The following is a 111384-nucleotide window of genomic DNA, read 5'->3' as shown; positions in this document are numbered from 1 at the left end:
AGACATGGCCGGCCGCCGGATTGTCGCCCTTTGGGAAATAGCCGGATGCTTGGGCCCACTCGAAGAAGCCGCCCCTGCCCCCGACATACGACTGTTTGTTGGTCAGGGTAGGGGTAGAGGCCCCCTCATCGCGCATGTGCTGATACCAGCGGGCTAGGTCCGTGCGGGTGATGGTGTGCAGCTTGGTCTTGCTCCCCAGGAACCGGACCAAGGCCTCCACCGCAGTCCTCTTAATCGTGAAGGTCTTGGGCAGGGTGCTGCCCTGAAGGCTTGCCAGCCACCCGTCCCGAGCGTCCGCCAGGGTGATGGGGGTGATCTTCGCCCTGGCCGCTGCGAAGTCGCGCGGTGACAGGGGAGAGTTGACCGCATCCAGCAAGGGGTCGTTCGTCTGACGTTGGGCTTGCTGAAAGAGGCGCAGGTCCTCGTCCGTGTCGATCTGCCAGCGCTCGGTAACGCTTCCGTCAGGGGCTCGCGTCCGATGAAGGGTGAGGTCCTTGAGGCCCTCGGTCTGCGTCAGCCGGGCGAGCAATTCCTCGGCCTCTTTCTTCCCCAGCTTGTCCACCCGCCGGTCCCTTAGCTTGATGAAGGCTTGAGCATACCGGGACGCCAGCAGAAGGGCGCGCAAGCGGGCCTCGCCGAGGTCGCTCGTGCGCAGGGTGCGTTTGATGAGGCGACGCTCTAGCAGCTCTTGGAGGTCAGCAGGAACCCGCTGACGAAACGACCAGAGCCCTGAGGAGGAACGAACCAAATGATGAGGAATGCGCATCGGGAGATGTGTCCCGATTTGTGTCCTGCACCCGGTCGGGGCCAGAAACGAAAAACCCCTGACGAGTCAGGGGTTTGCGTGATCTGGCGGAGAGAGGGGGATTCGAACCCCCGAAGCGCGGTTTAGACGCTTACACACTTTCCAGGCGTGCTCCTTCAACCACTCGGACACCTCTCCGGGACCTGAATGCGGCCGGGGACGCTTTCAGGGGCGTGGATTCTAGCCTTCGCAGGGGGGTGCCCACAAGCGAAGCCGGCTGGAGCGCCGGGAGCGGAGGGACGAAGGGCAGGGCGTGGCACAATGTGGGCATGTCCTATCTCGTCCTCGCCCGCAAGTGGCGTCCCAAGCGTTTTGCCGAGCTGGTGGGCCAGGAACACGTGGTCCGCGCGCTGACCAACGCCCTGGACAGCGGCCGCGTGCACCATGCCTTCCTGTTCACCGGCACGCGCGGCGTGGGCAAGACCACGATCGCCCGCATCTTCGCCAAGTCGCTGAACTGCGAGAAGGGCACCAGCGCCGATCCCTGCGGCCAGTGCCCGGCCTGCCTCGACATCGACGCCGGCCGCTACATCGACCTGCTGGAGATCGACGCCGCGTCCAACACCGGCGTGGACGACGTGCGCGAAGTGATCGAGAACGCCCAGTACATGCCCTCGCGCGGCAAGTTCAAGGTCTACCTGATCGACGAAGTGCACATGCTGTCGAAGGCGGCGTTCAATGCGCTGCTGAAGACGCTGGAAGAGCCGCCGGAACACGTCAAGTTCCTGCTCGCCACCACCGATCCGCAGAAACTGCCGGTCACCGTGCTGTCGCGCTGCCTGCAGTTCAACCTCAAGCGGCTGGACGAGGAACAGATCCGCGGCCAGATAACGAAGATCCTCGGCGCGGAGGCCATCGAGGCGGATGCGTCCGCCATCGCCCAGCTCGCGCGCGCCGCCGACGGCTCGCTGCGCGATGGCCTGTCGTTGCTCGACCAGGCCATCGCCTATGCCGGCGGCGCCCTGCGCGAGGACGGCGTGCGCGCCATGCTGGGCACGGTGGACCGCACCCAGGTCAGCGCCATGCTGGCGGCGCTGGCGCAGGGCGATGGCGAAGAACTGCTGCGGGTGGTCGCGCGGCTGGCCGAGTTCTCGCCCGACTGGGCTGGCGTACTCGACGCGGTAGCCGAAGCGCTGCATCGCATCCAGGTGCGTCAGCTGGTGCCGTCGGCCGATGTGGACGCGGAAGGGGTCGATGTCGACGCCTTCGCCGGACAGCTGCGGCCGGAAGTGGTGCAGCTCTGGTACCAGATGGCGATCAACGGCCGCCGTGACCTGCATCTGGCGCCCAGCGGACGCGCCGGTTTCGAGATGAGCATGCTGCGGATGCTGGCATTCCGCCCGGCCCAGGCCGGCGAGATGCGGGGCGAGGCGCGTACATCGCCTGCTGCCGCCATGCCGGCCTCGGTGTCGACGGCGTCATCGTCCGCCGCCGGCACACTGGCGCCGGTGCAGGCGAAGGCAGCCGCACCCGACCCGGTCATGCCGCCGCAGCAGATGGCGCGCGAGGAACGTCCCGCGCCCTCGCGTGCCGCCGTTGACGACGTGCCGCCGTGGCGTCCCGCCGAACCGGCGGTGGCGGCCGCCCCTGTCGTCGCCCCGGCGGCGTCGACCACGATGCCGGTCGACATCGGCATCACCGATGCCGAGACCTGGCTGCATTTCGCGAGTACCTGCGGGCTCAAGGGCGTCGGCAAGCAACTGGTCGACAATGTCGCCTTCGCCGGTTACGCCAACGGCACGCTGACCTTGGCGCTGGACAGCGGCTTCGACTACCTGCGATCGGAGCGCACGCTCAGCGAACTGGGCGATGCCATCGCCAGCCGCTACGGCGTGGCACCGCGGCTCGCCTTCGCCGCGACCAGCGCCGATGGCGAGACGCTGAAGCAGCGCAGCCACCGGCAGCGCGACGAGCGCCAGACCCTGGCCGAAGAAACCTTCATGAACCATCCGGACGTGCGGCAGCTGATGCAGCAGCATGGCGCCAGGCTCGTGCCGGATTCCATCCGACCTTACGAAGAGTGATCACGACATGCGTGGAAACATCGCCCAACTGATGCAGCAGGCGCAGAAGATGCAGGAGAACCTGCAGCGCGCCCAGGAAGAACTCGCCAAGCTGGAAGTCACCGGCAACGCCGGCGGCGGCATGGTCAGCGTGACGCTGACCGGCGCCAAGGAGTGCCGCAAGATCCGCATCGATCCCTCGCTTCTGTCCGATGCGGAGATGCTGGAGGACCTGATCGCCGCCGCGTTCAACGATGCCTCCAACAAGGTCGACGCGGAATCGAAGTCGCGCATGGGCGCCGCCACGGCCGGTATGCCGCTGCCGCCGGGCATGAAGATGCCGTTCTGATGCCGGCGGGAACCGGCTGACGGCGGCGCGTCCGCCGACGGTTCCCGGATCACCATGTCCAGTCCGCTGCTCGAACAGCTCATCGAGTCGTTGCGCGTCCTGCCCGGTGTCGGCCAGAAGACCGCGCAACGCATGGCCTATCACCTGCTCGACCGCGAGCGGGAGGGCGGCAAGCGCCTGGCCGCGGTGCTGGCCGAGGCGTTGGAGCACATCGGCCACTGCGCTCAGTGCCGTGATTTCACCGAGAGCAACATCTGCGCGCTGTGCGCCAGCAGCAGCCGCGACCGCCACCAGCTGTGCATCGTGGAATCCCCTTCAGACCGCCTGGCGATCGAACAGGCCACCGGCTACCGCGGCGTGTACTTCGTGCTGCACGGACGGCTCTCGCCGCTGGATGGCATCGGCCCACGCGAACTGGGACTGGATGCACTCTCCGCGCGGCTGGCGCAGGGCGAAGTGACCGAACTGATCATCGCCACCAATCCCACCGTCGAGGGCGAGGCCACCGCGCACTACCTGGCACAGCTGGCGCGCCAGCAGGGCGTGCGTCCCAGCCGGCTGGCACACGGCGTGCCGCTGGGCGGCGAACTGGAATACGTGGACCGCGGCACGCTGGCGCATGCCTTCGGCGGTCGCAGCGAAATGGCGTGATGGCAGGATGCGGAACGGAGGAACGTGGTTGCCTCGCCACGATCCGCCATGGCAAGCGCTATGCTCCCGAATCCCGAATCCCGAATCCCGCCACATGACCGACACCATCTTCGCCAGGATCATCCGCCGGGAGATTCCGGCCACCATCGTCTACGAGGACGACGACGTCCTCGGCTTCAAGGACATCGCACCGCAGGCGCCGGTGCACGTGCTCTTCATTCCGAAGAACGAGGCGATCCCCACGCTCGACGACGTGCGTCCGGAGCAGTCGCACCTGATCGGCAAGCTGGCGCTGGCGGCGGCGCATTACGCGCGCCGCGAAGGCTTCGCGCAGGACGGTTACCGGGTCGTCATGAACTGCCGTGAGGATGCCGGGCAGACCGTGTTCCACATCCATCTGCACCTGCTCGCCGGTGCGCCGCTGGGTCGTTTCGGCACGCCGGGCTGATCGCACGGGGAAACGAAAGAGAACAAAAAAGCCGCTCATCGAGCGGCTTTTTCCGTTCATGGTGCCGTGGATTCACCACCAGCCCCAGCGGCCCCAGCGCGGACCCCAGAAGGGATCGTAGTAGGGATAGGGGCGGACCACTTCGACTTCGCGCACTTCCGGCCACAGGTAGACCACGTCGGCCGCGACACGCGGCAGCTGGTAGTCGTACTCGCCGATGCGGGTGCTTTCATAGCCCTCGATCTTGCCCACGAAGGTCACTTCGCGGCCCTCGGCGAACACCGCCGGGTCGTAGAAGCCGGCGCGGCAGGCGATGAAGCGGCCGTCGGTCGCGTCCGGCGCCGTGGCCATCGGCCGCCCGGTCGCATTCAGCGGGCGCGACACGAGCTGGAAGCAGGTCGCGTTCTGGCCCGGCGTGGTGCTGATGATGCGGCCACCCCAGCGCACCGGCGCGCCCACCTGCGGAGTACCGACCGAGTCGCGCGGATTGACCGGGGTGAAGCTGCCCTGCAGCGGCGCGGGGGCGCTCGCGCAGGCGGAAAGCAGCGCGGCGGCTGCGACGACGGTGGCGAAGCGAAGGTTCATGGCCAGTCTCCAGCGGGTTATGGGCGGTGCCGGCGCAGGTCTTCGATCAGTGCGCGGTGGTCTCCCTCATTCGGAGCGTAGCGCGCATCGGCGAAACGCCGGCTGAGCGAACCCAGTGCCTGCGCGGCCTGCGGACGTGCCGCGGAGAGCCGGCGCGTCCAGTCGGCCGGGCTCTCGTACGGTTCGCGGCCCAGTCCGTGCCGCGCGTAGCGTGCGGCGAGCCGATGCCAGGCGCGCAGCAGTGGATCGCGTTCGCGTTCGCCGCGTGCCAGCAGCCAGCCCATCCAGGCCAGCGCCGTCATGGCAAACAGGCCGAACAGCGCCGTCAGTGCGCCTCCGCCGAGTCGCCCGGCGCCGAAGCGTTCGAGCAGGCGCGCCTGCCGCCGGGCATCGAAGCCCAGCACCAGGTCGTTCCAGCCGCGGCGCAGCCAGTCGCCCACTTGGCCGAGGTTGTCGGCGCCGATCAGGTTCGCCATGGCGCCCACCGCACCGCCGGCGCCCAGGCGATCTTCCAGCGTGTCGTAGATGTTTTCCGGCGCGACCGCCGCCGTCGGGTCCACGCGGACCCAGCCGCGTTGGGGCATCCACACTTCCGCCCAGGCATGCGCATCCATGTTGCGCACCACCCAGTAGCGGCCGAGCGGGTTGTAGGTACCGCCGGTATACCCGGTGACCACGCGGGCCGGTATGCCCGCGGATCGCATCAGGAATACGAAGGACGAGCTGAAGTGCTCGCAGAATCCCTCCTGCTGGTCGAAGAGGAACTCGTCGACCGTGTCGCGGCCGGGAAATGGCGTGTCCAGCGTGTAGGCGAAGTCGGCGCGGATCCACTGCAGGGCGCGCGCGACGATCGCGGCATCGTTGCCGCCGGCCTCGCGGCGCCATTGCGCGCCCAGCGCACGGGTGCGCGGATTGAAGCCCGCAGGCAGCCGCAGGGCCTGGGCGCGTCGCGACGCCGGCAGGTCCGCCTCGAACTGCGTGGGCAGCGACGACTGCAGGCGCCAGCGCGTCAGCGAGCTGAGGGGCGCCGGCGTCGCCATGCTGAAGTCGTGCGCCATCGAAGCGCCCTCCGGGGTCGCGGTCGGCAGGTCCAGCGCCACCAGGTCGCGACGGTCGCTGGGCTCCACGTCCATCTGATAGTCCCAGGTCACCGCCGCGCGGGTGGTCGCGGGCGGCGGCATGCCGGGCACTGCGTCGCGGCGCGTCCAGGTGCGGCCGTCGAAATCCGTCAGCACCGGACCGCGCCAGTACATCTGGCTGGTGGGGGGCGTGGCGCCGAAGAACTGCACGCGCAGCGCGGGTGCTTCGTCGGCGATGAGGTCGAGATAGCTGCCGGGCGACATGTCGTCGCTGAGCCCCGGTTTCGCCAGAGCACGCTCCGGCACGCCCCAGAGCGGCGACGGAAAGCGCGGGAACAGCCAGAATGCCGCCAGCACCAGCGGCACGCCGATGGCGACCAGCTTGCCGATCTCCCGCGCCTGTTGCAGGGGGCGCGCCACGCCCGCCAGCGAAACCGCCTCGGCATCGGCAAGCCGATGCAGCGCCACCAGCGCGCCCAGCACGCTGGCCAGGCCCAGCCCCATGCTGAGCGGGCCCTGGTCGAGCAGGAAGGCCGCGAAGGGGGCGAACAGGGCGAAGCCGAGCAGGCTGCGGTTGTCGCGTAGCGTGCGGGTCTCGGTCGGCTTGATCGCCAGCATGCCGGCGAGCAGCGCACAGCCGGTATCGCGGCCGAACTGCATGCCCATCACCGACATCACCGCCGCGACCAGGGCCAGCGCAAGCAGCGCCCTCAACAGGCCGGGCAGGGGACGACGCCACGACGCCAGCGCGAGCACCACGCCGGTGGCGCCGATGCCGAACGCCAGCATCGGCGGCAATTGCAGCAGCAGCGGCAGCAGGCAGGCGCCCGCAGCCGCCAGTGTCCACTGGCGACTGAGGCGGTCCAGCGTGGGCGCGTCAGTGGGCTTCATGCGGAAGCAGCGCCAGGGCGCGCAGGCAGACATGGCGATGCGCAGGGCCGTTCGCCGGCCCAAGTACGGGGTGGCCGGGCAGCCGCAGCCGGTAACGGAGCCCCTCGCGTTCGGCGGCCTCGACCCAGTGCGCCAGTCGCTGGATGCGGCGCTCGTGCGGAAGCGTGGCCAGTGCGTCCCAGTCCAGTTCCACATCGCGTCCGAGGGGGCGTTCGTAATCGCGTACCAGCAACTGGTTGCGGCGCGCGGAGGGTTTCCAGGCGATGGCGCGCCGCGCATCCCCGGCGCGGTAGTTGCGCAACTGGTGCACGTCGTCGCCCGCAGGATCCATGCGTGCCCGGGTGCCCGCGCTGTCGGCGTGCGGAAGCGGCGGGCCCTGCACTTCCATCGCGGGATAGACCAGAAGCGGCGCGTCCGGCCACACCCATGCCCAGGCGCGGGCGAGACCGAGCGGCTGGGTGGTCGACAGCCGCACGCGGTCCAGGTCGTACCAGCCGCGTCGGTGGGTCGGCAGGGCCAGTTCGACCACGATCCCTTCGCCCGCCGGCAGCAGCACGAAGGCGTGCTCGTTGACCGCATCCACGCGCAGGCCATGGCGCACGCGCGCATCGCGCGACGCGATGGCCACGTGCAGCCGCAGCGGCTCGCCGAGCGGCACGGGATCTGCGGACAATGCCTCCACCCGCAGGCCCGCCAGCTGCAGGTGCGCGAAGATCAGGCTGGCCATCGCCGTGGCACCCAGCAGCAGCGCCAGCAACAGCGCCGGATTGTTGTTGTAGTTCAACGCGCCCAGCACCATGGCGAACACCAGCGCGGCGAAGAACAGGCCGAACCGCGTGGGCAGCACATAGATGCGCCGGCGGTCGAGGGCGACCGGCAGGGACTCCGGACGGCGGGGACGCCCCAGGCGCGCGAAGCGCCTGGCCAGGGTCGGCGCCATGCTCAATCCACCGGCACCGCATGCAGGATGGCCTTGGCCAGCGCCCCGGCCGACGCCGCTTCCGCTTCCGGCACCAAACGATGCGCCGCGACGGCCGCGAACAGCGCCTGCACGTCGTCGGGCAGCACATGGCTGCGCCCGAGCAGCAGCGCGTAGGCGCGGGCCGCACGCAGCAGGGCGATGCCCGCACGCGGCGACAGTCCCACGCGTATTCCCGGATGCTGGCGGCTGCGCGTGAGCAGCGCCTGCACGTAGTCGATCAGCGCATCGCTGGCATGCACGCCGTTCACCGCCTCGCGCAGCGCGAGCACGTCGTCCGCAGACAGCAGCGGCATCGCCCGCGCGATCATCGTCCGCCGGTCGCTGCCGGCCAGCAGTTGGCGTTCGGATTCGGCGCTGGGATAGCCGAGCGCCAGGCGCAGCAGGAACCGATCCAGCTGCGAATCCGGCAACGGGTACGTGCCGGACAGATCCACCGGGTTCTGCGTGGCGATCACGAAGAACGGCTGCGGCAACGCGTGGGTGACGCCGTCCAGCGTCACCTGATGTTCCGCCATCGCTTCGAGCAGCGCGCTCTGCGTGCGCGGCGGCGCACGGTTGATCTCGTCGGCCAGCAGCACGTGGGCGAACACCGGACCGGGATGGAAGGTGAAGGCGCGCGCCTGCGCGTCGTACACCGAGACGCCCAGCACATCGGCGGGCAGCAGGTCGGACGTGAACTGCACGCGCTGGAACGTCAGTCCCAGCGTGGCCGCCAGCGCGTGCGCCAGCGTCGTCTTGCCCAGGCCTGGCAGGTCCTCGATCAGCAGGTGACCGTCGGACAGCAGCGCCACGAAGGCGAGCCGTACCTCGTGCGACTTGCCGAGCACCAGCGCGTTCACCTGCGCCTGCGCACGGGCGAGTGCGTCGGCCAGGCCTTCGGATAGCATAGGGCGGGTGCTGGGGATGGCGGACATCGCGCTCTCGGTTTCCGATCGTGGGTTGAGGGCAGTGTAGCGAGATGGACGAAGAACAACGCGCGCGACGATGGTTCCTGGCGGTATGGGCAATCGTGACGGTGGTCAAGGTCGCGATCGCCGCGCGTCTTCCCCTGTTCGTCGACGAAGCCTTCTACTGGCAGGAGGGGCGGCACCTGGCCGCAGCGTATTCCGACCTGCCGGGACTGACCGCATGGCTGACGCGGCTGGGTACCGAGCTGGGCGGACATCACGTGCTGGCCGTTCGCGCGCCGTTCCTGCTGATGGCGGCGCTGCTGCCGTGGCTGGTCGCCCGCAGCGCGGCGCACTGGTTCGGTGCCGCGGTCGGTTGGCAGGCGGCGCTGCTGGTCGTGCTGATGCCGCTGTCGGGCACGCTGGGCCTGCTCGCCCTGCCGGATGTGCCGATGGCGCTGGCGACGGTGCTGTGCGCCGATGCCGGCGCGCGGCTGTTGCGCGAGGTCGATGCGATGTCGGCGACCGAACTGGCGCTGGGCCTGATGCTGGGTGCGCTCAGCCACTACCGCTTCGTCGGGGTGATCGGCGTCGGCCTGCTTGCGCTGCTGTGGCTGCCCGAAGGTCGCAAGGTGCTGCGTGACGCGCGCGTGTGGGTCGCGCTGGCGGCAGGCGCGCTGGCGTGGGCGCCGTTGCTGGCCTGGAACCTCGAATACGCCGATGCCGGCCTGCGTTTCCAGTTGCTGGACCGGCACCCGTGGGCGTTCCATGGAGACGGGTTCCGGTTCCTGCTGGTGCAGGCGGCGATGGCAACACCGCTGCTGTTCTGGGCCATGCTCGTGGTGTGCCTGCGCGGTATCCGCGGCGATGCGCAGGCTGGCATCGCGTGGCGCTATTTCGCACTGCTGGGTGCGGTGTCCACGCTGGGATTCTTCGTGCTGGGCTTCTTCGCCGACAACGAGCGGGTCAGTTTCCACTGGCCCCTGCCGGGCTACCTGGCGTTGCTCGTCGTGGTGCCGCTGTTGTTGCGCGAATGGTCGCCGGCGCGCAGGCGGGCGACCTGGGCCCTTGCCGCGTTGGGCGCGATGCTGATGCTGGGCTATTACGTGGCGGTGTCGTTGCCGGGATTGCGCACGCAGGTCGCCGGCAGCAAGTACTACCCGGAGAACTTCGCCGGCTGGGACGCGTTGGCCGAGGAGGTGCAGGCGATGCGGGCGACGCTGCCGGCGGGGACGGCCCTGCTGGCGGACAATTTCAAGACGGGTGCGGAACTCGGCTTCGCACTGGACGACGCCGACATTCCCGTGCTCGAGCATCCCCTCAACCACAAGCACGGACGCGCACCGCAGCTGCAGCTCTGGGGCCTGCAGCACGACGGCGGGCGCGACCGGCCGATGCTGCTGGTAGTCGGCGCCACCGACGTGAAGTTCAGCGCGCTGCTCGCGCGCTACCAGCAGTTGTGCCGGATCGTCGGCCCCTTGCCGCCGGCACGGGTCGTCAACATCGACCATGGCGCGCGCCGGTTCCTGCTGTTCGCGCTGCCGGCCGGGCGGGGGCAGGGCGACTGCATCACGCCGGTCGTCGCCAACATCGACGTCCCGCAGGCGGGCGCCCGCGTGGACCGCCGTTTCGATGTCGGCGGCTGGGCGGTGAAGGACGGGGTGGGCGTGTCGAAGGTGGAGGTGCTGCTCGATGGCCGCGTGGTTGCCGAGGCGACCTACGGCGGCGTAAACGAGTGGCTGCGCGGCTTCCTCAAGGACGCCTCGCGCGATCCCGGCATGCCGAACGTGCAGTTCACGGCGCGGGTCGATGCCGGCGACGTGCCGGCCGGTCGCCACTGGCTGGGGTTGCGGGTGACCGGCGGCGACGGCAGCGTCGAGACCTGGGCCGAGCAGCCGATCGAGATCCGGTGACCGGTCCGGCTCAGGGCAGGTCGAACCCCGCCTCGCGCAGCATCCGGGCGACCGCGATCAGCGGCAGGCCGACCAGCGCTGTCGGGTCGGAGGACTCGATGGCGTCGAACAGGGCGATGCCCAGGCCTTCGGCCTTGAAGCTGCCGGCGCAGTCGAACGGTTGCTCGGCATCCACGTAACGCTCGATTTCCGCGGGCGTGAGCGTGCGGAAGCGCACCGTGGTGACATCCTGCGCCTGCAGGGCCTGTTCGTCGCGGACCAGGCAGACGGCCGTATGGAAGCGGACCTGGCGTCCCGACATGGCGGTCAGCTGGGCGATGGCGGCCTCCCGCTGGCCCGGCTTGCCCAGGGCAAGGCCATCCAGTTCGGCCGCCTGATCGGCGCCGATCACCCAGCTGCCGGGATGCTGGCGGCCGATCGCCTCGGCCTTGGCCAGGGCCAGGCGGACGGCCATGGCGGGCACGGACTCGGCCTCCAGCGGGCTCTCGTCCACCTCCGGGCGCGCGATATGGAACGGCACGCGCAGCCGCTCGAGCAGTTCGCGGCGGTAGCGGGAGGTGGAGGCGAGCATCAGCGGCATGGGGTGGAACACCGGCAGGGAACGGGGCGGGGGAGTCTGACCGGCCCCGGGGCGGGCGGCAAGACATCGTGATACCGGAGGGTGGTTTGACAGTTCGGGGTTTGATCCTTAACATTCAGCGGCTTATGTCCGCGAATACGCCCGAGATGTTGGATGCTTGGCGCATGGTCGCGACCCGGCGCAGCTTTGAAGGTCGCCTGCCGCTGTCCTCGATGACGCGCCTGCAGGGCCTTCTTGTCGATACCGAAGGCGATGTGCGTTACGCGATCGAGTTCGATCACGATGCGCTGCGGGTGCCCTATGTCGGGTTGCGGATCGAGGCCGGCCTGCCGCTGGTATGCCAGCGCAGCCTGCGGCGGTTCGTACTGCCGGTGACGGTGGAGCAACGGCTCGGGCTGGTGCGCAGCGAGGATGAGGAGTCCGCGCTGCCGCCCGGCTACGAAGCCCTGCTGGTGCCGGAAGACGGCATGCTGCGCCCCGCCGACCTGGTGGAGGACGAACTGGTCCTCGCCGTGCCGGTGGTGCCGGTGGATCCCGCGTCCGAGGCCGTCGAAAGCGAATGGGCCGCGGACGAAGAAGAAGTGGCGAAGGCCAGTCCGTTCGCGGCGCTGGCCTCGCTGAAGAAGAACTAGCCGCTTCGGCGGTCTGGCAATACGAACCGCAAGGTTCACCAACAGATACAAGAGCTGGAGCAATCCCATGGCTGTGCAGAAATCCCGCGTCACCCCGTCCCGTCGTGGCCAGCGTCGTTCGCACGACGCGCTGACCGCCAAGCAGCTGTCGACCGACCCGACCACGGGCGAGATCCACCTGCGCCACCACGTGACCGCCGACGGTTACTACCGCGGCAAGAAGGTCATCGCCACCAAGACGACGGCCGTCGAGGAAGATTGATCCGTGCGGCGCGCCCTCCTGCAGGGCGCGCTTCCCGCATGATCAACGACAACCAGGGCCCTTCGTCGGGCAGCAACGGGAGCGTGCATGAGCGAGCCGGGTAACAAGGGGCGCATTTATGCGCGCATCGCCGGAACGGGCAGCTATCTGCCCGAAAAGGTGCTGACCAACGAGGACCTGTCGAAGCTGGTCGATACCAGCGACGAGTGGATCCAGTCCCGCACCGGCATCCGCGAGCGCCATATCGCCGCCGAGGGCGAAACCGCCGGTGATCTCGGCTACCACGCCGCGCTCCGCGCACTCGAAGCCGCCGGCGTCGATGCGTCCGAGATCGACCTCATCGTGGTGGGTACCACCACGCCCGACCTGATTTTTCCGTCCACGGCCTGCCTGATCCAGGCGCGCCTCGGCGCGGCCGGCTGCGCCGCGATGGACGTCAATGCCGCGTGCTCCGGCTTCATCTACGCGCTGAGCGTGGCGGAGAAGTTCATCCGCTGCGGCGACGCGAAGACTGCGCTGGTGATCGGCACCGAAACGCTCAGCCGCATCGTCGACTGGACCGAGCGCACCACCTGCGTGCTGTTCGGCGACGGCGCGGGTGCGGCGGTACTCAAGGCCGACGGCGAGACCGGCATCCTCAGTACCCATCTGCATGCCGACGGCAGCAAGAAGGAACTGCTGTGGAACCCGGTCGGCGTGTCGACCGGATTCAAGGCGGATCAGCCGAACAGCGGCATCCGCATCGAGATGAAGGGCAACGACGTCTTCAAGTACGCCGTGAAGGCGCTGGACAGCGTGGTCGACGAAACGCTCGAAGCCAATGGCCTGGACAAGCACGACCTGGACTGGCTGATCCCGCACCAGGCCAACCTGCGCATCATCGAGGCCACCGCCAAGCGGCTGGACATGTCGATGGACCAGGTGATCGTGACCGTCGACAAGCATGGCAACACCTCGTCCGGTTCGGTACCGCTGGCGCTGGATACGGCTGTGCGTTCGGGGCGCGTCGAACGCGGGCAGTTGCTGCTGCTCGAGGCGTTCGGCGGCGGCTTCACCTGGGGCTCGGTGCTGCTGCGCTACTGAGTTCCGCATGGCGGAACCGACGGAAGGCGATGCTGCGAAGCATCGCCTTCTTCGTTTCAGGCGTCGTGCTTCGATACCGAGAGAATCCGCGTGCATGTGGCGGCGACATCGCGTCGCAGGGCATACGCCCCGGTACAGACAATCCGGCGGGTTCGCCCGTATCATCGCCGCCTGATTTCACGCAGGGTGTCCGAGTGACTTCCACGCAACTCGCTTTCGTGTTCCCGGGCCAGGGCTCGCAGTCGATCGGCATGCTGGCCGAACTGTCGGAACTTCATCCGGTCGTGCGCGAGACGTTCGCCGAAGCATCCGAAGGCGCCGGTGTCGACCTGTGGGCACTGTCGCAGGGTGGCCCGGAAGAAATGCTCAACCGCACCGAATACACGCAGCCTGCGCTGCTCGCTGCCGGCGTCGCGGTGTGGCGTGCGTGGCAGCAGCAGGGCGGTGCGCAACCGTCGCAGCTGGCAGGCCACAGCCTGGGCGAGTACACCGCGCTGGTTGCTGCGGGTGCGCTGTCGCTGAAGGACGGCGCGCATCTCGTACGCCTGCGTGGCCAACTGATGCAGGACGCGGCACCTGCCGGCGTCGGCGCGATGGCCGCGGTGCTCGGCGCCGAGGACGCGATGGTGGCCGAGGTCTGCACGCAGGCGTCCGACAGCAAGGTCGTCGTGCCGGCGAACTACAACTCGCCCGGCCAGATCGTGATCGGCGGCGATGCCGATTCCGTCGATCGCGCCATCGCACTGCTCACCGAGCGCGGCATCCGCAAGGTGGTGAAGCTGGCGGTCAGCGTGCCGTCGCACACGCCGCTGATGCGCGAAGCCGCCAATCGCCTCGCCGAAGTGATGGCGGGGCTGGCATGGCACGCGCCCTCGCTGCCGGTGGTGCAGAACGTGGACGCCAGGGTGCATGACGGCGTGGAGGCGATCCGCGATGCGCTGGTGCGCCAGTTGTACCTGCCCGTGCGCTGGACCGAGTGCGTGCAGGTACTGGCCGCGAACGGTGCCGTGCGCATCGCCGAATGCGGTCCCGGCAAGGTGCTGGCCGGCCTGGTGAAGCGCATCGACAAGGGCTTGGATGCGCGCGCCATCGGCGGCGTCGGCGACTTCCAGGGCGCGCTCGCCGACTGGAAGGCCTGACGTACGTCGCGTCCGTTCCCTTATCCTGATCCGCCGCGCGCGGCACGTTCCGAGGAGGACATCATCATGAGCAAGCCCCTGCAGGGTGAAATCGCACTGGTCACCGGCGCCAGCCGTGGCATCGGCGCCGCCATCGCCGACGAACTGGCCGCGCAGGGCGCGACCGTCATCGGCACCGCGACCACGGCCTCGGGCGCTCAGGCCATCGGCGAGCGGCTTGCCGCTGCCGGCGGCCACGGGCGCGAACTGAATGTCACCGATCCGGCCGCGGTCGACGCGCTGATCGATGCCGTCACCAAGGAATTCGGCGGCATCTCCATCCTCATCAACAATGCCGGCATCACCCGCGACAACCTGCTGATGCGGATGAAGGACGAGGACTGGCAGGCCATCCTCGATACCAATCTCACCAGCGTCTACCGCACGTCGAAGGCGGTGATGCGCGGCATGATGAAGGCCCGCAAGGGCCGCATCATCAACATCGCCTCGGTGATCGGCGTGACCGGCAATGCGGGTCAGGCGAACTACGCCGCCGCCAAGGCCGGCATCATCGCGTTCTCCAAGTCGCTGGCGAAGGAGATCGGCAGCCGTGGCGTGACCGTCAACGTCGTCGCTCCCGGCTTCATCGCCACCGACATGACCAGGGACCTGCCGGAAGAGACCAAGACCGCGCTCGCCGGCCAGATCGCGCTGGGCCGCCTGGGCGAGCCGACCGACATCGCGAACGCGGTGGCCTTCCTTGCCGGCCCTGCCGCCGGCTACATCACCGGCGAAACCCTGCACGTCAACGGCGGCATGTACATGCCCTAAAGAATTAGCTGTAAGTGGTTGATTCGATGGCGTTTGGCGATACCTGCCCCGCGCCGTCGGTTTCCACTACACTATCCCCGGTTTGCCCTCGCCCCGCGTCGGCAGAATCCAACACGTCACCCATCTCCGTCTGGAGCGAATCCATGAGCAGCATCGAAGAACGCGTCAAGAAAATCGTCGTCGAACAACTCGGCGTGAAGGAAGAGGAAGTCACCACCAGCGCATCGTTCGTCGATGACCTGGGCGCCGACTCGCTGGACACCGTTGAACTGGTGATGGCGCTGGAAGAAGAGTTCGAGTGCGAGATTCCGGACGAGGAAGCCGAGAAGATCACTTCGGTGCAGCAGGCCATCGACTACGTCAAGGCGCACGTCAAGGCGTAAGTCCGGCTGTCGCAGCAAACCGTGTCGGGGCCGCGCATGCGGCCCCGCGCGTATCCGGCCCCCATGCGCCCGCGTAGGGCGCGGCCGCCAAGAGTCATGAGGAATCCGATATGAGCCAGCGTCGTCGCGTCGTCGTCACCGGCATGGGCCTGGTGTCCCCCCTGGGCAATGACATGGCCAGCAGCTGGGACGGCATCGTCAACGGACGTTCGGGCCTGGGCCCGATCACCACCTTCGATACCGAGGGCTACAGCACCAAGATCGCAGGCGAGATCCGCGGTTTCGATCCCACGGCCTTCGTTCCGCCGAAGGACGTGAAGAAGATGGACTCGTTCATCCATTACGGCCTGGCCGCATCGCTGATGGCGATGGACGACGCCGGGCTGGACGTCACCGAAGCCAATGCCGAGCGCATCGGCGCCATCATCGGCGCCGGCATCGGCGGCATCCTCGGCATCGAGGAAACCGCGGTGAAGCTGCACGAAGGGGGCCCGCGCAAGATTTCCCCGTTCTACATCCCCAGCACCATCATCAACATGCTGCCGGGCCACCTGAGCATCATGAAGGGACTCAAGGGTCCCGGTTATTCGGCGGTGTCGGCCTGCGCCACCTCCAACCATTCGATCGGCATCGCCATGCGCACCATCCAGTACGGCGATGCCGACGTGATGATCGCCGGCGGCGCCGAGCGCGGTTCGTCGCCGACCTCGGTGGGCGGTTTCTGCGCGATGAAGGCCATGTCCACCCGCAACGACGATCCCGCGCGCGCATCGCGCCCGTGGGACAAGGACCGCGACGGCTTCGTGCTGGGCGACGGCGCCGGCATCCTGGTGCTGGAGGAATACGAGCACGCCAAGGCGCGCGGCGCGCGCATCTACTGCGAACTGGCCGGCTTCGGCGCGTCGCAGGACGCGTTCCACATGACCGCACCCAGCGAGAACGGCGAAGGCCCGGCGCGCTGCATGCTGTCGGCGCTGAAGGATGCAGGCCTCAACGCGGACCAGGTCGAGTATCTCAATGCGCACGGCACCTCCACGCCGCTGGGCGACCTGGCCGAAACGCTGGCGATGAAGCGCGCGCTGGGCGACCACGCGTACAGGATCATGGTCAGCTCCACCAAGTCGATGACCGGCCACCTGCTGGGCGCGGCGGGTGGTGCGGAAGCCATCTTCTCCGTGCTGGCCCTCCACCACGGCATCATTCCGCCGACCATCAACCTGGACGAGCCGGGCGAGGGCTGCGATCTCGACTACGTGCCCAACGTGGCGCGCGAGAAGAAGATCGATGTGGCGGTATCCAACGGTTTCGGGTTCGGCGGCACCAACGGCACGCTGGTATTCAAGCGTATCTGATGTTGTTTCCTTCTCCCCTCGGGAGAAGGTGGCGCGCAGCGCCGGATGAGGGTGCGGCGGAGTCATCGGCCGTTGAGCCGTCGCCTCTTCTCCGCACCCTCACCCCAACCCCTCTCCCGGTGGGAAAGGGGCCAGGACCCCCATGATCGAAACCCGCGCACTCCCCGCCGACACCGACCTGCTGGCCCTGCATCGCCAGGATCCGCAGCGCTATCCCGTGTTGCTGGAGTCGGTCGCTTCCGGCACGGCGCAGGGACGCTGGGATTTCCTGCTGGTGTCGGATGGCACCGGCCTGAGGCTGGACGCCGACGGCCTCACCCGTGATCTTCAGGGCACGGTGGAGCCCGGCGATTTCCTGGCCGTGCTCGACCGCCACTGGCAGGCGCAGCGGGTCCCCCGCGAGGAACCGCGCTGGCCGTTCCGCGGTGGCTGGGCGTTGCTGCTGGCCTATGAGCTGGCGCAACAGGTGGAACCGGTACTGCAGCTTCCGCAGGCCCCCGCGACGCAGCCCGTTGCGCTGGCTCTGCGATGTCCTGCCGCCGTCCTGCGCGATCGCAGCACCGGCGATTGCGTCGTGGTGGCGGAAGCGGGGCAGGGCGAGCTGATCGCGCGCACCGCGGTCGACATCGCACGCGCTGCCGACATGCCACCGCTACCCGGCTGGCGACCGCCTGCGCGCATCGACGAAGACGAACCGTCGCGCTTCACCGCCGGCGTCCAGCGCATCCTCGATTACCTGCGCGCCGGCGATATCTTCCAGGTCAATCTGTCGCGTGCCTGGCGAGCGCGCTTCGATATGCCCCTGGATCCGGCCGCGCTGTATGCGCGACTGCGCACCGCCAATCCCGCACCGTTCGCGGGCCTGTTCGCCACGCCGCACTGGACCGTGGTCAGTTCGTCGCCGGAACGGCTGGTGTCGGTGCGTGGCGAGGTCGTGGAAACCCGCCCCATCGCCGGCACGCGCCCGCGCTTCGAGGGCGACGACGATGCCGCCCGCATCCGCGAACTCGTCGGCCACCCGAAGGAGCGCGCCGAGCACGTCATGCTGATCGATCTGGAACGCAACGACCTGGGCCGCGTCTGCACGCCCGGCAGCGTGCAGGTGGACGAACTGATGACGGTCGAGAGCTACGCGCACGTGCACCACATCGTCAGCAACGTGCGCGGCCACCTGCGCAGCGACGCGACGCCGGGCGAGGTCATCCGCGCCACCTTCCCCGGCGGCACCATCACCGGCTGTCCCAAGGTGCGCTGCATGCAGATCATCGCCGAACTGGAACAGGTGCCGCGCGGCGCCTATACCGGCGCGTTCGGCTGGCTCAACCGGGACGGCGACCTGGACCTGAACATCCTGATCCGCAGCGCCGAGGTCATGGCCGACGGCACCGGCAGCGTGGCCCGCTTCCGCACCGGGGCCGGCATCGTCGCCGATTCCGTGGCGGACAAGGAACTGGACGAGACCCGCGCCAAGGCCCGCGGCGTGCTGCGGGCGCTGGAAGGCTGAGGCCCCGCCTGGAACGGCATCCAGCCGCCGTCACGGGTCTGCAAGCGCCTTCGAGCAGCGGTTTGACACTGATAAAAGCGTAAAAAAGCGGATCGTACGAAGAAGCGCCATGCGCGCTACACGTCCAATCTGCGTTGATTTGCCGTGATCCGTGTCTTGGTTTTTTGGGTCACACCGCTGCAGCTGGATCCGCTCCAGCCGATGGCGGCTCGTTCCGGACCGGAGGTTGCGGCGTGCGTCCGCAGGGAGGTCAGGCGCGCGCCTACAGCCTGAGACGGCGACCGGGTATCCTGCACCACCTGCTTCGAGCACCGAGGATTACGTGGCGTCAGCACTCAAGCGCGGTTGCCGCTTCATCGTCATCACCTTCGTCCTGCTGCTGGTCCTGGCGGCGGGCGCGGCGTTCTGGCTGTGGCAGGGCCATCGCGGTTTCGCGGACGCGCCCATCGGCGGCGTGGCGGCCGACACCACCGTCGAAGTGGCGCGTGGTGATGCCTTCCCGACCGTGTTGCGCAAGCTGCGCGAAAAAGGGGTTTCGCACGGCACCGACCTGCAGTGGCGACTGCTGGCTCGCCGGACCGATACCGCCAGCCAGCTCAAGGTGGGCGAGTACGCGCTGGATCCGTCGCTGACGCCGCGCGAACTGCTGCGGCGCATGCGCGAGGGCCGCACCCTGCAGTACCGCTTCACCATCGTCGAAGGCTGGAACATCCGCCAACTGCGCGCCGCGCTACGCGATGCCACGCCGCTGCAGCAGAAGACCGCGGATCTGAGTGATGCCGAGCTGATGGCGGCGCTGGGCCATGAAGGCCAGCATCCGGAGGGCCGCTTCCTGCCCGAGACCTACGTCTACACGCGCAGCGAAACCGATCTGGATGTGCTGAAGCGTGCATATGGCGCCATGGAGAAGGCGGTCGACGCCGCCTGGGCCGACCGCGCACAGGACATCCCGCTGCAGTCGGCCGAAGAAGCGCTGATCCTGGCGTCGATCATCGAGAAGGAAACCGGCATCGCCGAAGAGCGTCCGGCCATCGCCGGCGTGTTCGCGCGGCGCCTGAAGATCGGCATGCCGTTGCAGACCGATCCCACAGTCATTTACGGCATCGGCAGCAGTTACGACGGCAATATCCGTCGTCGCGACCTGACCACGGACACGCCGTACAACACCTACACCCGCAAGGGCCTGACGCCCACGCCCATCGCCATGCCCGGCGTGGATGCGCTGAAGGCGGCGGTGAATCCGGCCGACGGCAGCGCGCTGTACTTCGTCGCGGTGGGCGATGGCAGCGGGCGGCACATCTTCTCCGCCACGCTGGCCGAGCACAACGCGGCCGTGGCGCGCTACCTGGTGACGCGCCGCGAAACGCTGCGCAAGGCGGAAGCGCCATGACCGAGGCGCTGCTGTCGCAGCCGCGGCTGATCACGCTGGAGGGGGGCGAAGGCGCCGGCAAGACCAGCGCCATCACCGCCATCCGCGACCGGCTGCTGGCCGCCGGCCATGACGTGGTGCTGACGCGCGAGCCCGGCGGCACGCCGCTGGCCGAGAGGATCCGCGAACTGCTGCTGGGTGCGCAGGACGAGCCGCTCGCCGCCGAGACCGAACTGCTGCTGATGTTCGCCTCGCGCGCGCAGCACGTGCGCGACGTGGTACGTCCGGCATTGCGGCGCGGTGCGTTCGTCATCAGCGACCGCTTCACCGATTCCAGCTATGCCTACCAGGGCGCAGGTCGCGGACTGGATCCGGAATGGATCGCCGCGCTGGAACGCCGTGCGGTGGGGCTGAAGCCGGGCCTGACCCTGCTGCTGGATCTCGACGTGCGCGAAGGGCGTGCGCGGACCGCCGGCCGTGACCTGTGGCCGGACCGCATCGAAAGCGAGCAGGACGATTTCTTCGAGCGCGTGCGGGCGGGCTTCCGCGCGCGCGCCGCCGCCGAGCCGAAGCGCTTCCGCGTGATCGATGCCGCGCAGCCGCCCGCCGATGTCGGCGCGGCCGTCGATGCGGCGATCAGTGCCTATCTGCGTACCCTGACCGACAGCGACCTGGCATGAGCATCGTGTTCTCGCCCTGGCAGCAGCGCGCCTACGACCACGCCGTCGCGGCGCTGGGATCCGGACGGCTCGGCCACGGTCTGCTGGTCTGCGGTCCCGCCGGTCTCGGCAAGCGCGCGGTGCTGGATCGCCTTGCGCGCCGCGTGCTGGCACAGCAGCGCGGCCCCGACGGCGAACCTGCGCCCGATGACCGCAGTGCGCGATTGATCGACGCAGGTACGCATCCTGATCTTCAGGTCGTCTCGTTCGTCGCCACCAAGGACGGCAGCAAGCTGCGCACCGAGATCGTCATCGACCAGATCCGCGAGGTGTCGCAGAAGCTCGCGCTTACGCCGCAGTACGGCGGCGCGCAGGTGGCCTTGATCGATCCGGCCGACGCGATCAACCGTTCGGCCTGCAACGCCCTGCTTAAGACGCTCGAAGAACCCGCACCGAACCGCTATCTGTGGCTGGTCAGCGCGCAGCCCGCGCGCCTGCCGGCCACCATCCGCAGCCGCTGCCAGCGCATCGAGTTCCGCCTGCCGCCGCGCGACGAGGCGCTCGCCTGGCTGCAGGCGCAGGGCCATGCCGCTGCCGATGCATCGCGCGCGCTGGAGGCCGCACGCGGTCATCCGGGGCTGGCGGACGACTGGCTGCGCCATGACGGGCTCGCCTTGCGCGAAGCCGTGGCACGCGATCTGCAGCGGCTGGAGAAGGGCGAGGTCGGCGTGGTCGAGACCGCGCAGCGCTGGGCCAACGACGAGCTGGCCGATGCGCGCCTGCGCCATGCGGCCGACCTCGCGCTGGCGCAGGCGGGCACCCTCGGCTTGACCGATCCGGCCCGATTGAACAAGCTGGCCGCCTGGTTCGACGCCGCCAACCGCACCCGCGACCTGTTGCGGACCACGGTGCGTGGCGACCTGGCCATGGTGGAACTGCTGCTGGCCTGGGCCGGTGGCGATCGCGGACGCGCTGTCGGGGCGCGCCGCTGACGGAAACACGGAGACGGGAATGAATGCAGCAGGTGGACGGCAGGGCATCCTGTCGCTGGCGGTGAAGGACAAGGCCGCGCTCTACAACGCCTACATGCCGTTCGTGAAGGGCGGCGGTATCTTCGTGCCCACGCCGAAGCGCTACTTCCTCGGCGACGAGGTCTTCCTGCTGCTCACCCTGCCCGAATCCAGCGACCGCCTGCCGGTGGCCGGCAAGGTGGTCTGGGTGACGCCGGTCGGTGCGCAGGGCAACCGCGCGGCCGGCATCGGCGTGCAGTTCGCCGAGAACGGCGAAGGCGAAGCCATCAAGAACCGCATCGAGACCATGCTGGCCGGCAGCCTGAGCGGCGAGAAGCCCACGCATACCATGTGATGCGCGGGGCCGGTCGCGCTGCGACCGGTCCTGTCCGCGTCGTCATGCCCGCGCACGTCGCAGGTAGCGGATCGCTGCGCGTTCCCACTGCCGGGGCCCGCTCGCGTTGCGGGTGGCGCGCTGGAGTTCACCGGCTTCCCAGCCCGCGAAGACACGCGGGTCCACGTAGTTCTTCTCGCAGATGCGTGGCGTGTTGCCCAGCAGATCGGCGGCGGCGCGCAGTACCGCCAGCTTCACCTGCGTGCGCCGCGGGTCTTCGCCCCCGGCCGGAGGCGCCACGCCCGCCAGCGTGCGGAAGGCGAGCAGGGTGGCCCCGAAGGTGCGGAAGTCCTTCGCGGTGTACGGGCCCTGCAGGTGCTGCTGCAGATACGCATTGACGTCGCTGGAGGTGATGCGGTGGACGGTGCCGTTCTCGCGGTACTGGAACAGCGCCTGTCCGGGCAGCTGGCGGCATTGGCGCACCAGGCGTACCAGGCGCGCATCGGACACGCTGGATTCCAGCGGCTTGCCGCCCTTGCCGCGGAAGGCGAAGCGCACCTCGCTGCCGGCGACGAAACGCGCATGCACGTTGCGCAACGTGGTCAGGCCGTAGGAACCATTCTCCTTCTGGTAGCTCGCGTTGCCGACGCGCAGGAGCGTGTGGCCGAGCAGGGCGACCACCAGCGCGACCACCTTCGGCCGCGGGAACCCGGACAGCGCCAGGTCGGCGCGCACCTGCCGGCGCAGGCGCGGAAGCGCGTCGGCGAAGGCGATCAGGCGGTCGTACTTGCGGGCGCCGCGCTCGGCCTGCCAGGCCGTGTGGTAGCGGTACTGCTTGCGACCGCGTGCATCACGGCCGGTCGCCTGCAGGTGGCCGCGCGCGTCGGCGCAGATCCACACGTCGGTATACGCCGGTGGAATGGCCAACTGGCGGATGCGCGCCAGAGTGGCGGCGTCGCGGACGGGCCGGCCACGCGCATCGACGTAGGCGAAGCCGCGACCCCGACGCTGCCGGCGCAGGCCGGGCATCGCATCGGAGGTGTAGTGCAGGCCGGCCAAGACGCTCAGAAGGTATCGACGTATTCGATCACCAGCCCGTAACGGGCCGCGACATCGTCGGCGGTGCCGCGCACGCCGTCGGCACGCGACGCGGCGGCTTCGACTTCCACGGCATGGACATCGCCACCGGGCATGGCGTCGGACAGGCCGGCGGAACTGGAATCGTCGTCGTCCATGTGCGGCATCAGGTCGGCGACCTCTTCCACGTGCTCCACGCCGTCCACTCCATGCAGGGCCGCCAGCAGGGCATCGAACCCGCTGCGCGGGCCGGTGGCCCGCAGTCTGATCATCGTCATGTGTTCCTCCGCGCGTCGTGCGCATCTCGTTCCGGCGAAGCTAGGACCCGCGGAGTCACGCCGCCGTGAAGCAACCTTGGGAACGGCAGCGGTGCGTTCAGGTTGTGGCATCGGTCGACACGCGACACGCGAGCGCCGCACCGGGGCGCTACCATGGCCGCAGGGTCGGGCTGTCCGGGGATGCAGGGATGAAGAAGCTGCGGGACGTCGTGTCGATGCGGTGCGCGTTGGCGCTGCTGTTCCTGCTGGTCCTGTGCGCACCACTGCAGGCGCAGGTCCTCTCGGGCATCCGCGTGTTGCCGCACGTGGGGACCGAGTATTCGTTCACCGGATGGACGCACGAGGGCGAGGTGCCGGCGTCGCTGGACGTGCCGCTGGACCTGGGCGACGAGGTCTACGGGGCCACGCTGCAACTGCAGCCGACCGTGGCGGGCGAACGCTGGCGCGTGCGCGTGCAGTACGAAACCAGCCTCGGCCTGAGTGCGGAAGGCCCGCACCTGGACCTGACCGACTGGAAGCATTGCCGGTCCGACTGGCAGACCGCCAGGGCGCTGGACGCCGTGTCGTTCGTATTGCCGACGCCGTCGCCGCAACAGCAAGACTGCTTCCCGGACTACACGCGGGCCGAGCTGGACGCGGCGGTGCGTGCGCACACGGCGGCGCAAGGAGACGCGGCGCAGGCCGACATGTGGATTCCGCGCATCGGCCACGGCGATGCGCTGGGCACGGTATCGCCGTTCGTGGCGATCAGTGCGGTGCGCGTGCGGGTGGAAGTCCTGCGGCGGGGCGCCTGGGTGGTGGTGTCGACAGTGACCTTCCTGCCACCGATGGGGTGCTGATCGGCGCCGGAGGGCGAGCGCGCACGAGGATGTCTCGCCCGTCCTCGGCCCGGTGCACAATGCGGCATTGAACAGATCGGGATGCTGCATGGACATCGAAGACCTTCTGACCGCCGCCCTGCGCGAAGCCGGCTACGGCCAGGATGCCATCGGCTCGGCCATGCCCAGGATCCTGCGCATCCTGGAAGCCGAGGACGTGCGGATCGCCGTGGGCCGCGCGCTTTCGCGCAAGGAGCGGGAATACGTACGCCTGCAGCTCGAGCTGGGACTGAGCGTGTCGGAAGTCGTCGCAGGCCTCGCGAAGTAAGCCGCCGTGCGCGGACGCGGTTCGGCACGCATCCGGCTGCCCCACCTCGACGGACTGGCGGCCAGCACGCTGCAGCTGCCGCCCGGCGCGTGGTCGACGGTGCTGGATGGCCTGTGCGCGCGGTTTCCGTCGGTGCCTCGCGCGCAGTGGATCGACCGGATGACGCGCCACCGGGTCGTGGATGGCGAGGGAAACCCGGTGACGCCCGGCTCGCCCTATCGCGTCGGGCTGGACATCCACTATTACCGCGAAGTCGTGGACGAACCGGCGATTCCCTTCGGCGAATCCCTCCTGCACCTCGATGCCGACCTGCTGGTGGCCGACAAGCCGCATTTCCTGCCGGTGACGCCGGCGGGCGTCCATGTCCACGAAACCCTGCTGGGTCGGCTGATCCGCCGTACCGGCAACCCGGCGCTGGCGCCGCTGCACCGGATCGATCGCGAGACCGCCGGGCTGGTGCTGTTTTCGACCAATCCCGACAGTCGTGCGCGCTACCAGGCGTTGTTCCGCGAGCGGCGGATCGAAAAGCGCTACCAGGCGATGGCGCCGGCGCTGCCGCAGCTCGTGTTCCCCCGCACCCGCATCAGCCGCATCGTCGCGGGCGAGCCGTTCTTCCGCATGCAGGAAGCGGACGGAATGGCGAACAGCGAAACCCGGATCGATGTCATCGCGCGCGGCGACGATCGCTGGCGTTACGCACTGACGCCGGTCACCGGCCGCAAACACCAGCTGCGCGTGCACATGGCGGCACTGGGCGCGCCGATCGACGGTGATCCGCTGTATCCGTCGGTGCGCCATCGCGCGGCCGGCGACTACGTGGCGCCGTTGCAACTGCTGGCCGAACAGGTCGCCTTCATCGATCCGCTCAGTGGCGTCGAGCGGCGTTTTTCAAGCGCGTTCCGCCTGCAGGACTGATCGCCCCGCATGGGTTGGCGTCGGTGGAGGCCTCGTCCGGCGCGCGTGACGGGCGGGTCCATGCCGGTCTGCTCGATGATGTGTGGGACCATGCGCGGGCACCCGCCGCCCGCGGTGGCGGCAATCCGGACGATGACAGCGACGGGAGACAGGCACGCATGAGGCAGGGAATGATGTCCGTTCTGGTATGCCTGGGCATGGCGATGGCGGCGGCGGTCCATGCGGCGGCGGCCGGCGATGCCGCGACGAGCCTGGCGCCGCTGCAACACCTGCCTGCCCTGAAGGGCGACTATTTCCCGCTGACCGATCCGGGTTCCGGTCGGGTCCACCACATCCACGTGCGTTATCCCGAGGGCTACGAGGCCGGGTCCGCCACGCGCTACCCGGTGGTGTACGTACTGGACGGCGACAGCCTGTTTCCACTGCTGGCGCCGACGCATCTGTTCCTGCACTACGACGAGCAGCTGCCGGAGGCCATCGTCGTCGGCATCGCCTACGGCAGTTTCGACCCGGCCATCAACAAGCGGCATGTGGATTTCACCGCGCCCGGCAGCGATACCACGGCAGAGCAGGGCGGGGCGCCGGGCTTCCTCGCGTTCCTGCGCGCGCAGGTGGTGCCCGAAGTCGAGCGTCGCTATGCCGCCGACCCGGCGCGTCGGATCCTGATCGGGCAGTCGCGCGCCGGTTACTTCGTGCTGTGGTCGGCGCTGCAGGACCCGGACCTGTTCTGGGGACGGATCGCCAGCAATCCGTCGCCCGGGCCGGCGCGCGAGCACCTGTTCGCAGCGCCGCGACCGCATGCACGCGAGGACCTGCGCGTGGTGGTGGCCAGCGGCACGCGCGACACCGCCGAGCGGCAGCGCATCGCGCACGACTGGACCACGCACTGGAGCGCACCGGGGACGGATGCGCCGTGGCAGGTGTCCCTGCTGACGATGCAGGACGGTACCCATGCGGCGACGATCGGCGAAACCTACCGGCGCGCGATGCTGTGGCTGTTCCGCGAGGCAATCCGGGCGTCGACGCCCTGACCACCAGGAACTGCCGGGCCGCGCTTGCGCAGCGCGTCATTCACGCGTGCACGTGTGCAGGGAGTGCGGCTTCGCGGCTTGCGATCAGTAACCGGCTTCACAGAACTGCACCGGTCGTCGGAAATCGTCCGTTCGTGTCACACGACAGGCATCCGGGCGGCTTAGGCTGGCCGCATGGACACCTTGGCTGACATCCGGGCCATCCTGGCCGCCGCGGGTCAACGCATCGAACACGGTGCGCTGCGCGAGGATCCGCGCGAGTTCATGGACGCGTTGTGGCGGCAGGTCTACGACGGCGCACCCGACGACCTGCAGCCCTACGTCTGGGCAAGGCTGACCGATTTCTCCGCGCAACTGGGTGTGATGGCCGACATCGCCGCCGAGCGCAGCCCGGTGCGTGCGCCGCCGGACGTGTTCGCCCGCCGCTGAGTCCGGCTACGGCGCCGGTGCGTCCCAGATGCGGTCGTCGACCGGCGTCTCCATCAGGTCACGCAGCAGCGTCATGACCATCGCGTTCTCGCCGACTCCCTTCTGCCGGGCCAGCTGGCGGAACACGTCCTCGCTCATAAGCGTCAACGGAATCAGGTTGAAGCGCCAGCCGGTCGCCTCGCGCTCGAACTCGAAATCGACCGGCAACTCGGTCCTGCCGATCTTCAGCCGCGCTGCGGCCGTGTCACCGTCCACCTGAAGCGTGCCCAGTTCGCTGCGCTCCACACCTTCGCGACCGATCCATCCCCGGTCCACCGCGTAGGCGAAGACATCGCGGCCGTCCATCGTGCGCAGTGCCGTTGACGGTACCCGGGCACGGATGATCAGGACCTGCAGGCGCTCGCTCATCGGCAGCGCCTCCAGCTGCGTGCGCGACGCCGTAAGCGCCAGGTCACGGTAGCGGGCGTACTCGCGCAGCGTCCCGGTGGTGACGTGGTCGGCCGCGCGGTCACCCTTGCGCGCCAGTACGGCCGCCTTGTAACCGGCGAAGACGGCGCGCACCGCAGCCTCGTCGCCATCGTCGGCGCGGGCAGGCAGGGACAGGGCGAACAGGAGACACAGGATCAGCCAGCGGAACATGCATCGGGTCCGGAACACGGCGCATCATGGTAGGCGATGGCGGGTGTCCGTGACCGCCCGCGACCTGCCGCTGCGTTGTTCCTGGCGATGAAGCACGTAACATGCACGGGGCATGAGAACCGAAATCCGACCCGCGCGGCTGTCCGAAGCCGCTGAGCTGTCCGCCATGATGCGGCGCACGTTCCTGGCCACCAACGGCCACTGCAGCACGCCCGAGAACGTGGCCGCGCACGTGGCGGCGATGTATTCGCCCGAACGCCAGGCCGAGGAGATCCGCGACCCCGACACGCTCACCCTGATCGTCGAGCAGGACGGCGTGTGGGCCGGCTATGCGCAGCTGCGCTGGGGCACGGTGCCGCCGACCGAGGTGGTGCTGCGGCCCACGGTGGAACTGGCGCGCATCTACCTGGACGAGGCCTTCCACGGCAAGGGCATCGCCGCCATGCTGGTCTCGCACCTGCTGGCCGCCGCCACGCTGCGCGGCTCGCGTTCGGTATGGCTCACGGTCTGGCAGGACGCGCCGCAGGCGATCCGCTTCTGGCGCAAGCATGGGTTCCAGAGCGTCGGCAGGTCCATCTTCTACATCGGCGACGACCCGAAGGAAGACTGGGTCATGACGCAGGCCTTGCCGGAAGGCTGACGGCTGCGCCAGGCGCCGGGCGTGGAAGGAAAAAGGCCGCTCCATGAGCGGCCTTTTCATGCGCGGATCAGACCGTCGGTTCGCGCAGCACCGGATTGTCCCAGCCCGGCCGCGGCGCGAAGCGGTCGCCATGGCGCGTCTGCAGCGCCCTGAGCTTTTCCAGCAGCACATCGGGGCCGACGGCCTTGACGTGTTCGATCGGGCCGCCGCGGAACGGGGCGAAGCCGGTGCCGAAGATCACGCCGGCATCCAGCAGGTCGGCATCGGCGACCACGCCGTCGTACAGGCAGGCCACCGCTTCGTTGAGCAGCGGCAGGATCAGGCGGTCTTCCAGGTCGTCCGGCGCCTTGTAGTCCTGCGGCACCTGCGGCTTCACCGCCTTGCCGTTCTCCCATTTGTAGAGGCCCTGGCCGTCCTTCTTGCCGCGCTTGCCGGGTTCCACCGTCGCCAGCGCCGCGGGCAGTTGCAGGCCGAGGAACGGCGACAGTTCCGCGCCCACGCCCTGCGCCACGTCCAGCCCTACCGTGTCGATCAGTTCGATCGGCCCCATCGGCATGCCGAACTTCACCGCCGCCTTGTCGATGACCGGGCCCGGAATGCCTTCGGCATACGCGGTCGCGGCTTCCAGCATGTACGGGAACAGTACGCGGTTCACCAGGAAACCCGGCGTGCCGGCGACCGGCACCGGGAACTTGTCCAGCGCCTTGCAGAACGCGGCCAGGCGCTTGACGTTGGCCTCGTCCAGCGCGTCGTGCTGGACGATCTCCACCAGCGGCATCAGCGCGACCGGATTGAAATAGTGCAGGCCGGCGAACTGCGCCGGACGCTGGATGTGCTCGCGCAGTTCGGTCAGCGGAATCGACGAGGTGTTGGTGGTCAGCAGCGCATCGGCCTTCAGGCGCGGCTCGACGGTCTGGTAGAGATCGCGCTTGGCTTCCGGGTTCTCGATGATCGCTTCGATCACCAGGTCGGCCTGCGGCACACCGTCGCCGGCCAGGTCGCCTTTCAGGCGCGCGGCCACGGCGGGCCGCTTGCTCTCGTCCTTGACCTTCTTGGCGAACAGCTCCTGCGCACGCGTCAGCGCACCGTCGATGAAGCGCTGCTCACGATCCTGCAGGGTGACGTTGAAGCCCTTGTAGGCCGACCATGCCGCGATGTCGCCACCCATCACGCCGGCGCCGACCACGTGGACGTTGGCGATGCCATGGTCTTTCCCGCCGAGCCCCTTCAGGCGTTCGGTGAGGAAGAAGATGCGGATCAGGTTGCGCGCGGTCGGCGTGCCGGCCAGCTTCACCACCGCCCTGCGCTCGGCGTCCAGGCGGCCCTGGATGCCCTTGCCGCCGGCGGTCTTCCAGACGTTGATGAGGGCGTAAGGCGCGGGATAGTGCGCCTTCGGCGCCTTGCGGGCGACCTGCTTGGTCATCTGCGGCGCCAGGATCTGCCGCGCCAGCCAGCTGTTGCTGATCCAACCGGTGAAGCGCTGCTTGAACGCGCGCGGCGGACGCGAGCCGATCAGCGCGACGGCGGCATCGATCAACACCGCGGGCTCGGCAATCTTGTCCACCAGGCCCATCGCCTTGGCTGAACTGGCCGACAGCGTGCGGCCGGTCAGCATCATGTCCATCGCCTTCGGCGCGCCCACCAGGCGCGGCAGGCGTGCGCTGCCGCCCCAGCCGGGGAAGATGCCCAGCTTCACCTCGGGCAGGCCGATGCGGGTGGACGGATCGCTGCTGGCCACGCGGTAGTCGCAGGCCAGCGAGATCTCGGTACCGCCGCCCATGCAGAAGCCATGGATCGCGGCGACCGTCGGGCAGGGCAGGTCGGCGAGCTTCTGGAACACCTGCTGGCCACGGCGGATGGCGTCGTTCACTGTGCCCTTGCGGTCGAATTCCTGGAACTCCTTGAGGTCCGCGCCGGCGATGAAGCCGCTGGCCTTGGCCGAGCGCAGCACCACGCCCTTGGGTGGATCGATGGCCAGGCGCTCGATGATGTCGGCCAGTTCGATCAGCACGTCCTGCGAGAACGCGTTGACGCTCGCGCCCTGGCGATCGAAGGCCAGCACGACGATGCCGTCGTCCCGCAGCTCGGTCTGCCAGTGACTGAATCGCAGCCCATCGAAGTTCGCGGCCATGCAGGGGACCATCCGTTCACGTATGGATAAGGCCGCTATCATCCCGAGGTTGTTTCGTCCCCGTCAAATCCACATATGGAACGAGGACGCCGTCACGGGCGCGATCGCGGCACGGGAGATGTTCCCGTTGCGCCGGTTAAATTCTTGATAGGGCAACGGTTTGGACAAGGCGTTGAACTTTCCCCCGCTAGCGCGGTCACAGGGCCCGGCCAACGCCGAGCCGACAGGAGTGCGGCCCGGCATGGCCGAAGTTGATCCAACCCAGGAGCTGGACCTCGAGCTGGTCAGGCGCGTGCAACGCGGCGACAGCGCGGCCTTCGACCTGCTGGTGCGCAAGTACCAGCATCGCGTGGTGGCGCTGATCGGGCGTTACGTCCATGACTGGAGCGAGAGCCAGGACGTGGCCCAGGAGACGTTCCTTCGCGCGTATCGCGCGTTGGGCAATTTCCGGGGCGATTCCCAGTTCTATACGTGGCTGCACCGCATCGCCGTGAATACCGCCAAGAACCACCTGGTCGCGCACAACCGGCGTCCGCCCACCGCGGACGTGGATGCCGCCGACGCCGAGCAGTACGACATCGGCGCGCGGCTGCGCGACACCGACACGCCCGAGCGCGAACTGATGCGCCAGGAGATGGAGGCGACGGTGATGAAGGCGGTGGACGGCCTGCCCGAGGAACTGCGGACCGCGATCACCCTGCGCGAGGTCGAAGGCCTCAGCTACGAGGAGATCGCGCAGAAGATGGACTGCCCGATCGGCACCGTGCGCTCCCGCATCTTCCGTGCGCGCGAGGCCATCGACGAACAACTGCGTCCCTTGCTGGATACCGACAGTGCAACCCGGGAGCGTGCCCGCTCATGACCGCCCGCAACGAGACACCGATCATCGACAAGCTCGACATCCATCACCGCCAGCAGCTCTCCACGCTGATGGACGGCGAACTGCCCGCCGACGAGGCCCGTTTCCTGTTGCGCCGCCTGCAGCACGACCACGAACTGGCCGGCTGCTGGGAGCGCTGGCAGCTGTGCGGCGACGTGCTGCGCGGGCAGGGTCGCGCACCGGCGCCGGCCGGTTTCGCCGAGCGCGTGGCGCAGGCGATCGCGGCCGGATCCGCTTCCAACACCCAGACGGCGCCACAGGCGCAGGCGGCGCGTCCACGCACGCTGCTCGCCCGCTGGGGCGGTGGTGCGCTGGCGGCCTCCGTGGCCCTGGTGGCGTTGTTCATGGCACGCCAGCAGTCGCCGCAGGACGTGCCGGTGGGCGAGGGCACGCAGGTGGCCTCGGCGCAGTCGACAACGCCTGCCGCAGTGCCGGAATCCCCGTCGGCGCCGGCGCCGGATGCCGAAGCCTACGCAGCAGCGGCGGTGGCCGTGGCGGCGAGCGTGCCGCGACGGCAGGACAACGTGCGCCGCAGCGCGACGCGCAGCCAGCAGGCCGCGCGTAGCGCCCAGCGCGTGGCGCGGGCGGACACGCCGGCAAGGGCGAACGGCACATCGCAGGGCATGCCGCGGGATGCGGTCTCCCCCACGCTGGTTGCCGCCTCCGGCTCCCCGCTGTCGCCTGCCAATCCCTTTTCGCACGGGACCCAGGATGCCGGCGTCGTGGCCTCCCGGCCGTGGCCGCGCTCGGCGCTGTCGGCCTATCCATCGGCCGGCGGCAGTCTGACCGCGGGCTACAGTGCGGAGTCGGCGGCGCGGACGTTCTATCCGTTCGAACCGCGTCTGCCGGCGGGCACGCCGTCCTCGGCCCCTGTCGACGCTCCGCGCGATTGACCTTCCGCGCATGCGGCCCGGTGCCGGATGCGCGCGACACTCCGGTTCACTTCTTGTCGAGGCATGCATTCGATGACCCTACACGCCCGTCACAACCTGCTGGCACTGGTGATGCTCACCCTGCCGCTCACCGCCTGTGCGCAGCAGGCCGAAGCGCCTGCGCCCGTGGCGTCCGCTGCGCCCGCCGTGGCGCAATCGACCGCACCGCAACTGGTCACTGGGTTGCCCGATTTCACCCAGTTGGTGGAACAGGTCGGGCCGGGTGTCGTCAACGTGGAGGCGACCGTCGGCTCGCGCCGCAGCGCGCAGGCGCAGACGGGCGAAGACGTCGAGATTCCCGAGATATTCCGGCGCATGCTGCCGCCCGGTTTCCAGATGCCGGGCCCCGGCCAGCAGGGGCCGCAGCGTCGCGGCACGTCGATGGGCTCGGGCTTCATCATTTCCGCCGACGGCTACGTGCTGACCAATCACCACGTCGTCGACGGTGCCGACGAGGTCAAGGTGACCCTGCCGGACCGTCGCGAACTGACCGCCAAGGTGGTCGGCAGCGACCAGCAGTACGACGTGGCGCTGCTGAAGGTGGACGCCAAGGGGCTGCCGACCCTGCGTATCGGCAACTCGACCACGCTCAAGCCGGGCCAGTGGGTGGTGGCGATCGGGTCGCCGCTGGGCCTGGACCATTCCGTCACGGCAGGCATCGTCAGTGCCGTCGGTCGCAGCGCATCCCCCGAGCAGCGCTACGTGCCCTTCATCCAGACCGACGTGGCGATCAACCAGGGCAATTCCGGCGGCCCGCTGCTCAACACGCGCGGTGAAGTGGTCGGCATCAATTCGCAGATCTTCTCGGTGTCCGGTGGCTACATGGGCATCAGTTTCGCGATCCCGATCGATCTGGCGATGGGCGCGGTGGAGCAGCTCAAGTCCACTGGCCGCGTCAGTCGTGGGCAGCTGGGCGTACAGGTCGGAGCATTGGATGCCGCCAAGGCAAAAGGCCTCAACGCCCCCGATACTCGAGGCGCGCTGGTCAGCGAGGTGTTGGTGGGCAGTGCTGCCGAAAAAGCCGGTCTCAGCCCGGGTGACATCATCCGGTCCGTGAATGGCCAGGACGTCAGCGAGTCGAGTGCGCTGCCACCCATCATTGGCGCCATGGCGCCCGGCACCCGGGTGACATTGGGAGTGCTGAGGGACGGGAAGATGGTCACGGTACCCGTGACACTCAGTGAGTTGGAGGAAGAGCAGGGCGCCGCCCGGACCCTGCCGACACCGCCTTCCTCTCCTGCGGCTCCGGCCGGCAGGAACGCGCTCGGCATCCAGACCCAGCCGCTGGACGCCGATAGCCGCAAGCGCCTGGGCGTGGAATCGGGCGACGGCGTGCTGGTCAGCCGCGTGGACAGCGCCGCTGCCCGCGAGGCGGGCCTGACACCGGGCATGGTCATCCTGCAGGTGGGTCGCAACAAGGTGAACAGCCCGGCGGCGCTGGACCGCGAACTGGCGGCCGCCAAGGCCGGGGACACGGTCATGCTGCTGGTCCGTAGCCGCGGGGTGACGCGGTTCATCGCGGTCACGGTCGAGAAGGACTGACCGCCGGCCCAGCCTATCGCCCCGCGTCCGCGGGGCGATTCCATGTCCCGTCCCGAGCCGCGCCGCGGCCGGGAGGACAGGCCGTGCTCCGGCCATGCGATAATGTCGCGTTCTCCTGACGACGGCACAGGCCGCCGCCCCCATGTCCTCCGATTCCATGCGGAATATCCGCAATTTCTCCATCATCGCGCACGTCGACCACGGTAAGTCCACCCTGGCCGACCGCATCATCCAGCTCTGCGGCGGCCTCGAGGCCCGCGAGATGGAAGCGCAGGTGCTCGACTCGAACCCCATCGAGCGCGAGCGCGGCATCACCATCAAGGCCCAGTCCGTGTCCCTGCCGTACAAGGCCAAGGACGGGCAGGTCTACCAGCTCAACTTCATCGACACCCCCGGCCACGTCGACTTCAGTTACGAAGTCAGCCGTTCGCTGGCCGCCTGCGAGGGCGCGCTGCTGGTGGTCGACGCCGCCCAAGGCGTGGAAGCCCAGTCCGTGGCCAACTGCTACACCGCGGTGGAGCAGGGCCTGGAAGTGGTGCCGGTGCTGAACAAGATCGACCTGCCGACCGCCGACATCGAGCGTGCCAAGCGGGAAATCGAGGCCGTCATCGGCATCGACGCCGACGATGCGGTCGCCGTCAGCGCCAAGACCGGACTCAACGTCGACCTGGTGCTGGAGGCCATCGTCCAGCGCATCCCGCCGCCGCAGCCGCGCGACACCGACAAGCTGCAGGCGCTGATCATCGACTCGTGGTTCGACAACTACCTGGGCGTGGTCTCGCTGGTGCGCGTGATGCAGGGCGAGATCGGGCCGAAGAGCAAGATCCTGGTGATGTCCACCGGCCGCACCCACGAGGTGGACAAGGTCGGCGTGTTCACCCCCAAGCGCAAGGAGCTGAAGAAGCTCGGCGCCGGCGAGGTGGGCTGGATCACCGCCTCGATCAAGGACGTGCACGGCGCCCCGGTCGGCGACACGCTGACACTGGCCGGCGATCCGGCGCCGGGTCCGCTCCCGGGCTTCCAGGAAATGCAGCCGCGCGTGTTCGCCGGCCTGTTCCCCGTCAACGCCGAGGACTATCCGGCACTGCGCGAGGCGCTGGAGAAGCTGCGCCTGAACGACGCGGCGCTGCGCTTCGAGCCGGAAAGCTCGGAGGCCATGGGCTTCGGCTTCCGCTGCGGCTTCCTCGGCATGCTGCACATGGAGATCGTGCAGGAGCGCCTGGAGCGCGAATACGACCTGGACCTGATCAGCACGGCCCCGACCGTGGTGTACGAAGTCCTCAGGACCGATGGCACGGTGCTTTCGCTGGACAACCCGGCCAAACTGCCGCAGTCCAACCTGATCGAAGAGGTGCGCGAGCCCATCATCCGCGCCAATATCCTGACGCCCGAGGCCTACATCGGCGCGATCATCAAGCTGTGCGAGGAAAAGCGCGGCGCGCAGATCGGCATCCAGTACCTGGCCAGCCAGGTGCAGATCAGCTACGAGCTGCCGATGGCCGAAGTGGTGCTCGATTTCTTCGACAAGCTGAAGTCGGTCAGCCGTGGCTACGCCTCGCTGGATTACGCGTTCCTGCGCTTCCAGCCTGGCCCGTTCGTGCGACTGGACACGCTGATCAACGGCGACAAGGTCGATGCATTGAGCCTGATCGTGCACCGCAGCCACGCCGACCGGCGCGGCCGCGAGCTGTGCGAGAAGATGAAGGATCTGATCCCGCGGCAGATGTTCGACGTGGCCATCCAGGCCGCCGTCGGCTCGCAGATCATCGCGCGCAGCACGGTCAAGGCCATGCGCAAGAACGTGCTGGCCAAGTGCTATGGTGGCGACATCACCCGCAAGAAGAAGCTCCTCGAGAAGCAGAAAGAGGGCAAGAAGCGGATGAAGCAGGTGGGCCGCGTGGAGATTCCGCAGGAGGCCTTCCTGGCGGTGCTGCAGGTGGACAGCAAGTAATGAAGCCGGGAGTGGGGATTCGGGATTCGGGATTCGAACAACTGCTCCCGCCCTCGCGAATCTCGACTCCCTAATTTCGAATCCCGTTCCGAAGGAACACAGATGGTCTGGTTTGAAACGATCCTCGTGGTGCTGACGCTGCTGACCGGCGTGGTGTGGCTGGCCGACAGGCTGTTCCTGGCCAAGCGACGCCAGGCCAGGGGAGGGCTGCTGGACGAGGAGCCGGTGCTGGTCGACTACTCGCGTGCCTTCTTCCCGGTGCTGGCCGTGGTGCTGGTGCTGCGCAGCTTCATCGCCGAGCCGTACAAGATCCCGTCCAGTTCGATGATGCCGAACCTGCTGATCGGCGACTTCATCCTGGTCAACAAGTTTTCCTACGGGCTGCGCCTGCCGATCAACAACCGCAAGTTCCTGGCCATCGGCGAGCCCAAGCGCGGCGATGTGGTGGTCTTCAAGCCGCCGCACGACCCGGAGAACAACTGGATCAAGCGCGTGATCGGCCTGCCGGGCGACCGGATCGGTTTCCATGGCGATACGGTCTACATCAATGGCCAGCCGCTGACCTACGAGAAGATGGGCAGCTACGTGGGGCACGGCAGCGGCGCCGGCGAGACCGGGGCCGCCCTGCTGCGCGAAAACCTGCCCGGACGCCCGCATACCGTGCTGGAATGGCTGGACCGCAGCCGCCCGGAGGGACAGGGCGACTGGGTCGTCCCGCAGGGCCAGTATTTCGTCATGGGCGACAATCGTGATAATAGCGAGGACAGTCGCTTCTGGACCCAGACGCACTTCCTGCCCGAGCAGAACCTGCGCGGCAAGGCGTTCCTGGTCTGGCTGAACTGCGAAGGCTGGTTCTGCAAGAATGGTTTCGATGCCTCGCGCATCGGCAACGGCATCGAGTGATCGATCAACGCTAACGGGGACGGACAAGGGGATGACGATGAAGCGCAAGCAAAGTGGCATGACGTTGTTGAGCTTTGTAGTGGTGCTGGGCGTGGTGGGCTTCACCGCCTACGTCGCCATGCGGCTGTTCCCGATGTACCAGGAGTACTATGCGGTCAAGTCCTCTTTGAAGGGACTGGCCAATGAGCAGGGTGTGGCGGACATGGATCCGGGGCGGATGAAGGAGTTGTTCTTCCGTCGCCTCAACATGAACTATTCCAACAGCATCAAGCCTGCGGACGTGAAGATCGAGCGCATGGAAGGCGGCTGGAACATGAGCGTCAGCTACGAGGTGCGCCGGCCGCTGGTGGGCAATCTGGACGTGGTGGGCAACTTCAACGCCGAGCAGGCGATGACGCGTCGCGGCGCGGACTAAGGGCTTGGCGGTTGACCGCATCGGTCATGTGTTCGCCGACCAGGGCCTGCTTGCGCAGGCCCTGACCCATCGCAGTGCGGGGGCGCCGCACAACGAGCGCCTGGAATTCCTGGGCGACAGCATCGTCAACTTCCTCGTCGCCGAGGCCCTGTTCCAGCGGTGGCCCAAGGCCGACGAAGGCGCGCTGACGCGTGCCCGCGCCGAACTGGTGCGGGAAGCCTCGCTGGCGACCATCGCGCGGCACCTGCAACTGGGTGAGCGCCTGACGATGGGGCCCGGCGAGATGAAATCCGGCGGCCACCGCCGCGACTCGATCCTGGCCGACGCGCTGGAAGCCGTGGTCGCGGCGATCTACCTGGACAGCAGCTTCGAGACCTGTCGCGCCGTGGTGCTGCCCTGGTTCGAGGCGTCGCTGTCGGCACTGCCGGTCGGTCGCCCCGAGAAGGACGCCAAGACCCGCCTGCAGGAATGGCTGCAGGGACGGCAGCGTCCGCTGCCCGTCTACGAACTGGTTTCCGAAAGCGGCGACGACCACGCCAAACTCTTCCTCGCGCGCTGCACCACGCTGGATCCGCCGCTGACGGCGGACGGCGAGGGCACCTCGCGCCGCAACGCCGAGCAGGTCGCCGCCGCGGCGCTGCTCGACAAGCTCGACATCTCGAAGTGAGTACCACGGTGAGTAAATCCCCCGCCCACCGCAGCGGCAGCGTCGCCGTCATCGGTCGCCCCAACGTGGGCAAATCCACCCTGACCAACGCGCTCGTCGGCGCCAAGGTCAGCATCACCTCCAACCGCCCGCAGACCACGCGGCACCGCCTGCTCGGCATCGCCACCTTCGCGGCGGGCAAGGACCGGCCGGCCGGACAGATCGCGCTGGTCGACACGCCCGGCCTGCACAGGCAGCAGGGCAAGTTCTCCGCCTCGGCGATGAGCCGGGTGATGAACCGTGCCGCGCGCGGCGCGCTGGAAGAAGTCGACGCCGCCCTGATGGTCGTCGAAGCCGGCCGCTGGGACGAGGAAGACACGCTGGCCTACCACGTGCTGCGCGATGCCGGCATTCCGGTGGTGCTGGTGGTCAACAAGGTCGACCGGATCAAGGACAAGGCGACGATGCTGCCGTTCCTGGCCGAGGTCGGGCAGGACCGCGAGTTCGCGGCCGTGCATCCGGTGTCCGCGCTGAAGCGCAACGGCCTCGAGGCGCTGGTGAAGGATCTGCTGGCGTTGCTGCCGGAGCAGCCGCCGATGTTCGGCGAGGACGAGATCACCGACCGCAGCGAGCGCTTCCTCGCCGCCGAACTGGTGCGCGAGCAGCTGATGCGCCAGCTCGGCGCCGAACTGCCGTACGCCACCACCGTCGAGATCGAGAACTTCACCACCGAGGCATCGCCGAAGGGCGAACTCGCCCGCATCGGCGCGGTGATCTGGGTGGAGCGCGAGAGCCAGAAGGCCATCGTCATCGGCAAGGGCGGCGCCCGGTTGAAGGACATCGGCAGTAAGGCGCGCCAGCAGATGGAGCACCTGTTCGGCCGCAAGGTGTTCCTGGAAACCTGGGTGCGCGTGCGCGAAGGCTGGTCCGACGACGAGACCGCGCTGAAGGCGTTCGGGTACGAGTGAACCGCCGGTCGGGCCCGATCGGATGCGCCTGAGCGATACCGCCTTCGTCCTGCATGCGCGGCCCTGGCGCGAGACCAGCCTGCTGGTCGAAGTGCTGGGTCGCGAGCACGGCCGGCTCGGCCTGGTCGCGCGCGGCGTGCAGGGGCCGAAAAAGCACGTCCTGCGCGCGGCCCTGCAGCCGCTGCAGCTCATCCGCCTGGAGGGCGACCTGCGCGGCGAACTGGCGCGTCTGGTGAGCGCCGAAGCCCTCGATGCCGCCCCGAAGCCGGCCGGCGACGCCATGCTGGCCGCGTTCTACCTCAACGAACTGGTGCTGCGGCTGGCGCCGCGCCACGACCCGGTGCCCGACCTGTTCGATGCCTTTGCCCGTGCGCGCGAACAGCTGAGGCAGCGCGAAGGGCTGGCATGGTCGTTGCGCCGCTTCGAGCGCGACCTGGTCGAGGCGTTGGGATTCGGCTTCGCACTCGATTGCGATGGCGACGGTGAGCCGGTCGATCCGGCGGCACGCTACCGGCTGGATCCCGAGCACGGCCCGCGCCGGCTGCGCAGCGATCGCGGCCACGAAGAACGCCGCCAGGCCGCGACCGGTCGCGCGCTGCTGGCCCTGGCCGAAGACGTGATGCCGCCGCCCGACGATCTGGCGAGCCTGCGCCTGCCGATGCGGTCGGTCCTCGCCCACCACCTGGGGCCGCGCGGGCTGAAATCGTGGGACATGCTCGGCGAACTGGGCCGCCTGAAGCGTCCGGGCAGCGCGAGCGACTGACGCCGTCAGGACGTCGGCGCGAGCAGCCGCTCGCAGGTCGCCGCGAACGCCTCGCGCAGGGCCGCATCGGTCGGCGCGGCATGCCAGCGCGACGCGATGTCCGCCAACGCCGCGGCACCGGCGAAGCCGCAGCTGGCCTGCAGCCGGTGCAGCTGCGCGCGCAGCGCCACCTCGTCCGCGCGCGCGGAGGCATCGAGGCAAGCGTTGCGGACGGCGGGCAACTCGGACAGGAACAACTGCCGCAGGGTCGCCACGTGCTCGCGGTTGCCGGCGAGCGCGCCGAGCGCTGCGGCGTCATCCCAGTCCGGTGTTGCCGGCGGGAGGATGTTGCCCGCGCCAGTCAGTGCGGCGCGTACCGTCTCCCGCAGCGCCTGGGCCGACAGTGGCTTGACCAGCACGTCGGCGAAACCGGCCTGCAGCAACCGCTCCCGCGTCGCGAGGCCGGTGTCGGCGGTATGCGCCAGCGCACACGGCGCCGCGTTGGACGCACGCAGGCACTGCAACAGGGCCGTCCCACTGCCATCGGGCAGGTTGGCGTCGATCAGCCATGCATCGAACGGCCCGTCCGCCGCCATCGCCTGGGCGCAGTTTTCCGCGACGCGGACCTGCGCCGGCAAGGCCTCCAGCGCGGCGGACAGGAAGAGGACGCTGATCGGGTCGTCTTCCACCAGCAATATCGAAGGCATCGTGCCGTGGGCGAGGGGCATGGTCGGGCTTCCTGCGGACTGGCTGCATCTTAGCCCCGGCGAGCGGCGCCGGTGGCCATGCGACAATGCCGCCCCGCCAGATACACGCAGCCTGACGCCACGTGGCACGCAACCGTCCCCCCCGCATCGACAAGACCCCCTTTGAAGCCGGCATCACCGACCTGACCCACGACGGGCGCGGCGTGGCGCGACGCGACGGCAAGGCCGTCTTCGTGTCGGGTGCGCTGCCGGGCGAGCGGGTGATGGCCGAACAGACGGCCAAGAACCGCCATTTCGACGAAGCGCGGACGCTGGACGTGCTGGAGGCATCGCCGGACCGCGTGACGCCGCGCTGCCCGCACTTCGGTACCTGCGGCGGCTGCGTGCTGCAGCACCTGGACGAGACCCGCCAGATCGAAGCCAAGCAGCGCGTGCTGCTCGAGAACCTGGAGCGCATCGGCCACGTGACGCCGAAGGCGGTGCTGCCGCCGTTGACCGGCGACAGCTGGGGCTACCGGCGCAAGGGCCGCTTCTCGGTGCGCCGCGTCAACAAGAAGGACAAGACCCTGGTCGGCTTCCGCGAGCAGGACCCGCGCTTCGTCGCCGACCTGTCCGAGTGCCATACCGTCATCCCGGAGATCGGCCGCCGGGTGGCCGACCTCGCCGCGCTGGTCGACAGCCTGGACGCGCGCGAACACATCCCGCAGATCGAGTTCATCGCCGGCGACGCCAGTGCCGACTTCAGCGGCATCGCGCTGGTGTTCCGCCACCTGCAGCCGTTGAGCGAGGGCGATCGCGCGAAGCTGGTGGCGTTCGCCCAGGCCAGCCGTCTTGCCGTCTTCCTGCAGCCGGGCGGACTGGAAAGCGTGCATCCGCTGTGGCCCGAGGCGCCGCAGCTGGCGTTCTCGCTTGTGCCCTGGGACGTGTCGCTGGCGTTCCGTCCGCTGGATTTCATCCAGGTCAACGCCGCACTCAACGAGAAGATGATCACGCGCACGTTCGAGCTGCTCGATCCGCAGCCGCAGGATCGCGTGCTCGACCTGTTCTGCGGCCTGGGCAACTTCACCCTGCCGATGGCGCGCCTGGTGGGCGAGGTGGTGGGCGTGGAAGGCGATGCCGGGCTGGTGGCGCGTGCGCGCGAGAATGCGCAGCGCAACGGCCTGGCGAACGCGCAGTTCCACGCCGCCGACCTGACCCAGGACCAGCGCGGCAGCGCGTGGATGCGGCAGGGCCCCTCGACCGGGCTCGGGACAGGCTTCGACAAGCTGCTGCTGGACCCGCCGCGCTCCGGCGCCATCGAGGTGCTGCAGCAGCTGCCGCTGAAGCAGTTCGATCGCATCGTCTACGTCAGCTGCCATCCCGGCTCGCTGGCACGCGACGCCGGGTACCTGGTCAACGAGCAGGGCTATACGCTGGTGTCGGCGGGGGTGATGGACATGTTTCCGCATACCGCGCACGTCGAGTCCATCGCGCTGTTTGAGAGGCGGTGATGGGTGATGCGTGATTGGTGATTCGTGATTCGTGATTCGCAAAAGCGGATCCCGCACTTTCAAACGACGAAACTCGCGCACACTCTCGTAACAATCACCAATCACCAATCACCAATCACCAATCACGAATCACGAATCACGAATCACGAATCACGAATCACGAATCCCATGGCTCTAGAGATCGAACGCAAATTCCTCGTCACCGGCGACGCCTGGCGCGCCGCCGCGCATGAGGTCGTGCCGATGGCGCAGGGCTACATCAACGACATGGGCGCGATGGATCGTGGCGAACAGAAGGCCTCCGTGCGCGTGCGCATCCAGGGCGAGCAGGCCTACCTCAACCTGAAATCGCGGGAACTCGGGCACACGCGGCAGGAGTTCGACTACCCGATTCCCGTGGACGATGCCCGCGCGCTGCTGGCGCTGTGCGTGGGAGGCCTGGTCGACAAGCGTCGCCACCTGGTCCGCCACGCGGGGCACCTGTGGGAAGTGGACGAGTTCCTCGGCGACAACGCCGGCCTGGTGGTGGCGGAGATCGAGCTCGACCATGCCGACGAAGCCTTCGAGCGGCCCGACTGGCTGGGCGACGAGGTCACCGACGATCCGCGTTACTACAACCTGGCGCTCGCCAGCCGTCCCTACCGTCGCTGGCCGCGGAGCTGAACCCGGCGGCGGCGCATCCGGCGACCGCAGGGGCGCGTAGGAAGGGCGACATGTCCGCCACGCCGACCATGCGCCGCAAATCCGACCTGCCACGCAAGCCCTGCCGCACCTGCGGCCGTCCGTTCACCTGGCGGCGCAAGTGGCGCGATGTCTGGGACGAGGTGGCGCACTGCTCGGAACGCTGCCGGCGACAGCGCAAGGCCCGCGCGTGACGCCGCACGGGCGGACGCCGCCGCCGGCCCACACGCTGAGGCTGGTGCTGGGCGACCAGCTGGACCCGCAGCATCCCTGGTTCTCCCGGGTCGATCCGGGGGTGATCCATGTGCTGATGGAAGTGCGGCAGGAAACCGACTACGTGCTGCATCACGCGCAGAAGATCCTGGCCATCTTCGCCGCCATGCGCGCCTTCGCCGATCGTCTGCGCGCGGCCGGCCACCGGGTGCGCTACCTCGCCATCGACGATCCGGACAACCGGCAACAGGTGACGACGAACCTCGAGGCCCTGCTGGTGGCGTACGGCGCCACCGTGTTCGCTTACCAGCCTGCCGACGAATGGCGACTGGATGCGCAGCTCCTGCAATGGACGGCGTCCCTCGATATCGCGGTCGAACGCGCCGCCGACGTCCATTTCCTCGCGGCGCGCGACGAGGTGGGCCGAATGTTCGGCGCGCGCAAGCAATGGCGCATGGAAACCTTCTATCGCGCGATGCGGCAGAAGCACGGCGTGCTGCTCGAACCCGATGGCACGCCGGCCGGCGGGCGCTGGAACTTCGATCACGACAACCGGGCGGCCTGGGGCGGTACGCCCCCCGAACCGGCGGACTGGCGCAGGCCGCACGACCATCGCGCGCTGTGGGCGACCATCGAGGCGGCCGGCGTCGCCAGTTTCGGCGACCCGCAGGCCGGAGCCCTGCGCTGGCCGCTGGACCGCGACGAGGCGCTGGCGGACCTCGAGGCCTTCGTCGAGCACGCACTGCCGTGGTTCGGCCAGTACCAGGACGCCATGAGCACGCAGGCACCGCGCCTGTTCCACTCGCTGCTGTCCTTTGCGCTGAACACCAAGATGCTGCGGCCGGCGGAGGTGATCGCGCGCGCCGAAACGGCCTGGCGCGAGGGCAGGGCACCGCTGGCGGCGGTCGAGGGTTTCATCCGGCAGATCCTCGGGTGGCGCGAGTACGTACGCGGGGTCTACTGGGCGAAGATGCCCGGGTATGTCGCGTTGAACCACTTCGGACACGACACGCCGCTGCCGGACTGGTTCTGGACCGGCCGGGTGCGCATGCGCTGCATGGCCCAGGCCATCGGCCAGTCGCTGTCGCAGGCGCATGCGCACCACATCCAGCGGCTGATGGTGATCGGCAATTTCTCGCTGCTGGCCGGGCTGGATCCGCAGGCGCTGCACCGCTGGTACCTGGGCGTCTACATCGATGCGTTCGAGTGGGTGGAGCTGCCCAATACGCTGGGCATGAGCCAGTTCGGCGATGGCGGCCTGCTGGCCAGCAAGCCCTACGTGAGCGGCAGCGCCTATCTGGACCGCATGAGCGACTATTGCCGCGGCTGCCCGTACGACCGTCGCCAGCGCACCGGCGCCCGCGCCTGCCCGTTCAATGCCCTGTACTGGGATTTCCTGCACCGCAACCGCGACACGCTGGGGCGCAATCCGCGCCTGGCGATGCCGTACCGGCAGCTCGCGCGCATGGACCCGGCCACGCGCGACGCGTTGTCCGCGCACGCCCGTCACGTCCGCGGCACGCTGGCAACGCTCTGAGGCGGCGCGTCCACCGCATGAACGCCGTCGTCTGACGGCCGCGCGGGCTTCTGCGACAATGCAGGCCCCGCGCCCCCGGGCGCCGCCCATGAGGCTTCCACCGCAATGCTCGTCATCGGCATCGCCGGCACCGAACTCACCGCGCAGGAGCGCGACTGGCTGCAGCACGACGCCGTCGCCGGCGTCATCCTGTTCACCCGCAATTTCGCCTCGCGCGCGCAGGTCGCCGAGCTCTCGCAGGCGATCCGCGCCGCCGCGCCGCGCCCGCAGCTGGTCTGCGTGGACCAGGAAGGCGGCCGCGTGCAGCGCTTCCGCGACGGCTACAGCGACCTGCCGGCGCTGGAGGTCTTCGGCAAGGCCTATGCGCAGGACCCGCAGGCGGCGCTGCAGGCCGCCGAACAGCACGCCTGGCTGATGGCCAGCGAGATCATCGCCAGCGGCGTGGACCTGAGCTTCGCGCCGGTCGTCGACCTGGCGCGCGGCAACCGCGCCATCGGCAATCGCGCCTTCGATGCCGATCCGCAGATCGTCGCCGAGTTCACCCGGGCCTACGTGCGCGGCATGCACAGCGCCGGCATGGCCGCCACGCTGAAGCACTTTCCCGGCCACGGCACGGTGCTGGAAGACACGCACTTCGATGACGCCGTCGATCCGCGTCCGCTCGATGTGCTGCGGGCCGAGGACCTGGTCCCGTTCGTCGCCGGCATCGAGGCCAAGGCCGACGCGGTGATGATGGGGCATGTGAAGTACCCGGCCGTCGCGCCGGAACCGGCGGGCTACTCGCCGTTCTGGATCCAGAAGATCCTGCGCGAAGAGATGGGTTTCCGTGGGGTCGTGTTCTCCGATGACATCGGCATGGCCGCGGCGTTCTCCGCCGGCGGCGTGAAGCAGCGCATCCACGACCATCTGGACGCCGGCTGCGACGTGGTGCTGGTGTGCTCGCCGAAGCTGGTCGACGAGTCGCTGAAGGCGGTCGAAGGACGCGCGCTGAACACCGCCGCCGTGCTCGGCGTCCTGGGCCGCGGTGCCCTCGGCTGGGACGGGCTGATTGCCGACGCGCGCTATGGTGACGCGCAGGCGCGCGTGATCGACAACATGAAGGGAGTGGCGTGATGGAACCGCTGGGTACGCCGCGACCGAAGCTGGCCGAAGCACTGGCCAACGCCGACCTGCTGGTCGACCGCGCGACGATCGATCGCGCCATCACCGCGATGGCCGCGCCCATCGCACGCGACTACGCGGGCGAAGTGCCGGTCTACCTGACCATCATGCACGGCGCGCTGCCGTTCGCCGGCCAGTTGTCCCTGGAACTGGGCGCGCTGGGACTGGATCTGGAATTCGACTACCTGCATGCCACCCGCTACCGCGGCGAGACCACCGGCGGCGAGCTGGTGTGGAAGCACCGGCCGGCCACGGCGCTGTACGGACGTCGCGTGCTGCTGGTGGACGACATCCTGGATGAAGGGCACACGCTGCTGGCGGTCAGGCAGTGGTGCCTGGAGCAGGGCGCGACCGACGTGCGCATCGCCGCGCTGACCACCAAGCGGCACGACCGCTGCGTGGACGGCATCTGCGCCGACTACGTGGGCCTGGAGGTCGCGGACCGCTACGTGTTCGGTTTCGGCATGGACTACCACGAGCAGGGCCGCAACCTGCCGGGCATCTACGCGTTGAAGGAATGACCATGGGCGACATCGCGCTCGCCGTCATCGGCGGTACCGGCGTCTACAGGCTCGCCGATCTGCAGGATGTGGAGACCCGTGAACTGGAGACGCGCTTCGGTGCGCCATCCGGCCCGGTCCGCATCGGCACGCTGGACGGACGCCGCGTGGCCTTCCTCGCCCGTCATGGCGAAGGCCATTCGGTGCCACCGCACCAGGTCAACTACCGCGCCAACCTGCAGGCCCTGAAGGATCTCGGCGCCACCCGCGTGCTGGCGCTCAACACCGTCGGCGGCATCACCGATGCGTGCGGACCGCGCGTGCTGGCCTGCCCGGACCAGCTGATCGACTACACCTGGGGTCGCATCTCGACGATCTGCGAAGACGGTACCGATGGAAGCGGGGGCAGCGGCGTGCTGCATGTCGACTTCGGCGATCCGTACACGCATTTACTTCGTCAGCAGATCCTGTCGGCCGCCCGCGAGGCCGGTGTCGCGGTGGTCGATGGCGGTTGCTATGGCGCCACCCAGGGCCCGCGCCTGGAGACGCGCGCGGAGATCCGTCGGATGCGCCGCGACGGCTGCGACCTGGTCGGCATGACCGGCATGCCGGAAGCCGGTCTGGCGCGGGAAATGGGCCTGGAATACGCGTGCCTGGCCATCGTCGCCAACTGGGCGGCGGGCTGCGGTACCGACGAGGAAATCACCATGGACGAGGTGCTGGCGAACGTGGCGGCGGCGTCGGCCGGCATCCCCGCCCTGGTCGCCGCACTGGCACGCGGGTGATTGTCAACGCGCGCGGAGCTTTGCATACTCGGCGGGTGTGACGTCACGCCACACATTCCACCCGCATCCAGAAAAGGAAATACAAGCGCTATGCCGTACGGTACCGTGAAATGGTTCAACGATGCCAAGGGCTTCGGATTCATCGCGCCAGAAGATGGCAGCGCCGATGTCTTTGCGCACCACACCGCCATCAACAGCAAGGGCTTCCGCAGCCTGCAGGAAGGCCAGCGCGTCAGTTACGAGCTGACCCAGGGCCCGAAGGGTGCACAGGCGTCCAACATCACGCCGGCAGCCTGATCCAAGACGATTTTCTTGAACCCCGCTCCGGCGGGGTTTTTTAACGCCTGTCGTTTCCGCCGCACCGGTTCACCGCACCACGAAGGACGTCCGCGCGCCATGCACGCCCAGCACATCGCGATCATCGGCTACGGCACCGCCGGCCAGGCGGCGGCCTTGCTGCTGGCGCGCGACGGCCACCGCGTGGAGGTGTTCGAGCGTGCCCCGGAACTCGGACCCGTCGGCGCCGGCTTCCTGCTGCAACCCACCGGTTTGCAGGTGCTGTGGGAACTGGGCCTGCTGCCCGACGTGATGGCGCACGGCCGGCGGGTGAACCGCCTGTACGGCGAGACGCCCTGCGGTCGCGCGGTGATGGACATGCGCTACGCGGGACTCGATGCCCGGCTGTTCGGCCTGGGCATGCAGCGCGGCGCGCTGTTCTCCTTGCTGTCGCAGGCCTGGGCGGCGCATGGCGAAGTGCATCGCGGCCACGCCATCGAAGCGGTGAGCGACGACACCCGTCGCATCCGCGACCAGCACGGTCGCTGGCATGGCCCGTTCGACCTGATCATCGCCGCGGACGGATCGGCATCCAAGTTGCGCGCCTTCACCGGTGCGGTGAAGCGCGACGCCGTCTATCTCTGGGGCGCCTTGTGGCGGCTGGTGCCGCAGGGCGACTGGGCCTGGGGCGACGAGCTGCGCCAGCGCTACGTGGCGGCGCGCAAGATGATCGGCCTGTTGCCGGTGGGCACGCGACCCGGCGACGACACGCCGCGGCTCAGTTTCTTCTGGAGCCTGCCGATCGCGGACTTCGACGCATGGCGGACGCGAGGACTGCCGGCATGGCACGACGAAGTGGCGCGCCTGTGGCCTGAGGCCGATGCCTGTCTGGCCGATACGCTCGACGCGGAGCAGTTGGCGCGCGCCAGCTACCGCGATGTCACCCTGCGGCAGTGGCATCGCGATCGCCTCGTCGTGCTGGGCGATGCCGCGCACGGCATGAGTCCGCAGCTGGGGCAGGGCGTCAACATGGCATTGATGGATGCGCTGTCCCTGCGCGATGCGCTGCGCGCGCAGTCCGCCATTCCCGCCTCATTGAATGCCTACCAGCGGGAACGCCGGGCGCATGTCGGCGTCTATCAGTTCTGGAGCCGCTGGCTGACTCCGATCTTCCAGTCCGATCTGGACTGGGTGGCCCATGCGCGCGATGTCGCCTTCCTCCCCGCGGGTCGCCTGCCGGGCGGACGCGGCCACATGCTGCGGGTACTGAGCGGCACGCAGCACGGATTCTTCGGCAGGCTGACGCTCAAGCCGGAATTCCTGCACGCCCTCGATAGCCTCCCGCACGCGCGGTAGCCGCGACGTCCATCGCGACCGCACATCCCGGTCAGCATCGCCCATGGCACTATCCTGCATCGATGCGGGGCGGGGACACGACCGCCTGCCACCCCACCAGCCGGGATCACAGGCCATGCCGAACAGACTGCGCCATGTACGCGCGAGGACGGGAGTACTCATCGCGCTGCTTCTCCCGATCCCCGTCGCCGCGCAGGATCTGGCCATCGTCGGCGCGCGCGTGTATCCCGCGCCCGACGCCGCACCCCTCGACGACGCCACGGTGGTGATCCGCGACGGCCGGATCGTCGCCGTGGGGACGCGTGCCAGCGTGGCCGTGCCCGCCGGCCTGCGCGTGGTCGACGCTCGCGGAAACAGCGTGACGGCGGGTTTCTGGAACAGCCACATCCACCTGATCACGCCGCCGTTCCTGTCGCCCGACGCGCAGCCGGCGGCCGCGTTGGACGAGGCCCTGCGTGAGCGCTTCACCCGCTGGGGCTTCACCACGCTGTTCGATATCGCCTCGCTCCCGGGCGATGCGCGCGGCCTGCGCACACGCATCCAGCGCGGCGAGGTGGTCGGCCCGCAGGTGCTGACGGTGGACATGCCGTTCTTTCCCGAACACGGCACGCCGGTCTATGTGCGCGAGCTGTGGGAGCAGACCAAGGCGCCGAGTGCGGAAGTGGCCACCGCCGAACAGGCACGCTCGCGTGTGCGTGCACAGATCCAGGCGGGCGCCGACGGCGTGAAGCTGTTCACTGGCGCCATCCTCGGCGGGCCCGGCCAGGTGTTGCCCATGCCGGCAGACATCGCCAGGGCCGCGGTGGACGAGGCGCATGCCCACGGCAAGCCGGTCTTCGCCCATCCCACCGACCGCGCCGGGCTGGACGTGGCGGTGGACAGCGGCGTGGATGTGCTGGCCCACGCGGCACCGGATGCGGGCGCGTGGTCGCCGGATTTCGTGGCGCGGTTGAAGGCCGGCAACGTGGCCTTCGTGCCCACGCTGACGCTGTTCGACGCCGAACTGCGCCGCGAAGGCGTGCCCGAGCCGGTGCTGGCGAAGTTCGTCGGCGCAGCCCAGCAGCAGCTCGGTGCCATGGCGCAGGGCGGCGGACAGGTGCTGTTCGGCACCGACGCGGGCTACATCGATGTATATGACACGCGTCTCGAGTACCGGCTGATGGCCGCGTCCGGCCTGGACTGGCGGCAGATCCTCGCCAGCCTGACCACGGCGCCGGCGCAGCACTTCGGTCAGGCCGCAGAGCGTGGCCGCGTTTCGGAGGGATTGGCGGGTGACCTGGTGCTGCTGGGCTCGGACCCGCAGGACACGCCGGAGGCGTATGCGGATGTGCGGATGACGGTGCGTGCTGGGCGGGTGATTCATGAGGCGGCGGTGACGGCGGATGCCGTTCCCGACGGCGACTGATTCACTACTTGCCGGACCGTCGATGTCATCCGTCGTTATCCATCTCGCTCGGCCTCCAGAGGTTGGTCCCGCATGACAGACATCCATGACGCTCCTGGGTTCGGTGACACGGTCAGGATCAGGCACACGACGGAGACGGTCCAGGCGGGCATCGCCGGACATGAAGGGACGGTCTATGGCTTCACCACGCCCTCCGTCACCGGCGTGGAGACGGTCGGCGCACTGGCGGACGACTTCGCGCTCAATGTGCATGTCGAGGCGTTGAACGCGGCCTTCTGGCTCGACCCTAGCAATATCGGGCTGGTCTCGCGTCCCGATACGCTGGCGCTCACGGTCGGTAACAAGCGCATCGTCCTTACGCGGACGGAGGACGGCTATCAGGAGGAAAGCGAGGACATCGTGCCCTCCCGTCCATGGTGGAGATTCTGGTAGCAGATGAGCGTGGGCCTCGTGTGAGACCGCGGTAGCCGGAAACGGGAAGAGGGGTCAGGCGGCGCTTGCCTTCCTGCAATCCAGCGTGAGACGCCATGGCGCGGGTGAGCGCATGTCGACGACACGGCGCATGACGTCCGGCAACATGGCCGACGATACCAATCCCTATGGCGCGACATACGGCGGGATATGTCGCGCCATATGCGCATGTATGTCGCGTGATACCGATCGGTATGGCGCGTGATACCGGTTGGTATCTCGCGACACACTCCTCGATATGGACGGCCATATGCGGCGATATGTCGCGAGATGCCGGCACGCATGTCGGGAGACACTGCGCCGTATGGCGCGCGATATGCCTCGATATGTCGCGAGATACCGATCGGTATCTCACGTGATACCGGTTGGTATCTCCGTCCATGACCACGCGTGTGTCGCGACACACGGTGGGATATGGCGCGACACTCGCTGAGTGTGTCGCGCGGGCAGGACGGATGAAATGTTAGAGGTTTTTTCTTGCGCGGCGTCCTACAGTGGTGGTGCCCACCAGAGGGTGGGTTATCCCAACGACAAGGAAACAAGGACGACCATGAGTCAGAACATCGTAGACATCACGTTTGAAGAAGCCTCACTGGCCAATGTCGACGCCGCCCTGAGGACACTGGATGCGGGGTTGACCGGATTGATCGGGCTGGACCCGGTGCGGCGGCGCCGGTTGCACAAGATGGGCGACAAGTCGGAGGCGTTCTGCCGGCTGGCGGTGGATGTGTTGACGGCCAATCCGCAGATCCTGCCGCCGACGTTCGACCTGGCCGCGCTGCAGCGCGATGTCGCGGCGCTGGACGCGTTACGGGCACGCACGGTGGTGGTGATGCGCCTGTACCAGAAGATGCTGGACACCGAGATGGCCCTGGGCAGCGACATCATGTCCAACTGCGTGGAGGGCTATCAGCTGCTCAAGCTGGCCGGCAAGAGCGGCGGCCTGGATACGCTGCGCAAGCAGATGTCGGTGCGGTTCAAGTACAGGCGGGTGAGGGATGAGGAAGAGGGCGAGGAGTCCGCACAGGAGGGTGACGCGGTGGTCTGAGGAATGCGGATGTTTAGTGCTTAAGTGCGCAGCGAATGGGGCCTTAGGGGCTCCATTTGCTTTTTATGGGGTGTTGCGGCGATGGGTTACACGTAGGTTGGCCACCCTCTGTTCGATATGTTCGCGGGCCGCAGGCTGCTGCGTATGGCGCAGGGCGTGGTGATTACTGGTGGGCGCGAGGTATCGGGCAACCGGGCAGGGTGGTCGGTGCCGAAAGGGGAGCTAGTGTCGAAGCTGCAAGCCCTGCTGCACTCGGGCGACCTTCGTATTGCCGCCAGCCTGCCCGATGCCGCTGTACTCGCCCGGGAACTGCAGGACTTTCGGGTGCGCTTTACAGAAGCCGGCAATGCCACGTTCAACGCCCGCGAAGGGGCGCACGACGACCTTGTTCTGGCGTTGGCGCTGGCGGTGTTCGTTCTGTCCCGGCCTGAGCCCGTGGACGCCGTTCGGGTGGAGTGGGTGCGTTAACGAGTTCACAACGATGAATGAACATTATTCGCTACCTGCGATCAGGATGTTGACTCTCAGCGAACAATCTGTATCATCCATCCTCGTACGGTGGTTGGAGATTGCGGCAGCGGTAAAAGTGGTGGCCTGTTCGGCACTGTGGGGGCGAAAGCCTCTTTCCTTGCTAAGTGCATGACGACGGCGTCGTGAATCGATGACGGAGTAATGGATGAGGCGACATAGGCCGTCTTCGTGAGAAAGACGGGGTTGGTTGTTTGAGGTGAAAAGCTAGCGGGTACTCCAAAACTTCAGCGGATTTGTCAGTTATGGCCGTGAGACGGCTAGCTCAACCGGAATGGTTCCGGGGACAGCGAATCGTCATAACTGATAAGGATTTTTCCGATGAACGAACCAGATAGTAATCGTACCCCCCGCAAGCCGTCCCGACTGAAAGCATTGTTGAAGAGCTCGACTCTGAAGACCGTGTATAAGGTCGCGCATTACGCATACGTTGCCTACAAGCTCGTATCTAATTTGATTGACTGGATTTCACAGTTGATGGACTAACCTCTTACTTCCATTCACTCTAATGCTTGGAGGTTCAATCATGTTTGGCGAAGCCCTCCGTTTAGTTCGCTCCTTTCACGATGTGAATCAGGCCGAGCTAGCGGATGCTCTTGGAATTTCTCGCTCTTATCTATCTGAAATTGAGTCGGGCAAGAAGGTGCCTAGTTTGGATTTGTTGCAGAAGTACTCTGCGCATTTCAGCATCCCGTTGTCGTCCTTGATCTTGTTCTCTGAGAACGCGGGGGAGTCGCCGCGCGATCTAAAAGTGAAGAGCATGCTGGGCGAGAAGGCGATTGCGATCCTTCAGTGGATCGAAAAGAAGTCTCTATTCAAGAGTGCTGCCTGAGCCATGGGGCGCGCTCGACAAGGACGTTATGCGCTTGATCAGTCGCCCCTTTACAAGGTGACTTCTAAGCGAAAGTTGGCGGCTTTGTTGCAGGTTTCTGTTCGCGATTTGCAGTTCCTGGCTTCTTTGTCCGACAACTATCGAGCGTGGACGTTGCCGCAGAAGCGGCAAGAAGTTTTGGCAGGGATGCCCGCCAAGAAGCCCCGCTCTATTCAGCAGCCGAAGCCATTGCTGGATGCTGTGCACCGGCGAATTTCGGCTTTGTTGTCACGCATCCAAAAGCCGGGTTTTGTGTATTCCGCGACTAAAGGTCTCGACTACGTCGATAACGCGCGGCAACACATGAATGCCCATCGCGGTGTGAAAGTAGACATCAAAGATTTTTACCCCTCGGTTCGGTCTCGATTGGTGCGCACCTTCTTTGAAGAAGTCATGCGCTGTGCTCCGGATGTTGCACGCCTGCTGACGAGAATTTGTTGCGCGGGTGATGTGCTTCCGACAGGGAGTTCAGTCAGTCCTCTTCTTTCTTATTTCGCTTGCTCTCGGATGTTCGCTCGCATAGCAGCGCTGGCAGAGAGGAAGGGCATGGTATTCACCCTCTATGTCGATGACATGATGTTCTCGGGTGAAGAGGCTACGCGGCAGTTTGCTTCCGAGGTTGTGCGGGAATTGGCAGCCTATGGATTTGTAGGGCACAAGATTTCTTACTTCCCGCCCGGCTCGGTAAAGGTTGTCACTGGGGTTGCGGTGTGGCACGACAGAGTCTCGCTGCCGAGGCGGCGTTATCGAAAGATGCGGATTTTCCGCTCAGCTCTGGATCGTGAGAAGTCTTACGAGAATGCTCAGTTGCTCGCGGGCACGCTAATGGGGCAGTACAGGGAAGCCGAAAGGTTGCACCCTGGATCGCGTGCCCATGCCAGCGTCATACAGGCTCGACTTGAACTTATGCGAGCAAAAATGTTTGGGCCTTTGACGGCTGTCCCGGCGGCGAAAGTGAAGAAGGCCAAGCGGCCGATTGCATTGAATCGTGCTCAAAAAAGCTTTCTGCAACTGCGTGAGCGTTTGGCAACTGTTACAGACGTGAGCGTTACGCCTGTTTTTGCGGCTTCAGAAGCTGAGGCTACTTCCTCGGCTTCAGCCTAAGTGCTGGCGCGTGGGCGAAAGCCTCGCCATACCCAGCCAATGGAGTAGCCGAGCGCGAGCACAAACAGAAGCGGCGTTGGCCAGAATAGAAACGCCTTAAGTGCGTAGACCCTTACGTCGGAAGGGTGCTCCGTAAGCTTTCGCCGGTGCTCTGCATTTATCGCGATGACTTCATCACGAAAGATGACCTGGCTCAGCTTCGCTTACGCTAGATTTGTTCTAGCCAAGCGATCATCTGTTCGGATGTCGGGTATTTCTTTCCAAACGAATCGCGAACCTCGTAGCCGCTCACATGTTGTCCTTCGGCTTCGGTGACCTTAGCTGCGATGGCCTCGGTCGCGTCATAAATCCAAGCCGAGCGGACGGACTCGATTTTCGGTCGGCTGTCGTACGCAACGAATGCGACGAGTAGACCCCACAGCACACCCAGTACAACCCACAGCCGAAGCCATCCCCCAAGTCGCATAGCTCACACCCCGCAGTCCCCTCTGCGCAGTCTACCCACGGGGCGAGCGTAGCGAGCAATAGCAGCCGTTACGGGCCAACTACGGGCCAAAACATGTTGCAGAAAAACGAAGGGGCTAGGCCGCGAAGCCTAACCCCTTGTTTTGTTTGGTGCCGAAGGTGGGACTCGAACCCACACGGTTTTAAGGCCGGCGGATTTTGAGTCCGCTGCGTCTACCATTCCGCCACTTCGGCGCGGAGGCCGAGTATAGCCGAGCCCGGCCCCCCACCGACAGGGGCGCGGCCCCGCACCGCCTCAGTTGACCTGGTCCGTCCCCAGCAAGCGCTCACCGCGGCGCTGCCAGCCCTCCGCGCCGGCCTCGTCCTCCGGCGTGAAGATGCCGCAGCGGACCATCGTGCGCTGGTACACATGCAGACTGACCGCGATGGCCTTGTCGCTGGGATTGCGGATCGTGTGGTACTCGTGCGGTGGAATCAGGCTGCCCGCCGAGCCCGTGCCGGCCTCGATCGTGCCCGCCGGCACGAACCGGTAGCGCACGTCATCGTGCTCGGCCAATTCGTACTGCGTGATCTCCAGTCGTCCCCGCCACACCCCTTCCACGCACCACATGCCCGAATGATCGTGGATCTTGGTGCCCTGGCCCGGGCCCCACGTCATCGCGATGACGCTGTAGCCATGCTCCGGACTGGTGTACAGCTCACGGCGCGCGTAATGGTCGGAGATCGGCTCCAGCACACAGGCCGGCAGGTGCACGTCTTCGTCGCAGATCAGTTCGCACAGCGACTTGCGCAGCGCATCGGTGACGGCACGGTCGTCGCCCAGGGCGACGGCGGCGTCCAGCGACGCGACCAGCTTGTCGGCGCCGGGAAAATCGAGGGTCATCAGGCGGCCCCGGTAAGAATGTGTGCCCAGTTTAGCCGGGTGGGGCGGGGAGGGGGTTTTGCGGTGCGGGATGTGGTGGCCGTTCCCTCGTCGCGCCTCGCGGGAAGACGAGAACAGCGTCGGCGGTTTTCGGCAGGAGCCGTAGCGTGCGCTGTGCGCACGACGCGCGGTGGTGCGGTCATGGGTCGTGCGCGCGGCGCACGCTACGCCCGCGTCGCGCTTCGGGTCCCTGTGCCGCCGGTGACCGAAGGAGTTTCCGTGGGGGTGAGGGCGGGCGGAGTGGGGTGGGTTCGGCGGCGCGCACACCCTCATCCGGCGCTGCGCGCCACCTTCTCCCGGCGGGAGAAGGGAAAGTAGCGTGCGCTGTGCGCACGATGCGCGGTGGTGGGGTCATGGGGTCGGGCGCATGGCGCACGCTACGTCCGCGTCGCGCTTCTGGCCCCTGTGCCGCCTGTGACCGGAGGAGTTTTCCGTGGGAGGGAGGGGGTGGGGTGAGGGTGGGCGGAGCCGGGAGGGTTCGGCGGCGCGCACACCCTCATCCGGCGCTGCGCGCCACCCCGTATCGAGTACGGGGCAGGCTCTTCTCCCGGCGGGAGAAGGGGAGATGTAGCGTGCGCTGTGCGCACGACGCGCAGTGGTGGGGTCATGGGTCGTGCGCATGGCGCACGCTACGTCCGCGTCGCGCTTCGGGCCCCTCTCCCATCGGGAGAGGGGTTGGGGTGAGGGTCGGCGGAGTGGGGTGGGTTCGGCGGCCCGCACACCCTCATCCGGCGCTGCGCGCCATCTTCTCCCGGAGGGAGAAGGGAACAACGGGGCTCATATCTCCGCCAGGAAATCCCGTACCGCCGGGCCGAAGCGCTCGAAATCCACCAGGAAGGCATCGTGCCCCTGTGGCGACTCCAGCGGCAGGAACTCGGCCTGGGCGCCGCCGGCGGCCAGGCCTTCGGCGATCTGCTGTTGCTGCTGCAACGGGAACAGGATGTCGGTGGTGGCGCCGATCGCCAGCGCTCGCTGCACGCGGATCTTCGCCAGCCCCTTCATCACGTCGCCATCGGCGCGCTCGTCACCGGCGTATTCCGCCAGGTCGAACCAGTCCATCGACCGGCTGAGATACAGATAGCAGTTGGGGTCGAATCGGCGCACGAAGCGGCGCGCATGGCCTTCCAGATAACTCTCCACCTGGAACTCCAGGCCGAACGGCTCCTCGTCCGGGCGGTCCGACTCCAGCCGCACCCGGCCGAAGCGGCCATCCCACTCCAGCGCCGAGCGGTAGGTGATCACGCCCAGCTTGCGCGCCATGCGCATGCCGGATTCCGGATACGTGTCGTCGTCGTACTGGCCGCCGTTCCAGTTGGGATCCAGCCGGATCGCCTCGCGCTGCAGCGAGCGGATGGCGATAGAGAACGGCAGCGCCTGCGCACTGCCGGAGATGTTGATGTGCGTGCGCGCCGCGCCGGGATGCAGCAGCAGGTAAGCCAGCGCCGTCATGCCGCCCATCGAGTTGCCGATGATGCAGGCCAGTTGCTCGATGCCCAGTCCGCGTACGACGTCGAACGCGGCGTTCGCGCCGTCTTCCACCGACAGCTCGGGGAAGTCGAGGCGGTACAGCGTGCCGGTGTCCGGATTGACCGAGGCCGGTCCGGTCGAGCCCTTGCAGCTGCCCAGTGAATTCACGCACACCACGAACCAGCGGTCGGTGTCGATCGGCTTGCCCGGCCCGAGCATCGCCTCCCACCAGCCCTCGGCGTCGTTGCCCGGATTGCGCGCCGCATGCGCGTCCGGCGACAGCCCGGTGACGATCAGCACCGCATTGTCGCGGCGCTCGTTCAACGTACCCCAGGTCTCGTACGCCATCCGCGCCCCATGCAGCATGCCGCCGCGCTTCATGCGGAACGGCGAGGGCAGGGGATGGAAGCGGGTGCCGGGAGGGATGAATTCGGTCATCCCGGCAGTGTAGGCAATGCGGCGGGGCGATGCCATTTCGTGGGGCATCGTGGTGGTGCAGAGGTGCGATGGCAACCATCGCTTTCCTTCTCCCCGCTTCGCAGGGAGAAGGAGAGTCCCCGCGCGAAGAAGGAAATACCTACTTGCGGCACCACGCGATGGATGATTGGGTGTTGCGGATGGCGAACACCGTCATGCGCGTTTCCCTCTCCCTGCAAAGCGGGGAGAGGGTGCCCAACGGGCGGTTGAGGGGCGAACGGAGAGGAGAGAATGACGTTGCGATCGGCGGTCAACGTGCGCCTACGACGAAGCGTGAAGGGTTGCGCGCGAAGCGCGCCCCTCATCCGGCCTTCGGCCACCTTCTCCCCGCTTCGCAGGGAGAAGGAAAGGCAGTAGTGCCGCGTGATGCGGCCTTATGGCACCACGCGATCGATCGTCAGCGTGTAGGTGTTGCCGGCCTTAACGTCGGCAGTGACGGCGGCGGCTTCCAGGTCGCCGGTCTGCGCGGCGGGCCCGCTGCCCTTGGCGATGCGGGCCACCAGCTGCACCTGGGGCAGCTGCGACAGCTTCAGTGTCGGCATGGGGCTGTCGCCGTCGCCGAGTGGCACGGTCACGGGGAAGGCGGACACCGGCAGGCGCTTGGCGGCGACCGGCATCGGTGGACCGCCGATCTGGCGGGCGAACACGAACAGCGTGTCGCCCGGCGCCAGCTTGTCCTTCAATGCCGGCGCCAGCTCCACGGTGACCGTGAGCAGTGCGGGCGCTGTGTCGGCCGAGGCGGCCGGTGCGGTGTCCGCGAGCGGCGGCAGGCCGGCGTCGGCGCGGGCTTCGTTGATCTGCGTGCGCAGGGTGGCGGCGGTGTTGGGATCGACCTTGGCCAGCAGCGGCTCCCAGGTCTTCGCCGCTTCCGCGTGCCTGCCTTCCTGACGCTGCGCCAGGCCGACGAACCACAGGGCGCGCTGGTGGTCGGGATTGATCGCCACGGCCTGGTCGAGCAGGGCGATGGCCTGCGCGTCCAGCTTGCGCTCGGGGTTGTTGAACAGGCGTGCCTGTGCGGCTTCGACCAGCAGGTCGGCATCGGTGGGCAGCAGCTGCACGGCGCGCTCGAACGCCTTCTGCGCATCGTCGAAGCGCTGCAGGGCGGCGTAGGACTTGCCCAGCAGGCGCCAGCCTTCGGGCTCGTTGGGCTGTTTCTGCAATTCCGCTTCCAGCTGCGCGACCGCATCGTCCAGGGTGGCGGGCATGGCGGCGGAGGCCGCCTCGGGCGCGAGCGCGGCCGGCGTGCCGACCACGCGATACAGCGCGAACGTGGCGATGCCCAGCGTCGCCACGCCGGCGATCACCAGACCGCGTGCTTCACGCCACAGCGGCCACAGCACCGCCAGCAGCACGGCCAGCGACAGTACGATGGCGAGGATCACGAAGACGGTCATCACCACTCCTGGTCGGTATCGTCGGTGGCGGGTGCCGGCTGCTTCGCGCGCTTGGCGACGATGCGGCCGACCCACACGCCGCCGGCGAGCAGGAGCAGCAGCGGGCCGAACCAGAGGATGTAGGTGCCGGGCGCGACGTCGGGCTTGTACAGCACGAATTCGCCGTAGCGCTCGACGAGGAACTGCTTCACCTGGGTGTCGTCCTTGCCCTGGCGCATCAGGTCGAGCACCTCGCGACGCAGGTCGTGCGCGATCTGCGCGTTGGAGTCGGCCAGCGACTGGTTCTGGCACATCACGCAGCGCAACTCGGCGGTGAGCTTGTGGAAGCGGACTTCCTCGGCTTCGTCGCGGAATTGCAGCGGGGTGGGATCGCTGGCCTGCGCGAAGGCGGGGAGGGTGCAGAGCGCCAGCAGCAATGCGAGCACGTACCGTAGAGCCGAGCTTGCTCGGCTGCTCTTCGTTGCCGCATCGCGCAGCCGAGCAAGCTCGGCTCTACATGGGAGCCTTGATGTCGGGAATGCGGTCATCGGCCGGCTTCGATCTTTTCCAGCGCGGGGATCAGCTGCTGGTCGATGATGGCCTGGTCGATGGCACCGACGTGCTTCCACCGGATCACGCCCTGGTCGTCGACCAGGAAGGTCTCCGGCGCGCCATAGATGCCCCAGTCGATCGCGGTGCGGCCCTCGAGGTCGGCGACCACCATCATGTACGGATTGCCGAACTGCTCCAGCCAGCGCAGCGCGTCCTCGCGCTCGTCCTTGAGGTTGTAGCCGATGAAGCGCACGCGCTTGGTCAGTGCGAACTTCGTCAGCACCGGATGTTCGACGCGGCATTCCGGGCACCAGCTGCCCCACACGTTCATCACGTAGGGCTGGCCGGCGAGGTCGGCGTTGGTGACGCGCCTGGCCGGGTCGTGCAGCAGCGGCAGGTCGAACGCGGGCGCGGGCTTGCCGATCAGCGGCGAGGGCAGCGCATCGCGCCCGGCGCGGTCGGACTGCTTCACGCCGTAGTACAGCAGGCCCATCAGGCCGACGAAGAACAGGCCGATGATGACCAGCGCAAAGGTCATCGCGCCGCGCGAGCGCGGCGGTGAGGGCGGGAGTTCGGATGCGTGGTTCATGCGGGGCGCGCCTCGGCGGTCTTGTGGTTCCGGAACCGGCGGTCGGCGGCGGTGACGAAGCCGCCCAGCGCCATCAGCGCGGCGCCGAGCCAGATCCAGCGGACGAAGGGTTTGATGTGCACGCGCAACGCCCAGGCGTCGTTGCCCAGCGGTTCGCCGATGGCGACGTAGACGTCGCCCAGCACGCCGGGCCTGATGCCGGCTTCGGTCATCACCTGGCCGCCGCTGGCGTAGGCACGCTTTTCGGGGTGCAGCAGCGTCACCGGCTTGCCGTCGCGCAGCACCTGCACGTGGCCGCGGTCGGACAGGTAGTTGGGTCCCTGCGTTTCATCGACGCCCTGGAAGTGGAAGCCCCAGCGGCCGACCTCGACCGTCTGGCCGGGCTTCACTGCCAGTTCGCGCTGCACGTTCAGTCCCTCGACCAGCAGTGCGCCGACCAGGAACACCGCTACGCCGGTATGCGCCAGCGTCATGCCGAGCATCTCGGGGGTGAAGCGGCCGTTCGCGCGCAGGCGCTGCCAGAGGAAGCGCAGCGTGCCCAGGCCGACCCAGGCCGCACCGAGGATGCCGGCGGCGACCTTCAGCTTGCCCTGCGGGGCCACGAAGTACGCGATGACGGCCAGCACCAGCGCCAGACCGGCCCACGGCAGCAGCATGGCGAATGGCTTGGCCAGGTTGTCGCGCTGCCACCTGGTGATCGGCCCGAACGGCACCAGCGCCACCAGCGGCGCCATCAGCACGATGAAGAGCAGGCTGAAGTACGGCGGACCGACGGAGATCTTGCCGAGATTGAGCGCATCGGCGATCAGCGGGTACAGGGTGCCCAGCAGCACCATCGCGCAGGCCGCGGTGAGCAGCAGGTTGTTGGCCAGCAGCAGCGTCTCGCGCGAGCTGGCGGCGAAGTACGACTTCTCCGATTCGCCATCGGCCAACTGCGGCGCGCGCAGCGCGTACAGCAGCAGCGAGCTGCCGATCACGATGCCGAGGAAGATCAGGATGAACACGCCGCGGGTGGGATCGGCGGCGAAGGCGTGCACGCTGGTGATCACGCCCGAGCGCACCAGGAACGTGCCCAGCAGCGACAGCGAGAATGCGGCGATCGCAAGCAGCAGCGTCCAGCCACGGAACGCACCGCGCTTCTCGGTGACCGCCTGCGAATGGATCAGCGCCGCGCCGACCAGCCACGGCATGAAGCTGGCGTTCTCGACCGGGTCCCAGAACCACCAGCCGCCCCAGCCCAGTTCGTAGTACGCCCACCAGCTGCCCAGCGCGATGCCCAGCGTCAGGAAGCCCCAGGCCACGTTCGTCCACGGCCGCGTCCAGCGCAGCCAGCGTGCATCCACGTGACCGTCGAGCAGCGCGGCGATGGCGAACGCGAACGGCACCACGAAGCCCACGTAGCCCACGTACAGCAGCGGCGGATGGATGATCATCCCCGGGTCCTGCAGCAGCGGATTGAGGTCGCGGCCTTCGCCCGGCGACGGCAGCAGGCGGACGAAAGGATTGGAGGTGAAGATCAGGAAGGCCAGGAAGCCGATCGCCACCACGCCCATCACGCCGAGCACGCGCGCCATCACCACGTCCGGCAGGCGGCGCGAGAACAGCGCCACCGCGCCGGTCCACAGCGCCAGCACCAGCGCCCACAGCAGAAGCGAACCCTCGTGCGAGCCCCACACCGCGGTGTAGCGGTAGACCATCGGCAGCAGCGAATTGGAGTTGTCGGCCACGTACTTGACCGAGAAATCCTGCTTCACGAACGCCACGGTGAGGGCGATGAAGGCCAGCATCACCAGCCACAGCTGCGCATACGCGGCCGGTCGTGCCACCTCCATCCAGGCCGTCTTGTTGCGTTGCGCCCCGGCCAGCGGCAGCGCCGCCTGCAGGATCGCCACCAGCAGCGCCAGGATCAGCGCGATTTGTCCGAGTTCAGGAAGCATCAGTCATCCATTCCCTCGCCCTGCGGACGGGGGTGAGAACGATCTGCTTGCGCGGCATGCCGCGCAGATCGTTTGAACGCCGGGCGCGCTGCGCCGGGCCGGGGTGGGTGCCGAAGGCGGGTGAGGGGCGAGCGGAGAGAGGGGGCGTCCGCAATCCGGGAACCAGCAACGCGCGCGGTAGTTCGCGGGGCGCACGGAGAGCAACGGCAAAAGCGCCCCTCATCCGGCCTCCGGCCACCTTCTCCCCGCACGCGGGGAGAAGGGAGCGGGCACGCGGCACCCTCAATTCACGGACCCGGCAGGCGCGGCCTGCACGTCGTGCTTCTGGTGCGCCTTGCCCATCTTGTCGGCGACTTCCTTCGGCATGTAGGCCTCGTCGTGCTTGGCCAGCACGTCGGTGGCCACGAAGACGCCATCCTGCATGGAGCCGGTGGCGACCACGGCCTGTCCCTCGCGGAACAGGTCGGGCAGGATCTTGTCGTAGCGCACCGTCAGCTGCGCATCGCCGTCGGTGACGCCGAAGTGCGTGACCAGCGAGCCCGGTTCGCGCTTGAACGAGCCTTTCTCGACCATGCCACCCAGGCGGAAGCGGGCTTCGCCGGCTTCGCCGCGCAGTACCTCAGCCGGGGTGTAGAGGTAGGCCACGTTGCGCTGCAGGGCCATCGCGATGAGCGCGGTGGCGGTGCCGGCCACCAGGACGGCGAGCAGCACGAACAGCAGGCGGCGGCGACGCACGGGATTCATCGGTCAGCGTTCCAGGTCGGCGGGGGCGGCGTTGCGGCGCGCGTCGCGCGCCACGCGTTGGCGGGCGGCGCGCAGCTCGCGGCGCACCTGCAGGCGCGGGGCGAGGAAATCCCAGCCCAGCACCACGGCGAACACGGCGTAGGCGCCGATGACGTATTCGAGGTAGCTCACGGCGTGGCCTCCTTCGCGGCGGCGAGCTTCGCCACCCAATCCTTGCCGGCCTCGCGGCGCAGGTTGTCGGCACGCGCGCGCGCCAGCAGCGAACCGGCGAACCAGAACTTCGTCGCGATCACCATCAGCACCAGCGGCAGGATCATGCTGTCGTCCATGCTGGACTCGCCGAACACGCGGATGGTCTGGCCCTGGTGCAGCGAGTTCCACCACACCACCGAGTAGCGGATCACCGGCAGGATCGCCACGCCCACGATGGCCAGCAGGCCGGCCGCGCGGGCGGCGCTGCGGCGGTCGTCGATGGCGCCGTACAGGCCCATCACGCCCAGGTAGAGGAACAGCAGGATCAGTTCGGTGGTCAGGCGCGGGTCCCAGTCCCACCACGTGCCCCACATCGGCTTGCCCCAGATGCTGCCGGTGGCCAGGGTGATGACGGTGAACGCGGCGCCGGTCGGCGCGCAGGCCATCGCCAGGATCTCGCACAGCTTGATCCGCCAGACCAGCGCGATGGCCGCGTAGAACGCCATCAGGCCGAACACGAACATGCTCATCCAGGCGCTGGGCACGTGGATGTAGAGGATGCGGAAACTGTCGCCCTGCTGGTAGTCGGCCGGCACCACGAACAGCGCCTGCCACAGGCCCAGGCCGAGCAGCACGATGGCGGCCAGGTAACACCACGGCGTCCAGCGCGCCGCGAAGCGGTCGAAGTAGGGTGGTGAACCGAGTTGGTGGAACCAGCGGACGAGAGGATTCATGCGGCGGCGTAGGTCTTCAGGTCAGGGCGATGCGGATCGCCGCGGCGGCGGCCAGGGGCGCCAGCAGCAGCGAGAGCAGCAGGCCGGCGCCCAGCCAGAGGAGGGCGCCGGAGGCATCCAGCCCTTGTGCGCTGGCGGCGACGGCACCGGCGCCAAACACCAGCACGGGGACGTACAACGGCAACGCCAGCAGGGCCACAAGAATACCAGAGCGCCTCATGCCGACCGTCAGCGCCGCGACCACCGCGCCCAGCAGGCTCAGCAGCGGCGTGCCCAGCGCAAGCGTGGCCAGCAGCATCGGTAGTTGGCTGCGTGGCAGGTGCAGCATCTCGCCGAGCAGCGGCGCGGCGAGCACCAGCGGCAGCGTGGTGGTGGCCCAGTGGGTCAGCACGCGCACCAGCACCAGCCAGGAAAGCGGCACCGGCGCCAGGATCCACTGCTCGAGCGAGCCGTCCTCGGCATCGCCGCGGAACAGCGTATCCAGCGACAGCAACCCGGCCAGCAGCACCGCCACCCACAGCACCGCCGGCGCGACCCTGGCCAGTGCCTGCGGCTCGGTGCCGAGTCCGAGCGCGAACAGCACCACCACCAGCAGCGCGAACAGCGCCGGCTGCAGCGCGTCGCCGCGACGGCGCCACAGGAGCTGCACGTCGCGGACAACAAGCGCACGGGCGGTCTGGAGGAGTGACGGTGCGGTGCTCATGCGTGGGCCCCCACGAAGCAGCTCCTTCCCCCGCATGCGGGGGAAGGCTGGGATGGGGGCGAAGCGGAGTGGTGTGCCGTGATCAAGGCATAGGAATTCCGCACGCGCCGTCCCTGCATACGCGACACTCGATGCGGGACCGGGCCGACGCATCGACGTGCGCCGGTTTGCCCCCACCCCGGCCCTCCCCCGTGAACGGGGGAGGGGACGGTGTGCGGCGGCGTCGGAAACATCACGGCGGGGTTCATGCCGCGCCTCCCCGTTCCAGCACCAGCATCCGCGTCTGCACCGGTGGCGCGGCGTAGGCGCCGTGGGTGGTGACCAGCGCGGCGCCGCCGTCGCGCAGGTGCGCGGAGATCATGCGGTTCACCAGGGTGATGCCGTCCAGGTCGAGGTTGGCGTAGGGCTCGTCCAGCAGCCACAGCGGCGAGGGCGACAGCCACAGGCGGGCCAGCGAGAGGCGCTTCTTCTGCCCGGCGGACAGCTGGCGGGCGAGGGCGTCCTCGTAGCCGGCCAGGCCGACCATCGCCAGCGCATTGCCGGGCATCTGGCGTGCGCGGCGGCCATGCAGGCCGCAGAGGAAGTTGAGGTTTTCGAGGGTGTTCAGGTCGGCTTTGAGGGCCGGCAGGTGGCCGAGGTAGGCCATCGCGTGCGCCCGGCGCGACGGGCCGGCGGGCTGGCCGTCGATGTCGATCTGGCCGGCATCGGCACGCAGCAGGCCGGCCAGTACGCGCAGCAGGGTGGTCTTGCCGACCCCGTTACCGCCCTGCACCAGCAGCGCCTCGCCCTCGTCCACGGCGAAGTCCAGCGGCCCGAACACCGGTTCGTCATTGCGCGAGAACGCCAGGGCGCGGGCGGCCAGCAAGGGCGGGTGGCGGGGAGCGGCGTCGGTCATCGGATCGGGCGTTCCCGGGCGGGAGGCTGGAGTGTCCTGGCGGTTCAGCCGCCCATTCTAAACGGAGGGGCCGGTCCGGCCGCCTGCGACACGCCGTCGCGGTGTCAGCCCACCCAGTCGGTGTGCGGATCGTCGTCGGCCTGCGGCGGGCGCGGCCACATCATCCGCAGCCGCACCGGCGCGTCGGCGTGCCAGAACAGGGTGCCGCCCTGGCCGAATTCGCGCGCCAGCGCATCGGCCTGTTCCGTCGAGGGGTCCAGCACCAGGCAACCGTGCTCGACCATGCCGCCCTGGCTGTTGCAGCCGAGCGCGGGGTGGAACGCCAGGCCCAGCATGTGCAGGCGCGCATGCAGGCGTTCCTGCGCCGCGTCGTTGACCGGTCGCGGCGCGTCGCCGGGCGGCGGATTCCACGCGGTGATGAACAGATAGCGCGATGCCATGACCTGCCGCTCGACATCTGGGGCGGTCATGCCGGTGCGGAACAGCCACTCCTGCCGGCCGACGCTGACGAAGTAATGCGCGGCGGCCCAGGCGGCGGCCAGCCGCGCGCGCTCCGCCTCGGGAACCGCTCCGAGGCCGGTGCCGTCGGCGGAAGCACGGTGGTCGGCCATGGCCGCATCATCGCGCGTAACGCCCGGCGCGTACACTCTGCGCTCCCCCCAACGACGAGTCCCCGAACCAGGATGTCCCAGCCGCAGACCAAGCTGCCCAAGGTGGGCACCACCATCTTCACCGTCATGTCGCAGCTGGCCGCCGAGCACGGCGCGGTCAACCTGGGGCAGGGGTTCCCGGATTTCGCGGTGCCGCAGCGGCTGGTGGACGAACTGGACGCCGCCATGCGCGCAGGCCACAACCAGTACGCGCCGATGACCGGCGTGGCGCCGCTGCGCCAGGCCATCGCCGAGAAGGTGCTGCGCTGCTACGGACGGCAGGTGGACCCGGACACCGAGATCACCGTGACCAGCGGCGCCACCGAGGCGCTGTTCAACGCCATCCACGCGGTGGTGCGCCCGGGCGAAGAGGTCATCGTGCTGGACCCGGCCTACGACAGCTACGAGCCTGCCATCGACCTGGCCGGCGCGCGCGCCGTGCACGTGCCGCTGGATCCGCAGACGTTCGCGGTGGACTGGGACCGCGTGCGTGCGGCCATCACGCCGAAGACGCGCCTGCTGATCGTCAACAGCCCCCACAACCCGTCCGGCGCGATGTTCGACGAAGCCGACATCCGCGCGTTGTCGGCGTTGCTGGAAGGTACCGGCATCTACCTGATCTCCGACGAGGTGTACGAGCACATCGTGTTCGACGGTCGTCGCCACGAGTCGATCCTGCGGTATCCGGAACTGGCCGCGCGCGCGTTCGTCGTGTCCAGCTTCGGCAAGACCTACCACTGTACCGGCTGGAAGATCGGCTATGCCATCGCGCCGCCGGCGCTGAGCGCGGAGTTCCGCAAGGTGCACCAGTACAACGTGTTCTGCACGTTCGCTCCCGCGCAGCATGCCTTCGCCGCGATGATCCGCGACGAACCGGAACACTACGAGCAGCTGGGCGCGTTCTACCAGGACAAGCGCGACCGCTTCCGCAAACAGCTGCTGGGCACGAAGTTCAAACCGCTGCCGGTGCCGGGCGGCTACTTCCAGCTGGTCGACTATTCGGCGGTCAGCGATCTGCCGGATGCCGAGTTCGTGAAGTGGCTGACCATCGAACATGGCGTCACCGCGATCCCGCTGTCGCCGTTCTACGACACACCGCCGGCCGGTCAGCGCCTGGCGCGCCTGTGCTTCGCCAAGAACGAGGCGACGCTGGATGCGGCGATCGAACGGTTGAAGACGCTGTAAAGACGCGTCATTCCGTCGGCTTTCAACAGTCGAATGGCTGTTCAGGCCGGAATCCATCTGGTTTCTGCTCCAGCCTTCGAAAAGCGGCAAAGCCAATGGATCCCAGCTTGCGCTGGGATGACGTCGGATACATTTCGATCGTCATCATCATGGTGGCGGCCTGGAGACAGAAACGATGCAGGATCTTCGCATTTCCCTCGTACAGGGCGAGACCCGCTGGCACGACCCGGCGGGCAACCGCGACTACTACGGTGGCCTGATCGCGCCGCTGGCAGGGCAGACCGATCTGGTGATCCTGCCGGAGACCTTCACCAGCGGCTTCAGCAACGAGGCGATCGACCAGGCCGAAGGCATGGAGGGCGCCACGGTGGCGTGGATCCGCGAACAGGCCACGAAACTCGATGCCGCCGTCACCGGCAGCGTGCAGTTGCGTACCGACGAAGGCGTGTTCAATCGCCTGCTGTTCGCGACACCCGATGGCGATCTCCAGTACTACGACAAGCGCCACCTGTTCCGCTACGCCAACGAGCACAAGCGCTATGCCGCCGGCCGTGATCGGCTGACGGTGGAGTGGAAGGGCTGGCGGATCAATCCGCTGGTCTGCTACGACCTGCGCTTCCCCGTGTTCGCACGCAACCGCTACGACGTGGAGCGTACCGGGCAGCTGGATTTCGATCTGCAGTTGTTCGTCGCCAACTGGCCGGCGGCGCGCGCGTATCCGTGGAAGACGCTGCTGCGCGCGCGGGCGATCGAGAACCTGTGCTACGTGGCCGCGGTGAATCGTGCGGGCACGGACGGCAACGGGTTGGAGTACTCCGGTGACAGTGCGGTGATCGATTTCCTGGGGCAGCCGATGGTGGAGTTGCCGGCGGGCGAGGGGGTGGTGACCACGGTGGTCTCGGCGGAAGCGCTGGCGGCGCATCGGGAACGGTTCCCGGCGATGCTGGATGCGGACCGGTTCGAGTTGCGCTGAGTATTTGAGCCCTCTCCCTGCGGCGACCGAAGGAAGTCCCCGTGGGAGAGAGGGGTTGGGGTGAGGGGTAACGAAGTCCGTGTCTTTAGGCCGCCCTTGGCCGCCACTACATCCGCGGCACCCCGTAGTTCGATGGCCTTGCGGGATGGGTTTCTTCTTTCAAGCATGGTGCCGCTCGCCGCGGGGGCATTCCTTTCTTTGCTCGTGCAAAGAAAGGAACCAAAGAAACACGCCCCAGGCGGCACGCCCTCCGCGCTGCGCGCTCCGGGTCCGCGAGCGGCCCGGGAATTTTCGTAAGGCACATCCATGTGCCATACGAAAACGCCGTCATCCATGACGGCGCCCTTCGGGTTTTACCCGACCCACTCGCTGTGCCTCATGGGGACCGGAAAGCATGAGCAACGGCAAAAGCAGCTCTTGGGGCCCCTTAGGTCGGGCAGTCACGGCGGGCAAAACCCCGCAGGGGCGGCGCACATGGATGTGCGCCGTTTTCGGCCAAGGCAGGATGCCTTGTCCGAAAATTCCCGTCGTGACTGCGAACCCGCCGCTTGCGGCGGGCCGACCGCCGGGGTGTGTTTCTTTTGCCTACTTTTCTTTGCACAAGCAAAGAAAAGTAGGGCCCCCGCGGCGAGCGGCGCCAAGCGTAGGCAGCAGAAAGCCCCTCACGCACGGCCACCAAAGGCAAAAGCTATCGCGGCTGTTGTGGCAGCAAAGGCCAACGAAGACACGGACTTCGTTGGCCCTCACCCCAACCCCTCTCTCCCACGGGGACTTCCTTCGGTCGCCGCAGGGAGAGGGGCTCAAAGGCGTCAGCCTGCCTTCTGCGGCAGGATCTGGCACACCGCCTGGCATATCACCAGCACACGGCCTGCGTCGTCGCGCACCTCGCCGGCGAGGAACAGCTGCGTGCGCGTGCGTTCCACCAACCACGCATGGCAGACGATGTGCGGCATCTCCGGCGTCACCGGGCGCAGGTACTGGGTGTTGAGCGAGGTCGTCACGCTCGGCGGTGCGATCAGGTACGAGAACGGCCCCAGCGTATTGTCCAGCGCGGCGACGATGAAACCGCCCTGCATGTGCCCGATCGGATTCTGGTAGCGCGGCGATACAGGGAAGCGCATCGCCAGCGACTGCCCTTCCACGTAGTCGACCGGTTCGCCCTGCATGTCGAGCAGGCAGGGCGGCGGGATCTGCAGCGGGGCGCCGGCCAGCAGGCGGCTGCGCAGCAGGGCGTCGATGTCGGCGGTCGCGTCGCTCATGGGGTGAAGCTCAACTCGAAGGAGATGAAGAATGGTGCGCGCGGCGGCGCGGACAGCGTGCTGTCCCGGATCCGCTTCTGCACGCAGATCGCCAAGGGCGTGCCGCCTTCCCGCCACGTGCGCACCACCTTGCCGCCGGCGTCCAGTTCCGCGACCACCACGAACGGGGCGGTGTCGGCCGTCGGCGTGGCGCAGCCGGCGATGGCGGCATCCAGCGCAAGCCGTTGCGCATCGCGCAGCGCGCCGGCCTCGCTGGCGGGCAGCGAGGCTTCGTCGGCGTCCGCCTGCCGCTTGGCGGTGCTGTAGTCGGCGGGTGCCTGCGCCTGCGCCACCGTGGCGATGCCCAGGCCGCAGGCGAACACGAGGGCACGCATCATCGGCGCGTCCTCACGGCGCCTTCGGCGGTTCGATGCGCCAGACCTTGCCGTCGTCCTCGTCGGTGACGACGTAGACGCTGCCATCCGCCGCCACGCGCACGTCCCGCACGCGCTCGCCGATCTCGTTGAGCAGGCGCTCCTCGCCGACGATCCTGTCGCCGTCCAGGGTCAGGCGGATCAGGTTGCGCTCCGCCAGCGCGCCCACGAACACGCTGTCGTTCCACGGGCTGTCGGGCTTGCCGGTGAGGAAGGCCATGCCGGAGACGCCGGGCGACTTCTCCCACAGGTGGAACGGCTGCTCCATGCCGTCCTTCGTCTTGCCTTCGGCTTCCGGGATGGGCTGGCCGGAATAGTTGATGCCGTGGGTGATGATCGGCCAGCCGTAGTTCTTGCCGGCTTCCGGCAGGTTGATCTCGTCGCCGCCGCGCGGACCATGCTCGTTCTGCCAGAGCTTGCCGGTGCGCGGATCGCGGGCCATGCCCTGCATGTTGCGGTGACCGTAGCTGTAGATCTCCGGGCGTGCATCGGCGCGACCGACGAACGGATTGTCCTTCGGCACGCTGCCGTCCAGGTTCAGGCGCACCAGCTTGCCCTGCAGCTTGTCCAGTTCCTGCGCAGTGGGGCGGTTGTTGCGGTCGCCCTGGCTGATGAAGAGGTGGCCGGCATCGTCGAACACGAGGCGCGAACCGAAGTGGTTGGGGCCTTCCAGCTTCGGTTCCTGCCGGTAGATGACCTTGACGTCGGTCAGCGCATCGCCGGACAGCGTGCCGTAGGCGACGGCGGTACCGGCGGTGCCGTTGTCGCCGGGCTCGGCGTAGCTCAGGTAGATGCGTTGGCTGCTGGCGAAGTCCGGTGCGAGCACCACGTCGAGCAGGCCGCCCTGGCCCGTTGCCCACACCTTGGGCACGCCGGCGATCGGCGCGGATACCGCACCGTCGGCGCCGACGCGGCGCAACTGGCCGCTGCGTTCGGTCACCAGCATGGCGCCATCCGGCAGGAACGCCAGGCTCCAGGGATGATCCAGGCCGCTGGCCACGCGGGTCACGCGGATCTGGCCGCGCGCGCTGGCCAGGGTCTGCGACGGCTGCTCCACCGGCGCCGCCTGGGCGGCCGTCGGCGTGGCGCCCTGGGTGGCATCGCCATTGGCGGAGGAACCGCATGCGGCCAGCGGCAGCACGAGGAGGAGGGCGGTGGCGAGTCGATGGGATGCGTGGCGCAACGTGGTGTCTCCTGTGGGGAAAGTCAGCGGTAACCGGCGGCCTGCAGTTCGAACAGTTCGGCGTAGCGTCCGCCGGCGGCCATGAGCTGCTCGTGCGTGCCGCTCGCTTCCAGCCGTCCCTGGTCGAGGACCAGGATGCGGTCGGCCATGCGGACGCTGGAGAAGCGGTGCGAGATCAGCACCGCGGTCCGATTGTCCGACAATTCCTTGAAGCGTTGGAAGACCTCGAACTCCGAGCGCGCATCGAGCGCGGCGGTCGGTTCATCCAGGATCATCACCTGCGCATCGCGCATGTAGGCGCGGGCGATGGCGATCTTCTGCCACTGGCCACCGGACAGGTCCACGCTGTTCTTGAAGCGGCGTCCCACCAGTTGGTCGTATCCGCGCGGCAGGCCTTCGATCACGTCGTCGGCCATCGCGCGTGCGGCCGCGTCGCGGATGCGCGCGTCGTCCTGCATGGCGTCGATGCGGCCCACACCGATGTTCTCGCCGGCGGTGAGGTGGTAGCGCACGAAATCCTGGAAGATCACGCCGATGTTGGCGCGCAGGTCGTCGATGTCGTACTCCCGCAGGTCGCGCCCGTCGAGCAGGATGCGGCCCTCGTCCGGGTCGTACAGGCGCGCGAGCAGCTTCACCAGCGTGGTCTTGCCGGCGCCGTTCTCGCCGACCAGCGCCAGCACCTCGCCGGCCTGCAGCTCGAAGTCGAGATGCCGCACCGCCCAGCGCTCGGCATCGGGATAGCGGAAGCCCACGTTCTCGAACACGAAGCCACGCGTGATGGGGCGCGGGATCGGCACTGCGTTGGCGGGTGAGGTGATCTCCGGTTCGATCTCGAAGAACGAGAACAGGTCGTCCAGGTACAGCGCCTGGCCCGCCACCTGCGAGAAGCCGATCAGCAGGCCTTCCAGCAGCTGGCGCAGGCGCAGGAAGCTGCCGGCCAGGAAGGTCAGGTCGCCGATGCTGAAGTCGCCGCGCACCGTGCGCCAGGCGATGTAGCCGTAGGCGACGTAGTAGCCCAGCGTGCCCAGTGCGGCGAGGACGGTGCCCCAGACCGCGCGCCGCCGCGCGAGCGCGCGGTTGGCGAGGAAGAACTTTTCCGCCAGGTTGCGGTAGCGCTCGATCAGGAAGCGGTGGAGGTTGAAGATCTTCACCTCCTTCGCCGTTTCCACGCTCGCGCCCATCTGCCGCAGGTATTCCAGCTGGCGTCGCTCCGGCGTCCACTGGAAGTTGAGCGAATAGCCCAGTGCGTTGAAGTGCGCCTCGCCGACGAAGGCAGGGATCAACGCCAGCGCCAGCAGCGCGATCAGCCACGGGGCATAGACCAGCAGGCCGGCGGCGAAGGCGACCACGGTGATCGCGTCCTGTACCTGGCCGAACAGCTGGCTCATCAGGTTCATGCGCCCCATCGTCTGGCGACGCGCGCGGTCCAGCTTGTCCTGCAGGTCGGGGTCCTCGAAATCCTCCAGGTCCAGCGTGGCCGCGTGTTCCATCAGCCGCACGCTGGTCGCGTTGGTGAACAGTTCCGACAGCAGCGCGTCGGCATAGCTCACCAGCCGTCCGAGCAGGTCCGAGCCGATGGCGAGCGCGAACTCCAGTGCCAGCAGCGTCGCCAGCGTGTCGAGCTGTCCGCTGCGCCAGGCCTCGCCCAGCGAGCCGAAATCCAGACCCAGTCCGACCAGACGGATCGCTTCGTCGATGATGAGTTTGGCGATGTACAGCGTCACCACCGGCACGAACGCACGCAGCAGGCGCAGGCCCAGGCTGGCGAGGGTCAGTACACGGCTGGTCTGCCAGATCTGGCGCAGGAACGGGCCGAGGTTGCGCATCGCATCGAAGCGCTCGCGCAGGTTGGGCGTGGGGTTGCGTGCGGGCGCGGCATGCGGGGAGGGCGACGGCATGCCCGGATTGTGCCCGTTCACGGCGTTGCCGTCAGTGAAGGCGCCCGCCTGCCGCGGCGGCGATCAGTGTGCCGGCATCAACGCATCGCCACCGTCGGACCGAGCGGCTGGATCTCCAGTGCCTGGCCGGGTTCCACACGCTCGCCGCCGCGCACGATCAGGCGATCACCGGCGCTGACGCGGCCGGTGACCTCGACCAGCCCCTCCACCTCCGCGCCGGTCTCGACCGGCACGCGCTCGGCGTTGCCGGCGCCGTCCACGCGCATGACGAAGTCGCCCTCGCGGCGCAGGATCACCGCGTCGCGGGGCACCGCCACCACGGTGCGCGTCGCCGCGCTCGGCAGACCGACGTCCACGGCGGTGCCTACCGGGATGTCCAGGTCCGGCACGGCGATGCGCAACTCGAGCTGGCGCGAGGCTTCATCGCCCACCGGCACCAGCGCACTGACCGGGTAGGCGCGTTCCTCGCCGGCGCTGCGAACGCGGACTTCGGTGCCGGTCGCCAGATGGCGGGCCAGGTCCACCGGCGCGCGGACGCGCACTTCCTGCGCGCCCGTATCGACCAGGCGCGCGACCGCGCCGCCGGTGACCAGGTATTCGCCGAGCTGGGTGAGGCGCTCGGCGACGATGCCGTCGAAGGGCGCGCGCACCACCATCTGGTTGCGCTGGTGGCGGGTCTGCGCAAGCTGCGCCAGTACGCGTGCGCGTTCCTGCACCAGCACGTCGCGGTCGGCGCGAAGTTGCTCGTACTGCGCGCGGGCGATGTTCTGCTGCGCTGCCAGTTGGGCGTAGCGCTGCTCCTGGCGGTTGGCCATCGCCAGCTGTGCCTGGATGCGGGCCAGGTCCGCCTGGCCTTCCTGTTCGCGCAGGCGCAGCGCGGTGTCGTCGAGCACCGCCAGCGCCTGGCCCTTGCGTACGCGCTGGCCGACCTCCGCCACGTCCACGACACGCCCGTCCTGCTCGCCGGCGATGCGCGCATCGCGCCGGCTGATGACGCTGCCCGGCGACCAGTGGCGCGGCGCGAAGGCGGCGCTGACGGCGGGCGCCACGCTGACGATGGCCGGGGGCGCGTCGGGTTTCGCGGAAGGTGCGCTGGCATCGGCGTCCCATTTGATCAGGGGGAGCGCGAGGACGCCGGCCAGCGCGGTGGCGAGCAGCAGTTTGGGCAGGGGACGCATGGGATTCTCCGGAGCGGGGGTCAGGAAACGGCGTGGGGGAGGGGCGTTTCGGTGGTGTCGCCCGCGCGACGCGGTGCGCGTTCGCCGGCCAGGCGCAGCAGTGCCGGCACCAGCACCACGGTGAACAGCAGGCTCAGCGCCACACCGCCGACCGAGACGGCAGCCAGTCCGCGGTAGATCACCGCGCCGGGGCCCGGGTTGATCGCCATCGGCAGCGCGCCCAGCACGCCGGTCAGCGCGGCGATCAGGATCGGGCGCAGCCGCTGGTCCAGCGCCTGCCTCAATGCATCGTCCAGCGAGGCGCCGCCGGCCTGCGCTTCGCGGGCCTGCGCGACCAGCAGGATCGCGTTGTTGATCACCATGCCCAGCAGCATGATGAAACCGATCATCGACAGCAGGTCCAGTGTCTGGCCGGCGGCCAGATCCAGCACCCGCAGGCCAGCGACGCCGCCCAGCACCGCCATCGGCAACGTGGCCATGACGAAGGCGCTGTCGCGCAGCGACTTGAACATCGCCGCCATCAGCATGAACAGCACCACCAGCGCCAGCGCGAAATTCGTGCCCATGCTGCGCACCACTTCGCCCAGTCGGTCGGCGCTGCCGGAGATGCGGATGGCCGCGTCCGGCGGCAATGCATCGCGCAGCGACGGCACGATCTCGTCGTTGACGATGTCCAGGGCTTCTTCCAGCGACATCGTCTCGGGCGGATCGACCGTCAGCGTCACGGTGCGGCGGCGGTCGATGCGGCGCAGCTGGTTGGGCGCCAGCACGGTGTCCACGCGCGCCAGGTCGGCCAGGGTCAGCACACCGCCCTGCGGCGTGGCCAGCGGCGCGGCGCCGAGGCGCTCGATGTCGTCGCCGCGATTGCTGCGCAGGATGATGGCGAGACGTCGGTCGCCGTCGAAGTATTCGCCCAGCCACTGGCCATCGCCGAGCGCACGCACGACCGTGCCCAGTTCGGGCCGGCGCCAGCCGACCTCGGCGAGACGACGGTCGTCGGGGTTGATGCGCAGCTCCGGCGTTCCCGCATCCGCGTTCGGCCACGCCTGCACGTTGGCGCCGGCGAAACGGTCCGACAGCAGCTTGCGGCCGGCCTCCGCGGCGCGCGTGAGGGCATCGCCGTCGCCGTGCTGCAGGTGGATGGCGATGGCGCGTGCCGAGCCGCCGAAGCTGCCGAACAGTTCGCCTTCGCTGGCGAAGGCACGCGTGTCGGGGAAGCCGACGACGATCTCGTCGCGGACGATGCGCTCCAGTTCGCCGATGTCGTCCGGATCGACGACGCGCGCACCCAGCGAGCCGCCGCCGGGCCACAGGTTGAGGTACCAGTTGCTGAGCTGCGGGCCCTTCTCGCCGTCCATGTACGGGCGCATGCGTTCGAGGATGACGGGGGCGATCTCGCGGTCGACGCGCTCCGGGCTCATGCCGGGCGGAAAGTTGAAGAAGGCATCGACGGCCGCCCGCTTTACCGGCGGCAGGTAGTCGATCTGCGGCATCAGCAGCGCTGCCAGCAGCGCCGGCGCCAGCACCAGGGCGCCGACCCACGCCCACTGGCGCTTGCGGCCTTCGGTGGCACGCAACGCCCAATCGCTGATGCGCGACCAGGTGCGATGCTGGGCGGTGTCGTCCGTCCGGGTACGCAGCCAGGTGCCGGCGGCGGCCGGCAGTACCGTGACCGCGACCAGCAGCGAGATACCGACGGCGATCGAGATGGTCAGTGCGAGATCGGCGAACAGCTGGCCTTCCACGTCATCCATGAAGATCACCGGCAGGAACACCGCCACCGTCGTCAGCGTGGACGCGACCAGCGCGCCGCCGACCTGGCGCGTGCCTTCCAGGGCGGCGCGGCCGGCGGACATGCCTTCCTCGCGCAGGCGCACGATGTTCTCGGCCACCACCACGGCGGCGTCCATCACCATGCCCACCGCGAAGGCGAGGCCGGCCAGCGAGATGACGTTGAGGCTGCGGCCGGTCAGCTGCAGCACGATGAAGGTGGCCAGCAATGAGATGGGAATCGCGCAGGCGATCAGCGCCGTGGCGCGTACGTCGCGGAGGAACCACCACAGGCAGCCGATCGCCAGCAGCACGCCCGCGGTGAGGCTGCCGGACAGCAGGCCGAGCGCGCGGTTGATGAAGACCGAGGCATCGAAGCTCTGCGCGATGTCCAGGCCCAGCGGTTCCAGTTCCTGCTCGCGGACCTCGGCAACGACACGCTTCACCTCGTCCAGCGTGTCCAGTACGTTGGCGCCGCTTTCGCGCAGGATGCGCAGGCCGATGGCGGGGTTGCCGTTCTGGTAGGCGAAGAAGCGCTGCTCCGGCCGTTTCACCTCCACGTCGGCGACATCGGCCAGGCGTACCGGGCGCCCGTCACGCCACGCCAGGATCAGGTCGCCCATCGCTTCCGGGGAATAGCGGCCGGCGAAGCGCAGCACGTACTCGCGGCGACCGGCTTCGACCACGCCGCCGGAAACGTCGGTGGCGCGTGCGGCGACGGCCGCGACATCCGGCACCTGGATCCCGAGTGCCGCGGCACGCTCCAGGTCGAGGGTGATGGTCAGTTCGTCCTCGGCACCGCCGTTGATCTCGACGCCGGCCACGCCGTCGACCGAGGTCAGGCGCGGCACGATGCGGTCCTCGATCAGCTGCCGGTAGTCGAGGATGTCGCCCGACGTGCCGGGCAGCTTCTGCACGAAGAAGAAGGTCAGCGAGTTGTTGGCGTTGTCCGCGCCGGCCTGCACGACCGGCGGCGTCGCATCGCGCGGCAGCGGCTGCAGGCGGTTCATCCGCGACAGCACCTCCACCAGCATCGCGTCCATGTCGCTGCCGACGGCGAAGGTCAGATTGATGAAGCTGTTGCCGGCATTGACGTTGGAGGCGATCTCCTCCAGCCCCGGCAGGCCCTGCATCACCGCCTCGATGGGCTCGACGATCTCCGACTCCATCTCCTGCGGCGAAGCGGCACGCCATGCGGTCTGGATCGACATCTGTGGCCGTTCGATGTCGGGGAAGAGCTGCAGCGGCAGTTTGCCCAGGCTCATCAGGCCGAACGCGCAGACCATCGCCACGACCACCGCGACGGCGGCCGGATTGCGCAGGGAAGCGTCGGTGAGTTTCATCGTGCGGGTCCGCGTGGTGGTCGGCGGTGCGCACGATGCGCGTGTCTTGTTGTGCGGCTATGGCCCGGAAGTCACGGGGCGCGTCGGGTTGCGGCGAGTGGTGAAGGCAGTACGGCGAACCGAGTGTTAAGAATCTGCGTTACGCGAGTCGAATGCTGTTGTGGGAGCGACGTGAGTCGCGATGAAGAACCTGGATGCTTCCATCGCGACTTACGTCGCTCCCACAAGAGACACCAGGGGCTGCCCTACAGCAGCATCGCCAGCTTGTCGCGGTGACTGCGCGACAGCTTCAGTTCCTGCCCGCAATCCAGGCGCAGGAAACTCTCGCCGTTGGTGTGCGGGCGCATTTCCACCACGCGGCGTGCATTGACGATGGTGGAGCGGTGGATGCGCGGGAAGCGCTGCGGGTCGAGCTGCTTTTCCAGTTCGCGCATGGTGGCGCGCAGGATCAGCGTGTTGCCGTTCGGGCCGTCGGCGTCGGTATGGATGCACATGTAGTCGCCGGCCGCGTCGATCCAGCGGATGCTGTGCAGGTCCACGCGCACCGTGCGGCCGCCGTCGCGCACGGCGAGTTTCTCTTCGCGCCGCAGCAGGTCCAAGGCATCGGGCTTGAGCGCTTCGTCCAGGTCCAGCGGCGGACGGCCGCTGAGCTCGCCCAGCAGGCCGAGCAGGTGCGCGCAGTGCCCGCTGGCTTCGCGCTGTGCACGTGCCTGGCGCACGCGCGCCAGGGCCTGCGCCAGGCGCGACTCTTCGACCGGCTTCAGCAGGTAGTCGGTCGCCGAGGCCTCGAAGGCGCGGATGGCGTAGTGGTCGTAGGCGGTGACGAACACCACCAGCGGCATTTCGCTGGCCGGAATCGCGCGCAGGGTCTGGAAGCCGTCCATGCCCGGCATCTGCACGTCGAGGAACATCAGGTCCGGGCGATGCTCGCGCAGGCCGGCGATGGCGGATTCGCCGTCGCCGTAGTGGCCGACGATCGTCACGTCCGGGTGGGCGGCCAGGCGGATCTCGAGGCCGCGACGGGCGAGCGGCTCGTCGTCGACGACGATGGCCCGCAGGGGGGCGGAAACGCCGGCGTCCATGCGTCAGTCTCCCAGCGTCTGCGAGGTTTCGAAGGGCAGGCGCAGCGTCACTTCGATGCCGCGTTCGAGATTGCGCACGGAGAAGCCGCTGGCCTCGCCGTACAGCACAAGCAGGCGCTCGCGCGTATTGCGCAGACCCACGCCCTTGCCGGGCGGCAGCTGGTCGCCCTCGAGGGCACTGCAGCCCGGGCCGTCGTCTGTCACCCGCAGCACCAGCTGGTCGCCGTCGCGCTCGGCGGCGATCCGCAGCAGGCCGCCGGCGACCTGCTTGGCCACGGCGTACTTGATGGCGTTCTCCACCAGCGGCTGCAGCAGCAGGCTCGGCAGCAGGGCGCGCCAGCACTCCTCGTCGATGGCGGTCTCGATGCGCAGGCGCTCGGCGAAGCGGATCTTCTCGATGTCCAGGTACAGCGTCAGCGCATCCAGCTCCTGCCGCAGCGTCACCCGCTGCATCGGATCGTTGTCCAGCGAGTGGCGCAGGAACGAGGACAGGCCCTGCACCATGCGGTTGGCGGTGGCGTTGTCGCGGTCGAGGATCAGCGTGGAAATGGCGTTGAGCGTGTTGAACAGGAAGTGCGGGTTCAGCTGGTAGCGCAGCATCTTCAACTGGGCCTGGTGCGCCATGCTGCGTGCGGCGAGCGCGCGCGCGGTCTCGTCCTGCAGCTTCTGGTAATACTTGATGCCCATGTAGGCGCCCACCCAGGCCAGCAGCACGTAGATGTAGCCCAGCGAGTAGGCGATGAACTCCAGTCGGGTGGTCGGTTTGCAGGTGTCGCAGAAATCGACCAGGGCTTCGCGGGTGACGAAGTCGATGGCGGCCGAGCTGGCCAGCACCAGCGGGATCATCAGCGCCAGCAGCCTGCGCGGCGGCAGGTTCCAGTAGCTCCGCAGCACGAAGCGCAGCCCCAGCGTGACCAGCGCGCCCATCGTGGCGGCGGTCGCCGGCACCACCCAGTAGCCCGACGGCTTGCCATGGGCGACCGCGTACAGGCAGCCCTGCGCGAAGTAGGCACTCCATCCGGTCAGGTGCAGCAGCCAGAAGACGTGCTGGCGCGGAAGGGCCAGCGGATGGGAGGTGGCGATGGCCATGGTGGCGCTCAGGACGCAGGTGGCGCCATGCTACCGCCCCGCTCGCGGCCCCACCTCACGGCTCGTCGGCGGCCCGGCACGCTTGGGCGCATCGCTGCTACGTGAGCGGTCCCGGCGGCTCGCCGTCGCCGCCGGACTGCAGCGCGACGGGCAGGTGCCAGCCGTAGGTTACGGCCATCATCCGCAGCCCGAAACACAGCCCGCGCCCACCAGGGCACACGGCAGGGCCGGCAGCGACAGCCAGTAGCCCAGGGCCACCACCAGCGCACCGGCCAGTGCGGCGACCGCGTACAGTTCGGCGCGCAGCACCAGGGGCACCTGTGCCAGCAGCAGGTCGCGGGCGATGCCGCCGCCGATCCCGGTGAGCATCCCCATCCCGGCCGCCATCGGCGGCGAGATGCCGTACTCCAGTGCCTTCTGGGTGCCGGCCACGGCGAACAGCGCCAGGCCCATGGCGTCGAACATGCGCACCGGGTGGTGCAGTTTCTCGATCAGCGGGGCGCGGAAGAAGGTCACGATGCCGGCGGCCAGCGAGGTGACCGGATAGCGCCAGTCGCTGAGCGCGGCCGGCGGCGTCGCCCCGATCAGCAGGTCGCGGGTGATGCCGCCGGCGGTCGCGGCGATGAACGACAGCACCAGCACGCCGAAGATGTCCAGGCGGCGGCGCACCCCGAGCGTGGCGCCGCTGAGCGCGAACACGAAGGTGCCCACCAGGTCGAGGATGAGGACGAGGGTATCCATGCCGGCATTGTGCCGTCGGCATGGCAGGCCTGCGAGCGGCGCCCGCTCAGGCCAGGACTGGTTGCATGCCCACACCCAGGCGGTTCCAGGCATTGATGACGGCCACGGCCATGGTCAGCTCTGCGATGCCAGCTTCGTCGAAATGCGCTTTCAGCGCCTCGTACGTGGCATCGGCCGGTGCGCCGGAGGGCAGGGTGGTCAGCTGCTCCGCCCAGGCCAGTGCCGCGCCTTCGCGGGCATCGAAGAAACGGCTGTCGCGCCAGCCGGCCAGCGTGTGCAGCTTGCGCGACTCCACCCCGGCCTTGACCAGCGCGCTGCCGTGCATGTCCATGCAGTAGGCGCAGCCGTTGATCTGGGAGACGCGCAGGAAGACGAGTTCGAGGAACTCCTTTCCCAGCACGCCGTTGTGGATGGCCGTGCTGGCGGCGTAGAGGCCGCGGAAGGCCTCGGGGACATGCTTCGGATAGTCGACGCGATGGAACTTCATGCTCATGGCAGTGCCTCCATGGTGGCCACGACGGCCACCTTCACTACCAGGACGCGCCACCGTCCTTCGCCGTGACAGCCGTGCCCAGCTTGTCCGGATTGGCGACGGTAAAGAGCTCGCGGATGCGCTCGCCATCGCTGATCGCGACCATCACCGCCGTCAGCCGGCCATCGCGGTAGCGCAGGATCGCGGGTTCGCCGTTGACCGTGCCCATGCGCCAGGTGATCGCCGGATCCTGCCGGCGGTAGGCCGCCCAGAACAGCCGCGCAATGCGCACCGCGCCGAGCAGGGGGCGGATGACGGCCGCCACCTTCCCGCCGCCGTCGGACACCAGGCGCGCGTCTTCGCTCAGCAGCGCGGCGATCGCGGACTGATCGCCGCGGCGCGCGGCGTGCATGAAGCGCTCCAGCAGGCGTCGGTGGTTCTCCGGCGGCACCTCGAAGCGCGGACGGCCTGCGTGCACGCGTTCGCGGGCGCGATGGACCATCTGCCGGCAGTTGGCCTCGCTCTGTCCGAGCAAGCGGGCGATCTGCGCGTAGTCGTAGTCGAAGGCCTCCTTCAGCAGGAAGGCGGCGCGTTCCTCGGGGCCCAGCCGCTCGAGCAAGGCGAGGAAAGCCAGCGATACCTGCTCGGCGACTTCGGCCGAGCGTTCCGGCGTGGGCGACTCGTCGATCTCGGCGGGTTCGGGTAGCCAGGGACCCACGTAGTGCTCGCGCTGCACGCGGGCGGCGCGCAGGCGGTCGATGCCCAGGCGGGTGGCGGCGGTAACCAGCCAGGCTTCCGGATCGCGGATGCCGGTCGTGTCGGTCTGCTGCCAGCGCAGCCAGGTGTCCTGGACGACGTCCTCGGCATCGCTGCGGCTGCCGAGCAGGCGGTAGGAGAGTCCGAGCAGGCGGCCACGATGGGTCTCGAAGGTGGTTTCGGCGTTCATGCGACCAAAGACGGGGCAGGGCGACGTGGCGTGACAGCCGGGCGAGGGGCCACTTTGGCCTAAAATGGCGGCTTCCGCCCGCGACCCCACCGGCAGCCCCGGCTTTACGTCCCATGACCTCGATCAAGCAGGAAGACCTCATCCAGTCCATCGCCGATGGCCTGCAGTACATCAGCTACTACCATCCGGTGGACTACATCAGGAACCTCGCCGCCGCCTACGAGCGCGAGGAGTCGCCGGCGGCCAAGGACGCCATCGCCCAGATCCTGATCAATTCGCGCATGTGCGCCGAAGGCCATCGCCCGATCTGCCAGGACACCGGCATCGTCACCGTGTTCCTCGAGATCGGCATGGACGTGCGCTGGGACGACGCCACGATGGGCGTGGAGGACATGGTCCACGAAGGCGTGCGCCGCGCCTACAATCACCCCGACAACAAGCTGCGCGCCAGCGTGCTGGCCGACCCGGCCGGCAAGCGCACCAACACGAAGGACAACACGCCGGGCGTGGTCAACGTCAAGGTCGTCCCGGGCAATACCGTCGATGTGATCGTTGCGGCGAAGGGCGGTGGGTCGGAGGCGAAGTCGAAGTTCGCGATGCTCAATCCCTCCGATTCCATCGTCGACTGGGTGCTGAAGACCGTGCCGACGATGGGCGCCGGCTGGTGCCCGCCGGGCATGCTCGGCATCGGCATCGGCGGCACCGCGGAGAAGGCGATGCTGCTGGCGAAGGAATCGCTGATGGAGCCGATCGACATCACCGAACTGCAGGTGCGCGGACCGTCGAACCGCGCCGAGGAGCTGCGCCTGGAGCTGTACGAGAAGGTCAATGCGCTCGGCATCGGCGCGCAGGGCCTGGGTGGCCTGACCACCGTGCTCGACATCAAGGTCAAGGACTACCCGACCCACGCGGCCAACCTGCCGGTGGCGATGATCCCGAACTGCGCCGCCACGCGCCACGCGCACTTCACCCTCGACGGCAGCGGCCCGGTGATGCTGGACCCGCCGTCGCTGGAAGACTGGCCGGAACTGACCTACGACGCATCGAAGGGTCGCCGCGTCGACCTCGACACCCTGACCCGCGAGGATGTCGCCAGCTGGAAGCCGGGCGAAGTCCTGCTGCTCAACGGAAAGCTGCTGACCGGTCGCGATGCCGCGCACAAGCGCATGGTCGACATGCTCAACAAGGGCGAGCCGCTGCCGGTCGACCTGAAGGGCCGCTTCATCTACTACGTCGGCCCGGTCGATCCGGTCCGCGATGAAGTCGTCGGACCGGCGGGCCCGACCACCGCTACGCGCATGGACAAGTTCACCGAGCAGGTGCTGGCGCAGACCGGTCTGCTGGGCATGGTCGGCAAGGCCGAGCGTGGCCCGGCGGCGATCGAGGCCATCAGGAAGCACCAGTCGGCCTACCTGATGGCGGTCGGCGGTGCGGCGTACCTCGTCTCCAAGGCGATCAAGGCGGCGAAGGTCGTCGGCTTCGCCGACCTGGGCATGGAAGCGATCTACGAGTTCACCGTGCAGGACATGCCGGTGACCGTCGCCGTCGACTCGCAGGGCACCTCGGTGCACAACACCGGCCCGAAGGAGTGGCAGGCGCGGATCGGGAAGATTCCGGTGGTGGTGGCGTAATGCTGTTCCCTTCTCCCTGCGGGAGAAGGTGCCCGTAGGGCGGATGAGGGTGAGGCGAAGTCAGGGTGCTTGAACCACCCGGACTTTCGTCGCCCACACCCCAACCCCTCTCCCGGCGGGAGAGGGGCTTTCAATTCGAGGAGCTCATGCATGTCCACCACGCTCTACTACTCCCGCAGCACCGCGAGCCTGGTCGTCCACTGGCTGCTGATCGAACTGGGCATCCCGCACGAACTGCACGAGCTGGACTTCGACAAGCGCGACCAGAAGTCGGACGACTACCTGAAGCTCAACCCCGCCGGCGTGGTGCCCACGCTGGTGATGGACGGGCAGGTGATCACCGAGACCGCCGCGATCCTGATGCATCTCGCCGACACGCATCCGCGCGCGGAGCTGGCGCCTGCCGTGGCGAGCACGCAGCGCGCGCAGTACTACCGCTGGATGCTGTTCTGCGCCAACACGCTGATGCCTGCCTATCGTGCCTGGTTCTATTCCGACGAGATCGCCGGCGCGGCCAATGTCCAGGCAACGAAGGACCATGCGCGGGCGAAGCTGGAAAAGGCCTGGGGGCAGGTTGCCGACCATCTCGAGGCGCACGGTCCGTACCTGCTGGGCGCGCAGCGCAGTGCCGCGGACTTCCTGCTGACCATGCTGATGCGCTGGTCGCGCAACCTGCCCAAGCCCACCGACACCTGGCCGGTGCTGCAGTCCTACGCGCAGCGCATGAAGGCGCTGCCGAGCTTCAGGGAAGTCTATGCCCGCGAGGGGCTGACGGACTGGACGTGAGCAAACGCTGCTCTCTGTAGGAGCGACGTGAGTCGCGACCGCGGACTCGGAATGGCGTCGATCCGGGTCCGCGAATGGATAGTGCCAATACGCGGCGAGTGAAGAGGCGCTGCTGGCTGCCGTGGCGTGCGGTCGCGACTGACGTCGCTCCTACAACAGGCAACAGCGCACTCGCTCAGTCCACGTACTCGTCGAACTTCCGCCCGCCCTGGAACGGCATCAGGTGCTGGCGCAGGATGCCGCGCGGCACGGTCTCCAGCTTCATCACGCCATATTCCTCTGGCCAGTCTTCCTGCTTCGGCGGCAGCTTGAACGTGCCCATCAGCATGTCCACCAGCGGCAGGTGGATGGCGTAGTTCACGTCCAGGTAGTCCTTGTGCCGGGCGTGGTGCCAGTGGTGGTAGCGCGGCAGTACCAGCAGGTATTCGAGCCAGCCGAAGCGGATGCCCAGGTTGGCGTGCGCCAGCACGGCCTGCAGGCCGACCAGGATGACGTAGGCATTCACCGCCGGCGTCGAGAAGCCCAGCACCAGCAGCGGCAACAGCACTGCGCTGCGCGTCAGCACGATCTCGACGAGATGGATGCGCGAGCCCGCCAGCCAATCCATCTCGCGGCTGGAGTGGTGCACGGCGTGGAAGCGCCAGAGCCACGGGATGTTGTGGTACGCGCGGTGCAGCGACGCCTGCGCCAGGTCCGCCACGAAGACGGCGATCAGGAACTGCGCCCAGACCGGCAGCGACTGGATCGCAGTCTTCAATGCGGGAAATGCGGCCAGCCCGGCGATGGTCGACGTCGATGCCGTCACCAGGATCAGGATGAACTGGACCAGCATGTGGCTCATGAAGAAGTACGTCACGTCCGTGCGCCAGCCCGGGCGCAGCGGCGAGATGCGACGCTGGCCGAGGTAGTGTTCCAGCGGCACGAACACCAGCGCCGAGAAGAACAGCGAGATGACGAACCAGTCCAGCCCCAGCGAATAGGGCGTCTGGCCGATCGCATCGAACTGCACGTTGGTGCCGCCCAGCAGCACGGCGAGTGTCGCGCTGCCGACCCCGATCATGGCGATGCGCTTGTTGCGGTCGCGCAGGATCGCCCAGGTGCCCATCGCGAACGCGGCGGCCAGGCCGACCAGCAGCAGATGGCGGGCGAACTGCTCGTTGTAGGCGGCGCGGAACTCCCGGCTGGTCAGCAGCTCCGGGAAGTGGAAACAGGCGACGGCCATCAGGCTGAGCAGCCCGAGCATGGCCGAAGCGTAGGCGAAGAACGAACGGCGTGGGCGTGACATGAAGCGTCCTGGCAGGCGGTGTGGATTCCTGCGCGGGATAGTACGTCAGCCGATGCGGTTTCCGGCCGCATCGACGACCGGTTGGCCGTCTTCCTTGCTGAAGGCACCACGCTGCGGCTGCGGCAGGATGTCCAGCACCGCTTCCGAGGGGCGGCACAGCTTCGTCCCCCGCGCGGTGACCACGATCGGCCGGTTGATCAGCACCGGATGGGCCAGCATGGCGTCGACCAGCGCCGCATCGTCCGCCTCCGCCAGGCCCAGATCGGCGTAGAGCGATTCCTTCGCACGCACCACCTCACGCACGGGCACCTGCATGGCCGCGATCAACGCCAGCAGCGTCGCGCGGTCGGGCGGTGTCTTCAGGTATTCGATGACACGCGGCTCGATCCCGCCATTGCGGATCAGCCCCAGCGTGTTGCGCGACGTGCCGCAGGCGGGGTTGTGGTAGATCGTCACCTCGTCCATCAGTACCAGTCCAGCAGCGAGATGCCCAGGCCCACGTAGGTGGCCTTGTGGTTGTAGTCGATCAGGCTCTCGCCGTAGCCGTGGAACACCTGCACATGGCCGCGGAAGGCGCGGTTGATCGGGAAGCCGTAGTCCAGCTGCAGGGCGCCATGCGATTCGTCGCCGCCACGCAGCGAGTGGCGGCCGAGCACGGTGAAGACGTGGCCATCGCGCGCGTAAGTCAGCATCGCATCGCCGCGGCCGATGTAGTTTTCGATGTCGGGATTGTCGTCGTCGTTGCCGTCCGGCACGCGATACCAGGGCCGCAGCACCAGCGCCCAGTTCTCCCGGTCCAGGCCGATGGTGGCGATGACCCGGTTCCAGCTGCGCGACAGCGGGTCGCTGCGGCCGTTGGACTGGTGGTTGATGCCGATGCCGGCCATGCGCCCCTTCCAACCGGCGATGCTGTAGTTGTTGCGGAACACCAGCATCACTTCCGGCTCGTAGTTGGTCTCGCGGAACGGGCGCGACTCCTCGCCGTTGTAGACCTGCCAGCGCGAGCTCTGCGTGTACGCGCCCCAGACGTCGCCGTTGCCGCCGAACAGGTTCTCCGCGAACTTGGTCTTGAAGCTCAGCTGGAATTTCGCCTCAATGTCCTGCAGTTCCTGCGGCTCGGTGACGGTGTTGTCGGGATTGGGCGAGGAGGGCGTCTCGTTGACCTGGCTGGTCCAGAAGGCGGGCAGCAGGTACATCGGCTTGTAGGCGCGCAGCTGGAACACGCCGAGCTTGGAGTCCTTGGCCAGTTCCCAGCGGCTGTCCAGCAGCGAGCCGCGGCCGGCGTTGGCGATCAGGTCGGCGTCCGCCGCATCATCGACGCGGAACCAGGCGCCCATGCGCCGCCGGGCGCGCTCGCCCATCGGCAGGTCCGCCGCCTTGGCCGCTTCGGCCTCGGCGCGGGCGGCCGCACGCGCCTGCTCGCGTGCCTGTGCCTCGGCTTCCTTGGCCGCGCGCGCCTGTTCGTCGGCGGTGCGCGTATCGCGGGCGCTCCTGCCGAGTGCCTGGTCGTAGCAGGCCAGGCGGGCGGCATCGTTCTCCAGCATGAAACACGCTTCGGCCGGGGGGGCGGCGGGTGCGTCCTGCGCCTGCGCGGCAAACGAGAGGGACATGCCGATGGCCAGCGGCAGGAGTCGGGTGCGTCGCGTCATGCAGGGCTCGGCGGGGAGACGGAGGGGAGGCGGTATTCTGCCAGCCATGGTGCATGCGGGGTGTATCGACGCCGCATCAGAAGAACCATGCGAAGACGAACAGGCCGACCATCGCAAAGGTCAGGCCGAGCTTCAGCACCACGCCCAGCACGATGCCGAGCCAGGTACCGAGGCCCACTTTGGTCGCCTGCCCCAGTTCGCGCCCATGCCACAGTTCGCCGAGCAGTGCGCCGACGAAAGGACCCGCCAGCAGCCCGATGGGCATGAAGAACAGGCCGGCGAACGTACCGATCACCGTGCCCCAGAGCGCCTTGCGGCTGGCGCCCACGCGCTGCGCCCCGATGGCGGTGGAAAAGATGTCTGCGGCGAACGACAGCGCGGTCAGCAGCCCCAGGACCACCAGCGTCACCCAGCCGATCTGCTGGAAATCGCCCGCCCACGCGGCCAGCATCATGCCGGCGAACACCAGCGGCAGGCCCGGCAGGGCCGGCAGGACCACCCCGGCGATGCCGATCAGGATCAGCACGACCGCCAGGGCGTAATAGAGCATCTGGATGTCCAATCAAATCTCCTAGTGAATCAACGAGTTGCCTGGGGGTTGACTTTTCCGTTCAAGCGTTTGCATTTTGCCAAATGCCGGGTTACCGTGCGCTCGCTGCCGTTGCCAAGGTCACCGTGAATCGTGGCCTGATGGGGTAGATCCATGATCCGCTGCATCCTTGTACCTCGCTTCCTCCTTGCAACCAGCCGCCCAGCAGGCGTAACCACCACCCGTTTCAAGGAGCAAGTAGATGTCTGATCGTGAAACCGGAACCGTCAAATGGTTCAACGATGCCAAGGGCTTCGGCTTCATCAGCCGCGAGAATGGTGAAGACGTGTTCGTGCATTTCCGCGCCATCCAGACCCAGGGCTTCAAGAGTCTGAAGGAAGGCCAGAAGGTCAGCTTCACCGTCGTGCAGGGCCAGAAGGGTCTGCAGGCCGATGCGGTGCAGCCCGTCTGACCGGAAATAGCCGAACCGCGCTCCAGCGCGTGCTCCCACGAAAAAGCCCGGCCGATGCCGGGCTTTTTCTTTGCACGGATGAGGCCGCTGCGATCAGCGGATCACCACGCGCCCGTTCTGGATGCGCACGTAGGTGTTCTCGCGCACGCCGCCCAGGTCGCGCTGGTTGATGGTCACGCGGCGACCGTCGTCCATACGGACGGTGACGTTGTAGGTGTCGCCGGTGGTGCGGTTCTGGATGGCATTGCCTGCCGCTGCACCGGCAACCGCACCGGCGACGGTGGACACGTTCTTGTTGCCCTCGCTGCCACCGGTACGGTCGGAGATCTGGCGACCCGCCACCGCGCCCACGATGCCGCCCAGCACCGCGCCCGTGGCCGACGGCGCGCTGCGGCCCGACGGCACTACATCGATGCGCTCCACGATGCCGCAGTCCGCGCAATAGCGGTTGGCCGGGGCGCTGCTGTAGCCGCCGTTGTTGTAGCCGCCGCTGCCGTAGCCCGGCGATGTGCTGGCGCAACCGGCGAGGGCGACGGTGGCGGTCAAGCCGATGGCGAGCAGACGCATGTTCATGGGTATCTCCTGTGGATGGTGAGGCCGCCGATCAGGGGGAAGCCTTTCGTGGCGCATGCTCCACACGAGCGCGTGAACATCATGACAATCGGGCCGCTCGCGCGGCCCGGATGTCAGGTGCGATTCAGTCGCGCCGCACGGGCTATCCGCGGAAATCCTGGTGGCAGGCCTTGCAGTCGGCGCCGACTTTCTCGACCAGCGCGCCGGCGGCGGCACAGTCGGTCGGGGGTGCGCTCAGGGCGGCATCAAGATCCGCACGGAACTGGCTGGTGTGGGTCTTGAAGCGCTGGTCGTCCGCGATGCCGGGAAACGCCATCTCAAGATCGTTCGCCATCGCCCGCAGCGTGCGCACGTGGGGAATGGTGTCGGTGGCGGCGCAGCGGTTCTGCTTCACCTTGTCGGCCAGCAGGCCGGAATGCTTGGCCATCACGTGCATCACGCTGTCGGGGAACTTGTCCTGCCTGGCCTGCAGCGCACGCAGGGCCATGACCGTGCAGATGGCGCCCACCACCAGGCCGATGAGGAAGAGGAAGAAGTAGCGCGAAGCGGCGGACGGCTTCTTGGTCTCGGGCTGGCTGGCCATGCGGCGGGCTCCTGTGGATGACGCGGCGATGGTACGACGGCCGTCACGGTTTGCGCCACGGCTTACACTGGTGACATGAAGAAAGAACTCCGGGACCGGTTCGCCGGTATCGATCGTCTCTACGGCGTGGGCGCGACCGAACGCTATGCGGCATCGCGCGTGGCCATCGTCGGCATGGGCGGTGTGGGCTCGTGGGTGGTGGAAGCGCTGGCACGCTCGGGCGTGGGCCACCTGACCCTGATCGATGCGGACGACATCTGCGTGTCCAATACCAACCGCCAGTTGCCCGCGCTGGAAGGGCACTACGGACGCAACAAGGCCGAGGCGATGGCCGAGCGTTGTCGTGCGATCAATCCGCTGATCCATGTGGAAGCGGTGCCGCAGTTCCTCACGTCGACCAACATGGCCGACCTGCTGGATCGCGGATTCGACCTGGTGCTCGATGCCTGCGACAGTTTCCGCGTCAAGGTCGAGATGATCGCCTGGTGCCGCCGGCGCAAGCTGCCGATCGTGGTATCCGGCTCGGCCGGCGGACGCACCGATCCCACCCAGATCAGGCTGCGCGACCTGTCGCGTACCGAGCATGATGCGTTGCTCGCGCTGGTGCGCAAGAAACTGCGCGCCGAGTTCAACTTCCCGAAGAACAAGGATCGCTACTTCGGCGTGCAGGCGGTCTATTCGCTGGAGAACGTCAACTATCCGCAGGCCGACGGCACGGTCTGCGGCCTGCGTCCGCAGCTCGGCGCCGATGCCGCCTTGAAGCTGGACTGCGGCGTGGGACTGGGGGCCGCCACGCACATCACCGGGGCCTTCGCCTTCGCCATGGCCGGCAAGGCGCTGGAACTGCTGCTGAAACCGCGCAGGGCGTCCGCCACCGTCGGTTGACGGCTCGGTCGGATCGTTCCGGCGCGGCCGCGCGACACTCTGGCGCACGCCGTCTGTGCACGGCGGTCGTGGGGCGCGATAGTGCGCGCCCCTTCTGGTGCGAGTCGCCCGCATGTCCGCCCGTCTCCTGTTGATGTTCGCCGGTCTGCTGCCGTGGGCTGCCATGGCCCAGGCCTGTCCCGCGATTCCCGACACCATGCAGGCCGCGCGCATCCACGCCGCCGGAGGACCGGATGCGTTGCGCGTCGAACGCGTTCCTGTACCGGTGCCGGCGGCGGGCGATGTCCTGGTGCGCGTGCACTATGCGAGCGTCAATCCCGTCGACTGGAAGCTGCAGGAAGCCGGCCGCCTGCCGTTTCCCGCGACGCCCGGCGGCGACTTCGCCGGCGAGGTGGTCGCCGTCGGCGCAGGCGTGACCGCGTTCGCCTGTGGCGATCGCGTTGCCGGCATCGTCGATCCGCGCGAGCGATCAGGCAGCTATGCGGACTATGTGGCCGCGCCGGTCGCGGCCGTCGTGCCCGCGCCGGCTGCGTTCACCCTGCAGGAAGCCGCGGCGTATCCGACCGTGGCGGTCGCGGCGTGGCGCTATCTGGTCGGCGCGGCCGAGGTCCGGTCCAGAGACCGGGTGCTGGTGCATGGCGGGGCGGGCGGGGTCGGATCGATGGTCGTGCAACTCGCGAAGGCGCGTGGCGCCCATGTGACCGCCACTGCGTCGGCGCGCAACCACGACTACCTGCGCGCCCTGGGCGCCGATGCGGTGATCGATTACCGCAGCGTCCGCTTCGAGGACGCGGCACGCGGCATGGAGATCGTCGTGGATACCGTGGGAGGCGACACGCTGGCGCGCTCGCCCGCCGTGCTGCGCGACGGCGGACGGCTGGTCACGCTGGTCGGGCAGGTCCCCGCCGCGCTGTGCGCGTCCGGCCGCATCGCATGCCCGCCGGCGCCCGCATGGGATGTGCAAGCCGGCCTCGCGGGGGTGGCGCCCCTGATCGCGGCCGGACAGCTGCGCGTCCACATCGACGGCCTGTATCCGCTGTCGCAGATCGTCGAGGCGCAGCAGCACAATCGCGCCGGCACGACCCGCGGCAAGGTGGTCGTCGCGGTGGCGGCGGACAACGTCGACCGCGTCAGCGGCGATGACGTGGCCGCGGTGCGCGTGCCGCTGCAGGCATACCTGGACGGCCATGCCACCGGCCAGCGCCGCCACTTCGAGCGGGCGTTCGCGGAGGATGCCGTGCTGGTTGGCATCAAGGATGACCGTTACCGCCACTGGCCCGCGCGTGAGTACATCGACGTCTCCTCCAGCGGTCGTGTGCCGGCGGACGAGGCGCAGCGCAAGCGCCGCATCCGGCAGATCACCGTGACCGGCGATGTCGCGACCGCGGTCATCGAACTGGACTATCCCGACATGAAGGCGCTGGACCACATGACCCTGCTGCGCCGTGGTGACGCGTGGCGCATCGTGGTCAAGGGCTATCACGCGTGGACGCCCGGGCTTGCGGACGGCGCGACGGCGGCGCGATGAGCCTCAGCCGGGGGAGGGCAGCGCGAACAGCCGTTCCGCGTTCCGCGTGGTGGCACGGGCCAGCTCGTCGGGCGGGATCCCGCGCAACCCTGCGATGACATCGCGGATCACCGGCAGACGTGCCGGTTCGTTCCGCTGGCCGCGGATGGCCGCATCGGGCTGGTCCGGCGAATCGGTTTCCAGCAACAACTGCTCCAGTGGCAGCGTCGCGGCCAACGTCCGCAGCCGATTCGCACGCTCGTAGGTCACCGGTCCGCCCAGGCCGACCAGAAAACCGGCCTGCCACAGCTGCCGTGCCTGCTCCGCACTCCCGGAGAAGCTGTGCACCACGCCGCGCAGGCCGCCGACGCGCCGTATGGAGGCGATCACAGCATCCACCGCGCGCCGTGCGTGCACGATCAGCGGAAGATCGAACTCGCGCGCAAGCCTCAACTGGCCATCGAAGTAGTGCTGTTGCGCGTCCGCATCCAGGCCGTCGACGAAGAAGTCCAGGCCGCACTCTCCGATCGCCACGGGCCGCTCGCGTTCGATCCAGGCGCGCAGTTCGTCGAGGTGTGCGGGACGATGCTCCGGCAGATACATCGGATGCAGGCCGTAGGCCGCGAACAGGCCGGCGTCCAGCCTGCACACATCACGCAGTTTCGGCCACGACGCCGCGGTTACCGCAGGCACCACCTGGCGGGTCACGCCCGCAGAGCGCGCACGCGCGACCACCGCGTCGCGATCGGCGTCCAGCTCCGGTGCATCGAGATGACTGTGGCTGTCGACCAGCATGGGATCAGCGGTGCGCGTCGCGCGCCTCGAGCGACGAGGGCGGATCCTTGCGACGCTTCCAGTTGGCGAGCAACAGCGTGCCGAGGCCGAACAGCATCTCGTCGAGCAGCGGGATGGGATCCAGCCCGGGCGGCAGCAGCACGCTGATCACGAACAGCGCCGCGGTGATCTTGAACAGGGTGGGATAACGCAGCCTGCGCGCCCATTCGAGCACGGGAAGCAGCAAGGGACTGGGCATCGTGGCGTACCTGCGAAAAACGAGGATGGCGCCACGCTAGCATGATCTCCCGGTAACGGACGCGTTCATTTTTCGTTGTTTTTCGTGGCCATTGGCCGGTACTTGGTTCAGGTTCGCGGTGGTGCAATGATGACCAACGTGAACCGGGCACAGCCCGACCTGGAGGCAGCGATGAAGAGCAACACCACAACGATTCTAGTCGCCGTCGGCGCGCTGCTGGTGGGTGGCGTGGCCACCGCCGCATTTCTCAAGGGGGGCGACAAGGGGCCGACCGCGCAGGACGGTTTGGTGACGGCAGCCGACGGCTCGTTGATCGCGGACGACACGGCGGCCACCGGCAACGAGATCCCGACGGGGACGTTGCAGTACGCCACGGTGGTGAAGGCCGATCCGGTCACCAGTTCGGAGAAGCTCTACGCCACGGTCATCGGTACCGAAGCGGTGCGCGAGACCACCACGACCAGCACGCCGCGCGAGGTCTGCGAGGACGTGGTGGTGCAGGAGCGCCTGCCGGAGCGCGACGGCAACGTCGGCGGCACGGTCGCCGGCGCGGTGATCGGTGGCCTGCTGGGCAACCAGGTGGGCGGCGGCAGCGGCAAGAAGGCGGCCACGGTCGCCGGTGCGGTGGCCGGTGGCGCCATCGGCAATACGGTGGACAAGCGCCACGTCGGTGGCCGGGTCGTCAGCCGTACCGAACGCCAGTGCCACACCGAGAACGCCACGTCCGAATCCTCGCGCGTCACCGGCTACAACGTGACCTACCGCAACCCGGACGGGTCCACCGGCACCATGCGCATGGACAGCAAGCCGGGTAGCCGCATCGCGCTGGGGACCACCGACAAGGTCATCGGCTACGACGTGACCTACCGCTTCGAGGGCCAGGACAAGACCATCCGTCTGGACCAGAAGCCGGGCGACCGCCTGCCCGTGATCGATGGCCAGGTGGTGACGCAGACCGCCCGCGTCGACGCGCCCGACCAGGGCTGAGGCAGTCGGCCCGCAAGGCCTGCGTTTCAACGTGGCACCCCGCAAAGGCCGGCGTTTCGCCGGCCTTTGCTGTGCGGACTGGCGCTTACCGGTGCCGACGGGCACCGCATACAATGCGGTGGACGACTCCCGCTGGCGACGCACATGGCCTTGAATCCGTACGACCTTTTCGACGTCCGTTCGCTGCTGACCGAAGAGGAGCGCGCCGTCCAGGACGCCGTCGCACGCTTCACGGACGAGCGCGTACGGCCGATCATCGGCGACGCCTTCGACCAGGGCCGGTTCCCGAAGGAACTGGTCCCGGAAATCGCGGAACTGGGCCTGCTGGGCTCCTCGCTGCCTGAGAAGTACGGCTGTGCCGGCCTCAATGCGGTCAGCTACGGCCTGATCTGCCAGGAGCTGGAACGCGGCGACAGCGGCATCCGCAGTTTCGTCAGCGTGCAGTCCTCGCTGTGCATGTATCCGATCTACGCCTACGGCAGCGAAGAGCAGCGCCAGCGCTGGCTGCCGGACATGGCGGCCGGCAAGGTGATCGGCTGCTTCGGCCTGACCGAACCGCACGGCGGTTCCGACCCGGCCAACATGAAGACCACCGCACGCCGCGATGGCGACGACTGGGTGATCAACGGCTCGAAGATGTGGATCACCAACGGCAACCTGGCCGACATCGCCATCGTGTGGGCGCAGACCGATGACGGGATCCAGGGCTTTCTGCTCGAGAAGGGCATGGCCGGCTTCACCGCGCAGGAGATCAAGCACAAGATGAGCCTGCGCGCCTCGGTGACCAGCGCGCTGTTCTTCGACAATGTACGGGTACCCGACAGCAGCCGCCTGCCGAACGTCAAGGGCCTGAAGGGTCCGCTGGGCTGCCTGACCCAGGCCCGCTACGGCATCACCTGGGGTCCGATCGGGGCGGCCATCGCCTGCCTCGACGAAGTGCTGGCCTACACCAAGGAACGCATCCTGTTCGACCGGCCGGTGGCGGCCACGCAGAGCGCGCAGATCAAGATGGCCGACATGGCGCGCCGCATCACCCTGGCGCAGCTGCTGTCGCTGCAACTGGGTCGCCTGAAGGATGCCGGCACGATGGCGCCGGCGCAGGTGTCGCTGGCGAAGTGGAACAACTGCCGCATGGCCATCGACATTGCGCGCGAATGCCGCGACCTGCTCGGCGGTGCCGGCATCACCACCGAGCACGCCGCCATCCGCCACGCCCTGAATCTTGAATCGGTGATCACCTACGAAGGCACGGAAACCGTGCACCAACTGGTGATCGGACGAGAACTGACGGGCATCAACGCGTTCTGACGCGCTTCAACCGGCGGCGGACGCGGCAGTGGTCGCCTGTGCCGCCGCTCGCCCCGGCCTTCCCGTTGACTTGCTGTGGTGGCGATGGACCTTTCCCGCTTCCAAATCGAAACCCCACGCCTGTTGCTGCGGCTGCCGCGGCAGGAGGATTACGAGGCATGGGCGGCGTTCGGTGCCGACGGGGAGGCCACGCGCTACATCGGTGGCGTGCAGGCGCGCTCGCCCGCATGGCGCAGTCTCGCGGCGACGCTGGGTAGTTGGCACCTGCAGGGTTTCGGCATGTTTTCGGTGATCGAGAAGACCAGTGGCCGCTGGGTCGGTCGCGTCGGGCCCTGGCAGCCCGAAGGGTGGCCGGGCACCGAGGTCGGCTGGAGCATCGCACGCGAGGCCTGGGGGCGCGGCTATGCGCCGGAAGCGGCGAGCGCGAGCATCGGGTGGGCGTTCGAGCACCTGCGCTGGCAGGAGGTGATCCACACCATCGACCCGCAGAACGCCAACTCGAAGGCGGTGGCCGCCAAACTCGGGTCGACCTATTGGCGCATGGATCGCCTGCCCGAACCCCATCATGAAAAACCGGTGGAGGTGTGGGGCCAGACACGCGCGCAGTGGCAGGCACGCAGGGCCGCACATCCGTGAGTCCCACGTCCGCGCTGCACGCAGGCCTGCACGATGCCCTGCCGCAGATCGCGCGGACGTTCCGCGATCCCTGGTGGATCATCGGCAGCGCCGCGATGGCCCTGGCCGGCATCCCGGGCATCGTGCCTCAGGATATCGACGTGCTGTGCAGCCGGAACGATGCGCTGAGGTTGCGCGAAGCGTGGATCGACCACGTCGATGCGCAGTTCCAGCCGGCGGACGAGGCGCGTTTCCGTTCCGCGTTTTCGCGCTTCACGCATCTGCCCATGCCGCTCGAAGTGATGGGTGGCCTGGAGGTGATGACGGCCTCCGGCTGGCAAACACTCCGCGTGCACCACGACCTGCGCCTCGATATCGCCGGCCACGCCGTGCGCATCCCGACGCTGCTCGACCAGCGCCGCATCCTGCTCGCGTTCGGCCGCGACAAGGACCTCGCCAAGGCCGCCCGCATTTCCCCGTCGCCGGAGCACCCGCATGTCGCCTGAGTCCGTCACCGTCCATGGCATGTCCAGGTCGGGCAACTGCCACAAGGTGCGCCTGCTGCTCGAGCAGCTGCGACGTCCGTATGCGTGGACGGAAGTCGACAGCGCGAACGGCGGTACCCGCACGCCCGCGTATCTCGCGAAGAACCCGAACGGCAAGGTGCCGATGCTGGAACGCGCCGATGGCGCCGTCCTCGTGGAGTCGAACGCGATCCTCTGCTGGCTGGCAGAAGGCACGCCGCTGCTGCCCGCCGATGTCTGGCAGCGGGCGCAGGCGCTGAGCTGGCTGTTCTTCGAGCAGTACAGCCACGAGCCCTACATCGCGGTGGCGCGTTTCATCCGCGGTTGGACGCCCCTCGACTCGCCGCGCCGCGCCGACCTGCCTCGCCTGCAGGAACGCGGCGCCCAGGCGCTGGCCGTGATGGAGAAGCACCTGCAAGGCGCGGCCTGGTTCACCGGCGACGACTACGGCGTGGCCGACATCGCGCTGTTCGCCTACACCCACTGCGCGGACGACGGCGGTTTCGACCTTGCCGCGTATCCGTACATCACCGACTGGCTGGCGCGCGTGCGCGCCACGCCGGGTTTCGTCCCCATGCCGGGCGTCAGCGACGAGGTCGCGGCGCGCCTGGTGTCTTCCCGAGACCGAGCGAACACATGACGGCACATCCTCCCATTCCTGCCCGCATGAAGGGCCTCAACCGCGCCGAGATCTGCGACCAGAACTTCATCGAGTTCGTGAAGGAATGGAACGGACACGTCGGTGTCAGGCCGGCGCCCGGCGATGCGGTCCTGCCAGGTAGTGCGCTGGACGCAAAGGGGTTCATCGAACTGCTGGAATCCCAGCTGATCTCCCGGCATCTCGACCTGATGGCGCGCGTGCTGCGCGTGCAGAACAAGGTCTTCTACACCATCGGCAGCTCCGGCCACGAAGGCAACGCGATGGTCGCGCGGCTGACGCGGCATACCGATCCGGCCTTCCTGCATTACCGCAGCGGCGGTTTCATGGCCGAGCGCTTCCGCAAGCTGCCGGGCATGGATCCGGTGATGGATTCCGCGCTGAGCTTCGCGGCGAGCGCCGAGGACCCCGCCTCCGGCGGTCGCCACAAGGTATGGGGCAGCAAGCCGTTGTGGGTGCTGCCGCAGACCTCGACCATCGCCTCGCATCTGCCGAAGGCGCTGGGCACGGCCGTGGCCATCGAACAGGCGCGCCGCATCGGCCATGCGCTGCCCATCCCCGACGACAGCATCGCGATCTGCTCGTTCGGCGATGCGTCGAGCAACCATGCCACCGCACAGACCGCCTTCAACGCCGCTGCTTGGACCGCGTACCAGACGCTGCCGGCGCCGGTGCTGTTCGTCTGCGAGGACAACGGCATCGGTATCTCGGTGAAGACGCCGGACGGCTGGATCGGGCGCAATTTCCGCGACCGCAGGGACCTGGACTACTTCCATGCCGACGGCCTGGACCTGGCGACCGGCTACGGGCAGGTGCAGGCGGCGGTCGAGCATTGCCGCCGCACGCGCCGCCCGACGTTCCTGCACCTGCGCACCACGCGCATCATGGGTCACGCCGGTACCGACTTCGAGATCGAATGGCGGCCCCTGGAGGAGTTGTGCGCCGTGGAGGCCACCGATCCGTTGCTGCGCTCGGCGGCGATCGCGCTGGAATCCGGGCTGTTGTCGAAGGAGGCACTGCTGGACCTGTACGAAGCCACGCGCACGCGCTGCTTCGCCGCCGCCGAGGATGCGGATCGTCGGCCTCGCATCACCACGCTGGACCACGTGATGGCACCGCTGGCGCCGTACACGCCGGATGCCGTGGCGAAGGAAGCGGCGCGCACCGCACCTCACGAGACGCGCGTCGCCGCCTTCGGCAGCGAGGACAAGCTGCCGGAGACGCTGCCGCCGCGCCATCTGGCCATCCAGATCAACAACGCGCTGCACGACCTGTTCTGCAAGTACCCGGAGACGCTGCTGTTCGGCGAGGACGTGGCCCAGAAGGGCGGCGTCTACACGGTGACCAAGGGCCTGCAGAAGGCGTTCAAGGGCACGCGCGTGTTCAATACGCTGCTGGACGAGACGATGATCCTCGGCCTGGCGCAGGGCTACGCCAACCTCGGCATGCTGCCGATCCCGGAGATCCAGTACCTGGCGTATTTCCACAACGCCTGCGACCAGATCCGCGGCGAGGCGGCCAGCCTGCAGTTCTTCAGCAACAACCAGTACCGCAACCCCATGGTCGTGCGCATCGCCGGGCTGGGCTACCAGCGCGGCTTCGGCGGCCACTTCCACAACGACAACTCGATCACCGCACTGCGGGACATTCCCGGCCTGGTCGTGGGCTGTCCGTCGCGCGGCGACGATGCGGCCACCATGCTGCGCACGCTGGCGGCGCTTGCGAAGGTGGACGGCCGCGTGTCGATCTTCCTGGAGCCGATCGCGCTGTACATGACCAAGGACCTGCACGAGGCCGGCGATGGCCAATGGCTGTTCCCGTATCCCGCGCAGGACGAGGCGATGGCGCTGGGCGAGGGGCGCGTGTACGGCAAGGGCGCCGATGATCTGGTCGTCTTCACCTACGGCAACGGCGTGCCGATGAGCCTGCGCGCCGCGCGCAGCATCGAAAAGAAACACAGCTGGAAGGTGCGCGTGGTCGACCTGCGCTGGCTGGTGCCGCTCAATGCGACCTTCATCGCCGACCAGGCGAAAACGGCGAAGCGCCTCCTGGTGGTGGACGAAGGTCGTCATGCCGCCGGGGTGGGCGAGGGGGTCATCACCGCCATCGCCGAAGCGGGGTACGCGGCCACGCCGTTCCAGCGCGTGGTCGGTGCGGATACCTACACGCCGCTGGCGGGCGCCGCATTCCTGGTCTTGCCCGGCGACGAGGACATCGTCGCAGCGGCCGACCGGCTGGCATGATGGCCGTCCCCATCCCCCGAGGAACGCACATGGTCACCCATCGCATCGGCGTCATCATCGGCAGCCTGCGCGCCGGCTCGTTCAATCGCCAGCTGGCCGGCGCCGTACAGGCGCTGGCGGGCGACCGCTTCGCGTTCGAGGAGATCGGCATCGGCGACCTGCCGCTCTACAACCAGGACGACGATGGCGATTTCCCGGCGGCGGGCCTGCGTTTCAAGCAGCAGGTGGAAGCCTGCGATGCCCTGTTGTTCGTCACGCCGGAGTACAACCGCTCCATCCCGGGCGTGCTGAAGAATGCCATCGACATCGGCACCCGCCCGGGCGGCAGCAATTCGTTCGCCGGCAAGCGCGCCGGCGTGATCGGCACGTCGCCCGGAGCGCACGGCACGGTGTCGGCGCAGCAGCATCTGCGCAACGTGCTGGCGGCGGTGGATGTCGCGGTGCTGCCACAGCCGGAAATCGCCATCCAGTACCGCGAAGGGCAGATCGACGCGGACGGCCTGGTCACCGATGAGCGCCTGCGCAAGCGACTGCAGTCCTTCCTCGATCGATTCGACGCCTGGCTCGCCGCGTAGCGTGCGGATGCGCACGACGCCATGTCCGTCAACCGCCCGTGAGGTCGTGCGCGCGGCGCGCGCTACGGTCGCAGGCGCTCCAGGCCGTCGCGCAGACGCTGCAGCGGATGGCGGTCCAGGGGGCGTTCGTCGGCCAGCGTATGCGCCAGGACGCGCCGGAACGGCGTGAGCCGCCGCCCCGCCCGCAGGAGGGATTCGCGCACCAGGCGCGCGGGCGCGCGGTCGTTCGTGTACAGCTCGACGATGGCGCGGGTCGCCAGATGGAGCGGACGGGAGCCGCGGCGGTGGCGGCGCTCGTAGCGGGCCAGGCCCCCGGCACCGCCCAGGTCACCTCCCCATCGCAGTGCCTCGCGCGCCAGGTCGGCGAGCCGCTCCACGCTGGCCAGGCCCAGATTGAAGCCATGTGCCGTCACCGGATGCATGCCCACCGCCGCGTCGCCTGCCAGCGCGAATCGGCGTCCGACGAAGCGGCGCGCGTAGACGCCGACCAGCGGATACACGTGCCGACTGCTCTCCAGGCGCATGTGCCCGAGGCGGTGCCCATAACGTTGTTCCATCTCGCATGCGAAGGCATCCACGTCGAGCGCGGCCAGTCGCCGTGACGCGTTGTCGGGCAGGGTGACCACGACCGAGGACAGGTGCTCCCGCAGCGGCAGCAGCGCCAGGGTCTGCCCGTGGCCGAACCACTCCCAGGCCACGCCGCGGTTCGGCTGCTCGTGGTGCATCCGGCAGACCAGCATGCTCTTGCCGAAATCGTACTGGTCCGCCGCGATGCCCATCGCGCGCCGTGTCTCGGAGAACCGGCTGTCGGCCGCGACCAGCAGGGGGGCTTCCAGGCGCAGGCCATCGCCGAGGATCACTTCGGCGTGGTCGTCGGTCGTGCGGACCGCATGGATGCGCACATCGTCGAACAGGTCCAGCCCGGGCAGATCGCAGGCCACCCGCCAGGCGGCCTCGCGGATGCGGTGATTGGGCGCCAGCATGCCCAGTGCCGGCTTGCCCGCCAGCGTCGCCTCGATGCGCATGTCGTGCAGGCCGTCGCCTTCCATCACCCGCGCCGCGCGCAGCGGCGAGCATTCGTCCTCCGGCAGGTGCTGCCAGAGGCCGAGTTCGCGCAGCAGGCGCATCGAGGCGTGGGTCAGGGCGATCTCGCGGCCGTCGAATGCGGGCTCGGCGATCGCCGCGCGCGGCTGGCGTTCCACCAGCGCCACCTTCAGGTCGAGATCGCACAGCGCCTTGGCCAGGCACAGGCCGGTCGGGCCGGCGCCGATGATGATGACGTCATGCTGCATGCGCGTGTCCTGATGCCGGAGTAACGGCAGTCTAGGCACGTCCGGTGCCGCGTCATTGACGTGGATCAATCGCCACGCAGGCAGCCGCTCAGCGGCGCAGGCCATCCAGCAGAGGTTGCCTCACGAGGGGATGCCCCTCGACCGTCAGGCCGGTACCGGGGTGTTCCAGCGGCATCACCGCGAGCAGCACGCTGCCTTCGCCATCGTGTGCTACGCAGGCCACCTCGCCGATGTCGCGCTCGCCCTCCCGCACCGGCATCCCCTCGTCCATCCTGTGCGCTGTGACAAAGCAGTGCAGGGAGCGCTTGGCCTTGCCGAGGAAGTGGGTGCGCGCGACGATTTCCTGGCCGGGATAGCAGCCTTTCTTGACGCTGTACGCGGACAGCCGGTCCAGGGCGAGCTGTTGCGGCGTCCACTGTTCGCGCTGCGAAGCGGACAGGCGGGGCAGGCCGTGACGCAGGTCGGCGATCCGCCATGCGGCCTGCGCCACGGGATCTTCCGCCGCCGCGGGGCCGATCCGCCATGTGCGTGGGCCGCCGTCGCCACCGAGATCGAGTTCTAGCGCGCCACTTTCCCCGTCGAACGCGGCGCCCAGGGCCCGCTCCGGCGCGGCGAACGCACCGCCGACGGCGATGCCTTCCGGTACCGCGATCTTCAACTTTCGTCTAAACACGAAACGCCGCAACGCATCGGCAAGCGCCTCGGCGGGATGGTCGGGCAGCACCAGCCAGAGCAGGTCGTCGGCGCGCCGGACGAGCGCAAACACTGCCATCACGCGTCCCTTCGGTGTCAGCCACGCATTCCACTGCCAGTGCCCGGGCGCGAGCGACGCGACATCGTTGGCGAACTGGGCATGGGCGAATGCCATGGCATCGGGCCCTTCCAGCGCGACCACGGCGTGATCGGGAAGGGCGAAAACCGGTGGACTGGTACGGGAAAGGTTGTCAGCCACGGGGGCGGGGATTAAAATTTTGTGCGTTGCGAGACCGCCATGATAGGTCAAACTCCCCCGATCCCCGACCCCGATTCCGGAACACAGCCGTCCGACACCGCGCCGCCGACCACAGGTGCAGGTACGGGAGATTCGGCCGTGCAGAAGGAGATCGGCGGCCGCGACGGGCCCGAGCCCACGCGTTACGGGGATTGGGAAAAGAACGGCCGCTGCATCGATTTCTGAGCAGCGTACGTAAAGCCAACGCGGTCCAACCGCCCAGCCGAGACAACGAGCGCAACGAATGGCGACTCCACAACGTCCGCTTTCCCCCCATCTGCAGGTCTACCGTTGGCAGATCCAGATGGTGACCTCCATCCTGCATCGCGCCACCGGCATCGTGCTGGCCGCCGGTGCGCTGCTGATCACCGCAGGCCTGGTGGCCCTGATGATCGGCCCCGATGCCTGGAACTGCGTCACCGGCATCGCCGGTGCCTGGTACGGCCAGCTGTTCCTGTTCGGCTGGACCTGGGCCTTCGCCTACCACCTGTGCAACGGCATCCGCCACATCGTGCAGGACTTCGCCATCGGCTACCGCATCGCCACGTTCGTGCGCAGCAGCTGGCTGTCGGTGATCGGCAGCCTGGTCATCACGGCCCTGGTGTGGGCCTATGTGCTGTTGGGAGCTGGCGCATGAGCAACTTCCGTACGCCCATCAAGAATGCACGCGGCCTGGGCTCGGCCAAGACCGGTACCGAACATTTCGTGCACCAGCGCCTGACCGCCACCGCGCTGGTCGCGCTGACGCTGTGGTTCCTGGTGTTCGTGCTGAGCCTGGCCGGCGCGGATTACGTGACCGCCACCGCCGCCATCGCCAAGCCCTGGAACGCCATGCTGCTGGTGGGATTCCTGGTCGCCATGTTCTGGCATGCGCAGCTGGGCCTGCAGGTCATCCTGGAAGACTACATCCACAACTCGCTGCTCGCGCTCGCCGTGCAGACCACCGTCAAGTTCATCGCCGTGCTGGGCGCCATCGTGAGCGTCTTCGCCGTGGCCCGCATCGCGCTGGGGAATTGAGCCGCATGTCCGCTTACAAGATCACCGAACACAAGTACGACATGGTCGTGGTGGGCGCCGGCGGTGCCGGCCTGCGCGCGACCTTCGGCCTGGCGGCCAAGGGCCTGCAGACCGTCTGCCTGACCAAGGTCTTCCCGACCCGCTCGCACACCGTGGCGGCGCAGGGCGGCATTTCCGCCGCGCTGGGTAACATGGGCGAGGACGACTGGCGCTACCACTTCTACGACACCATCAAGGGCTCGGACTGGCTGGGCGACCAGGACGCCATCGAGTACATGTGCCGCGAGGCCATCCCGGCCATCATCGAGCTGGAGCACTACGGCGTGCCGTTCTCGCGCACCGAGGACGGCAAGATCTACCAGCGCCCGTTCGGCGGCATGACCACTAAGTTCGGCGAGGGCCCGCCGGCGCAGCGCACCTGCGCCGCGGCCGACCGTACCGGCCACGCCATGCTGCACACGCTGTACCAGCAGTCGCTGGCGCACGATGCGCGCTTCATGGTCGAGTACTTCGCGCTGGACCTGATCTTCGACGAGGAAGGCGCCTGCCGCGGCGTGCTCGCCCTGGACATGGCCACCGGCACCCTGCACCTGTTCCGCGCCCACGGTGTGGTGCTGGCGACCGGCGGCTACGGCCGTGCCTACTTCTCGGCGACCTCCGCGCACACCTGCACCGGCGACGGTGGCGGCATGGTGATGCGTGCCGGCCTGCCGATGCAGGACATGGAGTTCGTGCAGTTCCATCCCACCGGCATCTATGGCGCCGGCTGCCTCATCACCGAGGGCGTGCGTGGCGAAGGCGGCATCCTGCGCAACAGTAACGGTGAGCGCTTCATGGAGCGCTACGCCCCGCACTACAAGGACCTGGCCTCGCGCGACGTGGTCAGCCGCTCGATGACCATCGAGATCCGCGAAGGCCGCGGCGTGGGCGAGCACAAGGACCACATCCTGCTCGACCTGACCCACCTGGGTCCGGAAGTGATCAACGAGAAGCTGCCCGGCATCGCCGAGAGCGCCCACATCTTCGCCGGCGTGGACGTGACCAAGCAGCCGATCCCGGTCATCCCGACCGTGCACTACAACATGGGCGGCATCCCGACCAACTACCACGGCGAAGTCGTGCGCAAGGTCGGCGACAATCCGGATGCGGTGGTGCCGGGCCTGTACGCGATCGGCGAGGCTGCCTGCGTGTCGGTGCACGGGGCCAATCGCCTCGGCTCCAACTCGCTGCTGGACCTGGTGGTGTTCGGTCGTGCGGTGGCCAACCGCTGCGCCGAGACCATCAAGAGCGGGTCGGCGCACAAGCCGCTGGCGGGCGACGCCTGCGACAAGGCGCTGTCGCACCTGGACAAGCTGCGCAACGCCAACGGCGACACGCCCACCTCGGTAATCCGCGACAACATGCAGCGCACGATGCAGGCCGATGCCGCGGTCTTCCGCACGAGCAAAACGCTGAAGGAAGGCTGCGACAAGATGGCCGACATCTTCTCCAGCTTCCAGGACGTCAAGGTCAGCGACCGCTCGCTGGTCTGGAACTCGGACCTGATCGAGACCTACGAGCTGCACAACCTGCTGCTCAACGCCGTGGCCACGATCAACTCGGCCGAACAGCGCCACGAGAGCCGCGGCGCGCACGCGCACGAGGACTTCCCCGAGCGCGACGACGAGAACTGGCAGAAGCACACGCTGGTCAACGTCGCCGACGACGGCACGTGCAGCTTCGATTCCCGCCCCGTGCACATGTACACGCTCAGCAACGACGTGGACGTGGTGCCGCCGAAGCCGCGCGTTTACTAAAGCCGTGAATGGTGATTCGTGATGGGTGATTCGCCGGCCGCTCCAGGTGCCGCCATCCGCATCTTCGAATCACTAATCACTCATCACGAATCACGGACTTAAAGCCATGGCCGAATTTTCGCTCCCGAAGAACTCGCGCGTCACCAAGGGCAAGCACTTCCCCGCGAAGGGCGCCAAGAACGTGCGCACCTTCAAGGTGTACCGCTGGAACCCGGACGACGGCGCCAATCCGCGCACCGACACCTACGAGATCGATCTGGACAAGTGCGGGCCGATGGTCCTGGACGCGCTGATCAAGATCAAGAACGAGATCGATCCCACGCTGACGTTCCGCCGCTCCTGCCGCGAAGGCATCTGCGGCTCGTGCGCCATGAACATCGACGGCACCAACACGCTGGCCTGCACCAAGGCCATCGGCGACTGCGGCAAGGCCGAAGTGCCGATCTATCCGCTGCCGCACATGGACGTGGTGAAGGACCTGGTGCCGGACCTGACCCATTTCTACGCGCAGTACGCCTCGATCAAGCCATGGATCCGCACGCAGACCCCGGCGCCGCCGGACCGCGAGCGCCTGCAGTCGCCGGAAGACCGCAAGAAGCTGGACGGCCTGTACGAGTGCATCCTGTGCGCCTGCTGCTCGACCAGCTGTCCGAGCTACTGGTGGAACGGCGAGCGTTACCTGGGGCCAGCGATCCTGCTGCAGGCGTACCGCTGGATCATCGACTCGCGCGACGAAGACACCGGGGCGCGCCTGGACGATCTGGAAGATCCGTTCAAGCTGTATCGCTGCCACACCATCATGAACTGCGCGCGCACTTGCCCGAAGGGCCTGAACCCCGCGCTGGCGATCGCCGAGATCAAAAAGTTGATGATGGCGCGTCGCGCCTGACCGCATGGCCGATGCATCCGCCACGGCGATCCTCTGGCCCGCGGTGGCGATGGCCGGCCTGACCTTGCTGGTGTGGGTGAGGCTGTACCAGCTGCGGCTCGGCGAGATGGCGCGCAAGCGCATCGATTCCCAGGCACTGGCCAGTGCCGCCGATTCGGTGCGCCTGCTGGTCGACACCCGGGCATCCGACAACTTCCGCAACCTGTTCGAGTTGCCGGTGCTGTTCTACGCCGGCGTGCTGCTTGCCGCGCAGATCGGCGTGGCGGACGCCGCGTCGATCGCGCTGGCGTGGGCCTTCGTCGCCTTGCGCGCCGTGCACAGCGTGGTCCACTGCACGTTCAACCACGTCATGACCCGCTTCGTGGCCTATGCGCTGGCCACACTGGCGCTGATCGCGTTCTGGGTGCGCCTGGCCCTCGTGCTGGGGGCAGCATGAGCGACGATCCCGAACTCAAGCGTATCCGCTGGCGCTGCCGCCGCGGCATGCGCGAGCTGGACCAGTTGTTCGATCGCTACCTGGCGCGTTGCTGGGCGACCGAATCCGAGCCGCAGCGGGTGGTTTTCCTACGCCTGCTCGATTGCGAGGACGATAAGCTCTGGCGCTGGTTCATGGGCTACGAGCACTGTCCCGATGCGGAACTCGCCGCGCTGGTCGAACGGATCCGTCAACTGCCGGCTTGAGTGGCGGCCGTCGCGCCTGCTGCAGGCGGCATTGGTCCTGCTGGGCGTGCTCGGCGCGGCGTCCCTCCTTGCCAGCGAGATGCCACGTCCGTTCGCCTGGCCTGCCGCCGTAGCCGCACTCGGGTACGGCCTGTGGCGAGCGCGATGGGAAGGGCGGAAGCCCTTCCTGGCGTTCTGGTTTCCCGGCAACGACCGGGTGCCGACGGTCGATGGCCATCCGATGATCGAGGCGCAGCTGCGCTGGCGGGGACCGCTGGCGTTCCTGCGCTGGAGGGAAAGCCCCGGGGGACCTTGGCGCCACGCGGCCTGGTGGCCAGACACGCTGCCGGCCCCGAAACGGCGTGAACTCCGGCTTGCTGCGGACGACGGGAACGCTGGGCTACACCGGAGGGATCGGGCACCATAGGCCCATGTTCAAACCCATTCCTGTCGCCATCGGCCTGCGCTATCTCCGCGCCAAGCGCCGCAACGGTTTCATCTCCTTCATCTCGCTCGCCTCGGTGCTCGGCATCGCCTTGGGCGTGATGATCCTGATCACCACCCTGTCGGTGATGAGCGGCTTCCAGCGCGAGATACGTGATCGCCTGCTGCAGGCCACCGCCCACGCGACGGTCAGCGGCGCGGGCGAGGCGATGCAGGACTGGCCGCTTGCAACCAAGGTCGCGATGGCCGACTCCCGCGTCTCGGGCGCCGCGCCCTTCATCCACGTGCAGGCCATGCTCACCGGCAATGCCGATCCGCAGGGCGCGCTGGTCACCGGCATCCTGCCGGGCGAAGAGCCCAAGGTTTCGGTGATCGGCGACAAGATGAAGCAGGGCAAACTGGATTCGCTGCAGCCGGGCCAGTTCCACATCCTGCTCGGGCAGGAACTGGCGGCGTGGCTGCGCGTCGGCGTCGGCGACAGCGTCGTGGTCACCGCCGGCGACTTCCAAGGAACGCCAATGGGTGCGATGCCCAAGATCAAGCGCTTCACCGTCAGCGGCATCTTCTCGGTCGGCCACAACGACGTGGACCGTAACCTGGCGCTGGTCCACATGGGCGACCTGCAGCGCGTACTGCGGATGGGCGACGGCGTCACCGGCGTACGGCTGAAGCTGCACGACATGTACCAGTCCTGGGACGTCGCGCGCGACCTGGCGCTGCGGTTGCAGGGTCCGTACCGCATCAGCGACTGGACCAGCGAGAACGCCAACCTCTACCACTCGCTGAAGATGGAAAAGACGGTGATGGGCATCCTGCTGTCCTTCATCATCCTGATGGGGGCGTTCTCGCTGGTGAATTCGCAGGTGATGCTGGTGACCGACAAGCAGGCCGACATCGCCATCCTGCGCACGCTCGGCCTGACGCCGCGTGGGGTGATGCAGGTGTTCATGGTGCAGGGCGTGCTGATCGGCGTGATGGGCACGGTGCTGGGCGTGATCGGCGGCATCCTGCTGACCATCAATCTGGAATACATCCTGGCCGCCATCGAGGCGGTGTTCAAAGTGACGCTGCTCCCGCCCGACGTGTACTACATCACTGGGCTGCCGTACGAACTGAGCGGCAGCGAAGTCGTGACGATCGCGGCCGTGGCACTGACGATGAGTTTCCTGGCCACGCTGTATCCGGCGTGGCGCGCCGCCCGCACCCAGCCCGCGGAGGCGCTGCGCTATGAATGAGGTCATCCGTTCCGCCGTGGTTTACGCCGAAGCGCTGGGCAAGACCTACGCCGAAGGCAAACTGCGCACGCCGGTGTTCGACGGCCTGGAACTCAACGTGCAACCCGGCGAGACCGTCGCCATCGTCGGTGCCTCCGGCGCGGGCAAGAGCACGCTGCTGCACCTGCTCGGTGGTCTGGACACACCGACGTCGGGCGAGGTGTATGTCGCCGGCAAGAAGATGTCGGCGCTCTCCGACGCCGCACGCGGCCAGCTGCGCAATCAGGCGCTCGGCTTCGTCTACCAGTTCCACCACCTCCTGCCCGAGTTCACCGCGCTTGAGAACGTCATGATGCCGGTGATGCTGGGTGGCGTGGGGGTGGAAGCCGCGTCGGGCAAGGCGAGATTGCTGCTGGAATCGGTCGGCCTCGGCCACCGGCTGACGCACAAGCCGGGCGAGCTGTCCGGTGGCGAGCGTCAGCGTGCCGCGGTGGCACGCGCGCTGGTCAACCAGCCGGCTTGCGTGCTGGGCGACGAGCCCACGGGCAATCTGGACGAGAAGACGGCGGCGACGGTGTTCGAGCTGATGCTCGACCTCAATCGTGCGCACAAGACCAGTCTGGTGCTGGTAACCCACGACCGTCGCCTGGCACGGAGGCTGGACCGCGTGCTGGAGCTGCACGAAGGCAAGCTGCGCGAACTGGCCCGCGACGCCGTCTGAGCGTCGTCGGGCAGCCCGCCTCGGGCATCAATCGATGCGGGAACGGCGCGTGCGTGCGCCGATCAAGGTAGCCAGCCACGCCATCGGCAAGTAGGCGAACAGCAGGTCGACGGCCTTGAACCACGTGGGCGCCGGGATCATCAAGCTCGCAGCAATCCCCCCGCACAGGAACAGCGCGCCGATCACCCAGGCGAACAGCGCCTTGCGGCTGCCGGCGATCCCGTAGGCCAGCAGCGCCCCGACCAGCGTGCCCACTGCATGGGCGAGGAAGGGCGCGATGAAGTGCTTCGGCTGCAGCAGGGGCATGGCCTGTTGCAGGCCTTCGGCAGTGGTCATGTCGACGCCAGGCGGCGGCGGAACCAGCGCGGGCGCGAGCATGACGATCGCCATGTTGGCCAGGCTGCCGACGAGAAGGCCGGTAATCACGGCCGCGATATTGCGCAGGAGGTTCGGCATGGTGGTCTCCCGGTGGTGGACGGGATCTTACGCCTGCACGCGGCGGGGGGGGGGCGACGATGCTCGGACGCGGGCTCATCCGTGTACTGCTTGCTGCTGCCCATAAACACGTCGGTCATTGCCATCAGTTATCGCGTCCGGATGTCTACGAGAGGCTGGCCGGTCCAGCCTGGGCGGATAACGCCATTGGACTACGGCGGAGATAATTGCCTCGTCGTAGCCGACGGGTTGACCAGTACTGCGGCCCACAGGGTGCCACTCCGCAGAGACGATGGCGGGTGACTGCACGTGTCCTGCGGCATCAATGACGAAAGAAACCTGGGCTTTACCAGTGAACTCGTTGTGCAGCTTGGGCGGCAGCTTGGGCGTGACAGTAGATACCGGGACAAGCCCGGAAGAGCAGCTAGGAGGCGATCCAGCTGCGCATGCGCTCAGCGTGGTGCCAAGAAGCAAGACCATCAAGCCGCATGCTGCTCTCATGGCAAGTCTAACACCAGAATTAAGCCGACCCGCGAAGCGGGTTCGGCTTGAATGAATTGTTAGGCCTCGCAGGTTAACAAAGTAAGTGCAACACCTGCGCCGCCCGGTGAAGAGGTGAGCTGGCAGACTGGAAGGGACTTCTCCGGCAAGAGACGATCCCGTATGTACTGCCAGCTCACCGAGCCGGAACGATACACCCTGTCCGTGCTCAAGCGGCAGGGCTGCTCGCTTCGCCGCATTGCCCGGATCCTGGAACGCCACCCCAGCACGATCAGTCGCGAGGTTCGCCGCAACGCGACGGTGGCGCAAGGCAAACCCCGTCCGCTGTATGTGCCCAGCAAGGCGCAGGAGCATGCCAATGGGCGACGCCGCCGCAGCCGACGCGTGAAGCAACACGAGCAGGCCGTGTACGCGCATGTCGAATCCCTGCTGGTGCAGCAACAGTGGAGTCCGGAGCAGATCGCCCATCACTTGCCTGAGCAGATCGGCGCGTCGATCAGCCACATGACTATTTACCGCCATGTGCGCCGCGACCAGCGGCAAGGTGGGCTGCTGTACAAGCACCTGCGGCAAGGAGGAAAGCGACGACGTAAGCGTACCTATGGCCCGGAGACACGAGGGAAACTGGCCAACAAGCCGATGATCGACACGCGACCCGGTTCCGTTGAAGGGCGGCAGGAGGCTGGGCACTGGGAGGGCGACACGGTGATGGGTGTCTCAGGCGAGCGGGACTGCCTACTGACCCTGGTTGAGCGCAGCACGGGATTGGCGTTGGTGATGAAGCTGCCACATCGCACGGTGAGTGCGGTCAATCGCGCCGCGCTCCGCGCCATGCAAACCAGCGGGCTGCCCTTCACGACGATCACGTGGGACAACGGCACGGAGTTCCATGGCTATCGCGCCTTGGAGCACGCCGCAGGCATCCGCTGCTACTTCGCCTATCCGCACCACCCATGGGAGCGTGGCAGCAACGAGAACTTCAACGGCCTGCTGCGCCAGTACTTCCCGAAAGGAAAGAGCCTGGCACGGATCCGTCAAGCCGACTGCAACGCCGTTGTCGCTAAACTCAACCAACGACCGAGGAAACGCTATGGCTTCCAGACCCCGAAACAACGATTGCAGCAAACATCACGGGTGTTGCACTTGGGGTGTTAATTCACCTGGCGTGCTAGTTGACACGGTCCACCATCAGATTGTCACTATGAGCCGCCAACGAGTGAATGACAAAGCCAAGAACCTGATCGAAGAGTCGTCCGCTCCCTTGCCCGGCTACCGAAACGTACGGTGACTCGTCATTTGACTCGATGAGACGGACAGCTACCTTCTCACGTGAGTCCGATAGATCAACGTGATACTCGTTGCCGCCCTGAAACTCGGGCCAACTCTGTAAAGACGCAGCCAGATCAGTCGGCAGCGAGAAGTACGAGAGTATGTGCACTTCACGGGATGTCATTGCAGCCACCTAACACCAGAATTAAGCCGACCCGCGAAGCGGGTTCGGCTTGAATGAATTGTTAGGCCGCAGCCAGCATTTACCGCGAACCCCACTCATAGTTGACCTCCGCGACTTATGTGCAACTGGCCCACAGCAATGAATGCTAAGGCAAACCATACAACGGAAAAGATCGCTCCAAGCAACATGCCTCGCGACATTGAGCCTCCTGACCGTGTACATAGTCGAGCATTGAGTCCGGCGAAAAGCAGGAGCGCGAGTCCCGCAAAAGCAAAGTGGAAAGGCCAGTAAAGTAATAGGCTCAGACCAACACCAGGACTTTGACCAAGACCAGCTGCCACTAGCTCAGCTAGTACGGGGACGAACAAGAGGCCGATACCAAGAACCACATTTCTTTGGAGCGTCTGCATAGCTCGATCTGCGGCCTAACGCCTGAATTAAGCCGACCCGCGAAGCGGGGTCGGCTTGAATGAATTGTTAGGGGGCACCGCCGCCAATGGCAAGCTCCCCGCCGATACGCACATCCTTGCCGTACTTGAAGCTACGGTCAGCTACAACAGTGCCAGCACAGCGCAAAGAGGCAAGATGACCTTTGCGTGAGGGGCCGACAATAAAGCTTTCGCGGAAGCTGCCGGCGACCACACGCTCTACAGCGGCGCCGCCGGAGCCAATTGCACGGACTGAAAGAGCGCAGTTTGAATCAGAGGGCGTGGAGCCGGTGACGTAGATCTGTCCATCAGCCGGGCCGAAAGAGAGGCAACCGGCAAGTGCCGTGCAAATGAAGGCCAAAACTAACAGCAGTCGCATGAGCTTCCAGTGCCCCCTAACACCTTGAGTTAAGCCGACCCGCGAAGCGGGTTCGGCTTGAACGAACTGTTATGCAGCCTGGGTAGTAGGTACCCCGGACTGTCGAAGCGATCTTAGCCGGGAAAGCCGAGCGAAGGGACAATCACTGGATGGGGTGGGGACAGTGAGTGGCCCAGGCTTTTGCAGCCGAAGTCGACGGCGCCGCCGATCCGAAAGCCATGAAGCCCTCCTTGTGCCAAGCGGCGCGGACGCCCTATGTCCGAAGACGAGTGAAGCGAAGCAGAAAACAGTCAGGTGCCGAGTTGCGCCAGCGGCCGACCAACGCCGAAGCCAGCGACACAACGGAGTCGCCGCATTACCGAAGCCGACAACACCAAAACACCGACCCACGCATAACACCTGAATTAAGCCGACCCGCGAAGCGGGTTCGGCTTGAGTGAACTGTTAGCGCCCGCCAACGCAAACACCGAACATCCGAGTGACAGGGCCGGTAATTAGCGCTCCGATGATTGAACACGGTGTGCCCCACAAAAGGACTGCTACGTAGATCATTGAGGCGCCACCGCCGGCATATGGGCGGACGCAATCAGTGTAATAGGAAAATACAAGCCACGGTGCAAACAAGAGGCACGCCCCGACCGCTCTTAGTGGGTTTGCAGTGGCAAGTGAAATGATTGCTGGGAGCAATGGAACCATCAGAAAGACGCCCAAGACCGCCAGGAAAGCAAGAAAGTCATGGCCATAGCAAGCGAAGCTATTGAACGCTTGAATGCCAACGACGCCGAGAATGGCGGCGATTCCGAAAAGGACGGCTCGGTTGCGACCAATCACCATAGGGCGCTAACACCAGAATTAAGCCGACCCGCGAAGCGGGTTCGGCTTGAATGAATTGTTAGGGCTCACGCCCCGCATGCTGGTACGACGGCGGGTGCCGGACTCATGTACGTAACCTCTCCCGCACAGATTTGATAAGCAAATGAA

At 67.8% G+C, this 111384-nt stretch carries 116 protein-coding genes, 2 tRNA genes and 1 pseudogene (1 of these 119 only partly in view); 71 read left to right on the top strand and 48 right to left on the bottom strand.

Annotated elements, in window-relative coordinates:
• Together VGN58_RS05220 and VGN58_RS05215 are read right to left on the bottom strand one after the other, a co-directional pair.
• Positions 1–766, bottom strand: partial view of a site-specific integrase gene (locus VGN58_RS05220; protein ID WP_327482259.1) — the 5' portion only. The gene continues 743 nt to the left of window position 1, outside the view; only the first 766 of its 1509 coding nucleotides appear in the window; it begins with the start codon at positions 764–766; its stop codon lies off the left edge, out of view.
• Positions 767–850: 84 nt separating this feature from the next.
• A tRNA-Ser gene (locus VGN58_RS05215) sits at positions 851–943 on the bottom strand.
• A 131-nt stretch (positions 944–1074) separates the two neighbouring features.
• Here VGN58_RS05215 and dnaX point away from each other — a divergent pair.
• The 4 genes from dnaX to VGN58_RS05195 all read left to right on the top strand — a co-directional run bounded on the left by dnaX (position 1075) and on the right by VGN58_RS05195 (position 4256).
• Positions 1075–2829, top strand: a complete 1755-nt coding sequence (gene dnaX, locus VGN58_RS05210) for a DNA polymerase III subunit gamma/tau (protein WP_327482258.1) — start codon at positions 1075–1077, stop codon at positions 2827–2829.
• 7 nt (positions 2830–2836) lie between these two features.
• Complete coding sequence (locus VGN58_RS05205; protein ID WP_055942081.1) at positions 2837–3157, top strand: YbaB/EbfC family nucleoid-associated protein; 321 nt, start codon at positions 2837–2839, stop codon at positions 3155–3157.
• Positions 3158–3211: 54 nt separating this feature from the next.
• Positions 3212–3808 (top strand): recombination mediator RecR, encoded by a 597-nt coding sequence (gene recR, locus VGN58_RS05200; RefSeq protein ID WP_327482257.1) that lies wholly within the window; start codon positions 3212–3214, stop codon positions 3806–3808.
• A gap of 94 nt (positions 3809–3902) precedes the next feature.
• A complete protein-coding gene (locus VGN58_RS05195; protein ID WP_327482256.1) occupies positions 3903–4256 on the top strand; it encodes a histidine triad nucleotide-binding protein in 354 nt (117 codons plus the stop codon).
• A gap of 72 nt (positions 4257–4328) precedes the next feature.
• On the opposite strand, the gene VGN58_RS05190 is transcribed toward VGN58_RS05195, so the two are convergent.
• From VGN58_RS05190 to VGN58_RS05175, 4 genes are read right to left on the bottom strand one after another with little or no spacing between them, the layout of a single operon-like run.
• A complete protein-coding gene (locus VGN58_RS05190) occupies positions 4329–4841 on the bottom strand; it encodes a Slp family lipoprotein (RefSeq protein WP_327482255.1) in 513 nt (170 codons plus the stop codon).
• A gap of 17 nt (positions 4842–4858) precedes the next feature.
• Entirely contained in the window at positions 4859–6811 is a 1953-nt protein-coding gene (locus VGN58_RS05185; RefSeq protein WP_327482254.1) for a DUF3488 and transglutaminase-like domain-containing protein, read from the bottom strand.
• Complete coding sequence (locus tag VGN58_RS05180; RefSeq protein WP_327482253.1) at positions 6798–7751, bottom strand: DUF58 domain-containing protein; 954 nt, start codon at positions 7749–7751, stop codon at positions 6798–6800. The genes VGN58_RS05185 and VGN58_RS05180 overlap by 14 nt, the downstream gene beginning before the upstream one ends.
• A 2-nt stretch (positions 7752–7753) precedes the next feature.
• Positions 7754–8707 (bottom strand): AAA family ATPase, encoded by a 954-nt coding sequence (locus VGN58_RS05175; RefSeq protein WP_327482252.1) that lies wholly within the window; start codon positions 8705–8707, stop codon positions 7754–7756.
• A gap of 44 nt (positions 8708–8751) precedes the next feature.
• On the opposite strand from VGN58_RS05175, the gene VGN58_RS05170 reads away from it, so the two are divergent.
• Positions 8752–10593: an ArnT family glycosyltransferase gene (locus VGN58_RS05170; RefSeq protein ID WP_327482251.1), complete on the top strand. Its 1842-nt coding sequence runs from the start codon at positions 8752–8754 to the stop codon at positions 10591–10593.
• A gap of 10 nt (positions 10594–10603) precedes the next feature.
• On the opposite strand, the gene VGN58_RS05165 is transcribed toward VGN58_RS05170, so the two are convergent.
• On the bottom strand, positions 10604–11173 hold the full coding sequence (locus VGN58_RS05165) for a Maf family protein (RefSeq protein WP_327482250.1): 570 nt from the start codon (positions 11171–11173) through the stop codon (positions 10604–10606).
• A gap of 125 nt (positions 11174–11298) precedes the next feature.
• Here VGN58_RS05165 and VGN58_RS05160 point away from each other — a divergent pair, with 125 nt between their 5' ends.
• From VGN58_RS05160 to VGN58_RS05105, 12 genes are all read left to right on the top strand, one after another.
• The gene (locus tag VGN58_RS05160; protein WP_327482249.1) at positions 11299–11805 is read left to right on the top strand and encodes a YceD family protein; all 507 of its coding nucleotides are present in this window, start codon (positions 11299–11301) and stop codon (positions 11803–11805) included.
• A 67-nt stretch (positions 11806–11872) separates the two neighbouring features.
• Positions 11873–12067 carry a 50S ribosomal protein L32 gene (gene rpmF, locus VGN58_RS05155; RefSeq protein WP_055942113.1) on the top strand — a complete coding sequence of 65 codons (195 nt, stop codon included), beginning with the start codon at positions 11873–11875 and terminating at the stop codon, positions 12065–12067.
• Positions 12068–12154: 87 nt separating this feature from the next.
• Complete coding sequence (locus VGN58_RS05150; protein WP_327482248.1) at positions 12155–13150, top strand: beta-ketoacyl-ACP synthase III; 996 nt, start codon at positions 12155–12157, stop codon at positions 13148–13150.
• A 194-nt stretch (positions 13151–13344) separates the two neighbouring features.
• Positions 13345–14289, top strand: a complete 945-nt coding sequence (gene fabD / locus VGN58_RS05145; protein WP_327482247.1) for an ACP S-malonyltransferase — start codon at positions 13345–13347, stop codon at positions 14287–14289.
• A 66-nt stretch (positions 14290–14355) separates the two neighbouring features.
• A complete protein-coding gene (gene fabG / locus VGN58_RS05140; protein WP_327482246.1) occupies positions 14356–15099 on the top strand; it encodes a 3-oxoacyl-ACP reductase FabG in 744 nt (247 codons plus the stop codon).
• 143 nt (positions 15100–15242) lie between these two features.
• Positions 15243–15482: an acyl carrier protein gene (gene acpP, locus VGN58_RS05135; RefSeq protein WP_014161144.1), complete on the top strand. Its 240-nt coding sequence runs from the start codon at positions 15243–15245 to the stop codon at positions 15480–15482.
• 110 nt (positions 15483–15592) lie between these two features.
• Complete coding sequence (gene fabF / locus VGN58_RS05130) at positions 15593–16834, top strand: beta-ketoacyl-ACP synthase II (protein ID WP_327482245.1); 1242 nt, start codon at positions 15593–15595, stop codon at positions 16832–16834.
• A gap of 142 nt (positions 16835–16976) precedes the next feature.
• Positions 16977–18338: an aminodeoxychorismate synthase component I gene (locus VGN58_RS05125; RefSeq protein WP_327482244.1), complete on the top strand. Its 1362-nt coding sequence runs from the start codon at positions 16977–16979 to the stop codon at positions 18336–18338.
• Between the two features lie 322 nt (positions 18339–18660).
• Entirely contained in the window at positions 18661–19728 is a 1068-nt protein-coding gene (gene mltG / locus VGN58_RS05120; RefSeq protein ID WP_327482243.1) for an endolytic transglycosylase MltG, read from the top strand.
• Positions 19725–20387 (top strand): dTMP kinase, encoded by a 663-nt coding sequence (gene tmk, locus VGN58_RS05115; RefSeq protein ID WP_327482242.1) that lies wholly within the window; start codon positions 19725–19727, stop codon positions 20385–20387. The genes mltG and tmk overlap by 4 nt, the downstream gene beginning before the upstream one ends.
• On the top strand, positions 20384–21358 hold the full coding sequence (locus VGN58_RS05110; protein ID WP_327482241.1) for a DNA polymerase III subunit delta': 975 nt from the start codon (positions 20384–20386) through the stop codon (positions 21356–21358). The genes tmk and VGN58_RS05110 overlap by 4 nt, the downstream gene beginning before the upstream one ends.
• Before the next feature lie 19 nt (positions 21359–21377).
• Positions 21378–21731 carry a PilZ domain-containing protein gene (locus VGN58_RS05105; RefSeq protein ID WP_310160847.1) on the top strand — a complete coding sequence of 118 codons (354 nt, stop codon included), beginning with the start codon at positions 21378–21380 and terminating at the stop codon, positions 21729–21731.
• 42 nt (positions 21732–21773) lie between these two features.
• Here the strand turns inward: VGN58_RS05105 and VGN58_RS05100 are convergent, their stop codons facing one another.
• Both VGN58_RS05100 and VGN58_RS05095 read right to left on the bottom strand, forming a co-directional pair.
• Complete coding sequence (locus VGN58_RS05100; protein ID WP_327482240.1) at positions 21774–22769, bottom strand: DNA topoisomerase IB; 996 nt, start codon at positions 22767–22769, stop codon at positions 21774–21776.
• A gap of 5 nt (positions 22770–22774) precedes the next feature.
• Positions 22775–23065 carry a hypothetical protein gene (locus tag VGN58_RS05095; protein ID WP_327482239.1) on the bottom strand — a complete coding sequence of 97 codons (291 nt, stop codon included), beginning with the start codon at positions 23063–23065 and terminating at the stop codon, positions 22775–22777.
• A 188-nt stretch (positions 23066–23253) separates the two neighbouring features.
• Here VGN58_RS05095 and VGN58_RS05090 point away from each other — a divergent pair, with 188 nt between their 5' ends.
• The 5 genes from VGN58_RS05090 to VGN58_RS05070 all read left to right on the top strand — a co-directional run bounded on the left by VGN58_RS05090 (position 23254) and on the right by VGN58_RS05070 (position 26586).
• Complete coding sequence (locus VGN58_RS05090; protein ID WP_327482238.1) at positions 23254–23904, top strand: hypothetical protein; 651 nt, start codon at positions 23254–23256, stop codon at positions 23902–23904.
• Between the two features lie 88 nt (positions 23905–23992).
• The gene (locus VGN58_RS05085; RefSeq protein WP_327482237.1) at positions 23993–24211 is read left to right on the top strand and encodes a polyprenyl synthetase; all 219 of its coding nucleotides are present in this window, start codon (positions 23993–23995) and stop codon (positions 24209–24211) included.
• 6 nt (positions 24212–24217) lie between these two features.
• Complete coding sequence (locus tag VGN58_RS05080) at positions 24218–25126, top strand: pseudouridine synthase (RefSeq protein ID WP_327482236.1); 909 nt, start codon at positions 24218–24220, stop codon at positions 25124–25126.
• Between the two features lie 170 nt (positions 25127–25296).
• Positions 25297–26157, top strand: coding sequence for an alpha/beta hydrolase (locus VGN58_RS05075; protein WP_327482235.1), 861 nt, complete (start codon positions 25297–25299; stop codon positions 26155–26157).
• A 174-nt stretch (positions 26158–26331) separates the two neighbouring features.
• The gene (locus tag VGN58_RS05070) at positions 26332–26586 is read left to right on the top strand and encodes a hypothetical protein (RefSeq protein WP_327482234.1); all 255 of its coding nucleotides are present in this window, start codon (positions 26332–26334) and stop codon (positions 26584–26586) included.
• A gap of 6 nt (positions 26587–26592) precedes the next feature.
• Here the strand turns inward: VGN58_RS05070 and VGN58_RS05065 are convergent, their stop codons facing one another.
• On the bottom strand, positions 26593–27225 hold the full coding sequence (locus VGN58_RS05065) for a hypothetical protein (RefSeq protein WP_327482233.1): 633 nt from the start codon (positions 27223–27225) through the stop codon (positions 26593–26595).
• Positions 27226–27337: 112 nt separating this feature from the next.
• Between VGN58_RS05065 and VGN58_RS05060 the strand changes: the two genes are divergently transcribed.
• Positions 27338–27865 carry a GNAT family N-acetyltransferase gene (locus tag VGN58_RS05060; RefSeq protein ID WP_327482232.1) on the top strand — a complete coding sequence of 176 codons (528 nt, stop codon included), beginning with the start codon at positions 27338–27340 and terminating at the stop codon, positions 27863–27865.
• A gap of 67 nt (positions 27866–27932) precedes the next feature.
• On the opposite strand, the gene VGN58_RS05055 is transcribed toward VGN58_RS05060, so the two are convergent.
• Positions 27933–29996, bottom strand: a complete 2064-nt coding sequence (locus VGN58_RS05055; RefSeq protein WP_327482231.1) for a 3-hydroxyacyl-CoA dehydrogenase NAD-binding domain-containing protein — start codon at positions 29994–29996, stop codon at positions 27933–27935.
• A 241-nt stretch (positions 29997–30237) separates the two neighbouring features.
• On the opposite strand from VGN58_RS05055, the gene rpoE reads away from it, so the two are divergent.
• The 9 genes from rpoE (at position 30238) to recO (ending at position 38996) form a co-directional block, all read left to right on the top strand.
• A complete protein-coding gene (gene rpoE, locus VGN58_RS05050) occupies positions 30238–30858 on the top strand; it encodes an RNA polymerase sigma factor RpoE (RefSeq protein ID WP_327482230.1) in 621 nt (206 codons plus the stop codon).
• Positions 30855–31769 (top strand): sigma-E factor negative regulatory protein, encoded by a 915-nt coding sequence (locus tag VGN58_RS05045; RefSeq protein WP_327482229.1) that lies wholly within the window; start codon positions 30855–30857, stop codon positions 31767–31769. The genes rpoE and VGN58_RS05045 overlap by 4 nt, the downstream gene beginning before the upstream one ends.
• 72 nt (positions 31770–31841) lie before the next feature.
• Positions 31842–33350 carry a DegQ family serine endoprotease gene (locus VGN58_RS05040; RefSeq protein WP_327482228.1) on the top strand — a complete coding sequence of 503 codons (1509 nt, stop codon included), beginning with the start codon at positions 31842–31844 and terminating at the stop codon, positions 33348–33350.
• A gap of 142 nt (positions 33351–33492) precedes the next feature.
• The gene (lepA, locus tag VGN58_RS05035) at positions 33493–35301 is read left to right on the top strand and encodes a translation elongation factor 4 (protein ID WP_327482227.1); all 1809 of its coding nucleotides are present in this window, start codon (positions 33493–33495) and stop codon (positions 35299–35301) included.
• Between the two features lie 102 nt (positions 35302–35403).
• A complete protein-coding gene (gene lepB, locus VGN58_RS05030) occupies positions 35404–36204 on the top strand; it encodes a signal peptidase I (RefSeq protein ID WP_327482226.1) in 801 nt (266 codons plus the stop codon).
• Positions 36205–36241: 37 nt separating this feature from the next.
• Positions 36242–36619 carry a DUF4845 domain-containing protein gene (locus VGN58_RS05025; RefSeq protein WP_327482225.1) on the top strand — a complete coding sequence of 126 codons (378 nt, stop codon included), beginning with the start codon at positions 36242–36244 and terminating at the stop codon, positions 36617–36619.
• A 4-nt stretch (positions 36620–36623) separates the two neighbouring features.
• The gene (gene rnc, locus VGN58_RS05020; RefSeq protein ID WP_327482224.1) at positions 36624–37286 is read left to right on the top strand and encodes a ribonuclease III; all 663 of its coding nucleotides are present in this window, start codon (positions 36624–36626) and stop codon (positions 37284–37286) included.
• An 8-nt stretch (positions 37287–37294) separates the two neighbouring features.
• Positions 37295–38233, top strand: coding sequence for a GTPase Era (era, locus tag VGN58_RS05015; RefSeq protein ID WP_327482223.1), 939 nt, complete (start codon positions 37295–37297; stop codon positions 38231–38233).
• Positions 38234–38255: 22 nt separating this feature from the next.
• Entirely contained in the window at positions 38256–38996 is a 741-nt protein-coding gene (gene recO, locus VGN58_RS05010) for a DNA repair protein RecO (protein ID WP_327482222.1), read from the top strand.
• A gap of 5 nt (positions 38997–39001) precedes the next feature.
• Here the strand turns inward: recO and VGN58_RS05005 are convergent, their stop codons facing one another.
• On the bottom strand, positions 39002–39703 hold the full coding sequence (locus VGN58_RS05005) for a response regulator (protein WP_327482221.1): 702 nt from the start codon (positions 39701–39703) through the stop codon (positions 39002–39004).
• A gap of 101 nt (positions 39704–39804) precedes the next feature.
• On the opposite strand from VGN58_RS05005, the gene rlmD reads away from it, so the two are divergent.
• The 15 genes from rlmD to VGN58_RS04930 all read left to right on the top strand — a co-directional run bounded on the left by rlmD (position 39805) and on the right by VGN58_RS04930 (position 53108).
• Positions 39805–41172, top strand: coding sequence for a 23S rRNA (uracil(1939)-C(5))-methyltransferase RlmD (gene rlmD, locus VGN58_RS05000; protein WP_327482220.1), 1368 nt, complete (start codon positions 39805–39807; stop codon positions 41170–41172).
• A gap of 168 nt (positions 41173–41340) precedes the next feature.
• Complete coding sequence (locus VGN58_RS04995) at positions 41341–41835, top strand: CYTH domain-containing protein (RefSeq protein WP_327482219.1); 495 nt, start codon at positions 41341–41343, stop codon at positions 41833–41835.
• A gap of 50 nt (positions 41836–41885) precedes the next feature.
• Complete coding sequence (locus VGN58_RS04990) at positions 41886–42047, top strand: DUF2256 domain-containing protein (protein WP_414710751.1); 162 nt, start codon at positions 41886–41888, stop codon at positions 42045–42047.
• Positions 42044–43603, top strand: coding sequence for a cryptochrome/photolyase family protein (locus tag VGN58_RS04985; protein ID WP_327482218.1), 1560 nt, complete (start codon positions 42044–42046; stop codon positions 43601–43603). Before VGN58_RS04990 ends, VGN58_RS04985 begins: the two co-directional genes overlap by 4 nt.
• Before the next feature lie 105 nt (positions 43604–43708).
• A complete protein-coding gene (gene nagZ / locus VGN58_RS04980; protein WP_327482217.1) occupies positions 43709–44716 on the top strand; it encodes a beta-N-acetylhexosaminidase in 1008 nt (335 codons plus the stop codon).
• Positions 44716–45285 (top strand): hypoxanthine-guanine phosphoribosyltransferase, encoded by a 570-nt coding sequence (locus VGN58_RS04975; RefSeq protein WP_327482216.1) that lies wholly within the window; start codon positions 44716–44718, stop codon positions 45283–45285. Before nagZ ends, VGN58_RS04975 begins: the two co-directional genes overlap by 1 nt.
• A gap of 2 nt (positions 45286–45287) precedes the next feature.
• Positions 45288–46049 (top strand): S-methyl-5'-thioinosine phosphorylase, encoded by a 762-nt coding sequence (locus VGN58_RS04970; RefSeq protein WP_327482215.1) that lies wholly within the window; start codon positions 45288–45290, stop codon positions 46047–46049.
• Between the two features lie 90 nt (positions 46050–46139).
• Positions 46140–46346 (top strand): cold-shock protein, encoded by a 207-nt coding sequence (locus tag VGN58_RS04965; protein WP_055942196.1) that lies wholly within the window; start codon positions 46140–46142, stop codon positions 46344–46346.
• 99 nt (positions 46347–46445) lie between these two features.
• On the top strand, positions 46446–47681 hold the full coding sequence (locus VGN58_RS04960; RefSeq protein ID WP_327482214.1) for an NAD(P)/FAD-dependent oxidoreductase: 1236 nt from the start codon (positions 46446–46448) through the stop codon (positions 47679–47681).
• Positions 47682–47796: 115 nt separating this feature from the next.
• Positions 47797–49086: an amidohydrolase family protein gene (locus VGN58_RS04955; RefSeq protein ID WP_327482213.1), complete on the top strand. Its 1290-nt coding sequence runs from the start codon at positions 47797–47799 to the stop codon at positions 49084–49086.
• Positions 49087–49158: 72 nt separating this feature from the next.
• A complete protein-coding gene (locus tag VGN58_RS04950; protein WP_327482212.1) occupies positions 49159–49518 on the top strand; it encodes a hypothetical protein in 360 nt (119 codons plus the stop codon).
• Between the two features lie 589 nt (positions 49519–50107).
• On the top strand, positions 50108–50605 hold the full coding sequence (locus VGN58_RS04945; RefSeq protein ID WP_327482211.1) for a hypothetical protein: 498 nt from the start codon (positions 50108–50110) through the stop codon (positions 50603–50605).
• A 144-nt stretch (positions 50606–50749) separates the two neighbouring features.
• Positions 50750–51073 carry a hypothetical protein gene (locus VGN58_RS04940; protein WP_327482210.1) on the top strand — a complete coding sequence of 108 codons (324 nt, stop codon included), beginning with the start codon at positions 50750–50752 and terminating at the stop codon, positions 51071–51073.
• 586 nt (positions 51074–51659) lie between these two features.
• Positions 51660–51965: a helix-turn-helix transcriptional regulator gene (locus tag VGN58_RS04935; protein WP_327482209.1), complete on the top strand. Its 306-nt coding sequence runs from the start codon at positions 51660–51662 to the stop codon at positions 51963–51965.
• A gap of 75 nt (positions 51966–52040) precedes the next feature.
• Positions 52041–53108 (top strand): reverse transcriptase family protein, encoded by a 1068-nt coding sequence (locus tag VGN58_RS04930; protein ID WP_327482208.1) that lies wholly within the window; start codon positions 52041–52043, stop codon positions 53106–53108.
• A gap of 613 nt (positions 53109–53721) precedes the next feature.
• On the opposite strand, the gene VGN58_RS04925 is transcribed toward VGN58_RS04930, so the two are convergent.
• The 13 genes from VGN58_RS04925 to VGN58_RS04865 form a co-directional block, all read right to left on the bottom strand.
• A tRNA-Leu gene (locus tag VGN58_RS04925) sits at positions 53722–53807 on the bottom strand.
• A gap of 61 nt (positions 53808–53868) precedes the next feature.
• The gene (locus VGN58_RS04920) at positions 53869–54459 is read right to left on the bottom strand and encodes a cysteine dioxygenase family protein (RefSeq protein ID WP_327482612.1); all 591 of its coding nucleotides are present in this window, start codon (positions 54457–54459) and stop codon (positions 53869–53871) included.
• Positions 54460–55272: 813 nt separating this feature from the next.
• Positions 55273–56400 (bottom strand): homoserine O-acetyltransferase MetX, encoded by a 1128-nt coding sequence (gene metX, locus VGN58_RS04915; protein WP_327482207.1) that lies wholly within the window; start codon positions 56398–56400, stop codon positions 55273–55275.
• A 413-nt stretch (positions 56401–56813) separates the two neighbouring features.
• On the bottom strand, positions 56814–57833 hold the full coding sequence (locus tag VGN58_RS04910; protein ID WP_327482206.1) for a tetratricopeptide repeat protein: 1020 nt from the start codon (positions 57831–57833) through the stop codon (positions 56814–56816).
• The gene (locus VGN58_RS04905; RefSeq protein WP_327482205.1) at positions 57833–58258 is read right to left on the bottom strand and encodes a cytochrome c-type biogenesis protein; all 426 of its coding nucleotides are present in this window, start codon (positions 58256–58258) and stop codon (positions 57833–57835) included. The genes VGN58_RS04910 and VGN58_RS04905 overlap by 1 nt, the downstream gene beginning before the upstream one ends.
• Positions 58259–58356: 98 nt before the next feature.
• Positions 58357–58953, bottom strand: a complete 597-nt coding sequence (locus tag VGN58_RS04900) for a DsbE family thiol:disulfide interchange protein (protein ID WP_414710750.1) — start codon at positions 58951–58953, stop codon at positions 58357–58359.
• Entirely contained in the window at positions 58950–60890 is a 1941-nt protein-coding gene (locus VGN58_RS04895; RefSeq protein ID WP_327482204.1) for a heme lyase CcmF/NrfE family subunit, read from the bottom strand. Before VGN58_RS04895 ends, VGN58_RS04900 begins: the two co-directional genes overlap by 4 nt.
• A gap of 282 nt (positions 60891–61172) precedes the next feature.
• Positions 61173–61634 (bottom strand): cytochrome c maturation protein CcmE, encoded by a 462-nt coding sequence (ccmE, locus tag VGN58_RS04890; RefSeq protein WP_327482203.1) that lies wholly within the window; start codon positions 61632–61634, stop codon positions 61173–61175.
• Positions 61635–61637: 3 nt separating this feature from the next.
• Positions 61638–61805: a heme exporter protein CcmD gene (locus VGN58_RS04885; protein WP_327482202.1), complete on the bottom strand. Its 168-nt coding sequence runs from the start codon at positions 61803–61805 to the stop codon at positions 61638–61640.
• On the bottom strand, positions 61802–62560 hold the full coding sequence (locus VGN58_RS04880) for a heme ABC transporter permease (protein WP_327482201.1): 759 nt from the start codon (positions 62558–62560) through the stop codon (positions 61802–61804). The genes VGN58_RS04885 and VGN58_RS04880 overlap by 4 nt, the downstream gene beginning before the upstream one ends.
• Before the next feature lie 16 nt (positions 62561–62576).
• Positions 62577–63263, bottom strand: a complete 687-nt coding sequence (ccmB, locus tag VGN58_RS04875; protein ID WP_327482200.1) for a heme exporter protein CcmB — start codon at positions 63261–63263, stop codon at positions 62577–62579.
• A gap of 244 nt (positions 63264–63507) precedes the next feature.
• On the bottom strand, positions 63508–64158 hold the full coding sequence (gene ccmA / locus VGN58_RS04870; protein ID WP_327482199.1) for a heme ABC exporter ATP-binding protein CcmA: 651 nt from the start codon (positions 64156–64158) through the stop codon (positions 63508–63510).
• 104 nt (positions 64159–64262) lie between these two features.
• Positions 64263–64769 carry a DUF3293 domain-containing protein gene (locus VGN58_RS04865; protein WP_327482198.1) on the bottom strand — a complete coding sequence of 169 codons (507 nt, stop codon included), beginning with the start codon at positions 64767–64769 and terminating at the stop codon, positions 64263–64265.
• A 72-nt stretch (positions 64770–64841) separates the two neighbouring features.
• Here VGN58_RS04865 and VGN58_RS04860 point away from each other — a divergent pair, with 72 nt between their 5' ends.
• Positions 64842–65993, top strand: coding sequence for a pyridoxal phosphate-dependent aminotransferase (locus tag VGN58_RS04860; RefSeq protein ID WP_327482197.1), 1152 nt, complete (start codon positions 64842–64844; stop codon positions 65991–65993).
• Between the two features lie 175 nt (positions 65994–66168).
• Positions 66169–66966, top strand: coding sequence for an amidohydrolase (locus tag VGN58_RS04855; RefSeq protein WP_327482196.1), 798 nt, complete (start codon positions 66169–66171; stop codon positions 66964–66966).
• An 809-nt stretch (positions 66967–67775) separates the two neighbouring features.
• Here VGN58_RS04855 and VGN58_RS04850 read toward each other — a convergent pair.
• The 11 genes and pseudogenes from VGN58_RS04850 to VGN58_RS04800 form a co-directional block, all read right to left on the bottom strand.
• Positions 67776–68225 (bottom strand): PaaI family thioesterase, encoded by a 450-nt coding sequence (locus VGN58_RS04850; RefSeq protein WP_327482195.1) that lies wholly within the window; start codon positions 68223–68225, stop codon positions 67776–67778.
• The gene (locus VGN58_RS04845; RefSeq protein ID WP_327482194.1) at positions 68222–68602 is read right to left on the bottom strand and encodes a hypothetical protein; all 381 of its coding nucleotides are present in this window, start codon (positions 68600–68602) and stop codon (positions 68222–68224) included. Before VGN58_RS04845 ends, VGN58_RS04850 begins: the two co-directional genes overlap by 4 nt.
• A gap of 10 nt (positions 68603–68612) precedes the next feature.
• The gene (locus VGN58_RS04840) at positions 68613–69821 is read right to left on the bottom strand and encodes a PQQ-dependent sugar dehydrogenase (RefSeq protein ID WP_327482193.1); all 1209 of its coding nucleotides are present in this window, start codon (positions 69819–69821) and stop codon (positions 68613–68615) included.
• A gap of 23 nt (positions 69822–69844) precedes the next feature.
• Entirely contained in the window at positions 69845–71719 is a 1875-nt protein-coding gene (locus VGN58_RS04835) for an ABC transporter ATP-binding protein (protein WP_327482192.1), read from the bottom strand.
• Between the two features lie 77 nt (positions 71720–71796).
• Complete coding sequence (locus tag VGN58_RS04830) at positions 71797–72897, bottom strand: efflux RND transporter periplasmic adaptor subunit (RefSeq protein ID WP_327482191.1); 1101 nt, start codon at positions 72895–72897, stop codon at positions 71797–71799.
• Positions 72898–72917: 20 nt separating this feature from the next.
• Entirely contained in the window at positions 72918–76010 is a 3093-nt protein-coding gene (locus VGN58_RS04825; protein WP_327482190.1) for an efflux RND transporter permease subunit, read from the bottom strand.
• Between the two features lie 245 nt (positions 76011–76255).
• On the bottom strand, positions 76256–77092 hold the full coding sequence (locus tag VGN58_RS04820) for a LytTR family DNA-binding domain-containing protein (protein ID WP_327482189.1): 837 nt from the start codon (positions 77090–77092) through the stop codon (positions 76256–76258).
• Between the two features lie 3 nt (positions 77093–77095).
• Positions 77096–78181 carry a sensor histidine kinase gene (locus tag VGN58_RS04815; RefSeq protein ID WP_327482188.1) on the bottom strand — a complete coding sequence of 362 codons (1086 nt, stop codon included), beginning with the start codon at positions 78179–78181 and terminating at the stop codon, positions 77096–77098.
• A gap of 97 nt (positions 78182–78278) precedes the next feature.
• Positions 78279–78922, bottom strand: a pseudogene (locus VGN58_RS04810) (trimeric intracellular cation channel family protein).
• A 46-nt stretch (positions 78923–78968) separates the two neighbouring features.
• The gene (locus tag VGN58_RS04805; protein ID WP_327482610.1) at positions 78969–79409 is read right to left on the bottom strand and encodes a carboxymuconolactone decarboxylase family protein; all 441 of its coding nucleotides are present in this window, start codon (positions 79407–79409) and stop codon (positions 78969–78971) included.
• Positions 79410–79452: 43 nt separating this feature from the next.
• Positions 79453–80340 (bottom strand): RNA polymerase sigma-70 factor, encoded by an 888-nt coding sequence (locus VGN58_RS04800; RefSeq protein WP_327482187.1) that lies wholly within the window; start codon positions 80338–80340, stop codon positions 79453–79455.
• 113 nt (positions 80341–80453) lie between these two features.
• On the opposite strand from VGN58_RS04800, the gene VGN58_RS04795 reads away from it, so the two are divergent.
• Both VGN58_RS04795 and VGN58_RS04790 read left to right on the top strand, forming a co-directional pair.
• On the top strand, positions 80454–81971 hold the full coding sequence (locus VGN58_RS04795; RefSeq protein ID WP_327482186.1) for a fumarate hydratase: 1518 nt from the start codon (positions 80454–80456) through the stop codon (positions 81969–81971).
• Positions 81972–82121: 150 nt separating this feature from the next.
• Entirely contained in the window at positions 82122–82757 is a 636-nt protein-coding gene (locus VGN58_RS04790) for a glutathione S-transferase family protein (protein WP_327482185.1), read from the top strand.
• Positions 82758–82932: 175 nt separating this feature from the next.
• Here the strand turns inward: VGN58_RS04790 and VGN58_RS04785 are convergent, their stop codons facing one another.
• From VGN58_RS04785 to VGN58_RS04770, 4 genes are all read right to left on the bottom strand, one after another.
• Positions 82933–84042, bottom strand: coding sequence for a sterol desaturase family protein (locus VGN58_RS04785; RefSeq protein WP_327482184.1), 1110 nt, complete (start codon positions 84040–84042; stop codon positions 82933–82935).
• 45 nt (positions 84043–84087) lie between these two features.
• Complete coding sequence (arsC, locus tag VGN58_RS04780; protein WP_327482183.1) at positions 84088–84507, bottom strand: arsenate reductase (glutaredoxin); 420 nt, start codon at positions 84505–84507, stop codon at positions 84088–84090.
• Positions 84507–85691, bottom strand: a complete 1185-nt coding sequence (locus tag VGN58_RS04775) for a phospholipase A (RefSeq protein ID WP_327482182.1) — start codon at positions 85689–85691, stop codon at positions 84507–84509. The genes arsC and VGN58_RS04775 overlap by 1 nt, the downstream gene beginning before the upstream one ends.
• Positions 85692–85767: 76 nt before the next feature.
• A complete protein-coding gene (locus VGN58_RS04770) occupies positions 85768–86253 on the bottom strand; it encodes a DUF456 domain-containing protein (protein ID WP_327482181.1) in 486 nt (161 codons plus the stop codon).
• Positions 86254–86482: 229 nt separating this feature from the next.
• Here VGN58_RS04770 and VGN58_RS04765 point away from each other — a divergent pair, with 229 nt between their 5' ends.
• Complete coding sequence (locus VGN58_RS04765; protein WP_055944114.1) at positions 86483–86692, top strand: cold-shock protein; 210 nt, start codon at positions 86483–86485, stop codon at positions 86690–86692.
• A 93-nt stretch (positions 86693–86785) separates the two neighbouring features.
• Here VGN58_RS04765 and VGN58_RS04760 read toward each other — a convergent pair whose 3' ends face one another.
• Both VGN58_RS04760 and VGN58_RS04755 read right to left on the bottom strand, forming a co-directional pair.
• Entirely contained in the window at positions 86786–87265 is a 480-nt protein-coding gene (locus VGN58_RS04760; RefSeq protein ID WP_327482180.1) for a glycine zipper 2TM domain-containing protein, read from the bottom strand.
• A gap of 142 nt (positions 87266–87407) precedes the next feature.
• A complete protein-coding gene (locus tag VGN58_RS04755; RefSeq protein ID WP_327482179.1) occupies positions 87408–87848 on the bottom strand; it encodes a cytochrome c in 441 nt (146 codons plus the stop codon).
• 75 nt (positions 87849–87923) lie between these two features.
• Here VGN58_RS04755 and VGN58_RS04750 point away from each other — a divergent pair, with 75 nt between their 5' ends.
• Together VGN58_RS04750 and VGN58_RS04745 are read left to right on the top strand one after the other, a co-directional pair.
• Positions 87924–88733, top strand: a complete 810-nt coding sequence (locus tag VGN58_RS04750) for a tRNA threonylcarbamoyladenosine dehydratase (RefSeq protein WP_327482178.1) — start codon at positions 87924–87926, stop codon at positions 88731–88733.
• Between the two features lie 112 nt (positions 88734–88845).
• Positions 88846–90261, top strand: a complete 1416-nt coding sequence (locus VGN58_RS04745; protein WP_327482177.1) for a nuclear transport factor 2 family protein — start codon at positions 88846–88848, stop codon at positions 90259–90261.
• A gap of 3 nt (positions 90262–90264) precedes the next feature.
• Here VGN58_RS04745 and VGN58_RS04740 read toward each other — a convergent pair whose 3' ends face one another.
• Positions 90265–91035, bottom strand: coding sequence for a TatD family hydrolase (locus VGN58_RS04740; RefSeq protein WP_327482176.1), 771 nt, complete (start codon positions 91033–91035; stop codon positions 90265–90267).
• Between the two features lie 4 nt (positions 91036–91039).
• On the bottom strand, positions 91040–91273 hold the full coding sequence (locus VGN58_RS04735) for a DUF6116 family protein (protein WP_327482175.1): 234 nt from the start codon (positions 91271–91273) through the stop codon (positions 91040–91042).
• Positions 91274–91444: 171 nt separating this feature from the next.
• Between VGN58_RS04735 and VGN58_RS04730 the strand changes: the two genes are divergently transcribed.
• The 7 genes from VGN58_RS04730 (at position 91445) to VGN58_RS04700 (ending at position 98183) form a co-directional block, all read left to right on the top strand.
• Entirely contained in the window at positions 91445–92260 is an 816-nt protein-coding gene (locus VGN58_RS04730) for a glycine zipper 2TM domain-containing protein (protein WP_327482609.1), read from the top strand.
• 144 nt (positions 92261–92404) lie between these two features.
• Positions 92405–93568, top strand: coding sequence for an acyl-CoA dehydrogenase family protein (locus tag VGN58_RS04725; RefSeq protein WP_327482174.1), 1164 nt, complete (start codon positions 92405–92407; stop codon positions 93566–93568).
• Positions 93569–93652: 84 nt separating this feature from the next.
• Positions 93653–94204 (top strand): GNAT family N-acetyltransferase, encoded by a 552-nt coding sequence (locus VGN58_RS04720; protein WP_327482173.1) that lies wholly within the window; start codon positions 93653–93655, stop codon positions 94202–94204.
• Positions 94201–94689: a hypothetical protein gene (locus VGN58_RS04715; RefSeq protein WP_327482172.1), complete on the top strand. Its 489-nt coding sequence runs from the start codon at positions 94201–94203 to the stop codon at positions 94687–94689. The genes VGN58_RS04720 and VGN58_RS04715 overlap by 4 nt, the downstream gene beginning before the upstream one ends.
• Positions 94679–95347, top strand: a complete 669-nt coding sequence (locus tag VGN58_RS04710; protein WP_327482171.1) for a glutathione S-transferase family protein — start codon at positions 94679–94681, stop codon at positions 95345–95347. The genes VGN58_RS04715 and VGN58_RS04710 overlap by 11 nt, the downstream gene beginning before the upstream one ends.
• Positions 95344–97608: a thiamine pyrophosphate-dependent enzyme gene (locus VGN58_RS04705; protein ID WP_327482170.1), complete on the top strand. Its 2265-nt coding sequence runs from the start codon at positions 95344–95346 to the stop codon at positions 97606–97608. The genes VGN58_RS04710 and VGN58_RS04705 overlap by 4 nt, the downstream gene beginning before the upstream one ends.
• A gap of 29 nt (positions 97609–97637) precedes the next feature.
• Positions 97638–98183, top strand: a complete 546-nt coding sequence (locus VGN58_RS04700) for an NADPH-dependent FMN reductase (protein ID WP_327482169.1) — start codon at positions 97638–97640, stop codon at positions 98181–98183.
• A gap of 62 nt (positions 98184–98245) precedes the next feature.
• Here VGN58_RS04700 and ubiM read toward each other — a convergent pair whose 3' ends face one another.
• On the bottom strand, positions 98246–99475 hold the full coding sequence (gene ubiM, locus VGN58_RS04695; protein ID WP_327482168.1) for a 5-demethoxyubiquinol-8 5-hydroxylase UbiM: 1230 nt from the start codon (positions 99473–99475) through the stop codon (positions 98246–98248).
• A gap of 88 nt (positions 99476–99563) precedes the next feature.
• Entirely contained in the window at positions 99564–100427 is an 864-nt protein-coding gene (locus VGN58_RS04690; protein WP_414710749.1) for a YgfZ/GcvT domain-containing protein, read from the bottom strand.
• A gap of 39 nt (positions 100428–100466) precedes the next feature.
• Between VGN58_RS04690 and VGN58_RS04685 the strand changes: the two genes are divergently transcribed.
• From VGN58_RS04685 to lolD, 9 genes are all read left to right on the top strand, one after another.
• The gene (locus VGN58_RS04685) at positions 100467–100652 is read left to right on the top strand and encodes a DUF1674 domain-containing protein (protein ID WP_327482607.1); all 186 of its coding nucleotides are present in this window, start codon (positions 100467–100469) and stop codon (positions 100650–100652) included.
• A gap of 58 nt (positions 100653–100710) precedes the next feature.
• Positions 100711–101103 (top strand): succinate dehydrogenase, cytochrome b556 subunit, encoded by a 393-nt coding sequence (gene sdhC, locus VGN58_RS04680; RefSeq protein WP_327482167.1) that lies wholly within the window; start codon positions 100711–100713, stop codon positions 101101–101103.
• Positions 101100–101483, top strand: a complete 384-nt coding sequence (sdhD, locus tag VGN58_RS04675; RefSeq protein ID WP_327482166.1) for a succinate dehydrogenase, hydrophobic membrane anchor protein — start codon at positions 101100–101102, stop codon at positions 101481–101483. The genes sdhC and sdhD overlap by 4 nt, the downstream gene beginning before the upstream one ends.
• 5 nt (positions 101484–101488) lie before the next feature.
• The gene (gene sdhA / locus VGN58_RS04670) at positions 101489–103279 is read left to right on the top strand and encodes a succinate dehydrogenase flavoprotein subunit (protein ID WP_327482165.1); all 1791 of its coding nucleotides are present in this window, start codon (positions 101489–101491) and stop codon (positions 103277–103279) included.
• A 106-nt stretch (positions 103280–103385) separates the two neighbouring features.
• Positions 103386–104168: a succinate dehydrogenase iron-sulfur subunit gene (locus VGN58_RS04665; RefSeq protein ID WP_055944159.1), complete on the top strand. Its 783-nt coding sequence runs from the start codon at positions 103386–103388 to the stop codon at positions 104166–104168.
• A 4-nt stretch (positions 104169–104172) separates the two neighbouring features.
• On the top strand, positions 104173–104604 hold the full coding sequence (locus VGN58_RS04660; RefSeq protein WP_327482164.1) for an MAPEG family protein: 432 nt from the start codon (positions 104173–104175) through the stop codon (positions 104602–104604).
• On the top strand, positions 104601–104849 hold the full coding sequence (locus VGN58_RS04655; protein ID WP_162109200.1) for a succinate dehydrogenase assembly factor 2: 249 nt from the start codon (positions 104601–104603) through the stop codon (positions 104847–104849). The genes VGN58_RS04660 and VGN58_RS04655 overlap by 4 nt, the downstream gene beginning before the upstream one ends.
• 410 nt (positions 104850–105259) lie before the next feature.
• Positions 105260–106507, top strand: coding sequence for a lipoprotein-releasing ABC transporter permease subunit (locus VGN58_RS04650; protein WP_327482163.1), 1248 nt, complete (start codon positions 105260–105262; stop codon positions 106505–106507).
• A complete protein-coding gene (lolD, locus tag VGN58_RS04645; RefSeq protein ID WP_327482162.1) occupies positions 106500–107207 on the top strand; it encodes a lipoprotein-releasing ABC transporter ATP-binding protein LolD in 708 nt (235 codons plus the stop codon). Before VGN58_RS04650 ends, lolD begins: the two co-directional genes overlap by 8 nt.
• A 27-nt stretch (positions 107208–107234) precedes the next feature.
• Here the strand turns inward: lolD and VGN58_RS04640 are convergent, their stop codons facing one another.
• Positions 107235–107663 carry a hypothetical protein gene (locus VGN58_RS04640; RefSeq protein ID WP_327482161.1) on the bottom strand — a complete coding sequence of 143 codons (429 nt, stop codon included), beginning with the start codon at positions 107661–107663 and terminating at the stop codon, positions 107235–107237.
• Between the two features lie 642 nt (positions 107664–108305).
• Between VGN58_RS04640 and VGN58_RS04635 the strand changes: the two genes are divergently transcribed.
• Positions 108306–109298, top strand: coding sequence for an IS30 family transposase (locus VGN58_RS04635; RefSeq protein WP_327482160.1), 993 nt, complete (start codon positions 108306–108308; stop codon positions 109296–109298).
• A 775-nt stretch (positions 109299–110073) separates the two neighbouring features.
• On the opposite strand, the gene VGN58_RS04630 is transcribed toward VGN58_RS04635, so the two are convergent.
• Entirely contained in the window at positions 110074–110403 is a 330-nt protein-coding gene (locus tag VGN58_RS04630) for a hypothetical protein (RefSeq protein WP_327482159.1), read from the bottom strand.
• Positions 110404–111384: the final 981 nt, after the last annotated feature.

It is taken from the genome of Pseudoxanthomonas sp., from assembly GCF_035999195.1.
Lineage (GTDB): Bacteria > Pseudomonadota > Gammaproteobacteria > Xanthomonadales > Xanthomonadaceae > Pseudoxanthomonas_A.
Note: the sequence above shows the minus strand (reverse complement) of the source record. Positions and strands in the feature narration are given on the sequence as shown.

What these genes read in the sequence shown, in the direction of transcription:
- dnaX (WP_327482258.1), top strand. Translation starts at nt 1,075, where the DNA reads ATGTCCTATCTCGTCCTCGCCCGCAAGTGGCGTCCCAAGCGTTTTGCC.
- VGN58_RS05205 (WP_055942081.1), top strand. Translation starts at nt 2,837, where the DNA reads ATGCGTGGAAACATCGCCCAACTGATGCAGCAGGCGCAGAAGATGCAG.
- recR (WP_327482257.1), top strand. Translation starts at nt 3,212, where the DNA reads ATGTCCAGTCCGCTGCTCGAACAGCTCATCGAGTCGTTGCGCGTCCTG.
- VGN58_RS05195 (WP_327482256.1), top strand. Translation starts at nt 3,903, where the DNA reads ATGACCGACACCATCTTCGCCAGGATCATCCGCCGGGAGATTCCGGCC.
- VGN58_RS05190 (WP_327482255.1), bottom strand. Translation starts at nt 4,841, where the DNA reads ATGAACCTTCGCTTCGCCACCGTCGTCGCAGCCGCCGCGCTGCTTTCC.
- VGN58_RS05185 (WP_327482254.1), bottom strand. Translation starts at nt 6,811, where the DNA reads ATGAAGCCCACTGACGCGCCCACGCTGGACCGCCTCAGTCGCCAGTGG.
- VGN58_RS05180 (WP_327482253.1), bottom strand. Translation starts at nt 7,751, where the DNA reads ATGGCGCCGACCCTGGCCAGGCGCTTCGCGCGCCTGGGGCGTCCCCGC.
- VGN58_RS05175 (WP_327482252.1), bottom strand. Translation starts at nt 8,707, where the DNA reads ATGTCCGCCATCCCCAGCACCCGCCCTATGCTATCCGAAGGCCTGGCC.
- VGN58_RS05170 (WP_327482251.1), top strand. Translation starts at nt 8,752, where the DNA reads ATGGACGAAGAACAACGCGCGCGACGATGGTTCCTGGCGGTATGGGCA.
- VGN58_RS05165 (WP_327482250.1), bottom strand. Translation starts at nt 11,173, where the DNA reads ATGCCGCTGATGCTCGCCTCCACCTCCCGCTACCGCCGCGAACTGCTC.
- VGN58_RS05160 (WP_327482249.1), top strand. Translation starts at nt 11,299, where the DNA reads ATGTCCGCGAATACGCCCGAGATGTTGGATGCTTGGCGCATGGTCGCG.
- rpmF (WP_055942113.1), top strand. Translation starts at nt 11,873, where the DNA reads ATGGCTGTGCAGAAATCCCGCGTCACCCCGTCCCGTCGTGGCCAGCGT.
- VGN58_RS05150 (WP_327482248.1), top strand. Translation starts at nt 12,155, where the DNA reads ATGAGCGAGCCGGGTAACAAGGGGCGCATTTATGCGCGCATCGCCGGA.
- fabG (WP_327482246.1), top strand. Translation starts at nt 14,356, where the DNA reads ATGAGCAAGCCCCTGCAGGGTGAAATCGCACTGGTCACCGGCGCCAGC.
- acpP (WP_014161144.1), top strand. Translation starts at nt 15,243, where the DNA reads ATGAGCAGCATCGAAGAACGCGTCAAGAAAATCGTCGTCGAACAACTC.
- fabF (WP_327482245.1), top strand. Translation starts at nt 15,593, where the DNA reads ATGAGCCAGCGTCGTCGCGTCGTCGTCACCGGCATGGGCCTGGTGTCC.
- VGN58_RS05125 (WP_327482244.1), top strand. Translation starts at nt 16,977, where the DNA reads ATGATCGAAACCCGCGCACTCCCCGCCGACACCGACCTGCTGGCCCTG.
- tmk (WP_327482242.1), top strand. Translation starts at nt 19,725, where the DNA reads ATGACCGAGGCGCTGCTGTCGCAGCCGCGGCTGATCACGCTGGAGGGG.
- VGN58_RS05110 (WP_327482241.1), top strand. Translation starts at nt 20,384, where the DNA reads ATGAGCATCGTGTTCTCGCCCTGGCAGCAGCGCGCCTACGACCACGCC.
- VGN58_RS05105 (WP_310160847.1), top strand. Translation starts at nt 21,378, where the DNA reads ATGAATGCAGCAGGTGGACGGCAGGGCATCCTGTCGCTGGCGGTGAAG.
- VGN58_RS05095 (WP_327482239.1), bottom strand. Translation starts at nt 23,065, where the DNA reads ATGACGATGATCAGACTGCGGGCCACCGGCCCGCGCAGCGGGTTCGAT.
- VGN58_RS05090 (WP_327482238.1), top strand. Translation starts at nt 23,254, where the DNA reads ATGAAGAAGCTGCGGGACGTCGTGTCGATGCGGTGCGCGTTGGCGCTG.
- VGN58_RS05085 (WP_327482237.1), top strand. Translation starts at nt 23,993, where the DNA reads ATGGACATCGAAGACCTTCTGACCGCCGCCCTGCGCGAAGCCGGCTAC.
- VGN58_RS05075 (WP_327482235.1), top strand. Translation starts at nt 25,297, where the DNA reads ATGATGTCCGTTCTGGTATGCCTGGGCATGGCGATGGCGGCGGCGGTC.
- VGN58_RS05070 (WP_327482234.1), top strand. Translation starts at nt 26,332, where the DNA reads ATGGACACCTTGGCTGACATCCGGGCCATCCTGGCCGCCGCGGGTCAA.
- VGN58_RS05065 (WP_327482233.1), bottom strand. Translation starts at nt 27,225, where the DNA reads ATGTTCCGCTGGCTGATCCTGTGTCTCCTGTTCGCCCTGTCCCTGCCT.
- VGN58_RS05060 (WP_327482232.1), top strand. Translation starts at nt 27,338, where the DNA reads ATGAGAACCGAAATCCGACCCGCGCGGCTGTCCGAAGCCGCTGAGCTG.
- VGN58_RS05055 (WP_327482231.1), bottom strand. Translation starts at nt 29,996, where the DNA reads ATGGCCGCGAACTTCGATGGGCTGCGATTCAGTCACTGGCAGACCGAG.
- rpoE (WP_327482230.1), top strand. Translation starts at nt 30,238, where the DNA reads ATGGCCGAAGTTGATCCAACCCAGGAGCTGGACCTCGAGCTGGTCAGG.
- VGN58_RS05045 (WP_327482229.1), top strand. Translation starts at nt 30,855, where the DNA reads ATGACCGCCCGCAACGAGACACCGATCATCGACAAGCTCGACATCCAT.
- VGN58_RS05040 (WP_327482228.1), top strand. Translation starts at nt 31,842, where the DNA reads ATGACCCTACACGCCCGTCACAACCTGCTGGCACTGGTGATGCTCACC.
- lepA (WP_327482227.1), top strand. Translation starts at nt 33,493, where the DNA reads ATGTCCTCCGATTCCATGCGGAATATCCGCAATTTCTCCATCATCGCG.
- lepB (WP_327482226.1), top strand. Translation starts at nt 35,404, where the DNA reads ATGGTCTGGTTTGAAACGATCCTCGTGGTGCTGACGCTGCTGACCGGC.
- VGN58_RS05025 (WP_327482225.1), top strand. Translation starts at nt 36,242, where the DNA reads ATGAAGCGCAAGCAAAGTGGCATGACGTTGTTGAGCTTTGTAGTGGTG.
- recO (WP_327482222.1), top strand. Translation starts at nt 38,256, where the DNA reads ATGCGCCTGAGCGATACCGCCTTCGTCCTGCATGCGCGGCCCTGGCGC.
- VGN58_RS05005 (WP_327482221.1), bottom strand. Translation starts at nt 39,703, where the DNA reads ATGCCCCTCGCCCACGGCACGATGCCTTCGATATTGCTGGTGGAAGAC.
- VGN58_RS04995 (WP_327482219.1), top strand. Translation starts at nt 41,341, where the DNA reads ATGGCTCTAGAGATCGAACGCAAATTCCTCGTCACCGGCGACGCCTGG.
- VGN58_RS04990 (WP_414710751.1), top strand. Translation starts at nt 41,886, where the DNA reads ATGTCCGCCACGCCGACCATGCGCCGCAAATCCGACCTGCCACGCAAG.
- nagZ (WP_327482217.1), top strand. Translation starts at nt 43,709, where the DNA reads ATGCTCGTCATCGGCATCGCCGGCACCGAACTCACCGCGCAGGAGCGC.
- VGN58_RS04975 (WP_327482216.1), top strand. Translation starts at nt 44,716, where the DNA reads ATGGAACCGCTGGGTACGCCGCGACCGAAGCTGGCCGAAGCACTGGCC.
- VGN58_RS04970 (WP_327482215.1), top strand. Translation starts at nt 45,288, where the DNA reads ATGGGCGACATCGCGCTCGCCGTCATCGGCGGTACCGGCGTCTACAGG.
- VGN58_RS04965 (WP_055942196.1), top strand. Translation starts at nt 46,140, where the DNA reads ATGCCGTACGGTACCGTGAAATGGTTCAACGATGCCAAGGGCTTCGGA.
- VGN58_RS04960 (WP_327482214.1), top strand. Translation starts at nt 46,446, where the DNA reads ATGCACGCCCAGCACATCGCGATCATCGGCTACGGCACCGCCGGCCAG.
- VGN58_RS04955 (WP_327482213.1), top strand. Translation starts at nt 47,797, where the DNA reads ATGCCGAACAGACTGCGCCATGTACGCGCGAGGACGGGAGTACTCATC.
- VGN58_RS04950 (WP_327482212.1), top strand. Translation starts at nt 49,159, where the DNA reads ATGACAGACATCCATGACGCTCCTGGGTTCGGTGACACGGTCAGGATC.
- VGN58_RS04945 (WP_327482211.1), top strand. Translation starts at nt 50,108, where the DNA reads ATGAGTCAGAACATCGTAGACATCACGTTTGAAGAAGCCTCACTGGCC.
- VGN58_RS04940 (WP_327482210.1), top strand. Translation starts at nt 50,750, where the DNA reads ATGGCGCAGGGCGTGGTGATTACTGGTGGGCGCGAGGTATCGGGCAAC.
- VGN58_RS04935 (WP_327482209.1), top strand. Translation starts at nt 51,660, where the DNA reads ATGTTTGGCGAAGCCCTCCGTTTAGTTCGCTCCTTTCACGATGTGAAT.
- metX (WP_327482207.1), bottom strand. Translation starts at nt 56,400, where the DNA reads ATGACCGAATTCATCCCTCCCGGCACCCGCTTCCATCCCCTGCCCTCG.
- VGN58_RS04910 (WP_327482206.1), bottom strand. Translation starts at nt 57,833, where the DNA reads ATGACCGTCTTCGTGATCCTCGCCATCGTACTGTCGCTGGCCGTGCTG.
- VGN58_RS04900 (WP_414710750.1), bottom strand. Translation starts at nt 58,953, where the DNA reads ATGAACCACGCATCCGAACTCCCGCCCTCACCGCCGCGCTCGCGCGGC.
- VGN58_RS04895 (WP_327482204.1), bottom strand. Translation starts at nt 60,890, where the DNA reads ATGCTTCCTGAACTCGGACAAATCGCGCTGATCCTGGCGCTGCTGGTG.
- ccmE (WP_327482203.1), bottom strand. Translation starts at nt 61,634, where the DNA reads ATGAATCCCGTGCGTCGCCGCCGCCTGCTGTTCGTGCTGCTCGCCGTC.
- VGN58_RS04880 (WP_327482201.1), bottom strand. Translation starts at nt 62,560, where the DNA reads ATGAATCCTCTCGTCCGCTGGTTCCACCAACTCGGTTCACCACCCTAC.
- ccmB (WP_327482200.1), bottom strand. Translation starts at nt 63,263, where the DNA reads ATGAGCACCGCACCGTCACTCCTCCAGACCGCCCGTGCGCTTGTTGTC.
- ccmA (WP_327482199.1), bottom strand. Translation starts at nt 64,158, where the DNA reads ATGACCGACGCCGCTCCCCGCCACCCGCCCTTGCTGGCCGCCCGCGCC.
- VGN58_RS04865 (WP_327482198.1), bottom strand. Translation starts at nt 64,769, where the DNA reads ATGGCCGACCACCGTGCTTCCGCCGACGGCACCGGCCTCGGAGCGGTT.
- VGN58_RS04860 (WP_327482197.1), top strand. Translation starts at nt 64,842, where the DNA reads ATGTCCCAGCCGCAGACCAAGCTGCCCAAGGTGGGCACCACCATCTTC.
- VGN58_RS04855 (WP_327482196.1), top strand. Translation starts at nt 66,169, where the DNA reads ATGCAGGATCTTCGCATTTCCCTCGTACAGGGCGAGACCCGCTGGCAC.
- VGN58_RS04850 (WP_327482195.1), bottom strand. Translation starts at nt 68,225, where the DNA reads ATGAGCGACGCGACCGCCGACATCGACGCCCTGCTGCGCAGCCGCCTG.
- VGN58_RS04845 (WP_327482194.1), bottom strand. Translation starts at nt 68,602, where the DNA reads ATGATGCGTGCCCTCGTGTTCGCCTGCGGCCTGGGCATCGCCACGGTG.
- VGN58_RS04835 (WP_327482192.1), bottom strand. Translation starts at nt 71,719, where the DNA reads ATGCCGTCGCCCTCCCCGCATGCCGCGCCCGCACGCAACCCCACGCCC.
- VGN58_RS04830 (WP_327482191.1), bottom strand. Translation starts at nt 72,897, where the DNA reads ATGCGTCCCCTGCCCAAACTGCTGCTCGCCACCGCGCTGGCCGGCGTC.
- VGN58_RS04825 (WP_327482190.1), bottom strand. Translation starts at nt 76,010, where the DNA reads ATGAAACTCACCGACGCTTCCCTGCGCAATCCGGCCGCCGTCGCGGTG.
- VGN58_RS04820 (WP_327482189.1), bottom strand. Translation starts at nt 77,092, where the DNA reads ATGGACGCCGGCGTTTCCGCCCCCCTGCGGGCCATCGTCGTCGACGAC.
- VGN58_RS04815 (WP_327482188.1), bottom strand. Translation starts at nt 78,181, where the DNA reads ATGGCCATCGCCACCTCCCATCCGCTGGCCCTTCCGCGCCAGCACGTC.
- VGN58_RS04805 (WP_327482610.1), bottom strand. Translation starts at nt 79,409, where the DNA reads ATGAAGTTCCATCGCGTCGACTATCCGAAGCATGTCCCCGAGGCCTTC.
- VGN58_RS04800 (WP_327482187.1), bottom strand. Translation starts at nt 80,340, where the DNA reads ATGAACGCCGAAACCACCTTCGAGACCCATCGTGGCCGCCTGCTCGGA.
- VGN58_RS04795 (WP_327482186.1), top strand. Translation starts at nt 80,454, where the DNA reads ATGACCTCGATCAAGCAGGAAGACCTCATCCAGTCCATCGCCGATGGC.
- VGN58_RS04790 (WP_327482185.1), top strand. Translation starts at nt 82,122, where the DNA reads ATGTCCACCACGCTCTACTACTCCCGCAGCACCGCGAGCCTGGTCGTC.
- VGN58_RS04785 (WP_327482184.1), bottom strand. Translation starts at nt 84,042, where the DNA reads ATGTCACGCCCACGCCGTTCGTTCTTCGCCTACGCTTCGGCCATGCTC.
- arsC (WP_327482183.1), bottom strand. Translation starts at nt 84,507, where the DNA reads ATGGACGAGGTGACGATCTACCACAACCCCGCCTGCGGCACGTCGCGC.
- VGN58_RS04775 (WP_327482182.1), bottom strand. Translation starts at nt 85,691, where the DNA reads ATGACGCGACGCACCCGACTCCTGCCGCTGGCCATCGGCATGTCCCTC.
- VGN58_RS04765 (WP_055944114.1), top strand. Translation starts at nt 86,483, where the DNA reads ATGTCTGATCGTGAAACCGGAACCGTCAAATGGTTCAACGATGCCAAG.
- VGN58_RS04760 (WP_327482180.1), bottom strand. Translation starts at nt 87,265, where the DNA reads ATGAACATGCGTCTGCTCGCCATCGGCTTGACCGCCACCGTCGCCCTC.
- VGN58_RS04755 (WP_327482179.1), bottom strand. Translation starts at nt 87,848, where the DNA reads ATGGCCAGCCAGCCCGAGACCAAGAAGCCGTCCGCCGCTTCGCGCTAC.
- VGN58_RS04750 (WP_327482178.1), top strand. Translation starts at nt 87,924, where the DNA reads ATGAAGAAAGAACTCCGGGACCGGTTCGCCGGTATCGATCGTCTCTAC.
- VGN58_RS04745 (WP_327482177.1), top strand. Translation starts at nt 88,846, where the DNA reads ATGTCCGCCCGTCTCCTGTTGATGTTCGCCGGTCTGCTGCCGTGGGCT.
- VGN58_RS04740 (WP_327482176.1), bottom strand. Translation starts at nt 91,035, where the DNA reads ATGCTGGTCGACAGCCACAGTCATCTCGATGCACCGGAGCTGGACGCC.
- VGN58_RS04735 (WP_327482175.1), bottom strand. Translation starts at nt 91,273, where the DNA reads ATGCCCAGTCCCTTGCTGCTTCCCGTGCTCGAATGGGCGCGCAGGCTG.
- VGN58_RS04730 (WP_327482609.1), top strand. Translation starts at nt 91,445, where the DNA reads ATGAAGAGCAACACCACAACGATTCTAGTCGCCGTCGGCGCGCTGCTG.
- VGN58_RS04725 (WP_327482174.1), top strand. Translation starts at nt 92,405, where the DNA reads ATGGCCTTGAATCCGTACGACCTTTTCGACGTCCGTTCGCTGCTGACC.
- VGN58_RS04720 (WP_327482173.1), top strand. Translation starts at nt 93,653, where the DNA reads ATGGACCTTTCCCGCTTCCAAATCGAAACCCCACGCCTGTTGCTGCGG.
- VGN58_RS04710 (WP_327482171.1), top strand. Translation starts at nt 94,679, where the DNA reads ATGTCGCCTGAGTCCGTCACCGTCCATGGCATGTCCAGGTCGGGCAAC.
- VGN58_RS04705 (WP_327482170.1), top strand. Translation starts at nt 95,344, where the DNA reads ATGACGGCACATCCTCCCATTCCTGCCCGCATGAAGGGCCTCAACCGC.
- VGN58_RS04700 (WP_327482169.1), top strand. Translation starts at nt 97,638, where the DNA reads ATGGTCACCCATCGCATCGGCGTCATCATCGGCAGCCTGCGCGCCGGC.
- ubiM (WP_327482168.1), bottom strand. Translation starts at nt 99,475, where the DNA reads ATGCAGCATGACGTCATCATCATCGGCGCCGGCCCGACCGGCCTGTGC.
- VGN58_RS04685 (WP_327482607.1), top strand. Translation starts at nt 100,467, where the DNA reads ATGATAGGTCAAACTCCCCCGATCCCCGACCCCGATTCCGGAACACAG.
- sdhC (WP_327482167.1), top strand. Translation starts at nt 100,711, where the DNA reads ATGGCGACTCCACAACGTCCGCTTTCCCCCCATCTGCAGGTCTACCGT.
- sdhD (WP_327482166.1), top strand. Translation starts at nt 101,100, where the DNA reads ATGAGCAACTTCCGTACGCCCATCAAGAATGCACGCGGCCTGGGCTCG.
- sdhA (WP_327482165.1), top strand. Translation starts at nt 101,489, where the DNA reads ATGTCCGCTTACAAGATCACCGAACACAAGTACGACATGGTCGTGGTG.
- VGN58_RS04665 (WP_055944159.1), top strand. Translation starts at nt 103,386, where the DNA reads ATGGCCGAATTTTCGCTCCCGAAGAACTCGCGCGTCACCAAGGGCAAG.
- VGN58_RS04660 (WP_327482164.1), top strand. Translation starts at nt 104,173, where the DNA reads ATGGCCGATGCATCCGCCACGGCGATCCTCTGGCCCGCGGTGGCGATG.
- VGN58_RS04655 (WP_162109200.1), top strand. Translation starts at nt 104,601, where the DNA reads ATGAGCGACGATCCCGAACTCAAGCGTATCCGCTGGCGCTGCCGCCGC.
- VGN58_RS04650 (WP_327482163.1), top strand. Translation starts at nt 105,260, where the DNA reads ATGTTCAAACCCATTCCTGTCGCCATCGGCCTGCGCTATCTCCGCGCC.
- lolD (WP_327482162.1), top strand. Translation starts at nt 106,500, where the DNA reads ATGAATGAGGTCATCCGTTCCGCCGTGGTTTACGCCGAAGCGCTGGGC.
- VGN58_RS04640 (WP_327482161.1), bottom strand. Translation starts at nt 107,663, where the DNA reads ATGCCGAACCTCCTGCGCAATATCGCGGCCGTGATTACCGGCCTTCTC.
- VGN58_RS04635 (WP_327482160.1), top strand. Translation starts at nt 108,306, where the DNA reads ATGTACTGCCAGCTCACCGAGCCGGAACGATACACCCTGTCCGTGCTC.
- VGN58_RS04630 (WP_327482159.1), bottom strand. Translation starts at nt 110,403, where the DNA reads ATGCGACTGCTGTTAGTTTTGGCCTTCATTTGCACGGCACTTGCCGGT.